The sequence below is a fragment of the Clavibacter zhangzhiyongii genome, from assembly GCF_014775655.1.
Taxonomy (GTDB): domain Bacteria; phylum Actinomycetota; class Actinomycetes; order Actinomycetales; family Microbacteriaceae; genus Clavibacter; species Clavibacter zhangzhiyongii.
Genome location: NZ_CP061274.1, coordinates 2,028,656 through 2,142,705 on the forward strand (window position 1 = coordinate 2,028,656; position 114,050 = coordinate 2,142,705).

Genomic DNA, 114,050 nt, shown 5'->3' on the forward strand with positions numbered 1-114,050 from the left:
CGGGCCGGTGCGGGCGACGGGATCCGCCGCCGCCACGGACGCCCCGGCCGAGGACGACGCCACCGCCGCCCGCGCCGCCGAGCGCGCGCAGACCGGCCGTGTCGGCACGTCGCTGCGCGCCCCCGCGAGCGAGCGCGTCGTCAGCGGCCTCGAGCCGTACACGCTCGACGTCGCCGTGCCCGGCCTCCTGCACGCGAGCCTGGTGCGCAGTCCGCACCCGCACGCCCGGATCGTCTCGATCGACGCCGCCGAGGCCCTCGCGCTGCCGGGCGTCCACGCGGTCCTCACCCACCGCGACTCCCCCGCGACGCTCTACTCGTCCGCCCGCCACGAGGACCGCTTCGACGACCCGGACGACAGCCGCGTCTTCGACGACGTCGTGCGGTTCCGCGGGCAGCGCGTCGCCGCCGTCATCGCGGACGACGTGGGCATCGCCGAGGCCGCCGTGCGCCTGGTGCGCGTCGACTACGAGGTCCTGCCTGCCGTGCACGACCCCGAGGAGGCCCGGCGCCCGGGCGCGCCCCTCGTGCACGGCGACAAGGACCCGGCCGTCTCCCGCCTCGCCGACCCGCAGCGCAACATCGTGGCCGAGATGCACGGCGAGCACGGCGACGTGGCGGCCGGCCTCGCGCGAGCCGACCAGGTCGTGACGGGCACGTGGTCCACGCAGCGCGTCGCGCACACCCACCTGGAGACGCACGCGACCGTCGGCTGGTTGGAGGAGGGCCGCCTCGTCCTCCGCACCAGCTCGCAGGTCCCGTTCCTCGTGCAGCGCGAGATCTGCCGGCTGTTCGAGCTGGAGCCGGAGCGCGTCCGCGTGTTCACGGCGCGGGTCGGCGGCGGGTTCGGCGGCAAGCAGGAGATCCTCACCGAGGACGTCGTGGCGCTCGCCGTGCTCGCCACCGGCCGACCGGTGCAGCTCGAGTTCACGCGCTCGGACGAGTTCACGCTCTCCCCGGCGCGTCACCCCATGCGGGTGGGGGTCACCGTGGGCGCGACCGCCGACGGGGTGCTCACGGCGCTCGCGGTCGACGTGCTCTCGGACACGGGCGCGTACGGCAACCACGGGCCGGGCGTCATGTTCCACGGCTGCAACGAGTCGATCGCCCTCTACCGCGTGCCGGCGAAGCGGGTCGACGCGCAGAGCGTCTACACGCACAACCTGCCGTCGGGGGCGTTCCGGGGATACGGCCTCGGGCAGGTGATCTTCGCGATCGAGTCGGCGCTCGACGAGCTGGCGCGGCGCCTCGGCATCTCGGGCTTCGAGATCCGGCGGCGGAACGCGGTCGTGCCGGGCGACCCGCTGATCATCACGCACGCGGAGGGCCCGGACCTCGGCTTCGGCGGCAGCTACGGCCTCGACCAGTGCCTCGACCTCGCCGAGGCGGCGCTCCGCGACGGCGGCGGGGACCCGGTGCCGGACGGCGACCGCTGGCTCGTGGGCGAGGGCATGGCCGCCGCGATGATCGCCACCATGCCGCCGCGCGGGCACTTCGCCGACGTGACCGTCGCGATGGCGGCGGACGGCGTCGTCACGGTCTCGGTCGGCACGGCCGAGTTCGGCAACGGCACCACCACCGTGCACGCGCAGCTCGCGGCGACCGCGCTGGGCACGACGCCCGACCGGATCCGCATCCGCCAGTCCGACACCGACGTCACCGGCTACGACACGGGCGCGTTCGGCTCCGCCGGCACGGTCGTCGCCGGCAAGGCCGTGCACCGGGCCGCGACCGCGCTCGCCGGGCTGCTGCGCGACGCGGCCGCCGCGCGCACGGGGCGCGCCGCCGACGCGTTCGCGCTCACGCCGGACGCGCTCGTCGCGGGCGACGTCTCCGTCCCCGTCGCCGAGCTGGTGGGCCCCGACGGGCTCGCGGCGGAGGCGCACGAGGACGGCGCGCTGCGGTCGCTCGCGTTCAACGTGCACGCGTTCCGGGTGGCGGTGGATCCCGCGACGGGCGAGATCCGCATCCTCCGCTCCGTGCAGGCCGTCGACGCGGGCACGGTGCTGAACCCCGCGCAGCTGCGCGGGCAGGTGGAGGGCGGCACGGCGCAGGCGCTCGGCACGGCCATGTACGAGGAGGTCGTGCACGACGGCGAGGGGCGGATCCTCACCGACGTGCTGCGGAACTACCACATCCCCCAGCTCGCGGACCTGCCGGTCACCGAGGTCCTGTTCGCCGACACGCACGACGACAACGGGCCGCACGGCGCGAAGTCGATGAGCGAGGCGCCCTACAACCCGGTCGCGCCGGCGCTGGCGAACGCGGTGCGGGACGCCATCGGGATCCGGCCGCACGACCTGCCGATGTCGCGCGACCGCGTGTGGCGGCTCCTGCACGGCGGCGGCCCGCAGCCGCGCTTCGACAGCCCGACGACCCTCGGCGAGCGCGGCACGCGGGAGTAGCGGCCGCGGCCCGGCGCAACGGCGCCCGGCCCGGTCAGCTCGCCGGGGCGGCCCGCCGCCGCGCCAGCACGACCGCGCGCCCGACCACGCCGACGAGCAGCACGCCGACCCCCACCGCGATCGACGGCACGGGCAGCGTCGCCACGAGCACCAGGCAGCCGACCACGCCGATCACCTGCAGCGCCTTCGGGTACCGCCGGTCGGCGCGCTCCTGGGTGAAGGCCGCGGCGTTGGCGACCACGTAGTACAGCAGCACGCCGAAGGACGAGAAGCCGACGACGCCGCGGAGGTCCACCGTGAGCACGAGCGCGACGACGACCACCGCGACGGCGATCTCCGCCCGCTGCGGCACCCGGTACCGCGGGTGCACGACGGCGAGCGGGCGCGGCAGGTCGCCCTCGCGCGCCATCGCGAGCGAGGTGCGCCCGATGCCGGCGAGGAGCGCGAGCAGCGCCCCGAGGCAGGCGGCGGCCGCGCCGATCCCGACGACCGGCACGGCCCACGTCCAGCCCGCCGCGCGCACGACGTCGGCGAGCGGCGCCGTGGATCCGCCGAGCCGCGCCTCCCCGAGCACCCCGAGCAGCGTGACGGCGACGAGCGCGTAGACGACGAGGGCGCCGCCGAGCGCGAGGAGGATCGCGCGCGGGATGGTGCGCGCCGGATCCCGCACCTCCTCCCCCATGGTCGCGATGCGCGCGTACCCCGCGAAGGCGAAGAACAGCAGGCCCGCCGACTGGAGGACGCCGTAGGGGGTCGTGTCGACGCCCATGACGGGTTCCGCGGCGCCGGTCGGCCCGCCCGCGACGACGCCCGCCGCGAGCACGAGCGCGATCACCGCGAGCACCACCGTGATGATCACGCGCGCGAGCCGGGCGGTGCGGGTCACGCCGAGGCAACCGACCACCGCGAGCGCCGCCACGGCGAGCGCCGCGACGGGTCGCTGCCAGGCGGCGGGCACCGCGTAGGCCGCGAAGGTCAGGGCCATCGCGGCGCAGCTCGCGGTCTTGCCGATGACGAACGACCAGCCCGCGAGGAATCCCGGCCACTCCCCCAGGCGCTCGCGGCCGTACAGGTACGAGCCGCCGGACGACGGGTAGCGGGCGGCGAGCTGCGCGGACGCGGTGGCGTTGCAGAACGCGACGACCGCCGCGATCGCCAGGCCGACGAGGAGGCCCCCGCCTGCGGCGCGGGCGGCGGCGGGCATGACGGCGAAGATCCCCGCGCCGATCATGGCGCCGAGGCCCAGCACGGTGGCGTCGAGGAGGCCGAGGCGCCGGGCGAGGCCGGGCTGGGCCGCGGGCGCGGGGACGGTGCTCATGGGGTCTCCCTGTGGATGGGGCCGGTGGTCGTGGTCAGCGGGGCGCCCGCGGTCCCGGCGCGCGCGGCGAGCACCTCGGCGAGGATCGACACGGCGGTCTCCTGGGGCGTGCTCGCGCCGATGTCGAGGCCGATGGGCGAGCGGAGGCGCGCGAGCTCCTCGGGCGTGACGCCCTCGTCCGCGAGCAGGGCCCGGCGGCGCACGTCGGTGGCGCGGGATCCCATCGCCCCCACGAACGCGACCGGCAGCCGCAGGGCCTCGACCAGCAGCGGCACGTCGAAGCGGTCGTCGTGCGTGAGCACGCAGATCACGGTGCGGGCGTCGACCTCGGTGCGGGCCAGGTACTCGTCCGGCCACGCGACGACGACCTCGTGCGCCGACGGGAAGCGCGCGCGGGTGGCGAAGGCGGGCCGGGCGTCGCACACGGTGACGCGGTAGCCGAGGAGCGCGCCCGCGTCGGCGAGGGCCGCGGAGAAGTCGACGGCGCCGAAGACGAGCAGGCGCGGCGGCGGGGCGGCGACGAGGTGCAGGACGCGCGCGGGTCCGTCGGCGCAGTCGACCTCGGCGGTGCCCGAGCGGCCGGCGGCGAGGCGGCCGGCGAGCTCGGCGCGGATCCGCCGCGCGGGGTCGGCGCCCACGGCCGCGTCGACCGCGGGGTCGGGGGCGGCGGTGATCCACGTGCCGACGGCGGGTCCGTCCAGCACGAGCGCGAGCGACGCAGCGCGGCCGGTGCGGGCGTCCTCGAGCGCGGCGCGCACGGCGGCGGGGATCGGCGACCGCGCGTCGCCGGCGGGCGCGAGCTCCACGACGACCACGCCGATCCGCCCGCCGCACATGAGCCCCACCTGGAACGCGTCGTCGTCGCTCACCCCGAAGGACGTGAGGACCGGCGCCCCGTCGGCCAGCACCCCGGCGGCGACCTCGACGACGGCGCCCTCGACGCAACCGCCCGAGATGGATCCGACGACGCGGCCGTCGGCGTCGACCGCCATCGCGGTGCCGGCCGTGCGGGGTGCGCTGCCGAGCACGTCGGTGACGCACGCGACGGCGAGCCGGCGGCCGTCGGCGAGGGCGTCGAGCACCTCGGCGGCGATCTCGAGCACGGCACCTCCGGGTGGGAGCGCCGGCGGACGGGCGCGGGACGGGCAGGACGGGACGGGCGACGGCATGGACGAGAGGGGCGAGCGGCGGCCGGGCGGGCCCGGCATGGTACCGGCCGCGTCAAGCCTCCCACGGCCCGTGCGTAGGGTGGGACGCGGATGTCGGGGGACGCTCCCCCCGGTGTCGCGCGCCGCGTCCGGCGCCGTCCGAGGGGGACCCATGACGTCGACCGCGCCCGACCGCACGCAGCCGCTGTTCCGGCGGATCCGCCGCGCGTGGGCGGATGCGCCCGTGGTCGTGCAGGCGGTGGCCGTCGCCGCGCTGCTGTTCACGTGGCTGACGGCGCTCGACCTCGGCGACCCGTCCGAAGGGACGGGGACGATCGTCCTCCAGGCTGTCGTGGCGGCGGTCATGGCCGGCGCGATGGTGGGCGGTCGGTGGATCCGCCGCCGCCGCTGGCCCGACGCCCCGCGCGAGGTCGAGGTGTCCGAGGCGACGGAGGACGGCGAGCTCCCGCCGGGAGCCGACGTGCGCCGCTGGCTGGACGCGCTCGAGCGACGGCGGCGGGAGATCCGCTCCGAGGCCTGGAGCGTCCCCCTCGGGCTCGCGGTGGTCGTCGCGGTGGTCGTCCTGCCGCCGGTCCGCCCGGACCGCGACCCCGCCTACATCGTGTTCCTCGCGGTCTTCGTCTCCTGGGCCGCCTGGCTGATCGTCTCCCGCACCCGCCGCCGGGACGCCGTCGACGCCCTGCTCATCCCGCTCCAGGAGTCCGCCCGCGACGACGCCGCCCGCCGCACCGGCTGGCCGCCACCCGCCCCCGACGACCGCATTCCCCCGGCTGCTGGATAATCGGCACCGCGCGCGACGACCCGGCGCCCCACCGACCCGAGGAGCGAGCATGGCCCCGACGACCCGTCCCCCGTCCGGCACCCGCGCATGAAGGCCCTGTCCGACCGGTTCCAGCGCGCTCCCCTCGGGATCGTGTTCCCCGTCCTCTTCGTCATCGTCGTCGTGGTCCGCCTCCTGCTCGAGGCCCTCATGCTCGAGGACGGCCTGACGCTCGGCCGCACGATCGCGAACGTCATCGGCTCCCTGCTCATCGCCGGCGTGCTGACGTTCGTCGTCGGCCGGCAGCGCCGTCGCAGCGGCGGCGCCGACACGATGGCCGACGTCACCACGTCCCTGAAGACCCGGACGCTGCCGCGCGACGCCGACCCGGCCACGTGGATCCCCGCCCTCGAGTGGCGGCGCCGCCAGTTCCGGCGCTCGCTGTGGCTGATGCCCGTGCTCGTCGTCGTGCTGATCGCGATGGGCGTCGCGGCGGTCGTGCTCGTCCCCGGCTCGCCCGCCGGCTGGATCATCGTGGGTGCCTTCCTCGTCCTCGGCGTCGTGTCCGTCGAGCAGGCGCGCCGCACGATCCCCCGCATCGACGACCTGCTCCGCCAGCTGCGCGAGCGCGACGACGCCCGCCGACCGGTCGACCCCGCGGGCAGCGCTCCGACGCGCCCCGCCGGCGCCTGATCCGCTCCCGACCGTGACCGACCCCGCGGCTCCGACGCACGGCCGGCTCCGGCGCGCCCGCCGCCGCCTCGCCGACGCCCCCGCGGTCGTGCCCGCGATGGGCGTCGCCGCGGCCTACGCCGGGGTCTCGACCTGCTTCCAGGTCGTGTCCGGCCGGGAGATGAGCGCCGGGCGGATCCTCGGGACCCTCACCGTCGGGGCCCTGGCCGGTCTCGTCCTCACCTTCGTCCTCTCCCGACGGCGCCGCGCGGCCCCATCGGGCATGCGGTGGGTCGACGTCTCCGAGGCGATCGACGACGGCCGCCTCCCCGCCGACGCCGACGCCGACGCGTGGCGGTGGCTGCTGCTCCGCCGCCGCGAGGTCCACGACCAGCTCGGCGGGCCGTGGGCGGTGCTCGTCGCGGCCGCGCTCCTCGGCGGCACCGTCGCGGTGGGCGCCCTCGCCGGCCCGCCCCTCGCGTGGACGCTGCCCGCGGCGCTCGCCGTCGCGGTCGCGGGCCTGGCGCTGATCCGACGCCGCCGGGTCGCGCGGATCGACGCGCTCCTCCAGCCGCTGCTCGTCGCGGACGCGCCGGACGCGCCGGCCGCGCCGACCTGCGCCGCCGGAGAAGGGTCACCGCTTCCTGAGCGCCGTCGAGCCCCGCGGCGTGTCGGAGCGGGGAGCCCGCCCGGGGGCCGAGCATCGACCGGGCGCCCGATCCGCGCGACGCGCAGCCTCGGGCCAGCGCGGACACGCGGACCCGCCCTCCGCGGGCGCCCCGTCGGGCTCCCGCGGCCCAGCACCGCCGCGCATCAGCCGAGCGAACGGATCCGCATGACCGAGAACCGGACCACCAGCACCCCCGCGCCGCCCTCGCCCAGCCGCCGGGCCGTCCACCGCGGCCACGTGCTGCACATCACGGGATCCCCGCTCGTCCAGGACGCCCGCCGCCACCTCGTCTCCGTCCCCGACGGCGCGCTCGCGGTCGACGACGCCGGCCTCATCGCCTGGGTGGGCCCGTACCGGCAGCTCCCGCCCGCCTTCGCCGACGCGCCCGTGCACGGTGACGCGTCCGACTTCCTGATCCCCGGCTTCGTCGACGCGCACGTGCACTTCCCGCAGACGTACACGACGAGCGCGCACGGCGGCGGCCAGCTCCTCGAGTGGCTCGACTCGTGCGTGTTCCCGTCGGAGGCCCGCCTCGAGGACGAGGGCTTCGCGCGCATGATCGCGCACGACTTCACGCGCCGCCGGATCATGGCGGGCACGACGAGCGCGCTGGTGTTCGGATCCGCGTTCCCGCACGCCCAGGACGCCCTGTTCGCGTCCTCCCGCGACGCGGGCCTCCGGCTCGTGAGCGGGCGCGGGATCCAGACGGTCGGCTCCGGCCCCGCGACGCCGCTGCTCACCTCGGAGGAGGACGCGATCGCGCTCTCCTGCGCGGAGATCGACCGCTGGCACGCCGTCGACACGGGCGACGCGACGACCGCCCTCCTCCAGGTCGCGATCGTGCCGCGCTTCAGCCTGTCGGTCACGCCGACGACGCTGCGAGGCCTCGGCGAGCTGTACGACGTGGCGCGCGGCGAGGGCGTCCACTTCCACTCGCACCTCAACGAGAACGACCGGCCGGGCACGGGCGAGATCGCCGCCGTCCGGCAGGTCTACGGCACCGACACCTACCTCGACACCTACGACGGCCGCTTCCTGCCCGGGTCCGCGCGGGGCGGATCGAGCCTCCTCGGGCGCCGCAGCGTGTTCGCCCACGCGGTGCACTGCCAGGACTCCGAGCTCGCGCGCCTCGCCGAGACGGGCAGCAGCATCGCGCACTGCCCGACGTCGCAGCAGTTCCTCGGCTCCGGCACCATGCCGTGGCGGCGCACGGTGGCCTCGGGCGTGAACGTGGCGATCGGATCCGACGTGGGCGCCGGCGACGAATGGCTCGTCTCGCGCGTGCTCAACGACGCGTTCAAGGTGCACCTGTCCGAGCCGGGCGACGCGGGCGTGGAGATCGACGCCGCCGAGCTGCTCTTCACCGGCACGCTCGCCGGTGCCCGCGCCCTCGACATGGAGGAGCGCTACGGCAACCTGGACGTGGGCAAGGACGCCGACTTCCTGACGATCACGCCCGACCTCTGGGAGCCGCTCGCGCTCACGCTGGCCCACGGGATCCGCTCGGACGACCCGGAACGCGCCACCGACCAGATCCTCTTCACCCTGCTGATGGGCCTCCGCGAGCCGGCCATCGCGGCCGTGCACGTGCAGGGGCGGCGGGTGTCGGCGGGCTGAGGGCCCGATCAGGCACCGGCGTCGTCGCGTCGGTCCTCCCGCGCCTCCTCCTCCCGCGACCGCAGCCGCAGCCGCACCCGGTGCGCCACCACGACCAGGGCCAGCCACGCGAGCGCGAGGAGCCAGCCGGCGATCACGTCGGTCAGCCAGTGGTGGCCGAGGTAGACGCGGCTGAGGCTCACCGTCGCGGCGAACGCGACGGCGACCACGTAGGTGAGCACGCGGATCGCCCGCCGCAGCTGCCGGAGCACGAGCAGGTAGGCGACGATCCCGGCCACCACGCTCGCGTTGAGGGTGTGGCCGGACGGGAACGACGGCGACGTCTCGTAGGGCGGCACGGCGTCGGCGCGCGGCGGCCGGTCGCGGCCGACGAGCACCTTGCCGACCTGGGTCATGGCGAGCGATCCGGCGCCCGCCGTGAGGCCGAGCACGACCGGCACCCACTGGCGCCGGCGGATCGCGAGGGTCGCGATCACCGCGACGCCCACGATCGGCACGGCGTAGACGCCCGCGACCTCGGTGAAGATCGTCACGGCCGTGTCGAGCCCGGGCGAGCGGACCTCCATCGCGAGGTGCAGCACGGGCTCGTCGAGGAGGGCGACGCTGTCGTCGTCGACCACGGCGACGTAGAGGCCCGCGAAGAGGCTGGACGCGGCGGTGATGACGAGCAGGCCGAGGACCAGCACGGCGGCGAAGGCGCCCGTCGGGCCGACGCGGGTCGCGACGCCGGCGGCTGCGCGGGAGACGCGGCCGGGCGGACGGGTGCGGGGGCGGCGCGCGGGCAGGCGGTCGCCCGTGGGGGCGAGCCGGGTCACCCGTGGACGAGCGCGGAGGACGGCACACGATCCCGGCCGCGGACGGCGGCGGCGATGAGGCCCGCCGTGCCCGCGATCAGGCCGATGACGAAGGTGGCGACGCCGCCGATGACGCCCATGAGCACGATCCCGAAGGCGCCGGCGCTCTCGTCGGGCTGCCCGACGGCGTCCCGCGTGGCCCATGCCGCGAGCACGGCGAGCCCCAGGGCGAGGACGAGCGCGACGATGGTCGTCCCCACGAGGTACCAGCCCCAGCCGGCCCCGCGGGCCTTCGCGACGGCGAGGACGACGGCCGCGATGATCACGAGCACCGGCACGCCGAGCGTCAGGGTGAGGGCGAGCGCGAAGGCGGTGTCGGGATCCATGGATCGAGCGTAGGCCGCGGCCCTGAGGACCGCGAGGGCGGGCGGCTCTTAGCATGGGCGGATGGCGGGATCACGGGGCGCGGACGACGACGCGCGGCCGGCCGCGCGCATCGCGGGCGTCGTCCTCGCCGCCGGCGCGGGCACGCGGTACGGCGGACCCAAGGCGCTCGCGACGCACCCCGACGGCACGCCCTGGCTCGCGACGGCGATCGGGGCGCTCGCCGAGGGCGGCTGCTCCCCGGTCCTCGTCGTGCTCGGCGCGCGGGCGGACGAGGCGGAGGCGCTGCTCGGCACCCTCCCGGAGGCCGGCCGCGCGGTCGTCGTGCGCGCGGACGACTGGGCCGACGGCATGGCCGCCTCCCTGCGCTCGGCGCTCCGGGCGGCCGCGGCCCTGGATCCGGCTCCCGTCGCCCTCGCCGTCGTGCCGGTCGACGTGCCCGACCTCGACGCCGCCACCGTCCGCCGCGTGCTCGACGTCGCCCCGGTGGACGCGACGGCGCTCCGCCAGGCCGTATTCCGCGGTCGCCCCGGTCATCCCGCCCTGATCGGCCGCGACCACTGGGCGCCGCTCGCCGCCGCCGTGCACGGCGACGCGGGCGCCCGCCCCTACCTCGCCTCCCACGACGCGCGGCTCGTCGAGGCGGCCGACCTCAGCACGGGCGCGGACGTCGACCGGCGCCACTGACCCCGCGTCCGCCTCAGCGCCCGAGCGCCTCAGCGCCCAGCGCCTCCTCCAGCGCGTGCCAGGCGAGCAGCGCGCACGTGCCGCGGAGCGGGTAGCGGCCGGAGTCCGCGAGGGCGAACGCGTCGCCGAGGCGCTCCTCGGCGCCGGGTCGGAGCTCGTGGGAGCGGATAAGCGCGCGCAGCTCGACGACGAGCGCCGACGCCTCCGCGGAGGTGCGCCCCTCGACCAGCTCGGCCAGCATCGACGCCGACGCCTGCGAGACCGTGCAGCCGCGGCCGTGCCAGCGGACGGCGATACGGTCGGCGGGATCCGCGGCCGCGCCCGCGTCGAGGGGCGGGTGCGCGGGATCCGCCGCGAGCACCCGGAGGTCGACCACGTCGCCGCACGTGGCGTTGCGCTGCTCGGACGCGCCGAGCACGACGCCGGCCGCGGGCGTGGCGGCGTCCGGCTCGGCGACGAACCGCCCGGGCGCCGACGCCGCCCGCAGCGCCGCGTCGCTGCCGACGCGCCGCCGGGCGTGGTCCGCGATGAGGGCCGACGCGATCTGCCGGTCGAGCGTCATCGGCCGACCGCGTAGCCCTGCGCCCCGCGCGGGTTCGCCGCGGCGCCGAGGAGGCCGGTGGCGGGATCGCGCGTGACCGCCGAGAGCCGCCCGAGGGTCCAGTCGCCGACGACCTCCACCTCGTGCCCGCGGGCCCGCAGGTCGGCGATGACGTCCTCGCCCACGCGCCCCTCGACCACGAGGCCGCCGGGCGTCCAGGTGCGGGGCCAGAAGGACCCGGGGACGCTCGTCGTGTGGAACGTCGGCGCGTCCACGGCCTGCTGCGGCGCGAAGCCCCCGACGATCGTGCGCAGCAGGTACGGCAGCTGCCACTGGTCCTGCTGGTCGCCGCCGGGCGAGCCGAGCGCCTCGACGGGCTCGCCGTCGCGCGTGATGAGCGTGGGAGTCAGCGTCGTGCGCGGGCGGCGTCCGGGCACGAGCGACGACGGGCCGCCGGGCTCCAGCCACGTCATCTGCAGGCGGGTGCCGAGGCAGAAGCCGAGCGCGGGGATGAACGGCGACGACTGGAGCCAGCCACCGGAGGGCGTGGCGGAGATCATGTTGCCCCACCGGTCGACGACGTCGAGGTGGCACGTGTCGCCGCGGGTCTCGCCGGTGCGCGAGACGGTGGGCTCGCCCGTGCCGCCGGCCGACGCGGGCGCGTCGCCCTCGACCACGAGCGGCGGACGGAAGGGCTCGACGCCGTCGATGCGTCCGGGCCGCAGCTCGTGCGACGCCTCGTCCGTGATGAGCGCGCGCCGCTCGGCCGCGTACTCGGGCGAGAGCAGCACGTCGAGGGGCGCGCCGCCCGGCACGGCGTCGCCGTAGTGGGCCTCGCGGTCGGCCAGCGCGAGCTTCTGCGCCTCGACGATGCGGTGGATGCCGTCCGCCGTCGCCGGGTCGACCTCGTCGTCCGCGTACCCGTCGAGGATCATGAGCGCCTGCAGCAGCGCCGGCCCCTGGCCCCAGGCGCCCGTCTTCCAGATCCGGAGGCCGCGGAAGTCGATCGCCACCGCGTCCTCCCACGACGCGCGCGAGCCGGCGAGGTCCTCGGCGGTCAGGAGCCCGGCGTGGTCGGCGCCCGTCGAGTGCCGGTGCGGCTCCTGCACGCTCGCGACCATCTCCTCCGCGACGAAGCCCTCCGCCCAGACCGTGCGGGCCGCCTCGATGCGGTCCTCCCGCGTCGCATCCGCGCCCGCCGCGGCGGACGACTCCGCGAGGATCCGCTCCATCGCCGCCGCCCACGCCGGGTTCCGCACGAGCGACCCGGCGGCGGGCGCCTCGCCGTCGGGCATCCAGAACCCGGCGGACGCCGACCAGTGCTCGCGGAACAGGTCGGCGACGCCCGCGATGGTGCGCCGCACGCTCTCGAGCACCGGGTGCCCGTCGCGGGCGTACCCGATGGCGAAGGCCCAGACGTCGGCGAGCTCCCACGTCCCGTGGTCGCGGAGCAGCAGCAGCCACGCGTCGACCGCGGCGGGCACGGCGGCCGCGAGGGCGCCGGCGCCGGGCACGCGGTCGAGCCCCTCCTCCCGGAAGCGCTCAGGGCTGGCGGCGGCGGGCGCGGATCCCTGGCCCATGAGCAGCTTCGGCGCGTCCTCCCCCGCGACGTGCACGACGGCGGTCATGTCGCCGCCCGGCCCGTTGAGGTGCGGCTCGACGACGTGCAGCACGAAGGCGCCGGCGACGGCGGCGTCGAAGGCGTTGCCGCCGCGCTCGAGCACGGCCTGGCCGGTGCCGGAGGCGAGCCAGTGCGTGGAGGCGCTCATGCCGAAGGTGCCGCGGAGCGTGGGGCGGGTGGTGAAGGCGTCGGGGGCGCGGAACGTCACGAGGGGGTCCTTCCGGTGGGATCCCACCAGTCGACCACATCCGTTCCTCCCGGTGCGGGAATGCGCCCGGCCCCGCGCCCGTTGACCGGACGACCCGGGAGGCCCATGACTGACACGACTGGCGTCGGATTCCGATCCGAGCGCGGACCCATCCTCATCGCCCTGATGATGACGACGGGCCTCGTGGCCATCGACTCGACCATCCTCGCCACGGCGGTGCCGTCCATCGTCGACGACCTCGGCGGCTTCGCCTCCTTCCCGTGGCTGTTCTCGATCTACCTGCTCGCGCAGGCCGTGTCGGTGCCGCTGTACGCGAAGCTCGCCGACACCGTGGGGCGGAAGCCGATCATCCTCATCGGCATCGGCCTGTTCCTCGTGGGATCCGTGCTGTGCGGGCTCGCGTGGAGCATGCCCGCGCTCATCGCGGCGCGCGCGATCCAGGGCCTCGGCGCGGGCGCCGTGCAGCCCATGGCGATCACGATCGCCGGTGACATCTACACGGTCGCCGAGCGCGCGAAGACGCAGGGGTACCTCGCGAGCGTGTGGGCGATCTCGTCCGTCGTCGGCCCGACCCTCGGCGGCGTGTTCTCCGAGTTCACGAGCTGGCGCTGGATCTTCTTCGTCAACGTGCCGCTCTGCCTCGTCGCCGGCTGGATGATCGTCCGCCGCTTCCACGAGTCCATCGAGCGCACGCGCCACCGCGTCGACTACGCCGGCGCCGCGCTCCTCACGGTCGGCCTCAGCCTCCTGATCCTCGCGGTGCTGGAGGGCGGCCAGGCCTGGGCGTGGGACTCCCTGCCCAGCGTCGGCGCGTTCGGCGTCGGCGCCGTGCTGATCGTGGCGTTCCTCCTCGTGGAGCGCCGCGCGGCCGAGCCCGTGCTGCCGCTCTGGGTGTTCTCCCGCCGCCTGCTGCTCACGACCACGCTCGTGTCGCTCGGCGTCGGCGCGATCCTCATCGGCCTCACCTCCTACGTGCCCACGTACCTGGAGGGGTCGATCGGCGTCACGCCGCTCGTCTCGGGCCTGGCGCTCGCCGCGCTCACCATCGGCTGGCCGATCTCCGCGTCGCTCTCCGGCCGCCTCTACCTCCGCATCGGGTTCCGGCGCACGGTGCTCATCGGCATGGCGCTCACGGTCGTGGGCACGGGATCCATCGCGCTGCTCGCCGCGACGCCCACGCTCGCGGGCGTCGCCGCCGGCTGCTTCGTGGTGGGCCTCGGGCTCGGCCTCGTCGCGACGCCCAGCCTCATCGGCGCGCAGTCGAGCGTGGGCTGGGGCGAGCGCGGCGTCGTCACGGGCGCCAACCTGTTCGCCCGCTCCATCGGCAGCGCCGTCGGCGTCGCCGTCTTCGGCGCGATCGCCAACGCGATCTTCGCCGCGTCGGACGGCGGGCAGCGGGATCCGGACGCCGTGATCGCCGCGTCCGGCGCGGTCTTCCTCGCGGTGGGCGTCTGCGCGCTCGCGACCGTCGTCGCGGGCCTGACGATGCCGGAGTCGCGCGTCGAGGACACCGAGATCGCGCGCGCGGAGCCCGTCGTCGACTGACCGCCGCGGCGCCCGCCCGATTCGCGGGAATGCCGACCCCGCCCCTACAGTTGACCCAGATGCATACGTTCGCATGGATAGGGAAGCAGGGCAGCATGGCGCAGGAGATCGAGCTCGGACTGGACACGTTCGGCGACGTCACGGTCGGACCGGACGGCCGTGAGCTGCCCTACGCCGAGGTGATCCGCAACGTGGTCGCCGAGGGCGTCCTCGCCGACCAGGTCGGCATCGACTTCATCGGCCTCGGCGAGCACCATCGCGACGACTACGCGATCTCCTCCCCCGAGGTCGCGCTCGCCGCCATCGCCGCGAAGACCGAGCGCATCCGCCTCGGCTCCGCCGTCACCGTGCTCAGCTCCGACGACCCGGTGCGCGTCTTCCAGCGCTTCGCCACGCTCGACGCCGTCTCGGACGGCCGCGCGGAGGTCATCCTCGGCCGCGGATCCTTCACCGAGTCGTTCCCGCTGTTCGGCTACGAGCTGAGCGACTACGAGCGCCTCTTCGAGGAGAAGCTCGGCCTGTTCGCCGAGCTCGTGAAGGAGACGCCCGTCACCTGGAGCGGCTCGACGCGCGCTAGCCTCACCGACCACGACGTGTTCCCGAAGACGGCGAACGGCATCAGGACGTGGGTCGGCGTCGGCGGCAGCCCCGAGTCGGTCGTGCGCGCCGCGCGCCACGGCTTCCCCCTCATGCTCGCGATCATCGGCGGCGAGCCGCACCGCTTCGCGCCCTACGCCGACCTGTTCGCCCGCGCCCTCGACCAGCTCGAGCAGCCGCGCCTGCCCGTGGGGATCCACTCGCCCGGCTACGTCGGCGAGACCGACGCCGAGGCGCGCGAGGCCTTCTTCCCCGACTACCAGGTCATGCACGCCCGCATCGGCAAGGACCGCGGCTGGCCGCCGCTCGCCCGCGCGTCCTACGAGCAGGAGATCGAGCACGGCTCGCTCTACGTCGGATCCCCCGAGACCGTCGCCCGCAAGATCGCCGCGACGCTGAAGGCCGTCGGCGCCACGCGCTTCGACCTCAAGTACAGCGCCGGCCCGTTCTCGCACGAGCGCATGATGGGCGGGATCGAGCGCTACGGCACGATCGTCGCGCCCATGGTGCGCGACATCCTGTCCTGACCCGGAGGGCCGATCCGCGCGGCCCGGGGACACCCGGTGGAGGCGGCACCCGACGGCGGGATATCCTGCGAACGTCCCCATGTCGGGGGCATCGCGACGGATGGGACGAGCTGCGATGACCGGCGATCCGCCCTCCTCCGTCGAACCGGGCGCCCCGCACCCGGGTGCGGACGGCACGGTCGCCGCTCCCCGCGAGGCCGTCGGACGCCGGGCCCTGTCCGCCGGACCGCTGGCGTCGCTGCGGTCCGCGACGCTCGGCCACCTGCAGTACCGGGTGCTCTACCGCGAGATGCGCCGCGCCACGTTCCCCCGCGACTCCCCCACCGGCTCGCTGCCCGGCCCCGACCCGTACGGCCTCGCGGTCGTCGGCGAGGGCACGGCGGTCGGCTACCAGACCGTCTCGCACGACCTCGGGGTGGCCGGGCAGGTGGCCCACAAGCTCGCCGTCCGCACCGGCCGCGGGGTGTTCTGGTCGGTGCAGTCGTTCCCCGACTTCACCGTGCGCTCCTGGCGCGCCGGGCTCGACGCGTTCCCCGCCTGGGCGAGCACCGACGTGGCCGTGCTCGCGCTCGGCATCGGGGACGCCATCCGCTACACGCCCACGCCGCTGTGGGAGCAGCTGCTGCGCGCGTGCATCCTCGAGATGCAGGCGCGCATGCCCGAGGGCGCCATCGTGCTGGTCACCGAGGTGCCGCCGCTGGAGATCTCGCCCGTCACGCCGCCGCCCATCGCCGGCCCGGTCGGCCGGCACGCGGACGCGCTGAACCGCAGCACCCGTCGCGTGGTGGCCGGCATCGACCGGGCGGAGAGCGTGCCGTTCCCGGCGTGGCGGATCCCGGAGTTCACGGCGCCGAACCCCGAGGACACGCTCTACGGCCGCGTCTACCGCGCGTGGGCGGAGCTGCTGGTCGAGCGGATCGCGCCGGCGTGAGCGCCGCGCCCGAGCACGCCGACGGCACTGCACCCTCCCTCGCCGACGGCACCGAGCCTTCCCTCACCGACGGCACCGCGCCCTCCCTCGCCGACGGCTATGGGGCCGACGACATCCGCGCGGCCGAGGCGCCGCTGCTCGCCGCCGGGGCGCAGCTGATGCGCGTCGCGGCGGCCGGCCTCGCCCGCGAGTGCCGCGCGCTCGCCCCGGCGGGAGCGGTGCTCGTGCTGGTCGGCGCCGGGAACAACGGCGGCGACGCCCTGCTCGCCGCGGCCGAGCTGGCGCGCGAGGGACGCGAGGTCCGGGCGATCCGCACGGCGTCCCGCGTGCACGGGGCCGGGGCCGCGCAGGCCGCCGCCGCGGGAATCGCGATCACCGCGGCGGAGGAGCTGGCCGACGACCGCATCGCGGCGCTCGGGCGGGCGTCCGCCCTCGTCGTCGACGGGATCCTCGGCATCGGCACGACCGCGAGCCCCGCCCTCCGCGGCGAGGCGCGCCGCGTGGTCGCCGCCCTCCTGCCCGTGGTCGCCGCCGACGACGGCCCCCGGGTCGTCGCGTGCGACCTGCCGAGCGGCATCGGCGCGGACGACGGCGCGGTGCCGGATCCGACCGTGCTGCCCGCCGACGTCACCGTCACCTTCGGCGCGGGCAAGGCGGGCCTCCTGCGTGGGCCCGGGCGCGCGCTCGCGGGGCGCGTCGCGCTGGTCGACGTGGGGCTCGACCTCTCCGGCACCGCGCCGCTCGTCCGCGCCGCACGCTGACGCCGCGCCGACGGCCGACGGCCGACGACGCGCCCGAGCGGCCCCGTGTCCCCCGCAACGCCGACTACACCGGACGCTCCCGTTCGGGGAGAGTCGGAGCAGGCCGACCGGCCCGTCGAAGGGGGACGACGAACATGCACGCTCACGCCATCGGATCCAGCGCCCGACGCGAGGGGGCGGCATGACCGCCCCGCTCGCCCTCGCCATCGCGAACGCCGCGATCATGTCCGCCGTCGCGGTCCCGACGGCGCGCATCCCGCTCTGGCTGCGGCGGTCGTCGTGGTCGCTGCTGCCCCTGTCGCTCGCGGTGCTCGGGCTGCACCTGGTGGGCGACGCATGGGGCGTGCCGGCGAACCTGCTGGCCATCGCGTTCCTGATCTCCACCTGCCTCAACGCGAGCGCCCTCGCGCCGGTCCTCATGCAGGGGCTGCTCGCGCGCAGGCCGCGCCCGCGTCGACGGGTCGCCCGGACGGAGTAGCGGGAGCCGCCGCGACGCGCCGCGCGACCGGCGCCGGACAGGCCGATGGCCGCACCGCCCGAGGGCGATGCGGCCATCCGCCGTCCGGAGCCCGGGGCGCGGATCGGGATCAGGCGGGCGTGACGTCGATCAGCACCTTGCCGGTCACGCCGTCCTCGACCGCCCGGTGCGCGTCGGCCGCGGCCTCGAGCGCGAAGCGGGTGATCGGCAGGCCCGCGTCCTCGCCGACGGGCAGCGCGCCGTCGATCAGCGCGAGGTGGATGTCCGCGCGGGCGGCGTCGAGCGCCTCCTGGCCCACCGTGTAGAGCAGCAGGAACTGGTAGCGGAGGTTCTTGACGAAGCTGGGGACGACGGCGAGCGTCACCTCGTCGCCGCCGTTGTTCGCGTACACGGCGATGGACGCGCGGTTCCTCGCCACCTGCTGGTTGAGGTCCGCGTTCTGCGCCGGGGCGACCTCGACGATCAGGTCGACGCCGTCGGGCGCGATGGCCTGGATCTCCGCGGCGGCGTCGCCCGCCTTGTAGTCGACGACGTGGTGGGCGCCCGCGGCGGTCGCGAGCGCGCCCTTCTCGGGCGAGCTGACCGTGGTGATCACGGTCGCGCCGGCCCAGCGCGCGAGCTGGATGGCCGCGTGGCCGACCGCGCCCGCGCCGCCGGCGACGAGCACGTGCTTCCCGGCGAGGGCGCCGGGCGCGAGGCGCGAGGGGCCGTCCTCCGCGACGGTGAGCGCGCGGTGCGCGGTGACGGCGGGCACGCCGAGGCTCGCGCCGAGCTCGAAGGACAGGCCGTCGGGCAGGGGCGCGACGCGGTCCACGGGGAGGACGGTGGACTCCTGCGCGGTGCCGGTGGGGCGGCCATGGGCGGCCAGCATGATCCAGACGCGGTCGCCGACGGCGAGGTCCGTGACGTCCGGGCCGACGGCGTCGATGACGCCCGCGCCGTCCTGGTTCGGCACGACCTCGGGGAACGGCAGCTCCTGGCCGGGCGATCCGCCGTCGCGCGACTTCCAGTCGGTGGGGTTCACGCCCGAGACGACGACGCGGACGCGCACCTCGCCGGGGCCGGGCGCGGCCTCGTCGCGGTCGACGAGCTGCAGGACGTCGGGGGAACCGGTGCGGGTGTAGGTGATCGCTCTCATGAGGGGCCCAACGCCCGCCGGCCGTGCGGTGTTCCTGCCGTCAGCCGCCGAGCGTGTCGTGCGTGAACCGGCCGCCGAGGAGGGTGGCGGCCACGCGCATCGCCCGGAGGCCGTCGGGCGTGGTGGCGTCGGCGAGCGGATCCGCGTCCACGACCGCGAGGTCGGCCCGCTCCCCGGACGCCACGCGCGTGCGCACGGAGGCGTCGAGGGCGGCGGCCCGGTCGATGGCCTGCTCCGGGTGCCACGGCGCGCGGCCGTCGCGCGCGCGGCCGACGCCGGCGGACATGGTGGCCCACGGATCCAGCGGCGCGACGGGCGCGTCGGAGCCGAGCGCGAGGCGGGTGCCCGCGGCGCGGAGGTCGGCGAGGGCGAAGGCGCGGCCGGTGCGGCCGGCCCAGTACACGTCGGCCACGTCGCGGTCGTCCATCGCGTGCTCCGGCTGGACGCTCGCGACCACGCCGAGCCCGGCGAACCGCGTGACGTCCTCGCGGGTGAGCAGCTGGGCGTGCTCGATGGATCCGGCGGTGCCGTCCGCGGCGCGGTGCGCGCCCCCGGTCTCCCGCTCGAGGTCGGCGAACGCGTCGAGGGCGAGCCGGTTGGCGTGGTCGCCGATGGCGTGGATCGCGGGCCGCAGCCCCTGCCGCACCGCACCGGACATGAGGCCGCGCAGCTCCTCGGGCGGCACCGAGAGCGTCCCGCACGCGCCACCGTGGGCGCCGCCGCCCTGGCCGTCCACGTCGGGGTACGGGTCGAAGCAGTACGCGGTGCGGGTGTTGAGGGATCCGTCGGTCACGACCTTCGCGGGCCCCACGCGCACGAGGCCGCCCGTGCCCGAGAGCACGTCGCCGGTGCGGAGGCCCTCGACGCGGGCGCGGTCGAGGTGCTGCGGCCAGACGCCGAACTCGACCCGGAGCGCGTCGTGGCCAAGGGCGGCGAGGCGGCGCCAGCGGTCCTGGTTCTCGTCGATCTCGAGGTCGACGACGCCGACGACCCCGCGGCGGGCCGCGTCGCGCGCCACCTGCACGGCCCGCGCGTCGAGGGACGACGCGTCGCCCTCCTCCACGCGGTACATGAAGTCGAAGCAGTCGTCCTCGCGGAGGAGGCCGGTCGGGTGGTCGCCGTAGCCGTGCGGCGCGAGGGCCGCGGAGCTCGCCCAGCAGCAGTGCAGGTCGCCGCTGACGAGGAGCACCGGCGTGTCGCCCGCGACGGCGTCGAGGAGGCCCTTCGTGGGGAGGTCGGGCCAGAGGCCGTCGCGGAAGCCGTAGCCGACGAGCGCCTCGGGGGCGCCCGCACCCGCGCCCGTCACGGCGCCGGACCGGTCGCGCGCCGCGAGCGCGTCGCGCACGAGCGCGACGGCCTCGGCGGCGGATCCGACGCGGGAGAGGTCGAGGCGGCGCGACACCTTGGTCCACTGCGTGAAGTGCACGTGGTTGTCCCAGAGGCCGGGGATGACGAAGCGGCCGTCGAGGGCGCGCGTCTCGGCGCCGGCGGCGTCGGCGGATCCCGCGGGCCCGACGGACGCGATCGCCCCGTCGCGCACCAGCACGTCGACGAGCGCGTCGGAGCCCGGCAGGCGCCCGCCCGCCAGGAGCAGGCCGCTCACTCGGGGCTCTCGGCGGACCCGGGGCGCGCGGAGGCGCCGGCGTCGACGGCGCCGCCCGCCCGTGTCGCCGCGCGCCGCATCTCCGCGGCGAGCGCCGGCTGCCGGTACTCGGCGCCGTGCTCCAGCTCGTGCAGCACGCGCTCGACCACGTGCGGCGGCTTGTTCTGGCTGAGCTTGGCCTTGGCGACGAACCGGGTCACGACGAGCCGGAGGCCCACCGTGCCCGCGCTGATCCGCGCGGCGTACGCGGCGTCGGCGGCCGTGCCCTGCATGCGGCGGGGCTCCGGCATCCGGTCCTCGAAGCGGTCCACCAGCTGCCCGAGCACGCGCAGGTTCTCCTCGGGCGAGAGGATCTCGACGCGGCAGGTGAGGTGCGCGCTGATGTGGTTCCAGGTGGGCACGGCCGGGTCGGCGTCGTACCAGCCGGGCGAGACGTAGCCGTGCGGGCCCTGCACGATGACGAGGACCTCGCCGTCGGCGCCGTCGCGCGCGCCGAGCTCGTGGATCCGCTCGTCGGGGCGCCCCACGTGGGTGAGGAGCGCGAGGTCGTCCCGGTCGGGATCCGGCAGCACCGGGTAGTGCGAGGCGACCAGCCCCGCACCCGTGCCGCTCACGATCGTGGCCCACGGGTTCTCGGCGACGAGCCGGCGGATCTCGCCCTCGTCCTCGAGCGCGAACGACGGGTTCTCTCTCACCGGGCGGCCCGCCGCGGCTCGAGGGCGGACGGGGACGCGAGGGGCATGACGGGATGCTACCGGCCGTCGGCCGCCGCTCCCGTCACGCCGCGGCGGCCCGTCGGCAGCGGTCGCGTCAGCGCGCCCGCAGCCCCGGGAACTGGTCGTCGCGCCACTCCCTCGCCAGCCGCTCGCCGGCGTCGGCCGCCTCGACCTCGCGCTGCCGCAGCTCGACCCGGCGGATCTTCCCCGAGGCCGTCTTCGGCAGCTCGCCGAACTCGACGCGGCGGACGCGCATGAACGCGGGGCACCGCTCGCGCGCGTGCCTCAGCACGGCGAGCGCGGTCTCCTCGTCGGGCTCCCATCCGGCGGCGAGGTGCACGTACGCCTTCGCGACGTTGAGCCGCACGTCGTCCGGCGCGCCCACCACGGCGGCCTCCGCGACGGCCGGGTGCTCGATGAGCACGCTCTCGACCTCGAACGGCGAGATCTTGTAGTCCGAGGACTTGAAGATGTCGTCGGTGCGGCCGATGAAGGTGATCGTGCCGTCGGCGTCGCGGCGGGCCACGTCGCCCGTGTGGAACAGGCCGCCGCGCATCGCCTCGGCGGTGCGCTCCTCGTCGCCGAGGTACCCGGCCATGAGGTTCACGGGCCACGTGGCGAGGTCGAGGCAGATCTCGCCCTCGTCCGCGCGCTCGCCCGTGACGGGATCCACCAGCGCGAGGTCGACGCCCGGCAGCGCGGTGCCCATGGAGCCCGGCACGACGGGGTCGCCCGGCGCGTTCGCGACGATCGCGGTGGTCTCCGTCTGGCCGTAGCCGTCGCGGATGACGAGCCCCCACCACTCCTCGATGCGCGCGATGACCTCGGGGTTGAGCGGCTCGCCGGCCGACATGATCTCCCGCAGCCTCCCCGGCCGCTCCCGGATCCCGGCCTGGATGAGCATCCGCCACACGGTCGGCGGCGCGCAGAACGTCGTGACCTCCGCGCGGTCGAGCTGCGCGACGAGCGCGTGCGCGTCGAAGCGCGCGTAGTCGTGCACGAAGACCGTGGCCTCGGCGATCCACGGCGCGAAGAAGCAGCTCCACGCGTGCTTGCCCCAGCCGGGCGAGCTGATGGCGAGGTGCACGTCGCCCGGCCGCAGCCCCAGCCAGTACATGGTCGTCAGGTGCCCGACCGGGTACGACGTGTGCGTGTGCACGACCATCTTCGGCTTGCTCGTGGTGCCGGAGGTGAAGTAGACGAGCGCCGGATCCGTGGACGCGACCTCGACGCCCACCCGGTCGGCGGGCGCGCGGTCGGCCTCGCGGTAGTCGGTCCAGCCGGCGGCCGCGTGCGCGTCGTCGGTCGCGCCGATCGCGACGCGGAGGAAGCCGCCCGGCACCTCGTCGAGCACGTCCGTGTGCGCCACGTCGGCGATCACGGCGCGCACGCCCGCGCGCTCGACGCGGTCGGCGAGGTCCGCGGCGCCCAGCACGGTGGAGGTGGGCAGGATCACGGCGCCCGCCTTCATGATCGCGAGCATCGCCTCCCACAGCTCCACGCGGTTGCCGAGCATGAGCATGACGTGGTCGCCCTTCCGCACGCCGAGCCGCACGAGCCAGGTGGCGACGCGGTCGGAGCGCGTGGCCATCGCGTCGAAGGTCACGCTCCGCTCGGATCCGTCGCCCGCGACGACGCGCAGGGCCACCCGGTCGTTCCCGCGCGCCATGCCGTCGAACCAGTCGACGGCCCAGTTGAAGGAGTCGCCGACGTCGGGCCAGCGGAAGCGGTCGACGGCGGATGTCCGCTCGGTGCGCATCTCCTGGAGGAGGTCCCGGGCGGCGCGGTAGGAGGAGTGAGCTGAGGGCATGGGTCCATCCTGCTGCCCGCACCCGCGTGTCGGGAGCAGACGATCCGGGGACCGCACCGATCGGCGCCGGCCTCCGAACCATTCCAGCAGTGCACGAACTCATCAGTGAGGGAAGGACGACCGCATGACCGAGATCACCGCCCACCACGGGCTCCTGAAGGACACGAACCTGCACGTCGACGACACCGGGGGCACGGGTCGACCCGTGGTCCTCATCCACGGCTGGCCGCTGTCGGGCGAGTCCTGGTCGAAGCAGGTCCCCGCGTTCCAGGCCGCGGGCTTCCGCGTCATCACGTACGACCGCCGCGGCTTCGGCCGGAGCGACAAGCCGCTCACCGGCTACGACTACGACACCTTCGCCTCCGACCTCGACGCGGTGCTCACGGAGCTCGACCTCCGCGACGTGACCCTCGTCGGCTTCTCGATGGGCGGCGGCGAGATCGCCCGCTACATCGGGACCCGCGGCGAGGAGCGCCTGCGCAGCGTCGTATTCGCGTCCGCCGTGCCGCCGTACCTGGAGAAGACGGACGACAACCCGGACGGCCCGCTCACGAAGGACGCCGCGGCCGAGATGACCGCCGGCCTCACGAAGGACGAGGACGCCTTCTACGACGAGTTCACCACCGGGTTCTTCTCGGTGGACGGCGTGCTGAAGGTGACCGAGGCCGAGCGCCAGGAGGCCATCGCGCTCGCGCACCAGTCGAAGAAGCACGCGGCGCTCGCGTCGATGGCCGCGTTCGCGACCACCGACTTCCGCGACGACCTCACGAAGGTGACCGTGCCGACGCTCGTCATCCACGGCGACGGCGACGCGACGGTGCCCTTCGCGGGATCCGGCGAGCGCACGCACCGCGCCATCGCGGGCTCCGAGCTGCACGTGGTGCAGGGCGCGCCGCACGGCGTCACGGTCAGCCACCCCGAGGAGTGGAACCGGGTCGTGCTGGGGTTCCTCGCGAAGTAGGACCCGTCACCACCGCGCAGGGGCGCTGATCCGTACGGGTCAGCGCCCCTGCGTGCGCTTGTAGGGCTTGGGCTGGCCCTTGACGACGGGCGCGCGACCCTGACCCTTCGACGCCTTGGCCTTGCCGCCGGCCGGGGGCTTCGGCGGCTCGGGCGGGGTCGAGGGCTTCGCGAGCTCCTCGAGCGCCTCCTCGTAGGCGAGCCGCCCGGTCTTCGTCAGCCGGGTCTCCGTGCTCTGCGGGTCGAACACGGCCTTGCCGTAGTGCTCCTCGACCGCGCGGATCGAGGAGGCGAGCTTCGCGCGCGAGATGCCGAGCTGATCCGCCGCCTTCGGCAGGTGCAGCACCTCGGCCGCGACCACGAAGTGACGCTGGTGGCTGATCTTCACGTCTCGGACGCCTCTCGTCGCGGCGGATGCCGGAGGACCCACGGTACAGGGCGGGTGTGGGCGCTCCGGGCACGGCCGGTAGCGTCGATCCGGGCGGACGCCCGAGGAGGAGGCGCGGCATGGTGGGACTCGAGGTCGTGGCGGCCGTGCTGGTCCGCGACGGGCGGGCCCTGGCCTGCCGCCGGGCGCCGCACAAGGAGGACGCCGGCGCGTGGGAGTTCCCGGGCGGCAAGGTCGAGCCCGGCGAGCGGCCCGAGGACGCGCTCGCGCGCGAGATCCGCGAGGAGCTCGGGATCGAGGTCGCGGTCGGCGCGCTGGTCGACCGCTCTGAGGTGCCCGTCGGCGACCGCCTCATCGACCTCGCCTGCTACCTCGCGGACCCCGTCGGCGAGCTGCCCGTCGCGAGCACCGACCACGACGAGCTGCGCTGGGTGCCGCTCGCGGAGCTCGGTGCGCTGACCTGGTCGGCGCCAGACCTGCCCGCGGTGCGCCGGCTGGTGCTCCGGGCCGAGCATCCGGATGCCGACTGGGTGGTCGACATCGGCGCGCCGCCGCCGGTGCCGACCGCGGAGCAGGACGCGCAGACGACGCGCCTCGCGGAGCTGTCGGCCGGCATGGCGACGGCCGCGTCCGCCCTGGCGGCGGGCGTGCGGGCGGCCCACGCCGCGGGCCTCGACGAGCACCGCATCGCGGTCGCCGCGCGGCTGTCGCTCGACGACGTCCGTGCGCTGCTCGGCTGATCACCCCGCTCCCGGCCCCTCCGTCCGCGGCGCGCATGAGCCGCGTGACGTTGACGGACGCCCGAAGCGCGACCTAATGTAAGTACACCGTGTACGTACTCAAAGTCGAGGGTGCGCGCGGCAACGTCGCCGACGATCAGAGGAGATCCGCCATGGCATCCGACCCCTTGCCCACCAGCCGCGTCCCGTTGTTCGACGGGATGAACCGCATCCCCGGTGGCCTCATGCTCATCCCGCTGATCCTCGGATCCGTCGTCGGCACGTTCGCGCCCGGCTTCCTCGACCTCGGGAACTTCACCACCGCGCTGTTCAAGGACAGCGCGCTCCCCCTCATCGGCATCCTGATCTTCGCGACCGGCATGCAGATCACGCTCCGCACCTCGGGCCCCGTGCTCGCGACCTCGGGCGTGCTGCTGCTGACGAAGTCGATCATCCCGGCGACCGCCGTCGTGGTGCTCGGCAACCTGGTCGGGCTCGACGGCCTGCTCGGGGTGTCGATCCTGGCGCTGCTCGTGAGCATGGACAACAGCAACGGCGGCATCTGGCTCGCCTTCACCGGCCGCTACGGCCGGGAGCGCGACCGCGGGGCGTACATCGCCAGCGCGGTGAACGACGGCCCCTTCTTCTCGCTGCTGTTCCTCGGCGCCGCCGGCCTCGCCGACATCCCGTACACGCTGCTGCTCGCCGCCGTGATCCCGCTGCTGCTCGGCGTGATCGTCGGCAACCTGGATGCCAAGTGGACCGAGATCATGCGGCCCATCCCCAACATGGTCATCCCGTTCTTCGCGTTCGCGCTCGGGACCGGCATCGACCTCGGCAACGTCGTCTCGGGCGGGCTGTCGGGCATCGTGGTCGGGGTGATCGCGACCGTCTTCACCGGCACCGTGGCCTACCTCGGCTACCGGTTCCTGCTGCGCCGCGGGAAGGAGTCCGGCCTCGGCATCGCGTCGGCCACCACCGCGGGCAACGCGATCGCCACGCCCGCGATCGTCGGCGCGGCCGACCCGGCCTTCGCGCCGTACGTCGAGGTCGCGACCGCGCAGGTCGCCTCGGCGGTGCTCGTCTCGGCCGTGCTGGCGCCGATCCTCGCTGCCTGGGTGCTCAAGCGCGAGGGCGGGATGAAGGCCATCTCCGACGACCGGGCCCGCGACGCGGCGCTGGCCGAGAGCGAGGCCGCGGCGATCGCCGCCGATGCGGACGCGGACGGCTCAGGTCCCGGATCCACCGGCCGCCGCGGCGCCGGACCCGGGGCGGGTGCCGCGTGACGCCGGCCTCCCCCGCCGTGACGGCCGCCGCCGCGGGCACGCGGACGTCGGTCGGATCCGTCGCGATCGTCGCGGACGACCTCACGGGCGCCGCGGACTCCGCCGTGCAGTTCGCCCGGGCCGGCTGGGCCGCGCGCCTGGCGCTCGGCGGGGCCGTGCAGCAGCACGGCCACGACGGCTCCGTCATCGCGATCGTCACCGACGCGCGGGCGCAGGATCCAGACGAGGCCCGCGCGTCGACCCGCGCGGCCGTGGCACGCGCCGTGGCCGACGGTGACGACCGGCTCTTCGTGAAGATCGACTCGACCATGCGCGGCACCGTCCAGGAGCAGGTCGAGGGGGCGCTCGACGCCTGGTCCTCTCGCGAGCCGAGCGCCGTGGCCGTCGTCTGCCCGGCCTACCCCGCCATGGGCCGCACGGTCGAGGGCGGTCACCTGCTCGTCGACGGCCGGGGCGTCGAGACGACGTCGGTCGGCCGCGACCCCGTGACCCCGGTCACGACGAGCGCCCTGGCCGCCCTCCTCCCCGGCAGCGCGCACGTCGAGGCGGCCTCCGACGCCGCGGACCTCGCGGTGCGCATCGCGACGGCCGCCGCGGAGGGCGCCCGCGTGGTCACCGTCGACGCCGTCACCACCGCCGACCTGCGCTTCGTCGCGGAGGCGCTCGCCCTGCTCGGGCCGCGCGCCGTCCCCGTGGGATCCGCGGGGCTCGCCGGCGAGATGGCGCGCGAGTGGGGCGCGGGGCTCGACGCACCGCGCGCGGACTCCCCGCGCGCCGCCGCGTCCGTCGCCGCCCCGCGCCACGTGGTGGTCGTCGTCAGCTCGCTGCACGACGTCTCCCGCGGGCAGCACGCGCACCTCGCGGCAGCGGCCGCCGACGGATCCCTCCCCGAGCGCGTCCGCACCATCGCCCCCGCGCTCGACGCGCTGATCGGCGACGACGACGGGGTTCCGACCGCCGACGAGACGGGGACCGACGCGGACGCCGCAGCCGTCACCGTCGTCCTCGCCCCCGAGCGCACCGCGCGCGACGACCGCTCCGCGCCGGACGGATCGCCGACCGTGGCCGAGCGCGTCGCGGCCGGGCTCGCCCGCATCGCCGACCGCGTCGTCACCCGCCGCGGCGCGAGCGCGCTCGTGCTCATGGGCGGGGAGGGCGCGCGCGCCGTGCTCACCCGCCAGGGCGCCGAGGCGATCCTCGTCCGCGACGCCATCCGCGAGGGCATGCCCCTCGGCACCATCGAGGGCGGACGGCTGCACGGCATGCCCGTGGTGACCAAGGCGGGCGGCTTCGGCTCCCCCTCGTCGCTCACGGACATCGTGCCCGAGCTCCTCGACCACCCCGCATCCACCCCCACGCAAGGAGAAGCAGCATGACCCTCCCCCGTCTCGCCCTCACCCTCGGTGACGTCGCCGGCATCGGCCCCGAGATCACCGCCAAGACCCTGCTCGGCCACGACGACCTGCGCGAGAAGGCGATCCCCGTCGTCATCGGCGACGAGGCCGCCATGCGCCGCGGCGTCGTCGCCGTCGGCGGCGACCCGGAGAAGGTGCGCGTCATCGCCTCCGTCGCCGAGGCGCGCAACGAGCCCGGCACGATCGAGCTGATCCAGACGGGTCCGTCGCTCGCCGACGTGCCGGTGGGCGAGCTCAGCGCCGCGGCCGGCGACGGCTCCTACCGCTTCGTCGTGGAGGCGTGCCGGCTGGCGCGCGAGGGCGAGGTGGACGGCATCGTCACCGCCCCGCTCAACAAGGCCGCCATGCACGCGGGCGGGCACAAGTGGCCCGGCCACACCGAGCTCCTCGCGCACGAGTTCGGCGTGGAGAACTTCTCGCTCGTGCTCTCGGCCGGCGAGCTGTTCTTCTTCCACCTCACGACCCACGTGTCGATGCGGCAGGCGATCGACGACATCACGCCCCAGCGCACGGGCGACGTGCTCGACCTCGCCGGCGCGTTCGCCGCGTCCATGGGCACGCCCGACGAGCTCATCGGCCTCGCGGGCCTCAACCCGCACGCGGGCGAGAACCGGCTCTTCGGCGACGAGGACGCCGACATCCTCGCGCCCGCCGTCGCGGCCGCGAAGGAGCGGGGCCTGAACGTCGTCGGCCCCGTCCCCGGCGACGCGCTGATCCCGGCCGCCGTCCGCGGCAAGTACAAGCTCGTGGTCGTCTGCTACCACGACCAGGGGCACGCGCCCTTCAAGGCCGTCTACGGCGACGACGGCGTGAACATCACCGTGGGCCTGCCCGTGGTGCGGGTGTCCGTCGACCACGGGACCGCGTTCGACATCGCCGGGCAGGGCATCGCCCGCGAGGCGAGCCTTGTACTGTCGGTGGAGCGCGCCGCCTCCCTGGCCCCCGGCTGGGACCACGTCTGGCGCACGGCGCAGAAGATCGACGCCCCCGCCGCCTGACCCGTGACCCCCGAGGAGACCGTGCCGAACCGGATCGACGACCTGGATCCCGGCGCGATCTCCTCGGCGCACGCGGGCCCGCTGCACGCGCAGCTGACCGCGCTGCTGCGGGCCCGCATCGTCGACGGCGCCTGGCCGCCCGGCTCCCAGCTCCCGACCGAGGCCGAGCTGCAGGAGCGCTTCGGCGTGTCCCGCTCGGTCGTCCGCCAATCGCTGCACGCGCTGACGGCCGAGGGGCTCGTCCAGCGGGGACGCGGGCGCGGCAGCATCGTCGCGCCGCGCGGCGAGCTGCACCGCCTCGTGCAGCGGGTGTCGGGGCTCTCCACCCAGGTGCCGTCCGTGACCACGCGCGTGCTGGAGCTGGCGGCCGGGCGCGACGCGGACGCCGAGCGCGTGCTCGGCGGATCCGATGTGCACCTCCTGCGCCGGCTCCGCTCGGCGGGCGGCGAGGCCGTCGCGCTCATCCACACCTGGCTGCCCCGCCGCATCGCCGAGCGGCTGACGGCGGACGACCTCACCGACGCCTCCCTGCACGCGCTCCTCCGCTCCCGGCTCGGGGTACAGGTCGCCGCCGGCCGCCGGCAGGTGCGGGCCGTGGGCGCGTCGGCGGAGGTCGCCGCCGCGCTGCGCGTCGCCGAGGGCGCGCCCGTCCTGGTGCTCGAGGGGACGAGCACGGACGCGTCCGGGGATCCGGTCGAGGTGTTCCGCACCTGGCACCGGGCCGACCGCTTCGTCTTCGACATCGACGTCCTGACGGGCGACGGGGAGCCGGCGCCTCCGACGCGCCCGGCCGCCGCCGACGACCCGGCCGGGTCGTCCGACCCGGTCGTCGAGGCGCCGTCGTCCTCCCCGGACGCAAGCTCCGACGACGCCGCCCTCGCCGCGCGCGCGCTCGCCCTCTCCCGCGAGCTGGCGGACCTGGCGCGCCGCCTGCGCTGACGCCGACCGCGCGTCGCGCGTCGACCGTCGGCGGGACGCGCGGCGCCGACCGCACCGGACGCCCGTCCGCGGCCCCGGGAGGGCAGCCGCGGCCACGCGCGCCGGCGCGCGCACGTGAGTCCACCGGTCCCGCCGCGTGCCGATCATCCCCAGGGCCCGCCGCTGGGGAGAGCGGCGGCGACCGGCGGGGCGCCGACCCGTAACGTCCTGCGGCATCCCCGTCGGCGCTCGCCGCCGGCATCCCCTCACCTCGAACAGAGAGATGACCCATGTCCGTCATGCCCTCCCCGCTCCGCCGCCCCGCGGCCGTCGCCGCCCTCGCGCTGGTCGCGACCCTCGCGATCCCCACCGCCGCCGAGGCCCACGCGCCCGTCCACCGCCCGGCCGCCCCGCACGCGAGCCCCGCCCACCACCACGCCCCGTTCGCCGTGCGCACCACGGTCGTCCCGAGGACGGCCGTCACGGCGTTCGGCGGCGGCGTGATCTACGAGCCCCAGGCCACCGGCAAGCCCGTCCTCGGCGCGGTCGTCATCACGCCCGGCTTCACGGACACGAACGCCGACGAGAAGGAGATGGCGGAGCTCGTCGCCTCGCAGGGCTTCGTCGCGTTCGCGATCGACACGCTCGACGTGGGCGACCTCCCCGACCAGCGCGCCACCGAGATCCTCGCGGCGGCCGACTACCTCACCGGGCAGAGCGCGGTGAAGTCCCAGGTCTCCGCGAAGGACCTCGCCTTCATCGGGTACTCGATGGGCGGCGGCGGCACCTTCCAGGCCGCGCAGGCGCGCCCGTCGGTCAAGGCCGCGATCGGGCTCATGCCCTTCGACATCCCCGACGCGAACGACCCGAACGCGACGACCCCGTCGTACCCGGAACTGACGACGCCGAGCCTCGTCATCACCGGCCAGAAGGACGACGTCGCCGACCCGGAGTACTTCGGCAAGCCCATCTACGACTCCATCCCCGTCGGCACGCCGAAGCAGTACCTGGAGCTCACGGGCCTCGGCCACGGCGCGGGCGAGCACGTGCCGGCCCCCACCATCCGGGTCGCGGTCACGGCGTTCCTCAAGCGCTACCTCGACGGCAACAGCGCGTACGCGAAGTACATCTGCCCGGCCCCGAAGGTCGGCGGCCCCATCAGCGCGTCGCTCAGCTCCTGCCCCCAGGGCTGATCCCCTCCGCTCGCCCCGCGCGGCGTCCGACCACCCGGTCGGGCGCCGCGCGGGCGTGTCCCCCGACGCGCGCCTAGTCTGGGAGCGATCCACCATCCGCCCCCGCTCGACGCGGGCCGGCCCCCGAACGGAGCGCTGATCGCGCTGAGCACCACCCCGCCGCCCGCGGATCCGCGTCGCCCCCGCCGGGACCCCGGCGCCGCGCGTCCGCCGCGCCAGCGCCGCCGCCGCGTCAACCCGCAGGAGATGCGCGACGTCCGCGCCCGCCTCCGCGGCACCATCTACGAGGGCACCGAGCCCGCCCACGGCCGCCTCGGCGACCTCTACTCCCCGCGCCAGATCGTCGACTTCTGCCTCGACCTAGGCGAGGTGATGCTCGCCTCCGGCGCCGACGTGCGCGCGGTCGAGATCGCGATCGTCGCCGTGAGCACGAAGTGGAACCTCGCCCCGCTGGAGCTCGACATCACGGGCACGGCCATCACCATCCAGTACGCGCCGCTCGAGGGACCGCCGCTCGTGAAGCTGCGCGTCGTCACCGCCGAGGGCAGCGACCTGCACCGGCTCTCGCTCGTGTACCAGATCGTCGACGAGCTGCTCCACGACGACCGCGACATGACGAGCGCCGTCGACGGGCTCGTCGAGGTGCTCAAGTCGCCGCCGCGCTGGCCGTCGTGGATCACCGACGCGGCCATGGGCCTCTTCGGCGTCTCCGTCTCGCTGCAGGCCGGCGGCACGCTCGCGGGCGCCGTCGGCGCGTTCCTGCTGATGATCGGCGCCATGGTGCTCGGGCGGCAGCTGTCCCGCCGCGGCATCCCGCCGTTCTTCGTCGTCGCCGTGCAGTCCGCGGGCGTCGCCGCCGTGGGCACGCTCGCCATCTGGTGGGGCCTGATGCCCGCGGGCAGCGCGGCCGCCATGGTCGCGGCCGTGGTGGTGCTGATCCTCCCCCACGTCACGATCGTCACGTGGGCGCAGGACGCCATCTCGGGCTTCCGGGCCATGGCGCTGTCGCGGGCGATGATCATCGTGCTCATCGTCGCGGGCATCGCCGTCGGCATCCCGGGCGGCCTCGCCCTCACCGCGGGCGTCGACATCGAGGTCGACCCCACGGACATCACGCTGCGGGCGCTCCCCCTCTGGATGCTGCTCATCACGACGTTCTTCGCGGCCGGCGCCACCGGGATCACGCAGGGCGCCAACGCGCGCGTGATGCCCGTCGCCATCGCCGTGGCGCTCGTCGGCACGATCTCCCTCTGGGTCCTCAAGGCCGCCGGCGTGCCCCTGCTCGCGGCCACGTTCCTCGTGGCGACGCTGCTCGGCGCGCTCGGGACGGTGGTCGCGGCGCGCCTCCGGGTGTCGGCCACGGCGATCGCGGTGCCCGCGTTCTGCGGATCGCTCCTGCCGTCGCTCGCCGTCGCCTCCGCGCTCCTCAACTCCATGGCCGGCACCTCGGGCGCGACGGGCGCGTTCGTCGGCGCCATGGCGACCACCCTCGCGATCGGCGCGGGCCTCGTGCTCGGCAGCCTCCTCGCGACCCCGCAGGCGCGTCGCCACCTCCGCCGCCGCTCCAAGCGCGTGGTGGTGCAGTCGGTGCGGATGGACACGACGCCCATCGGGATCATCCGCGACCCGTCGCTGCTCGATCCCGCGCCCGCGCCGTCGCCCGCCGGCACCGCCGACGGCGCCTGACCGCGCGCGGCGCCGGGGCCCGGGAGGGTCGGGCCTAGCCTGGGAGGACAGGTCCCCACGAGGGACGCCCGCCACCCCCGAGGAGGATCCCCATGGACGTGCACCCCGGCGTCACCCTGCTGGACGACGACGTGCGGGACGCGCACGAGCTGTTCCGCTCGCTGCACGCGCACCCCGAGCTCTCGATGCAGGAGCACGCGACCGCCGCCGCGATCGAGGCGTACCTCGAGGCGATCGGCGCCGAGACGAGCCGCTGCGGCGGCACCGGCGTGGTCGGGATCCTCCGCAACGGCGACGGCCCCGTGGTCGCCTTCCGCGCCGACACCGACGGCCTGCCCATCCTCGAGGAGACCGGCCTCGCGTGGGCGAGCCGCGACACGGGCGTGCAGCGCGACGGCACCGAGGTGCCCACGATGCACGGCTGCGGCCACGACTTCCACGTCGCCGCCGCCCTCACGACGGCGCAGGCGCTCGCGGCCAACCGCGACGCGTGGGCCGGCACGATCGTCTTCGTCTTCCAGCCCGGCGAGGAGACCGGCGAGGGCGCCCGCGCGATGCTCGCCGACGGCCTCTGGGACCGCGCGCCGCGCCCCGAGGTGATCCTCGGCCAGCACGTCTTCCCGCTCCCGGTCGGCATGGTCGCGACCCGCGAGGGCGCCTTCATGAGCATGTCCGACTCGTGGCGCGTCACCGTGAAGGGCCGCGGCGCCCACGGGTCGCAGCCGCACAACTCCATCGACCCGATCGTCGCCGCGAGCGCCATCGTGCTGCGCCTGCAGACGGTCGTCGCCCGCGAGATCGACCCGCAGGCCGCGGCGGTCGTGACCGTCGGCACGTTCCAGGCGGGCACGAAGGAGAACATCATCCCCGAGCACGCGGTGCTGGGCCTCAGCATCCGGACCTTCGACCCGGCCGTGCGCGAGCGCGTGCTCGGCGCCGTCCGGCGGATCATCCTGGCCGAGGCCGCCGCGAGCGGCGCGCCGGAGCCGGAGATCGAGGAGATCGTCTCGTTCCCGCTCAACCGCAACGACCCGGAGGCGACGCGCGGCGTCGTCGCGGCGCTCACCGCGCAGCTCGGGGCGGACCGCGTCGTCGAGTCGCCGCCCATCATGGGCAGCGAGGACTTCGGGATCTTCGGCGAGGCCATCGGGGTGCCGACCGTCTACTGGGCGTTCGGCGGCGTGGAGCCCGAGGCGCTCGGCGGCGAGACCCCGCCGCCCGGCAACCACACCCCGCAGTTCGCGCCGACCATCGAGGGCACCATCGAGACGGGCGTCAAGGCCGCGACGGCCGCGCTGCTCTCGCGCGTCGGCGTGGCCCGCGCGTAGGGTCGATCGCACACGCGCACGGAGGAGGCACCACCATGTCGGATGTCCTGATCGCCGGGATCGTCGTCGTCCCGCTCGTCCTGGCCTACGTCGCGCTCATCGCGACGGCGCTCGTGCAGGTCGTCCGCGACCGCACGCTCGCCGGGCTCTCCCGCGACCTGTGGATCGCCGCGCTCGTGCTCGTCCCGGTCCTCGGCGAGTTGGCCTGGTACGGCGCGGGGCACCGCACGGTCGACGCGCAGCGCGCCGTCGAGCGCCTGCGCCTCGGCCTGTAGCCGCCGCTCGCCCGGAGCGTCCGCGCCCGCCGCTCGACCCGGTCAGCGGCGGGCGCGCCGGTTCCGCCAGGCGGACCACGCGCCGGTCGACCACAGCGCCCAGACCACGAGCAGCGGCTGGAACACCAGGCGGATCGCGCGGGCGGCGTCGGTCTCCAGGCCGAACGCGGGCGTGCGGGTGACGAGCTGGGAGATGTTGCCGGGGAAGATCGCGACGAAGAACGCCGCCACGACGAGCCCGACCCAGATGCGCCAGCGCCCGAGCAGCACGAGCGACAGGCCCAGCAGGATCTCGACGACGCCCGACGCGAGCACCACGAAGTCGGGGTCCATCGGCAGCCAGGTGGGGACCTGCGCCTGGAACGACTCCCGCGCGACCGTGAGGTGCCCGGTGCCGGCCATGACCAGCACGAGCCCGAGCAGGATCCGCGCGAGCGTGCGCGGGATCGAGCGCCGGCCGCCGTCGGGGGCGATGCGCGGATCCGCCGCCCGCTCGTCGGCGTCGGTCGGGCGGGAGGCGGGGCGCGAGGTCATGGCCCCAGTCTGACCGGCCGCGGATGTGCGCCGGCGGCACGCGGCACCGCGCGCGCGCGCTTGTTCGCCGTCCGCTCGCCCCGGCGCCGCCGACGGCTACCGTCGGGGCCTCGGCCGCCGGTCCGGGGGCCGCTCCCCCACGGAAAGGCCGTCCATGACGCACGCGTCCCGTACCGCCGCACGGATCCTCGCCCGCACGCTCCTCCGCCGCCCGACCCTCGCCGTGGTCGCGGGGGCCGTGGGGGCCGCGGGCCTCCTCGCCCTCGTCGCCGTCTCCCCCGCGGCGTCCGCCACCGCGGACGACGCCGTCCCCGCTCCCACGACCGTCGCCCGCTCCGCCGCCGAGGCCGCGGACGCCGTGGCCTTCTGGACGCCGGAGCGGCTCGACGGAGCCGGATCCCCCGAGCTGACCCGCGCGACGGGCACCCCGGGCACGCCCGACGACACCCCGTCCGCGGACGAGCTCGCGACCTCCGCCGCCCGCGAGCAGCACCGCGCGCGCCCCGTCATCCCGGTGGCGCAGCGGGTCGACCCCGTCTCGCACGTCGGGGTCGTCGCGTACGTCGTCGACGGCAAGGAGATGAGCTGCACGGGCAACGCCGTCGAGTCCGCCGACGGCCTCACGGTCGCCACCGCGGGCCACTGCGCGTTCCCCGGGAAGGACCCGTCGAGGATGGTGTTCGTGCCCGGGTACGTGAAGGGCGAGCCGTACACGATCTGGCCGGTCACCTCGGTGACGCTGCCCGCCGGCTGGCGCGAGACGCTGGATCCGGCGCGCGACACCGCCTTCCTCACGGTCGCGAGCCCCGACGGGCGCACCCTCACCGAGGCCGTCGGCGCCTCCCCCGTCGAGTTCCACCAGGGGCTGACGCACTACACGACGATCGTCGGGTACCCCGCGTCGGGCCGGTTCACGGGCGACGCGCCGTACCTCTGCAGCGGCACCGCGCGGGCCACGCACCTCGACGGCCAGAGCGGCCAGGAGCTCGACTGCGACATGAAGGAGGGCGCGTCCGGCGCTCCGCTGTTCGACGGATCCGGCCCGGGCGCCCGCCAGTACAGTGTGCTGTCCGGCGGCCTGGAGGAGGCGCCGCTCGTGGTCGCCCCCGTGTGGGACCGCGTCATCGAGGCGGCCTACCGGACCGCGCAGGCGCACGTCGGCTGTTCCCGCCCGGGTCGCGCGCCCACCCCGCGCCGGCGCGCGACCCGGCCCGCCCGCGGGTCTTCCCCACCCGCCGGAACCGGCCCTAGGCTCCCGCCATGAGCCACGACACCCCCGAGGTCCCCGGCCTCGCGAGCGGCCCGGACGCCGACGTCCTCGGCCCCGACGACCGCCCCCGCCCGCCGCGCGCCGACGAGCGCGCCTGCCTCGCCGGCTTCCTCGCGCTCAACCGCGCCACCGTGATCCGCAAGGCCCGCGGCCTCTCGGACGCCGACGCCGCGCGCCGCGTCCTCCCCAGCCCCACCTCGGTCGCGGGCGTGCTCCGGCACCTCGCCGACGTCGAGCGCTCGTGGACCGTCGAGCTGATGGAGGCGGGCGACTACGACCGCCGCTTCGGCGGCGACGACGACCCCGACGGCGAGTGGCGGGTCGCGCCCACCGACTCCCTCGCGGAGATCGTCGCCGACTACGAGCGGGCGTGCGCGGAGAGCGACGCCGTGATCGCGCGCCACGACCTCGACGACGTCGCCGCCGGCGGGCCGCCCGACGAGATGCCGTCGCTGCGCTGGATCGTCGTGCACCTCATCGAGGAGACGGCGCGCCACGCGGGCCACGTCGACGTGGTGCGCGAGCTCCTCGACGGCGTCACGGGCGAGTGATCCGCGTCAGTCGAGCACCAGCACGGCGACGATCCCGACCACGGACAGGAGCAGCGGCACGCCCACCGCGATGACGCCGCCGAGCGTCGGGGTCATGCGCAGGCGCCGCGCGCCCCGCGGACGCGATGCCCGGCCACTGTCGGGGAGGCCCATCGCCTCGAGCGCCGCGTCGAGCGCGGACGGCTCGTCGGCGCGCTCGAGCGGATCGGCGCGCCAGCGCTCCCACCGCTCGACCTTCGCTACGAGCGCGGTCGTCGCCTCGATCACGTCGCGCCAGCGCTCCGGGTCGCACGTCACGACGTCGTCGAACGAGGTGAGGAGCAGCCGGTCGCCGACGACCTCCACGTCGAGGCCGCGCACCCGGTCGATGAGCAGCGCGAGGATGTCGGGCGTGAAGAGGTGGAGGGCGTCCCGCTCGCTGCCGGCCGGGCAGTGCAGCGCGTAGTGGCGGTCGAAGTCGCCCTCGAGCGACAGGCGCTGCTCGCGGTCCGGCCGCGACATCATCGTCAGCGCCCGCCGGACGACGCCCCGCCGCGCGATGACGCGGATGTGCGGCATCTCGTGCGCGAGCCGGATCATCGCGTACCCGCCGAAGCGCGGCGCCCCCTCGCGCCGCCCGGCCGTGACGATCTCGTGGTTCCCGAACTCGATCCCGGGCGCCAGGGTCGGCCGCATCACCCGCGTGAGGTCGAAGAAGCGTCGCGCGGATCCGAAGCGCCCGTCCGACATCGGCCCAGGAAGGTACTCCATGCCGTTGGCCGCCGCGAAGCGCACGAGCCGGAGGTGGGCCCGGTAGCCGCCGCGGCGCCCGCGCGAGCGGATGACCCAGCTGCCCGACACGACGAGCAGGATGGCGAAGATCGCGGCCATCAGCGCCTGGAAGAGGACCTGCTCGCCGGCGTCGGGCGCGCCCTCCTGCAGCGTCTCCGCGATGATCCCGGCGAACAGGGCGAGCGCGATGACGCTGTCCCACAGGAGGAAGCGCATGAGGAAGGTGCGCGCCTTCACGCCGATGCCCTCCGCCTCCGGGTGCGCGCGGCGGAACTCCCGGCGGAACGCGCGGAGGTCCGGGCGGCGGATCCGGTCGGTGAGCGGACCCGTGTCGAGCCTCGCCCGCGTGAGCGCCGTGACGCGGCTCACGGCAGCGTCGTGATCAGGAAGCCGAGGCCGAGGAAGACGGCCGCGAGCAGGAGGAGCAGGACGAGGCCGAGAGTGGGCCGCATCCGGAGCCGCCGGCCGGCCGCCGCGACGCCGCGCGCACGACGGGGCCGGCGGCGCGCCTTCCCGGGCTCGGGCACGGCGAGCGCGTCGTCGGACGCCGTGAGTGCCAACGCCCCCTCCCCCTCGAGCGACAGCAGCCGGTCGTCGCGCCAGCGCTCCCAGCGGTCGACCTTCGCCATCAGGGCCGCGGTCGCGTCGAGCACGTCGTGCCAGCGGTCGGGATCCAGCGTCACCATGTCGGCCGGCGAGCGCAGCAGCAGCCGGTCGCCGCGGATCTCCACGTCGAAGCCGCCCACCCGGTCGACGAGCACCGCCATCACGTCGGGGGTGAAGAGGTACAGGGCGTCGCGCTCGTACCCTTCCGGGCAGTACAGCGCCGCGTGCCGGTCGAAGTCGCCCTCGAGCTCGAGCCGCTGGTCGGGCGCCACGTCGACCGTGGGCGTCATCGCCCGGCGGAGGCGCGTCCGGTTGGAGATGACCTGGATGTGCGGGAGCTCGCGCCGCAGGCCGATCATCGCGTAGCCGCCGTACTGCGTGATCCCGGACGCCGTCGACGCCCGGCTCAGCTCGTGGTTCCCGAACTCGACCGGTCGGGCGGTGCGCGGCCGCATGACGCGGGTGACGTACATGCCGCGCGCGGCGACCTCGCCCATGTGCCCGTCGGAGAGCGGGCCTGGCGCGTAGCTCATGCCGTTGGCCCGGCCGAAGCGCGCGAGGCGGTAGTGGCTGCGGATCGTGCTCCGGCGACGGCGGGTGCGGATCAGGTACCACGCGAAGAAGATCCCCGCGCCGAGCAGCGGGATGCCGAAGACGGTCATGCCGAGGGCGTCGCCGCGGGTCTCGGGGTCGTCGGTGAGGACGGCGCCGAGGCCGGCCACGAGCACGAAGACGCCGCCGAGCGGGATCGTGAGCACCGCCAGCACGCCCATCGCGATCCGGCCGAGCAGGAACAGCGGCGACACCAGGACCGGGAACCGGGCGGTGAACCCGCGTCGGAAGCGGCGGAGGTCGTCGCGGTCGATGCGGCCGGTCAGCGGCGTCGTGTCCAGCTGCGGCCGGCTGGGCGCGTGCGTCGTCATGGATCCCCTCGTCCCGCGGCGTCGCGGCCGCCCGTCCACCGTACCGAGGCGGCGCGGTGCCTCCCGGCGCGCGGACGCCCCCAGGTCGGGCGGCACAGCACGGCACGTCGACGCACGGGCGCGGCGGTCAGCGCGGGAACGTCGTCGCGCCCACCTTCTCGTAGGCGGCCCACGCGTCGACCGGGCCGCGGCCTTCGACCGCGTACTCGCCGACGGTGCGCGCCTTGAAGATCGCCGGGTTGTGGCTCGCGACCACGCGGGCGTTCCGCCAGTGCCGGTCGAGGGCGCGCTCGCGGAACGTCGCGGACGCTCCCCCGACCTCGAACAGGAGCGTCGCCGCCGCCGGCACCTGCTCGACCGCCAGCACCTGCGCCTGGTAGACGGCGTTCTCGGCGGCGTCGAGCGCCGGTCGGTCGAGGGGCGATCCGGGCGGCGCGGTCGCGACGGCGTCGTCGAGCAGGGCGGCGGCCGCGAGCGCGGTGGCGCGCGCGGCGAACGCGGCCGACGAGATCCGGCCGACGACCTCGAGCACCTGCGGGTCGTCCTTCGGCAGCGCGGCGTTCGCGTGGATGTAGGTGCGCGTGCGGCTCCGCACGTACGCGGCCGCGTCGCGCTCGACCTCCTCGGCGATCCCGGCCAGCACCGCGACGAGGTGCAGCTGGTAGAAGGCCTGGATGTGGCTCAGCGGCGCCTCGCGGTACGCGGTGACGGTCGCGGGATCCACCTCCACCGCCTCGAAGGTCGTGGTGCCGCTCGCGGTGAGGGTCTGGCCGAAGGCGTCCCAGTCGTCGACGGCGGTGACGCCCGGCGCGTCCGTCGGGATGGCCAGGGTCACGCGCTCCACGCCGTCGGCGGCCTGACGCCCCGCGGCCAGGTAGATCCAGTCGGAGTAGAGCGTGCCCGTGGAGTAGTACTTGGTGCCGTCGAGGAGCCAGCGGCCGTCGCGCTCGGTGAGCGTCGTGGAGATGTCGGCGAGCGTGGTGCCGGTCTGCTCGCTCGTGGCGTTGCCGACGACGGCGCCGGACGCGATGCGGCGGATCCACTCGTCGCGCGCGGGGCCGGGCGGCCGGCGCAGCACCAGCTCGACGTAGCCGAAGTGGCCGCGGAGCAGGTGGCCGACGTTGGCGTCGGCGGCCGAGAGCTCGATGATCAGCTCGACGAGCTGGGCCAGGGACGCGCCGCGGCCCCCGTCGGCGACGGGCAGGCGGATCGCGCCGAACCGCGCCTCGCGGAGGAGCGCGACGGCGTCGTGCGCGAGCTCCCGGTCGCGCTCACGGGCGACGGCGCCCTCGCGGATCCGGTCGAACAGCGGCCGGAGCTCGGCGCGCAGCTCGGCGGTGGTCGCGGCAGTCGCGGCCGTCGCGGCGTCGGCCACTGTCACGAGAACGCGCCCCGGTAGGCGGCCGCCGGGTGCGACTCCGGCAGCCGGTCGCGCCCGGTGAGCTTGTGCCGGAGCGTGCCGGGCTCGTACTCGCGCTGCTGCAGGCCGCGCTCCTGGAGGACGGGCGTCACGTGGTCGACGAAGTCCTCGTAGCTGCCGGGGAGGGTCCAGTTGATGACGTTGATCCCGTCGACGCCCGCCTCCTGCCAGCCCGCGAGCACGTCGGCGATCTGCTCGGGCGTGCCGACGACGCGGCCGCGGAGCTTCGCGGAGAGCCGCGCGAGGTCGGCGATGGTCGGCTCGCGGTCGGGCGACGCCTCCCGCAGCCAGTTGAGGTGGCTCTGCCCGGCCTGCGTCTCGACCTGGCTGAGCGGCGTCGCCGGATCCAGCTGCTCGCCCGTCCTCGGGTCGAAGCCGAGGTTGGAGTGCAGGAGGAAGCCGTCGGCGCTCAGGTATTCGTCGATCTCGGCCTCGTTGCGCTTCGCCTCCTCCTCGGTGCTCCCCGTGATGAAGGAGAGCCCGAGCCAGAAGGAGAGGTCGTCCGCCCGGCGCCCGGCGTCCACGGCGAGCGCCCGCGTGTCCTCGATGAGGGCGCGGGTCTTCTCCGGCGTCGACGACAGGATGAACTGCGCCTCCGCGTTCCGGGCGGCGAAGCGGCGGCCGACGGGCGAGGATCCGGCCTGGAACAGCACGGGCGTCCGTTGCGGCGACGGCGACGACAGGTGCGGGCCGGCCACCTTGTAGCGCGGCCCCTCGTGGTCGATGCGGTGGATCCTCGACGCGTCCGAGAACACCCCGCGCTCCTTGTCGCGCTGGAGCGCGTCGTCGTCCCACGAGCCCTCCCACAGCTTGTAGACGACGTCGAGGTACTCGTCGGCCCAGGCGTAGCGGGCGTCGTGGTCCTCGAGGCCGTCGTGGCCGAAGTTGCGGGCGGCGCCGTCGAGCGCGCTGGTGACGACGTTCCAGGCGATGCGGCCCTTCGTGATGTGGTCGAGCGTCGAGACCTTGCGCGCGAAGTCGAACGGGTGCGCCTGCAGCACGGAGCTCGTGAACGCGAAGCCGAGGTGCTCCGTGCTCACGGCGAGCGCGGAGATCAGCACGGAGGGGTCGTTGCTCGGGAACTGGAGGCCCTCGCGCGCGTTCACGTCGTAGGCGCCGTCGCCCGGACCGTAGAGGCCCACGACGTCGGCGAAGAACATGGCGTCGAAGCGGCCGCGCTCGAGCGTCCTCGCGAGGTCCACCCACAGCTGCACGTCGTCGAACTCGTGCTGCCGGGCGGACGGGTGCCGCCACAGCCCGTGCTGGATGTGGCTGGCGGTGTTCATCACGAACGCGGCGAAGCGGAGCGGGGGCCGGGCGTCGGGCATGGGGATCCTCTCGTCGGGGTCCCACCCTCCCACCCGCTTCCCCACGCGCCGGAATCCGGGGCGGCGCGTGTGACGCGGCGTTACCGGCGCGCGTTACGCGGCGTGACCGCGGCTCTTCCCCGGCCGGGGGATCACGGGCCACGGTGGGCGGCACCCGAGCGGATCCCCGCCCGGACCGCTCCCCCTGCACCGCAGCCGCACCGCTGGAGACCCCATGACCACCGCACCGCCCGCCGCGACCGCCGCGTCGACCACCACGCCGCCCACCCCGCCCGCCGATGTCGAGGCGCCCGCCGACGTCTCGCGCCGCCGTCGCCGCGTCCTCACCGCGTCGTTCGTCGGCACCACCGTCGAGTACTACGACTTCTACCTCTACGCCACGGCGTCCGCGCTCGTGTTCGGCAGCCAGTTCTTCCCGAACCAGACGCCCGCCGTGGGCCTGCTCTCGTCGTTCGCCGCGTACGGCGTCGGCTTCCTCGCCCGGCCCATCGGCGGGATCGTCGCCGGCCACCTCGGTGACCGCATCGGCCGCAAGCGCATGCTCGTCTACTCGCTCGTGCTCATGGGGATCGCGTCGACGCTCATCGGCGTGCTGCCGACCTACGCGACCATCGGCCTCGCGAGCGTCGTCGGCCTCGTCCTCCTGCGCCTCGTGCAGGGCATCGCGGCAGGCGCCGAGTGGGGCGGATCCGCGCTCCTCTCCGTCGAGCACGCCCCCGCCCACCGCCGCGGCCTCTTCGGCGCGTTCACGCAGATGGGATCCGCGGGCGGGATGCTCCTCGCGACCGGCGTCTTCGCCGCGACCCGCTTCAGCCTCGGCGAGGAGCAGTTCCTCGCGTGGGGCTGGCGGCTGCCGTTCCTCCTCAGCGCCGTGCTCGTCGCCGTGGGCCTCGTGATCCGCCTCCGCGTGGAGGACGCCGCCGAGTTCCGCGACATCAAGGAGTCGGGGAAGGTCGAGCGCTTCCCGCTCGGCGTCGTGCTGCGGAAGCACCCGCGCGCCGTGCTCATCACCGCCGGCCTCCGCCTCGTGCAGCCCGCGCTCTACTCGATCCTCACCGTCTACACGCTCTCCTACCTCGCCCAGAAGCGCGGCGACTCGGGCGTCGCGCTCACCTCGGTGCTGATCGTCTCGGCGCTCAGCGTGCTCACCACGCCCCTCTGGGGCTGGATCTCCGACCGCGTCGGCCGCCGCCGCCTCACCATCGCGAGCGCCACCGGCATCGGGATCCTCATCTGGCCGTTCTTCGCCTTCCTCGACTCCGGCCCGCTGCTGCTCCTGCCACTCGTCTTCGCGCTCGGCATGAACGTCTTCCACGACTCGATCTACGGCCCGCAGGCCGCGTGGTTCGCCGAGCAGTTCCCGACGGGCGTCCGCTACAGCGGCGTCTCGCTCGGCTACCAGGTGGGGAGCATCTTCTCCGTCGGCCTCACGCCGCTGCTCGCGGTGCTGTTCCTGCAGTGGGGCGGCGGATCCCCGTGGATCCTCTGCGCCTACATCGGCCTGTACGCGGTGCTGACCATCGCGGCGGCGCTCGCGGCGAAGGACCCGGCGCGGGAGGCGATCGCGGCGCGGCGCCGCGACGACGGCGCCGGGCGCGTGACGACCGGCTGACCCAGCGGCCCGGGCGGCTCGGGCGAGCCGCGGCCGGGCGACCCGGCCCGGGCCGCCCGGCCGGCGCCGATCAGCGCAGCTTGACCACGCGGATCGCCGCGACCGTGAGGAGCACGAGCAGCGCGCCGAGGACCACGCTCGTCGCGAGGATCGGGAGGGCGTCCGCGGCGGTGAGACCGCCGGATCCCGCGATCGCCGTCGAGCCCAGGTTCAGCGCCCGCGTGTTGATCGCCTGCGGGAGCACCTCGGCCAGCGGACGCAGGGCCGTGGAGGTCACGGAGGCGACGCCCACGACGCACCCGACGAGGCACAGGGCGACCGGCGCCGCGAAGGACCGCAGCAGCAGCGACAGCAGGGACTGGACGGCGACGAGCGGCAGCGCGGCCACGATCGCGATCACCCCGACCGCGAGGAACTCCGGCGGGAACGGGCCGTCCAGCCGCAGCACGAACAGGCCCGAGATCGCGGTGCCGCCGACGAGCACCGCCTGCATCAGCGCCACCGGGACGAGGATCACCACGACCTTCGCCAGCACGAGGCGGAGCGGCCGCGCGGTCGCGGTCAGCAGCGCGTTCCAGTTGGTGCCGCGGTGCTCGACGCGCCAGATCGCCGCCGCCAGGAGGCTGATCCCCATGGAGTAGAACAGCAGGCCGTAGAACAGCACGACCTGGGAGGTGACCGACGCCCACCCGGAGTCGAGGGTCTGCGCGTTGTTCGCCAGGTTGATGGTGCCGGTGACGACGGCGAGGACGGGCAGCAGCACGGCGATGACCCAGATGCTGGAGCGCTTGAGCTTCACGGCTTCGGCTCGGAGCACGGTTCTACCTCTCCACTCGATCGAGGCGGACGGTCGCGAGCGCGAAGGCCGCCGCGACCACGACGAGGAAGGCGACGATCCAGCCGAGCGGCGAGGCGACGTAGTCGACCCCCGCGTCCGACTGGCCGGCCTGCGAGATGACGGCGTAGTAGCCCCACGGGATGGCGCGGCTCGCGGCGGAGGGCAGCAGCAGCGAGAACACCGCCAGGAAGGCGCCCAGCATGCCGACGCCCACGCTGATGAGCTGGTTCTCCACGCGCGCCGCGAGCCAGACGTGCAGCGCGCAGAACGCCACGTCGACCAGGTAGAGCAGGAGCGTGTAGAGCGCCCACGGCGCCACGTCGAGCGGTACGCGGATCCCCGCGAGGTACCCGGCGGCGACGACGAGCAGGGACTGCACCAGCACGGCGGGCACGAGGAGCGCCGCGAGGGCGACGAGCTTCGCCCGGCAGAGCTCGCCTGCCGTGCGGCCGGCGCTCGCCGCGAGGATCCACCCGCCCGCCTGGTGCTCGATGTCGGTCTGCCGGCTCGCGATCACCGCGGTGAGGATCGGCGAGGTCATCGCCGCCATGAGCGTGTAGCCGAGCAGGAGCACGGCCCAGGGATGCGCGCCCGGATCGTCGAAGCCCGCGCGCGTGCTGCTCGCGAACTGCGACGCCGAGCTCAGGGCCGCGACGGCGACCACCATGCCGATGAGCAGCGGGAGCGAGCGGAGCCGGTGCATCTTGCGGAACTCGATCGCGACGGCGCGCCTCACAGCTGCCCCCCGCGACCGGTGATGTCCATGAACACGTCCTCGAGGCTCTGCGGGAGGCGGCGCACCTCGTGCACGGGGACGTCTGCGGCCACGAGCCGCCGCACGATCTCGGCCGTCTCGTCCTTGGAGCGCGCGCTGAGCCGGATCCCCTCGGGGCTCCTGTCCGCCCCGGCGACGACCTCCATGGCCCGCTCCGGCTCCGACGTCTCGATGACGAGGTCGGGGATCGAGTGCTCGAACAGCTGGGCGCGCGTGCCCTGGAAGATCATGCGGCCCGAGGCGAGGATGCCGAGCACGCTGGCCATCTTCTCGATCTCGTCCAGGAGGTGGCTGGAGACCATCACGGTGATCCCCTGGCTCGCCAGGTCCATGAGGAGGGAGCGGATCTCCTCGATGCCGGCCGGATCGAGGCCGTTGGTGGGCTCGTCGAGGACGAGCAGGGAGGGGTCGCGGGCGAGCGCCATGGCGATGCCCAGCCGCTGCTTCATGCCGAGCGAGTACCGGCGCACGAGCTTGTCCCGGTGCTGCGTGAGCCGCACGGTGGCGAAGGCCCGCTCCACCTGGGCGTCGGCGAGCCCGAGCATGTCGCGCACGATGCGCATGTTCTCCCACCCGGTGAGGTGGCCGTAGCCGGCGGGCGCCTCGATCATCGACCCGATGGAGGGCAGCAGCCCGCCGCGCGTCGCCGGGGTCAGCCGCTGGCCGAACAGGTGGATCTCGCCCGCCGTCGGCTGCGAGAGCCCCAGCAGCATCTTCATGGTGGTGGACTTCCCGGATCCGTTCGGCCCGAGGAACCCGTACACGGACCCCTGCGGCACCTCGATGTCGAGCGCGTCGACGGCGACGCGGTCGCGGAACCGCTTGGTCAGGCCGCGGGTCGAGATGACGGCGCTCATCGGAGGCGTGCTGTCGTGGTCGGCATGCCCCCATCCTCGGCGGGCCGACGCGGGCGCGCATCGTGCCGTGGGCCGGTCCCGGCCGGCGCGCCCTCCTGCGATGGGAGGAGCAGGCGGCAGGGCGGCGGCACCTCGGCGCCACGCCGCGGGGATCAGGCGGCGAGGCCCCGGCGGTGCGCCCAGATCACCAGGTGCACGCGGTCGCGCACGCCGAGCTTCGTGAGGATGTGGCCGACGTGCGTCTTCACCGTGACCTCCGCGATGGAGAGGTCGCGCGCGATCTCCGGGTTGGACGCGCCCGTGACCAGGCGCGTGAACACGACCCGCTCGCGGTCGGTGAGGACCTCGAGGGCGGCGGTGTCGGGAGCGGGCGGCGCCGCCTGCTCGACGGCCAGCCGGTCCAGCAGCCGCTGCGTGGTGCTCAGCGAGGCCGCGAAGGTGCCGTTGTGCACGGAGCGGATCGCGTCGACGAGCTGCACGGCGGTGCTGTCCTTCAGCAGGAAGCCCACGGCGCCGGCGCGCAGCATGCGGAGGGCGTAGGCGTCCGTGTCGTGGGTGGTGAGGCCCAGGATCCGGGTGGGCGGCACGTGCCCGTCCGCCACGAGCCGCCGGGTCGCCTCGATCCCGTCGAGGACCGGCATGCGCACGTCCATGAGCACCACGTCGGGGCGGAGCTCGGCGACGCGCGCGACCGCCTGCTCGCCGTCGGCGCAGACGGCGACCGACACCATGTCCCGCTGCGCGTCCACGATGCGCGCGAAGCCGTCCCGCACCAGGGACTGGTCGTCGACCACGACGACGCGGATGGGCGCGGGCGCGTCGCTCACGGGGTGGTCCCGCCGGGCGGAGGGGTCGTCGGCCATCGGGCCCGCACGACGAACTCGTCGCCGCACGCGTACCCCGCCTGTCCGCCGTAGAGGGCGCCGCGACGCCGGATCCCCGTCAGGCCCCGGTGCTCCTCCACCGGCCGGTGCGCGCGATCCGGCGCCACGCGGTTGGCGACCGTGACGGTCAGCGCGTCCTGCGACCACTCGACGCGGAGGCGCGCCGCGTCCCCCTCGCCGTGCCGGACCGCGTTCGTGAGGGACTCCTGCACGACCCGGTAGACGGCCACGCCCATGCCCGGGAGGAGCGGCCGGGGCGCGCCCTGGTCCTCCCGGTCGACGCGGATCCCGGAGCGGCGGAACCCCTCGACGAGGGCGTCGAGGTCGTCCCATCCCGGCGCGGGACGCACGTCGGCGACGGCGGGGGCGAGGAGGCCCCTGACCTCCTGCAGGGCCGCGCGACCGCTCTCGGAGATCGTGCGGAACATCTCGGTCGACTCGGGGCTCGATGCGGTCGCCCGCCCGCTCTCCGCCTGCACGATGACGCTCGTCAGCGTGTGCGCGAGCACGTCGTGCATGTCGTCGCTCATGCGCTCCCGCTCCTCGTAGGCGGCCAGGCGGGTGCGCGCGTCGGCGTCGCGCTCGGACATGAGCGTCCGGAGCTCGGCGATGCGCACGGCCTCGCGCCGTCGTCGTTCGAGGAGCCCGACCGCCCACGCGATCGCGAAGCTCAGGGAGACGAGGGCGATCACGAGCCCGACGGATCCGGGGGATCCCAGCTCCTGGCCGGTGAGCGTGCGCGCGCCGAGGACGACGACGAAGCAGGCGCCGAGGGCGAGGCTCGCGTGCCGGAGCCGGTCGGCGGCGTGGGCGGCCACCGAGTAGGCGGAGACCAGGAGCACGACGTCGCCCGGGAACAGCAGCGATCCCGTCGTCAGCATGTGCGTGGACGAGATCGCCGTGGCCAGCAGCGCGGAGGTGAGGGGCCGCGCGTGGCGCCCGGCGAGGGTGAGCCCCATGAGGGAGGACCAGAGCCAGTCGGGCTGGCCCAGGAGGCCCATGACCGCGCAGGCGACCGCGACGGCGACGGCGACGCCCGCGTCGCCGTACGCGCGCAGACTCCCCCGTCGCATCACGCAGCCAGGCTAGCGCGGGGGTCGGGCCGACGACCCGACGACGCCGGGACGACGACGGCGTTCCGCCTCGCGCGGGATCCCGACGGCCGCCGCCTCCGACCATCGGCGGAGGGCGGGGGCGCGGGAAGTCACCGGATCGCACGATGTGCACCCGCCATGCCGCTGGGAGCCTCATCCCCAGGGACCGCAGACGGGCTGGGCGTCGACGGGCTACATCGGCCGAGGCGCACGGATCCGGGTCCCGAAGGGGCTTGTCGACCCAGTCATCGCCTTCGGGCCGTCGGGATGGGTGCGGCTCGCACCGCGGTCCGGGCCGCCGGCCGGGATCCATCCGCAACAACAGGAACACAGGTGGAACACGATGAACGACACCCTCGAGACGGCACCGCCCGTCATGGTCAGCCCGCGCTGGGACACGCTCCTCGACGCGGTCGACGAGACCAGCCCCTCCGTCCAGACCCAGATCGACGCCGAGTTCCGGCGCGTCGTGAGCCCGTACATGGCGAGCAGCGGCTGGCTCTGCACCCTCACCATCGAGTGCGGGACGTTCATCTGCGCGTGTCGCTGACGGACCCCCTCGGCGGACGGGCCGCGCGCCTCGCGCGGCCCGTCCGCTCCGTCGCGCGCACCGCCCGCACCGCCCGCGTCGCCGCCGAGCGGGTCACGACGTGACGATGACCGCGGCCGAGCTGTCGCTGATGCAGGCGGCCAGGCTGCGCGAGCGACGCGCCGTCCCCCGGGCCGAACCGCGCGTGGATCCCGGGCCGGCCCGCGCCTGGCGCGAGCACGTCCTCGAGGACGACGGCTCCCACGCCGCGTACCTCGCCGGGCAGCTCCTCGACGAGGCCGACCTCACGGGGCTCCTGACAGGCGAGGCGTGGACGCCCCGGCCCGGCAGCGCGGACTGGCTCGACCTGGTGGCGCCGTGGCTGCTCGATCCGCCGGTCGACGCAGGGGGCTACGCGCCGAGGACCGGGCACCTGGTGGTCGAGGACACGCGCGTGCCCGGGCTCCCGTTCGCCGCGCTGCTCCGCCCGATGGTCGTCGGGCAGCGTGCGCACCTCGCCCGGTGGCCGTGGCTCGCGGCCGCCGCCCGCTCCGACCTGCTCGACGGCCTCGCGGAGCAGCTCGCGACGCTCGCCCTGCGGAGCCTCCTCGCCGAGCTGGCCCGGGATCCGGCTCCCGGCCGGTACGCCCGCCTCGAGGCGCGCCTCGCCGATCCCGCGCAGCGCGCCGACTTCCTCTCCCGTCACCCCGTCCTCGCCCGCGACCTCGTCACGGCGATCCGCAGCTGGCGCGCGCACATGCAGCGCATCCTCGACCGCCTGCGCGCCGACCACGGGGCCCTCGTGCACGCGGGCTTGGCTCCCGCCAGCCTCGCCGACCTGGAAGCGGTGGACCTCGGGGCGGGCGATCCCCACGACGGCGGCCAGTCGGTCGCGACGCTGCGGTTCGCCGACGGCCGTCGGCTCGTCTACAAGCCGCGCGACTGCGCCGTCTTCGCGCTGTACCGCGACCTGGTCACCGTCCTCGCGCCCGCCCTCCCGCCGTCGATGCGGCTGCGCGCGGCCCAGGTGCTACCGCGCGAGGGGTACGGCTGGGTGGAGTTCGTGGAGCACGCGGAGGATCCCGACGCGGGCATCCCCCTCGAGCAGCACCTGGAGCGGCTCGGCTCCCTGCTCGCCGTCGCGCACGTGCTCGGCGCGTCCGACCTGCACCTCGAGAACGTCATCGCGTCGGCGGAGGGACCCGTGCCCATCGACCTGGAGACGCTGATCCAGAACCGCAGCGAGGTCGACGGCGACGACGGCACGGCCCTCACCCGGGCCTCCCGGATGCTCAACGCGTCGGTGCTCGGCAGCGGCATCCTCCCGGTGCAGCTCACGACCGGGGAGGGCACGAGCATCGACGTCAGCGTCAGCACCGGGGGCCTCCACGACGCGGGGACGACGGCGACGGTGCACCAGGTGGCTGACGCGTGCGCGGACGGCATGCGGATCGAGTCCCGCGAGATGCCCGTGGGCCGGTCCCGCAACCAGCCGCCGGGCGCGACCCTCGCGGGCATCCGCGCCGGCCGCTCCGCCATCGCGGACGGGTACCGGCGCACGTTCCGCGCCGTCCTCGAGCGCCGCACGGAGGTCCGCGGGCTCCTGTCGGAGGTGCCCGACCTCTCCTCGCGCCACATCCTGCGCGCGACCCGCTCCTACTCCCTGCTCCTCACCGAGATGCGCCGACCGCGGCCGCTGCGCAGCGGCATCGACCGGGACCACCTCCTCCGCCACCTGTGGACGCGCGTCGAGGACCACCCGGGGGACGCCGCGCTCGTCGCCGCCGAGGAGCGCGCCCTCTGGCGGCTCGACGTCCCGCTGTTCTCCACCCGGATGGACTCGCGGGCGCTGATCGCCGACGCGGACGAGGTCGCGCCGCGGCACTTCGCGCGGACCACGCGCGAGGACGTGCTCGACCGGCTCGCCGGGCTCTCCCTCGACGACCTCCCGGAGTCCCTCCGCCTCATCGACGAGTCCGTGCTGGCGGCGACCGCGACACCCGACGGCGACGGCGACGGCGAGGGCGACCTGCCCGACGCGCCCCCTCGCGCGGCCACGGGGGCCGCCTCGTCCCCCGGTCCCGTGATCCGCACGGACGACGACGCCCTCCGCGACGCGGCGCGCGGCCAGGCCCGGATCCTCCTCGACTCCGCCGTCCTCGGGCAGGACGACGTGACCTGGATCGGCCTGAGCAGCAGCCTCGACAGCAGCGGCCTCGAGTACCGCCCCGCGGGCCCCACCCTGTACGACGGGCTGGCCGGGATCGCGTTCGCCGCGACCCATGCGCACAGCGTGCTGCCCGACCTCGGGCTCGACGACCTCGCCCGCCGGGCGATGCACGCGGTCACGGCGATCCTCGACGACTGGGCGCGGGGGCTGGTCGAGCTGCCCGTGGGCGCCTACAGCGGCGCCGCCGGGCTCCTGCTCGCGCTCGCCCACCACGACGCGCAGGTCGGCGGCGATCCGCACCGCGAGCTGCGCGCCGCGGTCGTCCGTCGGCTCGGCGAGGTCGCGCACGAGGATCCGCACCTCGACGTCATGGCGGGCGTCGCGGGTGCGTGCGCCGTCGTCGCCGCGCTGCCCGAGAGCGGGACGGACGCCGGACGCGCCACCCTGCGCGCGCTCGCGGGACGCGCCCTGAGCACGGCGGTGGCGGTGGAGGGCGGGGCCCTCGCGTGGGAGACGGGATCCGACCGCGTGCGTCTCGGCGGCTTCTCGCACGGCGCGACCGGGATCGGCTGGGCGCTCGCCCGCACCGCGGAGGCCCTCGGCGACGACGCCGTCGCCGACGCGGCCGTCCGCGCGCTGCGCTTCGACGACGCGCTCTTCGACCCGTCGCGCCGCCGCTGGCTCGACGCCCGACCGGAGGCCAGGTCGGCGACGGGCGCCTACCCCGCGCACTGGTGCCACGGCGCCGCGGGCATCGCGATGGCGCGCGCCGACGCCGCCGCGTCGCTGGGGAGGCCCGACCTCCTCGAGCTCGCCCTCGTCGGCGCCCGGGAGACGGCGTCGGATGCCCTCCCGTCGGACGACTCCCTGTGCCACGGATCGCTCGGCAACCTCGGGGCCGTGCGCGGCGTCACCCGACGCGTCGGCGCCGAGACGGGGCTCCCGGGACTCCGCGACCGCGCGCTGAAGCGCGTCCTCCGAGCGGGCCCCCGCAGCGGCCTGCCCGAGGGCGTGACCAGCGTGCGGGGGCTGATGCTCGGCACCGCGGGCGCGCTGCACGCCCTGTGCCGGGAGCTGGATCCCGGCATCCCGGACGTGCTGCTGCTGGAGGGCCCGCGCTGAGGTCCCGCGCGCCGGCCCGTATCGTGGCGCCATGACCGCCGCGCCGACCGTCCGCCCCGCCGTGCCCGCCGACGCCGACGGGATCGCCGAGGTCCACATCCGCACCTGGCGCGAGACGTACGCGCATCTGCTCCCGGCGTCGTACCTCGACGGGCTCGACGTCGCGACCCGGGCGGAGGACTGGCGTCGGACCCTGGCCTCCTCGTCCGCCGCGCCGCCGTTCGTCGCCCTCGACGGCGACCGCATCGTCGGCTTCGCAGTCGCGGGACAGGCGCGCGACGACGATCCGCCGCGCCCGTTCCAGCTCTACGCGATCAACGTGGTCGCGTCCGCCCACGGCATCGGCGCGGGCCAGGCCCTCCTCGACGCGGCCATCGGCGGCGCCCCCGCCTACCTCTGGGCGGCCGACGACAACCCGCGCGCGGAGGAGTTCTACCGCCGCAACGGGTTCGCGCGGGATGGTGGCGTGGAGCGGCAGATGTACCAGGGGGCGGAGATGGTCACGGTGCGGATGGTGCGGATGGTGCGGTGAGGGCGGGCGGCCGTCAAAGGGACGCACGGGGGTCGATCACATCGTGTTCCAGTGGTACTTCCCGTTCGCGTCCGGACCCTTGCCGCCGCACCTGTAGCTGCGGCCGTTGTCGGCCTGCGCCACGGCGCCCACCTGCGAGCAGAAGCCGCCGGGGTTGATGCCGCCGGTCTGCTGCGCGGGAGCGGGCGCCGGAGCTGCCGGAGCCGGCGCAGGAGCGACCGGAGCGGGTGCCGGGGCGGCCGGCTTCGGAGCGGGTGCCGGGGCGGCCGGTGCGGGTGCCGGAGCCGGCGCCACCGTCGGCTGGACCGTGGGCGCCGGGGCGGGCGCCAGCAGCGTGAGCGTCACGGTGGATCCGGCGTCGACCCGCGATCCCGGGGTCGGGCTCTGCGACTTGACGGTCATACCGTCGGTCGGGCTGGTCTTCTCCCCCGACTCGAGCACGTACTGGACGAGGTAGCCGGCCTCGCGGAGCAGCGTGCGGGCATCGGTCGCGCTCTTGGCGCTGACGTCCTCGACGACGTGGACCACCGGGGTCGGCGTCGCGGACGGCGTCGGGGTGGGGCTGGGGGTCGCGGTGGCGACGGCGGCCACCGCCGGTGCCGGAGCCGACCCCGAGCCACCGGCGGGCAGGACCGCGCCGATGACGAGCAGCAGCACGGCCCCGACCGCCGTCGCGGTTCCGCGCGGACGGGACGTCAGGGCGGGGACGAAGCCGCGACGCCCGAGGACGACCGTGTACAGCGCGGCCGCGAGGGCGACGAGCCCGACGGACACGAACATGCCGCGGAAGCCGCCGATCGCCGTGCTGAGGAGGATGACGAGCGCGGCAACCGATGCGACGATCCACGTGGCGGTCGGGTGGATCCCGGGGCGGGGGTCGCTGAGGACCATCGCGGGCGCGATCGTCGCGACCGGCGCCCCGATGGCCTTCCCGGTGGGCCGCGCGGGCGTCGGCGCGGGCATCGCGACGGTCGCCGCCGCCCGCTCCGCCTTGGCCCGGGCCGCTGCCTCGCGCTCCGCGGCCTTGGCGTGCATCGCGGCTTCGCGCTGCGCGACCTTGGCCACCCGCTGCTGTTCGGCGACGGCGGCGCGCTCGGCCTGGACCCGCGCGGCATCCGCGGCGCGAGCGGCCTTCGCCTGCTCGGCCTGCTGCGCCGCGGCGACGGCGGCCAGCGCCGCGGCGCTCGGCGCCTGCACCTGCGGAGCGGCGGGCTGCACCATCGGCGCGACGTGCTGCGTCCACGCGGCGCCGTCCCAGTAGCGGAGCTGGCCGGATCCGTCGGGGAACCAGCCCGCGGGAGCGGCGGAGGGGACGTCGGGCATGGTGCTCCTCGGGTGTGTGCCGCGACGAAGGGGTAGGCGGCAGGTGGTGCCGTCGAGAGAGACGACGCCTGAGGATATGAGCGCGCTCTCCCAGCCGTAAGCCCTCGCATGGGGGTGAAAGGGGTGCGGGACTACTGGGATCCGGCCGCCTAACCGGCGCGACGCCCCCGGTCGCGGACCGCGGGCGTCGCCGATCTCAGCCCTCGCGCCTGCCGACGGCGCGCACGGCGTCCGAGATCGACCCGCCGTGCCGCTTCCGATGCTCCTTCACGTCCGCAGCGGTGACGCCCTCCGGAAGCCGGCCGATGCCGGCGGGGTCCCCGAGGATCCCGGGCCCCAGGAGGAACGCCGCGGCGAGCGCCGCGAGGAGGAGCAGCGTGCCGATGCCCGCCTCCCCCGCCAGCCAGAACGCGATGCCCCCGACGGCAGCGGCGGTGATCGCGACGGTGCGGAGCACGTTCGACGCGGTCATGAGAAGCACTCCTCCTTGACGAAGGTGATCCCGATGAGCTCGCCCGCGAGTGCGAAGGAGAGCCGCAGGGGCGGACGCCTGCGGCTCAGAATGGCGTTCGTGCGTATCTGCATGCCCTCTCCAACCGTCGGTCGTCAAATCAGAGGCCGGGCATCCCGGCCCGTTCCAGGATGCGAACATCAGCGCCGATCCTCAAGCGCGGTGGATCCCTTGCACGGCAGCCCTGATCTCGGCCGCCGCGTCCTCCGCGGGCACATGCTCCCAGAACCGGAGCACTGTCCATCCCAGGTCGCGGAGCAGCGCGGTCACCTCCGCGTCACGCTCGACGTTGCGCGCGAGCTTCGCCGTCCAGTAGTCCGCGTTCGCCTTCGGGAGGTGCAGGTGCTGCGGGCAGCTGTGCCAGAAGCACCCGTCGATGAACACGGCGATGCGCTGGCGGGTGAACGCGATGTCGGCTCGGGTCCTCGACTCCTGCACCACGCGGAGGTCGACGCGGTACCGCAGGCCTCGGGCGTGCAGGAGGCGCCGGACGACAAGCTCCGGCCGCGTGTCCCGCCGCTTGTTCGATCGCATGGTGCTGCGCGCGGCGTCGGAGGAGGCCCAGGACATGCGAGGAGGAGACCACGGACCTCCGACATGCGAGGCACGATTCCCTAATGTAGGAAAATGACCGAGACGTTACGACCGCTGTCCTTCACCCGTTACGACATGAGCTCGGCCGGATCAGCCGCCGCTTTGTTCGCCGATTCGAAGACGGTGTGCGGGATCTACGTCCTCGAGTTCGAGGACGGGATGAAGTACGTCGGGCAGACTCGTCAAATCGTCTCCCGGTACGCGTCGCACCGGCGGACGCATCGGGACATCGTCGCGTTCAGCTTCGCGCCGTGCACAGCCGCCGCCCTCGACGAGCATGAGCGACAGGAGATTCGACGACAAGAGGCGGCTGACGTAAGCCTCCGCAACCTGAATCTGACCGGCTGGCCCGCGGGCAGCGGCGACATGGACGTGACGATCGCGAACGGCGAGAGCATCCTCCTCCCGTGGGATAGGGCTCGGCGCCTCCGTCTCGACGACGAGGGCGCGGCGACGACGCAGAGGAGGTTCTGGGCTCTCGCTGCACGCGACGACTACGAGGAGATGGCGGATGCGGTCGCCAAGTACCTCGACGAGTGCGTCGCAGACCCCTTCGGCACGCAGCGCTACCTATGGAACATCGTCGCCTTTCCCAAGACGGGCCAGACGAAGTCGCGGCGTCGCCTGTTCACTCTGAATTGCGGTGGACTGGAGACCTTGTTCGCGCTCGAGCACCGCGACGGGGACGAGACGCAGATTCAGATCCACGTCAACTTCGACGAGGACCGGACACTGGAATGCATGGACGAGGCGGGAATGGGCACGCAGATGCCCGATGACTTCTACGACATCAGGGACACGCCGTACACGAGCGCCGCCGTCATCCAGAGCACCTTCTACTCCTGGTCGGACTTCGCTCGAGCCCTCGACTTCGCGCCGTTCGTCGAGGGCGCCTACAAGCTCAACACGATGCAGATGCGTCGCAAGTCCTCGCCCTTCCATCGGCACCACAATCAGGGGCTCGCGGATGACATGCTGCGGCGAGCGGCGACCCGGCTCACACTTTCGCGCGCATGACACCGCCCGTCGGATGGTGCGATTCCGAGAAAGCATCACAGTCATCGTCGCCAGGGCGACCGAACGGGTGACGGCAGGAACACCCCGAAACGACGAATGCCCCGGCCGGACCGCTAGGTCCTTCCGAGGCATGTCCGTCGGGCTGACAGGATTTGAACCTGCGACCCCTTGACCCCCAGTCAAGTGCGCTACCAAGCTGCGCCACAGCCCGTTGACCCATCGCTGGGCAACTCGTAGAGCCTACCGCATCAGCGGCACTGCTCCAGCACGCGCGGTGAGCCGGGCCGGCACCGGATCAGGCAGCCGCACCACCCGACGGCCGCGTCGACGACGACCCCGGTGCGGAGCCACCGGCCACCCGCCCCGGCTTCGGGAACGCGTCCCGCATGTGGTCGCTCCGCAGGATGTCGGCCACCCCGATGAGCAGCAGCGAGAAGACGATCTGCTCGATGACCATCCAGAGCGGGTAGAGGCCCGGGATCGCGGCGATCACCAGGGTCACGATGGGGAAGATCTGGCTGAAGAGGCGCAGGCGCGAGTACGCCCACCAGTAGCCGGCCGACGCGCGCCAGGCGAAGTAGTAGAGCGTGACGGTCATCGCGAGCACCACGAACGAGCGGAACCAGACCGCCGGAGCGATGGCGACGCCGTCGGACGCGAGCGTCAGGGCGATGGCCACGGCGGTCGCGCCGACGGCGGTCTCGGCGACGAGGATCCACCGGATCCAGCGGAAGGCGCGGGCCGTGAACGGGTGGTCGCGCATGTCCTCGGCGATGACGTGGCCCGCCTGGCGGCCGGCGGCGATGCGATCGAGGCGGCTGAGCAGCTGGTCCACCGGTGCGATCCTCCACGGTCTCGTGAGCGGGCGTCGGATGCGCCCGGATCAGGGTACGACGCGGCGCCGGGCGCCCGCCGGGAACGAGCCGGGCTGCGCGGGACGGACACGTCAGCATCCCCTCATCTCGCCGCCGAGGCGTCGGTGCGACACGACCCGGAGACACGCGCCGACGACGCACCGGCTCCCCCGCATGACTCCCCGTGACGCCCCGCGTCGTCACACCGAGCAACCCCGCGTCACACCCCTCGCCAGCCGCGGCGACGCGCCCCTACCGTGGCCCCACCGCGAGGCGCGGCACCGGTCGCGCCCCTTCACGAGAGGACAGGACATGACCCTGATCGACCGCGAGCCCCGACCCGCATCCGGCTCCCCCGACACCGCCCGGGACGCCGACCGCCGGCGCCCCGCACCCCTCGGCGACGCCCCCGTCGACCGCTGGAAGGGGACCCCGCGCCCCACGACGCCGGCCGCGTGGATCGCCCGCGCCCGTGAGGTCGCCGACATCCTCGCCGTCGACCAGGTCGAGCGCGACCGCGCCGGCGCGAGCCCCCACCAGGAGGTCGCGCTCCTCAAGCACGCGGGCCTGGTCACGCTGCTCGGCCCCGCGGAGCACGGCGGCGGCGGGCAGACGTGGGACACCGCGTACAAGGTGATCCGCGCGGTCGCCCGCGGCGACGGATCCATCGGCCAGCTCCTCGGCTACCACTACCTCTGGGCGTGGGCCGCGCGGCTCGTCGCGACCGACGCGCAGATCGAGGCGGTCGAGAAGCTCGCCACCACCGGGAACCTCCTCTTCGGCGGCGCCGTGAACCCGCGCGACTCCGACCTCGTCATCCGCGAGGACGGCGACGAGCTCGTCTACTCCGGCCGGAAGTCGTTCTCCACGGGCGGCGTCGTCTCCGACCTCACGGTGCTGGAGGGCGTCCTCGAGGGCACGGACACGCACGTGTTCGCGATCGTGCCGACGGACCAGCCGGGCATCGTCTTCGGCCACGACTGGGACAGCCACGGGCAGCGGCTCACGGAGTCGGGCTCGGTGGAGATCCGCGACGTGCGGGTGCCGTGGACGGACGCCGCCGGCTTCGTCGACAAGGTGTTCCAGCCGCTCGTCTACGGCACGCTCAACGTGCCCGCGATCCAGCTGGTGTTCGCGAACTTCTACCAGGGGATCGCGGAGGGCGCGCTCGAGACGGCTGCCGCCTACACGCGGAGCACCACGCGCGCGTGGCCGTACGGCGGCGACGACAAGGAGCGCGCCACCGACGAGTGGTACGTGCTCGAGGGCTACGGGCAGCTGCAGTCGAAGGTGTGGGCGTCGGAGGCGCTGCTGGATGCGGTGGGCGCCGAGATCAGCGCCGTGCTGCACGCGCCGCGCGAGAAGCTCACGGAGCGGAAGCGCGGCGAGATCGCCGTGCGGGTCGCGGCGGCCAAGGCGCGCATCGCCGAGGACGGGCTGGAGGTCGGCACGCGGATCCTCGAGCTCACGGGCGCCCGCGCCTCCTCCGCGAAGGCCGGGCTCGACATCTTCTGGCGGAACCTCCGCACGCACACGCTGCACGACCCGATCCCCTACAAGCGCCGCGAGGTGGGCCGGCACGTGCTGCTCGGCGAGGTCCCGGAGCCGACCTGGTACACGTGATCCGCGCCCGCAGACGCACGGACGGCGCCGACCCCGACAAGGGATCGACGCCGTCCGTCGTGCTGCCCGCGACAGCGGAGAGGGAGCGCTAGCGCTTCCGCTTCTCCCGCACGCGCATGTTGACGATGATCGGGCTGCCCTCGAAGCCGTAGATCTCGCGGAGGCGTCGCTGGATGTACCGGCGGTACTGCGGGTCGAGGTACCCGGTCGTGAAGAGCACGAATGTCGGCGGCCGGCTGGAGGCCTGCGTGCCGAACAGGATGCGCGGCTGCTTGCCGCCGCGCACGGGGTGCGGGTGCGCCGCGGTGAGCTCGGCGAGGAACGCGTTGAACTTGCCCGTCGCGATGCGGGTGTCCCACGACTCCAGCGCCGTCTCGAGCGCCGGCACGAGCTTCTCCATGTGGCGGCCGGTGCGCGCCGAGATGTTGACGCGCGGCGCCCACGACACGTGCGCGAGGTCGGTCTCGATCTCGCGCTCGAGGTAGCGGCGGCGTTCGTCGTCGAGGAGGTCCCACTTGTTGAACGCCAGCACGAGCGCGCGGCCCGACTCGAGCACCAGCTCGATGATGCGGATGTCCTGCTCGCTGATGACCTCGGAGACGTCGATCATGACGACCGCGACCTCGGCCTTCTCCAGCGCCGCGCTCGTGCGGAGCGACGCGTAGAAGTCGGCCCCCTGGGCGAGGTGCATGCGGCGGCGGATGCCGGCGGTGTCGACGAAGCGCCACACCTTGCCGGCGATCTCGACCTGCTCGTCGACCGGGTCGCGCGTGGTGCCGGCGAGCTCGTTGACGACCACGCGCTCCTCGCCCGCGGCCTTGTTGAGCAGGCTCGACTTGCCGACGTTCGGGCGGCCGAGGATGGCGACGCGACGGGGTCCGCCGACCTCCTCCTTGGCGACCTTGGAGACGAGCGGCAGGGTCTTCAGCACCAGGTCCAGCAGGTCGGCGACGCCGCGGCCGTGGAGCGCGGAGACGGGGTGCGGCTCGCCGAGGCCGAGCGACCACAGGCTGGCGGCGTTCGGCTCCTGGCGCGCGTCGTCGACCTTGTTGGCCGCGAGGATCACCGTCTTCTTGGTCTTGCGGAGCAGGCGGACGACGTGCTCGTCCGTGCTCGTGGCGCCCACGTTCGCGTCGACGACGAAGAGCACGGCGTCGGCGAGGTCCATCGCGATCTCGGCCTGCATGGCCACGGACGCGTTGATGCCCTTGGCGTCGGGCTCCCAGCCGCCGGTGTCCACCAGGGTGAACCAGCGGCCGGCGTACTCGGCCTTGTAGGAGACGCGGTCGCGCGTGACGCCGGGGGTGTCCTCGACGACGGCCTCGCGGCGGCCGAGGATCCGGTTGATGAGCGCGGACTTGCCGACGTTCGGGCGGCCGACGACCGCGAGCACGGGCAGCGCCGGCAGGTACGTGACCTGGTCGGGGTCGTCCGTCGCGGTCTCGAGGACCTCGAGGTCCTCGTCGTCGAGCTCGTAGTCATCGAGCCCGGCGCGGAGCGTCTGCGCGCGCTGCGCGGCCAGCTCCTCGTCGATGCTCGACAGGCGCTCGGAGAGCCCGCTGTCGAGCTCGGGGAAGTCGTCGTCGTGATCAGCCATGTTGTCCTCTGGCGTGTCGGCCCGTCACCGGGCCGCGCCTCAATCTGTTCGTGCGTGAACGAGATCGACCACCGCCTGGACGGTCTGGTCGAAGTCGATGTCCGTGGAATCGATGGTGGTCACACCATCTGCGGCGTTCATGAAGTCGACGACCTGCGAGTCGGCCCGATCCCGGGAGGCGAGTGATTCGCCGACCGCGGCGGCCGACTGGTCGGTCGTCTCCGCGGAACGCCTGCTCATCCTAGCTTCCGGGGAGGCCGTCAGCAGAATGCGCACCTGCGCGTCGGGTGCGACGACCGTCGTGATGTCGCGTCCCTCGACCACGATGCCGGGCTTGTCGCTCGACGCCATGAGCGAGCGGAACAGCTCCACCATGTAGTGCCGCACCTCGGGGACGCGCGCCACCTGGCTCACGACGGCGGAGACTCGGGGGGTGCGGATGGCGTCGGTGACGTCGGTGCCGCGGACGCTCACGCGCGTCTCCTCCGGGTCGATCGCGATGTCGTAGTCGAATCCCTCGATGAGGCTCGTGACGGTGGCGGGGTCCCGGGTGTCGACGCCGCTCTCCAGCGCGAACCAGCTGAGCGCGCGGTACGCGGCGCCGGTGTCCTGGTAGTCGAAGCCGAGGGCGCGCGCGGCCGCGCGGCTCACGCTCGACTTGCCGCTGCCGGCCGGGCCGTCGACGGCCACGACCGTGCGGTTGAGCGTGGCGTCCACCAGCAGCGTGTCCTCGAGCGGGTCCGGGGCGGGCGCCTCGCTCGCCTCCGTCCCGGGCACGGTGGTGTCGTCCGCGGGCATGTCTCGTCCGGTCATCCGGCGATCCTCCAGTTCCGGTCGTCGAGCCGCGCGACCAGGCGGTCGCGGGCCTCGGGCAGCACGGCGATCTCGACGAGACCGACCTGCGCGCCCTGGGAGTGCTCGAGGCGCAGGTCCTCAATGCTGACGTCGGCGGCGCCGACGTCGGAGATCAGCGCGGCCAGCTGGCCGGGCCGGTCGTCGATCATCACGGTGATGGCGGCGAAGCGGCGGTCCTGGCCGTGCTTGCCGGGGATGCGGGCGACGCCGGCGTTGCCCGCGTGGATCCGCTCGGCCACCCGGAGCCGGGCGCCCTGCGCGTCGACGTCGTCGAGCGCGTCGATGACCTCGTCGAGGTCGGTGCGCATGGCGCGCAGGATCGGGACGATGCGGGAGGCGTTCGCGCCGAGGATCTGCACCCACAGCGACGCGTCGCTCGACGCGATGCGCGTCGTGTCGCGGAGGCCCTGGCCGGAGAGGCCGAGCGCGGTGCCGGATCCGTCGGTCAGCCGCGACGCCAGCAGGCTCGCGACGATCTGCGGCACGTGCGAGACGAGCGCCACCGACGCGTCGTGCTCCTCCGCGGTCATCTCGATGGGGACCGCGCCGAGGTCGAGGATCAGCTGCTCGACGGGCGCGCCGGCCGTGTAGCTGATGCCGCCGTGCCCCGCGATGACCCAGGGCCGACCGAGGAAGAGGTCCCCCGTCGCGGAGACGGGACCGCCGCGCTCGCGCCCGGCGAGCGGGTGCGACCCGAGGTAGCGGGAGAGGTCGGCGCCCATGGCGCGCAGCTCCTCGAGCGGCGCGGCCTTGACGCTCGCGACGTCGGTGACGAGCGCCTCCGGGTGCGCGTCGAGCTCGGCCGCGACGACGCGCGCCGTCACGTCCGGCGGCACGCAGACCACGACGAGCGACGGGCGGTCGGGCGCAGCGCCGGCGTCGGCGATGCGGCCCGCCCCCATGTCGGCGGCGAGGCGCAGCGTGGTGGGCGACGCGTCCGCGAGCACCACGTCGACCCCGCGCGCGCGGAGCCCGAGCGCGATGCTCGTGCCGAGGAGCCCCGTGCCGACGATGCGGACGGTCCCCTGCACGCGCGTGTCGGTCGCCTCCGGGGAGGCGGCCTGATCGCTCACTCGCCGTCCTCGCGGTCGACGTCCCCCTGCGCCTCGGCGGCGGCGCCCGCGCCCTGCGGGGTCGCGGGGCCGGCCTGCGCGCGGGCCTCGCGGGAGATCGTGAGGAGCTGGCCGAGCTCGTCGGAGGTGAGGTCGCGCACGCGTCCGACCCCGAGCGATCCGAGGTGCAGCGGCCCGAACTGGCGGCGCACGAGCTCCTCGACGGGGTGGCCGACCTCGTCGAGCATGCGGCGGACGATGCGGTTGCGGCCCGAGTGCAGCGTGATCTCCACGAGCGTCTGGTCGCCGCCGCCCGAGAGGATGCGCGCGCGATCCGCCTGGATCGGCCCGTCCTCGAGGTCGACGCCCTGCGTGAGCCGCTGGATCGTCTGCGGGGTGACCCGACCCGTGACCTTCGCGATGTACGTCTTCAGCACCCCGAACGACGGGTGCGCGAGCACGTGCGCGAGGTCGCCGTCGTTCGTGAGGATCAGCAGTCCGCTCGTCTCCGCGTCGAGGCGGCCGACGTTGAACAGGCGCTCCTCGAACTCCTCGGTGAACTCGCGGAGGTCGGGGCGGCCGCGCTCGTCGCGCAGCGAGGAGTAGATGCCGACGGGCTTGTTGAGCATGAGGTAGCGCTTGGAGGTGTCGAGCTGCACGGCCTGGTCGTCGACCGCGACCTCGTCGACGTCGGGGTCGATGCGGCGGCCGGGCTCGGTGACGACCTCGCCGTTCACGGTGACGCGGCCCGCGGCGATCATGTCCTCGCAGACGCGGCGGCTGGCGACGCCCGCGGCGGCCATCACCTTCTGCAGGCGGATGCCCTGCACCGGCTCGTCGGGGTTCCAGGCGTGGTCAGTGGAGGGGGTCATGGAAGCCTTCCGCCCCGTCGGGGAGCAACGGGGAGATCGGGGGGAGCTCGTCGAGCGAGTTGATGCCGAGCTGCGTGAGCAGGTGGTCTGTCGTACCGTAATGGATCGCGCCGGTCTCGCCGTCGGTGAAGGCCTCCGTCACGAGGCCCCGCGCGAGCAGCGTCCGCACCACCGAGTCGACGTTCACGGCGCGGATCGCGGCCACCTGGCTGCGGCTGATCGGCTGCTTGTACGCGATCACCGCGAGCGTCTCGAGGGCCGCCTGCGAGAGGCGCGTGGGGTTCTGGGTGAGCACGTGGTCGCGTACGACCACGTCGTACTCGGGCCGCACGTACACGCGCCAGCCACCGCCGACCTCGCGCAGCTCGAAGCCGCGGCGCACTCCCCCGGCCTTCCCGTCGAAGTCGTCGACGAGCCGCTGGATCGCCCGCCGCACCTCGCGCACGGGCGTCGAGGTGGCGGTCGCGAGGGTCGTGGCGGTCTGCGGCTCGTCGGCGACCATGAGCAGCGCCTCGAGCGCGCGGTCGAGGTCGATCGGCGCGTCCGTCGTGGTCGCGTCGTGGGCGGCGGCGGCAGCGGCGCCCTGCGCGGGATCCACCGGCTCAGCCGTCATAGCCGGCCCCCAGGCTCGCGAGCGCGTCGTCGCTCCAGCTCTCGGCGGTCCACGTGAGCGTCAGCTCGCCGAGGGCCTCCGGCTGGTCGAACTCGATGGCGGCGACGCGGTAGAGCTCGAGCACGGCGAGGAAGCGGGCGATCACGACGCCGGTGAGGCCCGCGTCCGCCACGAGCTCGCGGAACGTCACGGGCGCGCCGCTGCGCAGCCGCGCGACGACCACGGCGGCCTGCTCGCGGATGCTCACGAGCGGCGCGTGCAGGTGGTCGAGCCCGACCGTCGGGATCTCGCGCGGCGCGAGCGCGAGCAGGGCGATGGCCGCGAGGTCCGCGGGCGAGGTGGTCCACACGAGCTCGGGCACCTGCGCGCGGAAGCGCTCCTCGAGCGGCACGTCGCGGAAGGCGCGGCCCGACTCGGCGGCGAGGCGCTCCTGGAACCAGCCGGCCGCCTGCTTGAACGCGCGGTACTGCAGCAGCCGGGCGAACAGCAGGTCGCGCGCCTCGAGCAGCGCGACGTCCTCGGCGTCCACGAGCTCGCCCTGCGGCAGGAGCCCGACGAGCTTCAGGTCGAGCAGCGTCGCCGCGACCACGAGGAAGGAGCTGGCCTCGTCGAGGTCGTCCGGCCCGTCGAGGCCGCGGATGTGCGCGATGAACTCGTTCGTCACGAGGCTGAGGCTGACCTCGGTGATGTCCATCTCATGGCTGCCGATGAGCGAGAGCAGCAGATCGAACGGGCCCTCGAAGTTGCCGATGCTGACGCGGAAGGCGCGCTCCGGATCCGCGGCGGCCGCGGCGTCGGCGAGCTCGGGATCCGCCAGGGGCGTGCCCCTACGCGACGGCGCCACGCGCGATGAGCTCCCGCGCCACCTTGCGGTACGCGAGCGCCGCCGGGTGCTCGGGCGCGAACTGGATGATGGGCTTGCCCGCCACCGACGCGTCCGGGAACTTGACCGTGCGGCCGATCACGGTCTCGAGCACGCTGTCGTCGAACGCCTCCACCACGCGCTGCAGCACCTCGCGGGAGTGCAGGGTGCGCGAGTCGTACATGGTCGCGAGGATTCCGTCGAGCGCGAGCCCCGGGTTCAGCCGGTCCTTGACCTTGTCGATGGTCTCCACGAGGAGCGCGACGCCGCGGAGCGCGAAGAACTCGCACTCGAGCGGGATCAGCACGCCGTGGCTCGCGGTGAGCGCGTTGACGGTGAGGAGGCCGAGCGACGGCTGGCAGTCGATGAGGATGACGTCGTAGTCGCCGCTCACCTTGCGCAGCACGCTCGCGAGGATCTGCTCGCGCGCGACCTCGTTGACGAGGTGCACCTCCGCGGCCGACAGGTCGATGTTCGCGGGGATGACGTCGAGGCCCTCGAAGCCCGTGGTCTGGATCGCCTCGCGCGGGTCCTTCACGGTGCCGAGCAGCAGGTCGTAGATGGTGACGGCGTCGTGCGTCTGCACGCCGAGGCCCGCGGAGAGCGCGCCCTGCGGGTCGAAGTCGACGGCGAGCACGCGGCGGCCGTAGCTCGCGAGCGACGCACCCAGGTTGATGGCGGTGGTCGTCTTGCCGACGCCGCCCTTCTGGTTGCAGAGGGAGATGATCTTGGCGGGCCCATGGCCCGCGAGCGGCTCCGGATCGGCGAACTCGCGCAGCTCCCGGCCGGTGGGTCCGAGCACGGGGACGTCCATTCCCGGGAGCTCGGTCACATCTGGCTTGCGCGTCACGTGGGTCTCTCTCTGCCGCTCCTCCGGCGCGGTCCCGCCGGATCCCCCGAGTCTACCGGGGAGGGTGCGTCACGCCCGGCGGGCACGCGGGTGGGCGGTCGTGTAGACGTCGCGCAGCGTGTCGACGGTCACGCGCGTGTAGATCTGCGTGGTCGCGACCGACGAGTGGCCGAGCAGCTCCTGCACGACGCGCACGTCGGCGCCGCCCGCGATGAGGTGCGTCGCGAACGAGTGCCGGAAGGTGTGCGGCGAGATCTCCTTCGCGACGCCCGCGCGCTCCGCGGCCGCCTTGATCACGAGCCAGGCGTTCTGCCGGGAGAGCGCGTGGCCGCGCAAGCCCAGGAACAGGGCGGGCGTCGCGGTGCCGCGCGCGGCGAGGATCGGGCGCACCCGCACGAGGTAGGCGTCCACGGCACGGCGGGCGAACGAGCCGACGGGCACGATCCGCTGCTTGCCGCCCTTGCCGAGCACGCGCACGATCTCGGCCGCGGCGCCGTCGGGCCCGAGCACGTCGTCGACCGTGAGCGCGGTGATCTCGCTGACGCGCGCCCCCGTCGCGTACAGCAGCTCGAGCAGGGCCTTGTCGCGCACCCGGAGCGGCTCGTCGCCGTCGGTGGCGTCGAGGATCCGCCCCATCGTCTCGACGGAGACGGCCTTCGGCAGACGGCTCGGCAGCTTGGGCGGCCGCGCGTCGGCGGACACGTCGACGTCGACGATCCCCTCCTCCAGCAGGAAGCGGTGGAACGAGCGCACGCTCGACAGCATCCGCGCGAGGGACGCCGCCGTGAGGCCGCCCTGCGCGGGGTCGCGGACGCGCTGCGCGAAGCCCGTGACGTGCGCGGGGGTCGCGCCGGCGGGATCCCGCACGCCCTCCTCCGCGAGGTGCGCCGCGTACCGCGCGAGGTCGCGCCGGTACGCCTCGAGGGTGTTGCGGGAGAGGCCGCGCTCCACCTCCACGTGCCGGAGCCAGCGGTCGACGGCCCGGCGGATGGCGACGGGGACCTCGGGGGCGGCGTCGGGCGCCGCTCCCCCGGGCCCGTCGGCCGCGTCGGTCACGAGGCGGACGCGCCCCCGCCGTCGCGGAGCTTCGGGTGCCGGAGCCACGGCGCGTCAGCGGGTCCCAGCGTCGCCCAGCCGCGCGAGCGGGCCACGTGCGCCTGCAGCACGGCGATCACGGTCGACGGGTTCTGGATCCGCCGCTCGAGCACCGCCGTGACGACCTCGTCGAGGTCGACCCAGCGCTTCTCGATGTCGGCCTCCTCGTCGGTGCGCGCGAACGCCTCCGCCGTGGGGGTGAGCCCGCGGGCGAGGTACACGCGGATCGCCTCGTCGCTGCCGCCGGGCGTCGTGAGGTACTCGGCGAGCACGCTCCACTCGGCGGCCTCGAGGTCGGCCTCCTCCGCGAGCTCGCGCTGCACGGCCGTGAGCGGCGGCTCCCCGGTGACGTCGAGGAGACCGGCCGGGATCTCCCACTCGCGCATCCGCACGGGGTGCCGGTACTGCTTGATGAGGAGCACGCGGTCCTCGTCGTCGATGGCGAGCACCGCGACGGCGCCCGTGTGGTCGACGTACTCCCGCGTGATCTCGGAGTCGCCGTACGCGAAGGTCTCGCGCCGGACGTCCCAGATCTTGCCCGCGAAGACCCTCTCGCTCGACGTGATCCCGTAGGAGACCTCGTCGTCGTGCAGCCCGTCCGCCGGGGTTCCCGCCACCGCGTCGGTCACGCGACCGCCTCGGCGTCGTCCTCGACGAACAGCGTGCTGGCCGCCTGGCGGTCGAGGGCCGCGCGGACGAGGCCGGCGAACAGCGGGTGCGCGCGGTTCGGGCGCGACCGGAGCTCCGGGTGCGCCTGCGTGCCGATGTAGAACGGGTGCACCTCGCGCGGCAGCTCCACGTACTCGACGAGCGTGCCGTCGGGCGAGGTGCCCGAGAACACGAGGCCGGCGTCCTGGATCCGCTGGCGGTACTGGTTGTTGACCTCGTAGCGGTGGCGGTGGCGCTCGTGCGAGACGGGCGCGCCGTACAGCTCGGCCGCGAGCGAGCCGGGCGCGAGCGCCGCCTCGTAGACGCCGAGGCGCATGGTGCCGCCCAGGTCGCCGCCCGCGATGATGTCGACCTGCTCGGCCATCGTCGCGATGACCGGGAACTCGCTGTCGGGGTCGAACTCGGTGGAGGAGGCGCCGGCGAGGCCCGCCTCGTCGCGCGCGTACTCGATGACCATGCACTGGAGGCCGAGGCACAGGCCGAGCACGGGGATCCCGTTGTCGCGCGCGAACTTGAGCGCGCCGAGCTTGCCCTCGATGCCGCGGATGCCGAAGCCGCCCGGCACGCACAGCGCGTCGAGGTCGCCGAGCATCTTCGCGGCGCCCTCGGGCGTCTCGCACTCGTCGGACGCGACCCAGCGCAGCTTCACGCGCGTCGAGTGGGCGAACCCGCCGGCGCGCAGCGCCTCGGTGACGGACAGGTACGCGTCGGGCAGGTCGATGTACTTGCCGACCAGTCCGATGGTGACCTCGTGCTTGGGGTCGTGCACGGCGTCGAGCAGGTCGCTCCAGCCCGACCAGTCGACGGCGTCCGCGGCGGGGAGCCCCAGGTGGTCGATGATGTAGCTGTCGAGGCCCTGGCGGTGCAGCATCTCGGGGATGTCGTAGATGCTCGGCACGTCGACCGCGTTCACGACGGCCTGCTCGTCCACGTCGCACATGAGCGCGATCTTCTTCTTGTTCGAGTCCGAGACGGGCCGGTCGCTGCGGAGCACGAGCGCGTCCGGCTGGATCCCGATGGAGCGCAGCGCCGCGACCGAGTGCTGCGTGGGCTTGGTCTTCTGCTCGCCGGACGCGCCCATGTACGGCACGAGCGAGACGTGCACGAAGAAGACGTTGTTCCGGCCGAGCTCGTGGCGCACCTGGCGCGCCGCCTCGATGAAGGGCTGGCTCTCGATGTCGCCGACCGTGCCGCCGATCTCGGTGATGATCACGTCGGGCTGCGGCTCGTCCGAGGCCTGCAGGCGCATGCGGCGCTTGATCTCGTCGGTGATGTGCGGGATGACCTGCACGGTGTCGCCCAGGTACTCGCCGCGGCGCTCCTTGGCGATGACCTCCGAGTAGATCTGGCCGGTGGTCACGTTGGCCGCCTGGTCCAGCTCGATGTCGAGGAAGCGCTCGTAGTGCCCGATGTCGAGGTCGGTCTCCGCGCCGTCGTCGGTCACGAAGACCTCGCCGTGCTGGAAGGGGTTCATGGTGCCCGGATCCACGTTGAGGTAGGGATCGAGCTTCTGCATGACGACGCGCACGCCGCGCGCCGTGAGGAGGTTGCCGAGGCTGGCCGCCGTGAGGCCCTTGCCGAGGGAGGAGACGACGCCGCCGGTCACGAAGATGTGCCGGGTGGTCCTGCCGCCTGTCGTGCTGGTCGTGCTGGTCGTGTTGCTCGAGTCCGTGTCCGCTGCTGAGTGAATGTCCGCCACGGGCTTCCATCCTACGTGGGAATCGGGGCCGCGCGACAGCCACGGCGCGGCGGCCGGCCGGCGCGGGACGACGACGACCCCGACCGCGGGCCCGCCGCACCGGCTCCCGGTCGTCGTCCCGCGGCGGATCAGCGGAGCGAGGCCGCGGTCTCCACGAGCTCGCGCGCGTGCGCCAGGCCGCTCTCGCTGTCCGGCAGGCCGGAGAGCAGGCGCGCCATCTCCTGGATCCGCGCGTCGCCCTCGAGCTGCGTGACGCTGGACGCGGTGACCTGCCCGTCGCCGCCCTTGACGACCCGCAGGTGGTTGGTCGAGAACGCGGCGACCTGCGCGAGGTGCGTGACGACGATGACCTGCGCGCGCTCGGCGAGCCGCGCGAGGCGCCGCCCGATCTCGATGGCGGCCGCGCCGCCGACGCCCGCGTCGACCTCGTCGAAGACGAACGTGGGCACGGGGTCGTCGCCCGCCACCACGACCTCGATGGCGAGCATCACGCGCGACAGCTCGCCGCCGGACGCCCCGCGCCCGAGCGGCCGGGCCTCGGCCCCGGCGTGCGGCCGGAGCAGGATCTCCACGCGGTCGGCGCCGGACAGCGCCGGCTCCTCGCGCGGGCTGACGCGCACCTCGAGCGATGCATCGGCCATGGCGAGGGCGCCGAGCTCGGCCGTGACGGCGTCGGCCAGCCGCGCGCCGGCCTCCGCACGGACGTCCGTGACGCGCGCGGCGAGCTCGCCGACGAGCTGCTCGTCCCGCTCCACCTCGACGCGCAGCAGGTCGATCCGGTCCGTGTCGCCGTCGAGCTCCAACAGGCGGGCGCTGCCCGTGTCGAGGAACGCGAGCGCGTCCTCCACCGTGGGCCCGTGCACGCGCGTGAGCGCGGCGAGCTCCGCACGGCGGTCCTGCAGGGACTCGAGCTCGCGGGCGCCGTCGGCGTCGAGCCCGGCCAGGTAGCCGGAGAGCTGCACGGCGATCTCGGCGACCAGGATCCGCGCGCTGTCGAGCGACTCGATGACGTCGGCCAGCGCCGGGTCGTGCGCGGCCACGCGGTCGAGCCGGCGGTGCGCGGTGTCGAGCACGGAGGCGGCGTCGGCCATCTCGCCCGAGGCGTCCTCGGCCGACATCAGCTCGTGCGCGGCGGACGCGGCGGCGCGCAGGTCCTCCAGGTTGGTGAGGCGGTCGATGCGCTCGCGCAGCTCCTCGTCCTCGCCGGGCTGGGGCGCGACGGCCTCGATCGCGTCGATGGCGGTGCGCAGCTCCTCCGCCTCGCGGGTGCGCGCCTCCTGCTCCGCGACCAGCCGGTCGAGCTCCGCGCGGGCGGCCTGCCAGCGGCGGAACACCTCCTGGTACTCGCCGAGCACGGGCGCGAGGGCGGATCCGGCGAAGCGGTCGAGCGCCTGGCGCTGCGCGGTGGAGGACCGCAGCCGCATCTGGTCGGACTGGCCGTGGACGACCACGAGCTGCTCGCCGATCTCCGTGAGCAGCGCCGCGGGTGCGCCCCGGCCGCCGACGGAGGCGCGGCTGCGCCCCTCGGACGAGAGCTGCCGCGTGACGATGAGCTCGCCGCGCGTGCCGTCGCCGAACGGGTCGACGTCGCCGCCGGCGTCGCGCACGCGCTCGGGCACGGGACCGTCGGCCGCGATGATCCAGCGCCCCTCGACGACCGCCCGCTCGCTCCCCTGCCGCACGGCGCCGGAGTCGGCGCGCGCGCCGAGCAGCAGGCCGAGGGCGGTGACGACCATGGTCTTGCCCGCGCCGGTCTCGCCGGTGACGGCAGTGAAGCCCGGGCCGAGCGGCAGCGTCGCCTGGCCGATCACCCCGAGGTCGCGGATGGTGATCTCCTCAATCACGGTCGACGGGGCCTCTCCAGCCGGTGACCGGCAGCTCGAACTTGTTCACCAGGCGGTCGGTGAACGGCGACTGCTTGAGGCGCGCGAGGCGCACGGGGATGGTGGAGCGCCGGGTCTCCACGCGGGCGCCGGGCGGCATGTCGCGCGTGCGGCGGCCGTCGCACCAGAGGACGCCGGATCCCGCGGTGCGGCTGAGCACCTCGACCGCGACGGTGGACTCCGGGCCGACGACGAGCGAACGGGCGAAGAGGGTGTGCGGGCTGAGCGGCACGACGAGCATCGCCTCGAGGCTCGGCCACACGATGGGGCCGCCGGCCGAGAACGCGTACGCGGTGGATCCCGTGGGCGTCGAGACGACCATGCCGTCGCAGCCGTAGGACGCGAGCGGGCGCCCGTCGATCTCGACCACCACCTCGAGCATGCGCTCGCGGCTGGCCTTCTCGACGGTCGCCTCGTTGAGGGCCCAGGTGCGGTAGACGATGTCGGGGCCGACCTTGAGCGTGACGTCCAGCGTCATGCGCTCCTCGACCGTGTAGTCGCGGTCGAGCACGCGGCGGACCGTGGCCGCGAGGTCCTCGCGCTCGCTCTCGGCGAGGAAGCCCACGTGCCCGAGGTTGACGCCGAGCAGCGGCACGGAGGTGCCGCGCACGAGCTCCGCCGAGCGGAGGATGGTGCCGTCGCCGCCGAGGACGATGACGATCTCGAGGTCGGCCGTCTGCACGTCCTCGCCGAGCACGGCCACGCCGGACATCTCCGGCGCGAAGGGCAGGATGTCGGCCTTCTCCTCGGCGGTGAGCACGATGCGGACGTCGGCCTCGGCCAGCTGCGCGCACACGCTGAGCGCCGCGTCGATGGAGTCGCGCCGCCCCGTGTGGGACACGACCAGGATGTGCCTCGCGGGTCCAGCCACTTCGCTCACGCTCCTGTGATCTCGTTCGACGTCGATCTCCATTGTGTCGGATTGCTCCCCGCACGACCGCTGAACCAGGCGAGGTACTCGTGGTTCCCGGCGCCGCCGACGATCGGGGAGGAGACGAGGCCGGCGGTGCCGAGCCCCAGGTCCCACGCCGACCAGAGCACGCGCATCACCGCGTCGTCGCGGAGCCCGGGGTCGTGCACGATGCCCTCGCGGATCCCCGTGCGCCCGACCTCGAACTGCGGCTTGATCAGGAGGACGATGTCGGCGCCGTCCGCGGCCGTCCGCGCGATCGCCGGCAGGACGAGCCCCAGCGAGATGAAGGAGAGGTCCCCGACGACGAGCGCGGGCGCCTCTCCCCCGAGGTCGTCGGGCGTCACCGCGGCGAGCGACTCCGGCGTGAGGTCGCGCACGTTGACGCCCTCGACCACGTCGACGCGCGGATCCTCGCGGATCAGCGGATCGAGCTGGCCGTGCCCCACGTCGAGCGCGATCACCCGCCGCGCGCCGCGCTCGAGCAGCACCTGCGTGAACCCGCCGGTGGACGCGCCCACGTCGAGCGCGAGCCGCCCGGCCACCTCGACCCCGGAGAACGCGTCGAGCGCGCCGATCAGCTTGTGGGCGCCGCGGCTCACGTACGCGTCGGTGCCCGCCACCTCGACGACGGATCCGGGCACCACGCGGAACGACGCCTTGACCACCCCGCGGCCGTCGACGGTGACGAGCCCGTCGGCGATGAGGCGCGCGGCATGCGTGCGCGAACGCGCGAGGCCGAGAGCCGGCAGGGCGGCGTCGAGCCGGAGCTCACCGCCGTCCGCGTCGGCCGTCGGCGACGTCGCGTCCCCCGATGCCGCGCCGGGGTCAGCCACGCGGCGACGCCCCGTCGCCGCCCTCGAGGCGGGCGCGCAGCTCGTCGTGCAGCGACGCGAACGCCGCGGCCCGCTCGCCGAGCGGCTGCTCCTCGATCACCTGCAGCCGGGAGACGAGCTCCGCGGCCACGTCGCGATCGTCGTCGGATGCGGCGCCGTCGGCACCTAGGGCGGAGCCGCCTGCCTCGTCGCTCACGCCGTCACGCTACGCCCGGCCCGCGCCGGCGGCCACGTACAGCGACTCCTGCACGTCCAGCCCGTAGATGGGACGCCCCGAGTTCCAGATCACGGCGCAGGCGGCGCGCAGCGTGTCGATCGTGGATCCGCCGTCCTTGACGACCTCGACGCGGTCGCCCGCGATCCGCACCGACGCCTTGCCGACGGTCGCCACCGTGCCCTCGCCCGAGAAGCGGGTCTCCGGGTACGGCTCGTGCAGCTGGCCCAGGTGCTCGAGGATGAAGGTCGGCCGCTGGCCCTCCTCCGCTGCGAGCAGCTGCTTCGCCCGGTCGATCCCGGTGAGGACGTGCACGGACGCCATGCCCGCGCGCGTGGCGCCGAGGATGTCCGTGTCGAGCCGGTCGCCGAGGAACACGGGCCGCTCAGCGCCGAAGCGCTCGCGCGCCACGTCGAAGATGGGCGTCTCGGGCTTGCCGGCCACCACGGGCAGGCGCCCGACGGCCGTGTGCACGGCGGAGACGAGCGTGCCGTTGCCGGGCGCGATGCCGCGCGCCACCGGGATGGTCCAGTCGGTGTTGGTCGCGACCCACACCACGTCCGGGTCGGCCAGCGCGAAGGCGGCCTCCGCGAGCTGGGTCCAGCCCACCTCGGGCGCGAACCCCTGAACGACGGCGGCGGGGCGGTCCTCCGTCGAGCGCGTGACGACGTAGCCGGCCTTCTCGAGCTCGTGCACGAGGCCCTCGCCGCCGACGACGAGGACGGTAGATCCCGCCGGTACCCGGTCGGCCAGCAGCCGGAGCGCCGCCTGCGGGGACGTCACGACGTCCTCGGGCGCGACCGTCAGCCCGAGCGAGCTGAGGTGCGCCGCGACGGACGCGTCCGTGCGGGAGGCGTTGTTGGTGATGTAGCCCAGTCGGATGCCGTCACCCGCGGCGCGGTTCAGCGCGTCGACGGCGTGCGGGATGCTGTCCGGTCCGGCGTAGACGACGCCGTCCAGGTCGGCGAGGATCACGTCGACGCCGTCGAGCGGCGCCTTGCCCTTCGCGGCCCTAGCGAACATCGCGGTCGCCGCCCGTCGTGTCGTCGGCGTCCGCTGCCGCGCCCTCGTCGGTGGCGACGCGCGCGCTGTCATCGCCGGACCCGTCCACGTCGGCCCCGTCCGCGTCCTCGGTCAGCTCGTCGTCGACGTCGATCGCGATGTCCTCGCTGTCGCCCGCCTCGCTCGGCGGCACGGGGGCGGCGTCGCTGCTCTGCTCGCCCACCTCGCTGGCATCGTCGACGGGCAGGGTGTCCTCCTGCTCCTCGGCGTCCTGACTCTCGGGCATGTCCTCGTCCTCCAGCTCCTCCTCGACGACCTCGACCATGTCGTCCCAGCCCTCGTCGGGATCGGCGAACGCCGCCTCCGCCCGGTCCGCGCGCTGCCGCCACGCGTCGGCCTCGTCGGAGCGTCCGAGCTCCTCGAGCACCTCCGCGTACGCGTGGAACAGGTCGGCGCTGTACGAGTACGCGACGTCGCGGTTCAACTGCGCGATCGACAGCTCGTCGAGGGCGGCCTCCGTCTGGCCGAGATCGAGGCGCGCGCCGGACATCGCGATCGCGAGGGCGACCTGCTCAGCGGCGGGCAGCGTCTCCTTCGGCACGGACCGGCCCAGCTCGAGCGCCTTGTCCGGTCGTCCCTGCCCGCGCTCGCTGTCGACCATCAGCGCCAGCTGGTCGTCCTTGCCCGAGATGCGGCGGTACGTCCGCAGCTCACGGAGCGCGAGGGCGTAGTCCCCCACCGCGTAGGCGGTGATGGCCAGCGACTCCCGCACCACGGCGATGCGTCCGGCACGTCGGGCCGCGGACGTCGCGTGCCGGTGCGCGAGCTCCGGGTCCTCCTCGATGAGCCGCGCCGCCATCACGAGGTGCTGCGCGACGCCCTCGGCGTTGTCCTTGCTCAGCGTCTTCAGCTCGTTGCGGGCGATGCGGTCGAGATCGCCCGGCGACACGTCCTCGGGGATCTCCGGATCCTCGTGCCGCGGACGCACCGAACGCAGCTCGCGCGCACGCAGCTGCTCCTCGGTCAGAGCCTCCTCGTAGCGCGGCGCGTCGCGGTCGTTGCGCGCGGGACGCCCGTCACGGGTCCACAGCTTGTCCCCGTCGCGAGGCGGGCGCGCTCCTCCGCGACCACCGTCACGCGCGCCGTCCTTCGACCACGGCTTGCGCTCACCGTCCCGCGGAGCACGCGCAGGCGCGCCGTCCTTCGACCACGGCTTGCGCTCACCATCGCGTGCCGGCCGCGCACCGGCTCCCGCCCCGTCCTTGGACCAGGGCTTGCGGTCACCGTCGCGCGGAGCGCGTGCGGGCGCGCCGTCCTTCGACCACGGCTTGCGGTCGCCGTCGCGCGGAGCGCGCACGGGCGCGCCGTCCTTCGACCACGGCTTGCGGTCACCATCCCGCTGCGGACGTCCCGCACCGCCGCCGTCCTTGGACCACGGCTTGCGGTCACCGTCCCGCGGAGCACGCGCAGGCGCACCGTCCTTCGACCACGGCTTGCGCTCACCATCCCGCTGCGGACGCCCTGCACCGCCGCCGTCCTTCGACCACGGCTTGCGCTCACCGTCCCCTCGAGGACGATCACCTCCGCCGTTGCGAGGACCGGCGGCACGACCCACGTCCCGCGGACCTCGCGGAGCTCCCGAGGACCCCCGGTCGTACGGCGGCTTGCCACCTTCTCGGCCTCGCGGAGAGTGGGACGATCCGCGGTCCTGGCCTTCGGGCCGGCTGTCTCGATCGGATGAGTCGCTCACGGTGCTCCTGTCGGCCCCTCGGGCCAGATGATGTCTGTGGTGTTGTGGGTCGTACGGAAGTCAGGTCCCAGGCTAACCGGTCCGGTAGGCACGCGCCCTCGGTGCGCCGGCACGGCCGCGCCTCCGGTCCCCGACGGTGCGGCGATCATGGCGATTCGCACCGGCGCGCACGACCAGCGGCCCAGGGGGCGCCCAGCGCCGAGCGGCGTTCTGGTGCCGGCTCGGCGCAGTCCACTCCGCATCCCAGGGCACGATCGCCCACGCGCGGTCTCCGGCGCGTTAACGCAGAAAGGCCCGTCGCACGATGTGCGACGGGCCTCCCCGATCATTCTCAAGTTAAGTCCGGCGGTGTCCTACTCTCCCACAGGGTCCCCCCTGCAGTACCATCGGCGCTGAGAGTCTTAGCTTCCGGGTTCGGAATGTGACCGGGCGTTTCCCTCTCGCTATGGCCGCCGAAACACCTCATACACACCCCACAAGAGGGCATGAAATCTGTGATGAATCGACCAGTCAAGCTGGTTGTTCAATTAGTACCCGACCGTATATCGGGAACCACATAGTGGACGCAAGCAGAGTGTTTTCAAGATATCGGCTTATTAGTACAGGTCAGCTCCACGAGTCTTTAGTCCTCGCTTCCACATCCTGCCTATCAACCCGGTAGTCTAGCCGGGAGCCTTCACCCTGAAAGGGATGGAAATCTCATCTCGAAGCCGGCTTCCCGCTTAGATGCTTTCAGCGGTTATCCGTTCCGAACGTAGCTAATCAGCGGTGCTCCTGGCGGAACAACTGACACACCAGAGGTTCGTCCATCCCGGTCCTCTCGTACTAGGGATAGATCTTCTCAAATTTCCTACGCGCGCAGCGGATAGGGACCGAACTGTCTCACGACGTTCTAAACCCAGCTCGCGTACCGCTTTAATGGGCGAACAGCCCAACCCTTGGGACCTACTCCAGCCCCAGGATGCGACGAGCCGACATCGAGGTGCCAAACCATGCCGTCGATATGGACTCTTGGGCAAGATCAGCCTGTTATCCCCGAGGTACCTTTTATCCGTTGAGCGACAGCGCTTCCACAAGCCACTGCCGGATCACTAGTCCCGACTTTCGTCCCTGCTCGACTTGTCAGTCTCACAGTCAAGCTCCCTTGTGCACTTACACTCGACACCTGATTACCAACCAGGTTGAGGGAACCTTTGGGCGCCTCCGTTACTTTTTAGGAGGCAACCGCCCCAGTTAAACTACCCACCAGGCACTGTCCCTGAACCGGATTACGGTTCGAAGTTAGATATCCAGAGTGACCAGAGTGGTATTTCAACAATGACTCCACCCGAACTAGCGTCCGAGCTTCAAAGTCTCCCACCTATCCTACACAAGCCACACCGAACACCAATACCAAGCTGTAGTAAAGGTCACGGGGTCTTTCCGTCCTGCTGCGCGTAACGAGCATCTTTACTCGTAGTGCAATTTCGCCGAGTTCGCGGTTGAGACAGCTGGGAAGTCGTTACGCCATTCGTGCAGGTCGGAACTTACCCGACAAGGAATTTCGCTACCTTAGGATGGTTATAGTTACCACCGCCGTTTACTGGGGCTTAAATTCTCAGCTTCGCACTTGCGTGCTAACCGTTCCTCTTAACCTTCCAGCACCGGGCAGGCGTCAGTCCGTATACATCGTCTTGCGACTTAGCACGGACCTGTGTTTTTAGTAAACAGTCGCTTCCCACTGGTCTCTGCGGCCTTCAAACGCTTCAGGAGTAAATCCCTACACGCCTCAGGCCCCCCTTCTCCCGAAGTTACGGGGGCATTTTGCCGAGTTCCTTAACCACGATTCTCTCGATCTCCTTAGTATTCTCTACCTGACCACCTGAGTCGGTTTGGGGTACGGGCGATTGGAACCTCGCGTCGATGCTTTTCTCGGCAGCATAGGATCACTGATTTCGTCCGTGAGGACTACCCATCGGGTCTCAGGCTTAATAGAAGACGGATTTGCCTATCTTCTGCCCTACATCCTTAGACCGGGACAACCATCGCCCGGCTCAGCTACCTTCCTGCGTCACACCTGTTAATACGCTAAACGCCCCAGCGTAGGGTCGTGTGCTAGGCCAAGACCGTCACCCCGAAGGGATCGAATCAAGGATTCAGACACTTAGCATTACTGGATTGTCTTGGGCGGTTCTTCATCGGTACGGGAATATCAACCCGTTGTCCATCGACTACGCCTGTCGGCCTCGCCTTAGGTCCCGACTTACCCAGGGCGGATTAGCCTGGCCCTGGAACCCTTGGTCTTTCGGAGGACGGGTTTCTCACCCGTCTTTCGCTACTCATGCCTGCATTCTCACTCGTGTGGCCTCCACGGCTGGTTCACACCGCCGCTTCGCTGGCCACACGACGCTCTCCTACCCATCCATACGGCTGGACCACGAAGGCCTGCCTGTAATATAAATGCCACAACTTCGGTGGCGTGCTTGAGCCCCGTTACATTGTCGGCGCGGAATCACTTGACCAGTGAGCTATTACGCACTCTTTCAAGGGTGGCTGCTTCTAAGCCAACCTCCTGGTTGTCTATGCAACTCCACATCCTTTCCCACTTAGCACGCGCTTAGGGACCTTAGATGGTGGTCTGGGTTGTTTCCCTCTCGACGATGAAGCTTATCCCCCACCGTCTCACTGCTGCGCTCTCACTTACCGGCATTCGGAGTTTGGCTGAAGTCAGTAACCTTTTGGGGCCCATCGTCCATCCAGTAGCTCTACCTCCGGCAAGAAACACGCAACGCTGCACCTAAATGCATTTCGGAGAGAACCAGCTATCACGAAGTTTGATTGGCCTTTCACCCCTATCCACAGCTCATCCCCTCCATTTTCAACTGAAGTGGGTTCGGTCCTCCACGACGTCTTACCGTCGCTTCAACCTGGCCATGGATAGATCACTTCGCTTCGGGTCTAGAACATGCGACTCATACGCCCTATTAAGACTCGCTTTCGCTACGGCTGCCCCTCACGGGTTAACCTCGCCACATATCACTAACTCGCAGGCTCATTCTTCAAAAGGCACGCTGTCACACCAACAAGGGTGCTCCAACGGTTTGTAAGCAAACGGTTTCAGGTACTATTTCACTCCCCTCCCGGGGTACTTTTCACCTTTCCCTCACGGTACTTGTCCGCTATCGGTCATCTGGGAGTATTTAGGCTTATCAGGTGGTCCTGACAGATTCACACGGGATTTCTCGGGCCCCGTGCTACTTGGGATACTCTCCGGACAGGCGACGACATTTCGACTACGGGGTTCGCACCCTCTATGACTGGCCTTTCAAGACCATTCGTCTATATCGCGCTCATTGCCCTCACAGCTCGGTAGAACTGTACGGAAAGTCCCGCAACCCCGACCATGCAACTCCTACCGGATATCACACATGATCGGTTTGGCCTCTTCCGGTTTCGCTCGCCACTACTAACGGAATCGCTTTTGCTTTCTCTTCCTGTGGGTACTGAGATGTTTCACTTCCCCACGTTCCCTCTACCCGCCCTATATATTCAGGCGGGAGTCACCAGGTCACCCAAAGGGCCTGGCGGGGTTTCCCCATTCGGAGATCCTCGGATCAAAGCTCTATTATCAGCTCCCCGAGGCTTATCGCAGATTTATACGTCCTTCTTCGGCTCCAGATGCCAAGGCATCCACCGTTTGCTCTTAGAATCTTGAAATCACATGAGATTGAATCGTTTCGCCTCCCCTAGAGGAGACAGAATTGACCAATGATCTATAAATAGATCTTTGTGATCCACCGGAAAACCGGTGAATCTAAGATGCTCGCGTCCACTGTGTAGTTCTCAATATACGGGCGGTACCCCACCACCATCCATGGAAGGACGACGGAAAGGGTCCGACAAGAAACCAGACACACCAGCAAAGGTGCGGCCCGGTCCCTCAGGACCCAACAGCGTGCAACATGCCCTCGACACCCCGCACCACGTTCCCACCCCACAAGGAGGCGTACTAGCAGCACGGCACATCAGCCGGCATCAATGTCAATGTTCCACCCATGAGCGCCACCGCCAGGACGAACGCCTGACGCGTGACTTGGCACCCTTGATCTCCCTGTATACAGAGGAGAGGTGCACATGCTCCTTAGAAAGGAGGTGATCCAGCCGCACCTTCCGGTACGGCTACCTTGTTACGACTTAGTCCTAATCACCGATCCCACCTTCGACAGCTCCTCCCTTGCGGTTAGGCCACTGGCTTCGGGTGTTACCGACTTTCATGACTTGACGGGCGGTGTGTACAAGGCCCGGGAACGTATTCACCGCAGCGTTGCTGATCTGCGATTACTAGCGACTCCGACTTCATGAGGTCGAGTTGCAGACCTCAATCCGAACTGAGACCGGCTTTTTGGGATTCGCTCCACCTTACGGTATCGCAGCCCTTTGTACCGGCCATTGTAGCATGCGTGAAGCCCAAGACATAAGGGGCATGATGATTTGACGTCATCCCCACCTTCCTCCGAGTTGACCCCGGCAGTCTCCTATGAGTTCCCACCATTACGTGCTGGCAACATAGAACGAGGGTTGCGCTCGTTGCGGGACTTAACCCAACATCTCACGACACGAGCTGACGACAACCATGCACCACCTGTATACCGACCTTGCGGGGCACACATCTCTGCATGTTTCCGGTATATGTCAAGCCTTGGTAAGGTTCTTCGCGTTGCATCGAATTAATCCGCATGCTCCGCCGCTTGTGCGGGCCCCCGTCAATTCCTTTGAGTTTTAGCCTTGCGGCCGTACTCCCCAGGCGGGGAACTTAATGCGTTAGCTGCGACACGGAGACCGTGGAATGGTCCCCACATCTAGTTCCCAACGTTTACGGCATGGACTACCAGGGTATCTAATCCTGTTCGCTCCCCATGCTTTCGCTCCTCAGCGTCAGTTACGGCCCAGAGATCTGCCTTCGCCATCGGTGTTCCTCCTGATATCTGCGCATTCCACCGCTACACCAGGAATTCCAATCTCCCCTACCGCACTCTAGTCTGCCCGTACCCACTGCAGACCCGAGGTTGAGCCTCGGGATTTCACAGCAGACGCGACAAACCGCCTACGAGCTCTTTACGCCCAATAATTCCGGACAACGCTTGCACCCTACGTATTACCGCGGCTGCTGGCACGTAGTTAGCCGGTGCTTTTTCTGCAGGTACCGTCACTTTCGCTTCTTCCCTACTAAAAGAGGTTTACAACCCGAAGGCCGTCATCCCTCACGCGGCGTTGCTGCATCAGGCTTTCGCCCATTGTGCAATATTCCCCACTGCTGCCTCCCGTAGGAGTCTGGGCCGTGTCTCAGTCCCAGTGTGGCCGGTCACCCTCTCAGGCCGGCTACCCGTCGTAGGCTTGGTGAGCCATTACCTCACCAACAACCTGATAGGCCGCGAGTCCATCCCCAACCGAAATTCTTTCCACGACCAGACCATGCGGCCAGTCGTCATATCCGGTATTAGCTACCATTTCTAGCAGTTATCCCAGAGTCGGGGGCAGGTTACTCACGTGTTACTCACCCGTTCGCCACTGATCCGCCGGAGCAAGCTCCGACTTCACCGTTCGACTTGCATGTGTTAAGCACGCCGCCAGCGTTCGTCCTGAGCCAGGATCAAACTCTCCATAAATGCTTAAACGCACGACCACCCGAAGGCGACCGGCACATCTAAAGCCGGACGTGAACGGGAATCGAACACGAACCAGCAAGTTTGAAACCGACAGAACAAATCATTACTGACTTGCTTGTTTGTTTAAATGTTTTCCAAAGGAATCCGGACACCATCCCAAAGGGACGATGCCACGGGTATTTGGCATTTGACATTGTGCACGCTGTTGAGTTCTCAAGGAACGGACGCTCCCGACACCGACCATCACAGCCAGCCATCGGAGCTCACACTCCACCGCTCCCCGTGGGAGTGATCCAGACCCAGAAGGCCCAGCACTCACGTCGGAAGCAGAATCAGACCCTAGCTCAGTTGGTGGTACACACGCAACCCGTAAGCCGCGGCAACTTCTGTTTCACCAGGATCATCACCCGCCAGAACAGCTCCGGAAGCTTTTCGCTTCCCGCCCGTTCCGGCGACAAGAGGAGACATTACGCGGACCACCCCACCCCCGCAAAACAACCCGCATCCCGGGCGTGTCGCGACGACCTCCGGAAGGGAGTGCCGGTCAGAGGCGCTTTCAGCCCACGGTGACGCCGGCGAGGGTCTTCTTGCCACGGCGCAGCACCGCGAAACGTCCGTGCAGGAGGTCGTCCAGGACGGCCCCCGCATCGGTGGTCGCGACGTTGTTCACGTACACCCCGCCCTGGGTGATCGCGCGCCGGGCCTCCCCCGCGCTCGAGACGAGGCCGGTGTCGAGGAGGGCCTGGATCACCGTGGTCCCGGTCGCGACCTGCGCGGTGGGCAGCTCGCCGAGCACCCCGAGCAGGGTGCGCTCGTCGAGCGCCGCCAGCTCCCCCTGGCCGAAGAGCGCCTGCGCCGCGGCGATCGCCGACTCGGTCGCGCCGACCCCGTGGACCAGGGAGGTCACCTCCCATGCGAGCGTGCGCTGCGCCTCGCGACGGAACGGCTCCGACTCCACGGCCCGTGACAGCTCCTCGATGCGCGCGCGGTCGAGGAACGTGAAGATCCGCAGCCGGTGGATGACGTCCGCGTCGTCCGTGTTGAGCCAGAACTGGTAGAACGCGTACGGGCTCGTGAGCTCCGGATCGAGCCAGACCGCATTGCCCTCGCTCTTGCCGAACTTGGTCCCGTCGGAGTTGGTGATCAGCGGCGTGCCGATGGCGTGCACGGTCGCCCGCTCGCTGCGCCGGATCAGGTCGGTGCCGCTGGTGAGGTTGCCCCACTGGTCGCTGCCCCCGGTCTGCAGCACGCACCCGTGCGTCCGGAAGAGCTCGCGGTAGTCGAGCCCCTGCAGGATCTGGTAGCTGAACTCGGTGTAGCTGATGCCCTCGTCGGAGTTGAGCCGCGCGCTCACGGCGTCCTTCTTGAGCATCGTCCCCACCCGGAAGTGCTTGCCCACCTCCCGCAGGAAGTCGATGGCGCTGAGGGGCGCCGTCCAGTCGAGGTTGTTCACGATGCGCAGGGCGTTGTCGCCCTCGGCGCTGAGGATCGACGACACCTGCGCCTGCAGACGGGTCACCCAGTCGGCCACGACCTCGGGGGTGTTCAGGGTGCGCTCGGCGGTGGGCCGCGGATCCCCGATGAGGCCCGTGGATCCGCCGACGAGCCCGAGCGGACGGTGCCCGGCCAGCTGGAGCCGGCGCATCAGGAGCAGCTGCACCAGGTTGCCGAGGTGCAGGCTCGGCGCCGTGGGGTCGAAGCCGCAGTAGTACGTGATCGGCGGACCGGCGAGCAGGGACCGCAGCGCCTCCTGGTCCGTCGAGACGTGCACGTACCCGCGCCAGACGATCTCCTCCCACACGTCCGCGAAGGACGGGTCGTTGCGCTGGACGGTGAGGGGTGCGGGATCGGCGTTCGTCACCCGGTCACGCTACCAGCGCGGGACCCGAGGACGCCGGGACGCGGCCGCTCCGGCGGCGTGCGCGCGGAGCGGACGACGGCGGTCGGCTGTCGGTGGCGGAGGGGATGCTCGGAAGCACATCAGGGGAACCGGATCAGCCCGTGGGCATTGATCTTGGGACATCAAGTGCGTAGCTTTGATGTGCATACATCAAGTGCAGGGCTTTGAGAGGAGATCCGCGTGTTCGTCATCACCGCCGACCAGAAGGCCAGTCGCGACGACGTCGACCGCGCCGGCACGGCACGCGACGACCTCGCCGCCCGCTACGAGGGGCGGCTCGTGCTGCCGGTCGACCGCACGTCGGGCGACGAGGTGCAGGCGCTCGTCGCCGACGCGGGCACCGCCCTCGACATGGCGCTCGTGCTCACGCGCGCCGGGCACTGGAGCGTGGGGCTCGGCATCGGCGCTGTGCGCACCCCGCTCCCCCAGGCCACGCGCGAGGCCACGGGCCCGGCGTTCATCGCCGCGCGCGAGGCGGTCACCACGGCCAAGCGGAGCGCCACGCGGTTCGCCCTCGCGGTGGATCCGCCGTCTCCCCCCGCCCCCGACGACCAGGGCGCGGGGCTCCCGGGCGTCGACGAGGTCGAGGCGCTCATCACCCTGCTGCTGCTCGCCCGGGATCGCCGCACCCCCCAGGGCTGGGACGTCGTCGACCGCATGGCCGACGGCGGCACGCAGCGGGAGGTCGCCGCGGTGCTCGACATCACGCCGCAGGCCGTGAGCACGCGCCTGCGCACCAGCGCGTGGCGGGCCGAGCGGGCCGCGATCCCCGGCCTCGTCGCGCTGCTCGCGCACCTCGACGGGCGCGCGTCGGCGGGCGCGGACCCGGCGGCGCGCGCTCCGCGGTCGACGCCGCGGTCGACCCGCGCGGGAGCGGGCTCGTGATCCCCGTCGGGACGCCCGCGGAGATCGCGGCGTGGGCCGCACTCTGCGTGCTGGTCACCGCATCGCTCGTGCTCGCGCTCCTGGCCGTGCGCTCTTCCGGGACGGGACGCGTGGCCGGCGCCACGGGCGCCCTGGCCGCCGCGCTCGTGCTGGGGCTGGCGCTCACGGGGTCCGCGTCCCCGCTCGTCGTCGGCTTCGTCGGGCTGGTCGCGGTCGTGCTCGCGGTGCTGGGCGGCGGATCCGCGTCCACCGTCGTGCTCGCCCTCGCGACGCGGGGCTCGGTGGAGCCGGGCGCCTTCGGCGGCATCCTCGTCCCGCCGCGCGGGCAGGAGGACGACCCCGCGGCGATCCGCCGGCCGACCCGGGAGGTCCTCCGCGGCGGTGCAACCATCGGCATGCTGGAGCGGTTGGCCGTCGTGGCCGTGATCCTCGCGGGCTACCCCGAGGCGCTGGCCGTCGTGATCGCCATCAAGGGCGTCGGCCGGTTCACGGAGCTCGGCGAGGCCGCGGAGGCGCGCGAGCGCTTCATCATCGGCACGCTCGTGAGCTGGCTGTGGGCCGCGACCTGCGCGGCCGTCGTGCTCGTCATCCGGTAGCGGCGGCAGCGGCCGCGGTCGCCGTCGGACGGCGGTTCAGCGGCGGACGCGCGGGACGTGCGCCCGGTACGGCGACACCGTCGGGTCGCCCGGCACCCAGAAGCGCCACGGGAAGAGCTCGCCGGAGCCGCCGGGTCCGGACACGCCGACGCGCGGCCCGGCGGCCGGGAGGGCGAGCGGCTCGTCCGGCAGGATCAGCCGGTACGGCGGCGCGTCCAGCGCGGCGCCGTCGTCCGAGAGCGGGATGCCGAGGGCGACCGCGAGGCGCGCCGGCCCCCGCGCGAGGTCGCGGTCGCGCACCGCCGCGCCGCGGCGGCTCCGGGCGAGGTCCGCCCCCTCGACGACCTCGCCCGCGCGCAGCAGCACGCCCGCGCTCGTGCCCTCGGGACCGCAGACGATGTTCGCGCACGTGTGCATGCCGTACGTGAAGTACGCGTAGAGGTGGGCGGGCGGGCCGAACATGGTCGCATTGCGGGCGCGCTTGCCGCGGAAGGAGTGCGATCCGGGATCCTCGCCGACGCCGCGGTAGGCCTCCACCTCGGTGAGGCGGACGGCGACCCGGCCCTCCTCGGAGTCGCGCGACAGGATGGCGCCGAGGAGGGCGGGCGCCACCTCGACCGCGTCGCGCGCGAAGAAGGCCGGGTCCGTCACGCGGGGATCAGATCAGCTCGCCGTTGAGGGTCGCGACGACCACCACGAACACGAGCACCGCGACGGCGACGCCGATGACGAGCGGGAGGAGCCAGCGATGGCGGGGCTCTGGGCGCTCGGGCCGACGGCCGTCCTTCGAGAGGGTCATGCCGACGCGTCCGCGGACGCCGACGCCCGGCGCTCGGCCGCGGCGTCGGCCCGTGAACGGAGGTCGGCGACGCGGCGCACCAGCTCGGCGCGCTGCTCGTCGACCCGGACCCGGGCGGTGCCGCCGACACCGTCGCGGCTCGCCACGGATCCGTCGATGACCAGCACCTCGCGGACCTCGGGGACCAGGTGCGGCGAGACGCCCCGCAGGTCGTCGTCGGAGAGGTCCTCGAGGCCCACGCCGCGGGACTCGGCGAGCTTCACGAGCTCGCCCGTGATCTCGTGCGCGTCGCGGAAGGCCACGCGGTGCTTGACGAGCCACTCCGCCACGTCGGTCGCGAGCGAGAAGCCCTGCGGCGCGAGCTCCGCCATGCGGTCGACGTCGAAGCGCAGCGTCGCGATCATGCCCGTGAACGCCGGGAGCAGGACCTCGAGGGTCTGCACCGAGTCGAACACCGGCTCCTTGTCCTCCTGCAGGTCGCGGTTGTACGCGAGCGGGAGGCCCTTGAGCGTCGCGAGGAGCCCGGCGAGGTTGCCGATGAGCCGACCCGACTTGCCGCGCGCGAGCTCGGCGATGTCGGGGTTCTTCTTCTGCGGCATGATCGACGACCCGGTCGAGTACGAGTCGCTCAGCGTGACGAACCCGAACTCCCGCGTGTTCCAGAGGATGATCTCCTCGCTCAGCCGCGACAGGTCGATGCCGACCTGGGCCAGCACGAACGCGAACTCCGCCACGACGTCGCGGGCTGCCGTGCCGTCGATCGAGTTCTCGGAGCTGCGGGCGAAGCCGAGGTCGCGGGCGACGGCACCGGCGTCGAGACCGAGGGTGCTCCCGGCCAGCGCACCGGACCCGTAGGGCGACACGTCGGCGCGCGCGTCCCAGTCGGCGAGCCGCTCGAGATCGCGGACGAGCGGCCAGCAGTGCGCGAGCAGGTGGTGCGCGAGGAGCACGGGCTGCGCGTGCTGCAGGTGCGTGCGGCCCGGCATGATCGCGCCGCCCGCCGCCTCCGCCTGCGCGGCCAGGGCGTCGACGAGCTGCACGAGCATCGCGTGGATGGCCGCCGCGTGGTCGCGCAGGTACATGCGCACGAGCGTGGCGATCTGGTCGTTGCGGCTGCGGCCCGCGCGGAGCTTGCCGCCGAGCTCGGGGCCGGCGATGTCCATGAGGCCGCGCTCGAGGGCGCCGTGCACGTCCTCGTCGGCGTCGGACGCGACGAGCGCGCCCGAGCGGACGCGCTCCTCGAGGGTGTCGAGCGCCTGCAGCATCGCCTGCCGCTCCGCGTCCGACAGGTAGCCCGCGGACGCGAGAGCACGGGCGTGCGCTCGGGACCCGGCGATGTCGTACGGCGCCAGCTGCCAGTCGAAGTGCGTCGAGCGGCTGAGCGCGACGAGCTCCGGCGACGGCCCGCCGGCGAAGCGGCCGCCCCACAGGGCGCCCGCCTCGCTCGCCCGGGAGGACGGATCCGTGCTCTCGGTCATGCGGCTACTCCGCGGCGGGCGCGGACGCGGCGTCGTCGGCGGCCAGCGCGGCCTGCTCCACCGCGAGGTCGCGGCGCGCCGAGATCTTGCTCGGCAGCGACCACAGCTCGATGAAGCCCTTGGACAGCGACTGGTCGAACGTGTCGCCGGTGTCGTAGGTGGCGAGGTCGAAGTCGTACAGGCTCGTGTCGCTGCGGCGGCCGGTGACGACCGCGCGACCGCCGCGCAGCGTCATGCGGATGTCGCCGGAGACGTGGCGCTGCGAGTCCTCGATGAACGCGTCGAGCGAGCGCTTGAGGCCGGAGAACCAGAGGCCGTCGTAGACGAGGTTCGCCCAGTCCTTCTCGACGCCGCGCTTGTAGCGGCCGAGGTCGCGCTCGATGGTGAGGCTCTCGAGCTCCTCGTGCGCCTCGATGAGCGTCATGGCGGCGGGCGCCTCGTAGACCTCGCGGCTCTTGATGCCGACCAGGCGGTCCTCGACGACGTCGATGCGGCCGATGCCGTGCGCGCCGGCCGCGGCGTTCAGCTCCTGCACGATGCGCAGCGGCGAGTAGCGGACGCCGTCGATGGCGACCGGGACGCCGGCCTCGAACGTGATGGTGACCTCGGTCGCCTCGCGCAGCACGTCGGGGTCCTGCGTGTACTCGTAGAGGTCCTCGATGGGGCCGTTCCACGGGTCCTCGAGGAAGCCGGTCTCGACCGCGCGGCCCCAGACGTTCTTGTCGATCGAGTAGGGGCTCTTCTTGCTCTGCTCGATGGGGAGGTCGTGCTCGTTCGCGTAGACGATGGCCTTGTCGCGGGTGAGGGCGAGGTCGCGGACCGGCGCGATGGAGGTCAGGTCGGGCGCGAGCGCGGCGACGGCGGCCTCGAAGCGCACCTGGTCGTTGCCCTTGCCGGTGCAGCCGTGCGCGACGCTGTTCGCGCCGAGCTCGTGCGCCACGCGGGCGAGGTGCTTCGCGATCAGCGGGCGGCTGAGGCCCGAGACCAGCGGGTAGCGCTTCTGGTAGAGCGCGTTGGCCTTGAGCGCGGGGACGATGTAGTCGTCCGCGAACTCGTCCTTCGCATCCACCACCACGGCCTCGACCGCGCCGCAGTCGAGCGCGCGCTGCCGGATGACCTCCATGTCCTCGCCGCCCTGGCCGACGTCGACGGCGAGGGCCACGACCTCCTTGCCGGTCGCGTCCTTGAGCCAGCCGATGCCGACCGAGGTGTCGAGTCCGCCGGAATATGCCAGTACCACGCGTTCGGCCATGCCGTTCTCCGTTTCCGTTGCTGAAGATGTCTGAGGTGGGGCGCTACGCCTGGCGCAGGAGCCAGACGAGCAGGGCCTTCTGGGCGTGGAGGCGGTTCTCCGCCTCGTCCCAGACCACCGATCGCGGCCCGTCGATGACCTCGGAGGCCACCTCGTACTCGCGGTCGGCGGGGAGGCAGTGCAGGAAGATCGCGTCGTCGACCGCGTGCGCCATGAGCTCGGCCGTGACCTGGTACGCGCCGAGCTCGGCGAGCCGCACGGCCTTCTCCTCCTCGCGGCCCATCGACACCCACGTGTCGGTGACGACCACGTTGGCGCCCGTGACGGCCTCGACGGGATCCGTGAGGACGCGCACCGAGCCGCCGGTGGACGCGGCGATGCGCTCGGCGTCCGCGACGACGGACTCCGACGGCACGTAGCCGGCGGGGGCGGCGATGCGGACGTGCATGCCCGCGGTCGCGCCGGCCAGCAGGTACGACTGCGCCATGTTGCAGGCGCCGTCGCCGAGGAAGGTGAGGGTCTGGCCGGCCGGGTCGCCGCGGTGCTCGCGGATGGTGAGGAGGTCGGCCAGCAGCTGGCACGGGTGGAAGTCGTCGGACAGGGCGTTGACGACCGGCACCGTCGTGCCTGCGGCCATCTCCTCGAGGCCCGCCTGGCCGTAGGTGCGCCACACGATGGCCGCGACCTGGCGCTCGAGGACGCGCGCGGTGTCGCTCGCGGTCTCCTTGCCGCCGAGCTGGCTGTTGGCGGTGCTGATGATGAGCGGGACGCCGCCGAGGTCCGCGATGCCCACCGCGAAGGAGACCCGGGTGCGGGTGGACGACTTGTCGAAGATGACGGCGACCGTCTGCGGGCCGGCGAGCGGACGCTCGGACCAGCGCTCGCGCTTCAGCTGCACCGCCAGATCGAGCACCTCGGCCTGCTCGGCCGGGCTCAGGTCGTCGTCGCGCAGGAAGTGGCGGGTCATCGCATCGCTCGCTCTCGGGGGACTCGGGATCGCTCAAGCCTAGGGGACGTGCGGGGGCGGATCCGTCGGCCGGCGGCCCCGCGCGGGGGCGGCGGCCGACCGGCGCCTGGGGAGGGAGGGGGCGCCCGCGCTCCCCCGGATCAGCGCAGGTGGGCCAGCGCGCGGCCGAACCGCTCGCGGAAGTCGCGCACCTCGTCGTCCCCCACGATGAGCGGCGGCGCGATGCGGAGGCTGCGGGCGTTCGGGGCGTTGATGATGAGGCCCTCGCCGAGCGCGGCAGCCGCGATGCGCGCGCCGTCCTCGTGGTGGAGGCCGACGCCGATGAGGAGGCCGCGACCGCGGACCTCGGCGATGAGCGGCGACCCGAGGCCGGTGATGGCGGCGCGGATCTCCTCGCCGCGACGGGCGGCGTTCTCGACCAGCCCCGCGTCCTCGATCTCGGCGAGGACCGCGTTCCCGGCTGCGGTGGCGAGCGGGTTGCCGCCGAAGGTGGAGCCGTGCTGGCCCTTCTGCAGCAGATCGGCCGCGTCGTCGAAGGCCACGAGCGCGCCTATCGGGACGCCGCCGGCGATGCCCTTGGCGATGGTCACCGCGTCCGGCCGGACGCCCTCGTGCTCGTACGCGAACCAGCGGCCCGTGCGGCCGACGCCCGTCTGGATCTCGTCGAGGATGAGGAGCGCCCCGTGCTCGCGCGTGAGCTCCCGGGCGCGGCGGAGGAAGCCGGCGGGCAGGTCGACGACGCCGGCCTCGCCCTGGATGGGCTCGAGGATGAGCGCCTGCACACGGTCGTCGATGGCGGCCTCGAGCGCCTCCATCGTGGGCGCTATGTGCTCGACGCCGCCCGGCAGCGGGAGGAAGGGCGCCTGGAGCGCGGGCTGCCCGGTGAGCGCGAGCGCGCCCATGGTGCGGCCGTGGAACGAGCCCTGCAGCGTGATGACGCGCGTGCGCCGGTCGCTGCCGTTGCGGCGGGCGAGCTTGAAGGCGGCCTCGTTCGCCTCGGCGCCGGAGTTGCCGAAGTAGACGCGGCCCGTGTCGCCCGCGCCGGTGATGCGGCGGAGGCGCTCGGCGAGCGCGATCTGCGGCGGCGTCGCGAAGTAGTTGGAGACGTGCGCGAGCGTGGAGACCTGCTCCGTGACGGCGCGGATGAGCGCCGGGTGCGCGTGCCCGAGCGAGTTCACGGCGATGCCGGCGAGGAAGTCGAGGTACTCGCGGCCGGTCGAGTCCCACACGCGGCAGCCCTCGCCGCGGACGAGCATGGCGAGCGGCGGGGGCGAGGAGCGCATCATCGCGGCCTGGAAGCGGTCGGACCACTCGCTCTCGGTCTGCGTGGTGCGCCGCTCTGGCTGGGTCGTGGTCATGCGGGCACGACCTCCGTTCCGATTCCGTTCGTGGTGAAGATCTCGAGGAGCATCGAGTGCGGGATGCGCCCGTCGATGATGGCGGCCTTGGGCACTCCCCCGTCGACGGCCTCGAGGCAGGCGGCCATCTTGGGGATCATGCCCGACTCGAGCGACGGGAGCAGCGCGCGGAGCTCGTCGGCGCGGATGTCGGAGACGAGGGATCCGCGGTCGGGCCAGTCGCGGTACAGGCCGGCGACGTCGGTGAGGATCACCAGCTTCTCGGCCCCGAGCGCCACGGCGAGCGCGGCGGCCGCGGCGTCGGCGTTGACGTTGAGCGAGACCGAGGCGTCGGACTCGTCGGGCGCGATGGAGGAGACGACCGGGATGCGGCCGGCGTCGAGCTGCGCGAGCACGGCCGTGGGATCCACCGCGACGACGTCGCCGACCAGCCCGAGGTCGACCTCCACGCCGTCGACGACCGCGCCGCGCCGGCGCCCGGTGAACAGGCCCGCGTCCTCGCCGGAGACGGCGGCCGCCAGCGGCCCGTGCGCGTTGATGCCGCGCACGACGTCGCGGCTGACCTGGCCGGTGAGCACCATGCGCACGACCTCGAGGACCTCGGGGGTCGTCACGCGGTATCCGCCGCGGAACTCGCTCTCGATGCCGAGGCGCGTGAGCATCGCGCTGATCTGCGGACCGCCGCCGTGCACGACGACGGGACGGAGCCCGGCGTAGCGGAGGTAGACGACGTCCTCCGCGAAGGTGCGCGTGAGCTCCTCGTCGACCATGGCGTTGCCGCCGAACTTGACGACCACGATGCGGTCGTGGAAGCGCTGCAGCCACGACAGCGACTCGATGAGCGTCGCCGCCTTCGACTCGGCCTGCGCCTGGTCGCGGTCGGCGGCCTCCTGCGTGATGGCGCCCACGTCCGTCCTGTCTGCGTCGCCCATCAGCTGGCGTACGCGCTGTTCTCGTGCACGTAGTCGTGCGTGAGGTCGTTGGTGAGGATGGTCGCCGTCGCGTCGCCCGCGTGCAGGTCGATGAGGACGTGCACGGCCCGCGGGTGCAGGTCGACCAGGTCGCGGCTCTCGTGCGGCTCGCCCGCCCGGCACACCTGGACCCCGTTGATGGCGACGTCGATGCCGTACGGGTCGAACGCTGCGCCGGTGGTGCCGACGGCGGCGAGCACGCGGCCCCAGTTGGGGTCGTTGCCGAAGACGGCCGCCTTGAAGAGGTTGCTGCGCGCGACGGCACGGCCGACCTCGACCGCGTCGTCGTCGTGCGCCGCGTGCACGACCTCGATGGCGATGTCGTGCGCCGCGCCCTCGGCGTCGGCCTGGAGCTGCTCGGCGAGGTCGGCGCAGACCGCGGTGAGCGCGGCCTGGAACGCGTCCGCGTCGGGCACGATGCCGGACGCGCCGCTCGCGAGGAGCGTGACCTGGTCGTTGGTCGACATGCAGCCGTCGGAGTCGAGGCGGTCGAAGGTGACGCGCGTGGCCGCGCGGAGGGACCGGTCGAGCGCGGAAGCGTCGAGATCGGCGTCCGTGGTGATGACCACGAGCATCGTGGCGAGGCCCGGCGCGAGCATGCCCGCGCCCTTGGCCATGCCGCCGACGGTCCAGCCGGCGTCCGACGCGCGGACGGACTGCTTGGGCCTGGTGTCGGTGGTCATGATGGCCCGGGCCGCGTCGTCCCCGCCGCCCTCCGCGAGCGCGACCGCGACGCGCGCGACCCCGTCCTCGAGCTTGTCGAGCGGGAGCTGCTCCCCGATGAGGCCCGTGCTGCAGACGAGCACGTCGCCGCTGGAGACGTCGAGTGCGCGGCCGACCGCCTCGGCGGTGGCGTGCGTGACCTGGAAGCCGCGGGATCCCGTGTAGCAGTTGGCGCCGCCGGAGTTGAGGACGACGGCGCTCACCCGACCGTCGCCGATGACCTGACGCGACCAGAGGATGGGGTTCGCCTGGCAGCGGTTGCTGGTGAACACCGCGGCCGCCGCCTGCGACGGCCCGGTGTTGCGGACGAGGGCGACGTCGAGCGCGCCCGTGGACTTGAGGCCGGCGGCGACCCCACCGGCGACGAAGCCGCGTGCGGCGGTGACGCTCACGGGGCCACCCCGTTCACCGGGAGGCCCATGGCCTCGGGCAGCCCGAGCGCGATGTTGGCCGACTGGATGGCCGCCCCCGCCGTGCCCTTGACCAGGTTGTCGATGGCCGTGACCGTGACGACGCGGCCCGCGGCCTCGTCGACCGCGAGGCCCACGAGCGCCGTGTTGGACCCCGTGACGTCCGAGACGTTCGGGAAGGACCCCTCGGGCAGCAGGTGCACGAACGGCTCGTCGGCGTACGCCAGCTCCCAGGCCGCGCGCACGTCGTGGGCGGAGAAGCCGGGGGCCAGGCGCGCGGTGGCCGTGGCGAGGATCCCCCGCGCCATGGGCACGAGCACGGGCGTGAACGACACGCTCACGTGCCCGCCGCCCGCGGTCTCGAGGTTCTGCCGGATCTCCGGCGTGTGCCGGTGCGTGCCGCCGACCGCGTACGCGCTCGCGGACCCGAGGATCTCGCTCGCCAGCAGGTTCGTGCGGAGCGCGCGCCCGGCGCCGGACGGCCCCACGGCCAAGACGGCGACGATGTCCTCCGGCTCGATGACGCCCGCGCGGATGCCGGGCTGGAGCCCGAGCGTGATGGCGGTGACGTTGCAGCCGGGCACCGCGATGCGCTTCACGCCGGACAGGCGCGTGCGCTGCGTCCCGCCCTCCTCCGCGTGCAGCAGCTCGGGCAGCCCGTAGGGCCAGGCGCCCGCGAACTCGCCGCCGTAGAAGGCGTCCCACGCGGCCTCGTCGACGAGGCGGTGGTCGGCCCCGCAGTCGACGACCAGCGTCGCGTCGTCGAGCTCGGCCGTGATGGCGCCCGACTTGCCGTGCGGCAGGGCGAGGAACACGACGTCGTGCCCCGCGAGCTCGGCGGCGGTCGTCTCGACGAACGTGCGGTCGGCGTACGAGGTGAGGTGCGGGTGCACCTGGCGCAGACGCTCGCCCGCGTTATGGAAGGCGGTGAGCGTCTGGACCTCGAGGCGCGGGTGGTCGGCGAGCAGGCGGAGGAGCTCCCCGCCCGCGTAGCCGCTGGCGCCCGCGACGGCGACTGTGAATGACATGCATCAAATCTAGTGCCGGTGCGGGGAGCGCTCCGGCGGGCGGCGGGCCGCCGCGGACGCGGGCGGGCGGGCCCTCCTGGGGAGGAGCCCGCCCGCTCGGACCGCCCGGCGCGGTCGTCGTGGCCGCCCGAGCCGGCCTACTCCCGCAGCGTCGCGCCGAAGCGCTCGGCCGCGAGCCGCACGGATCCGTCGCGCGCCTCGCTGGCCTCGGCCGCGGTGAGCGTGCGGTCCGGGGCGCGGAAGCGCAGCGCGAAGGTGAGCGAGCGGGTGCCCGACTCGACGCCGGGGCCGCGGTAGTCGTCGACGAGGCGCGCGGTCTCCAGCAGCTCGCCCGCGCCCTCGACCACCGTGCGGAGGATCTCCCCCGCCGGGATCTCGAGCGGCACGACCAGGCTGAGGTCCTGCGTCGCGACGGGCATCGACGTGAGCGTGCGCACCTCGACGGTGCCGCCGGCGAGCGCGATCAACCGGTCGACGTCCACCTCCGCGAGCGCGACGCGCTCGGGCAGGTCGAGCTCGGCGGCGAGGGCGGGGAGCAGCTCGCCCGCGAACCCGACGATGACGGGCCCGTCGGGCGTGACGGCCTCGACCGCGGCCGTGCGGCCCGGGTGCATGGCGCCGTGGACGCCCTGCTCGAAGCGGATCTCGACCCCCACCGCGTGCGCGAGCTGCCGGACCGCGTCGAGCGCGTCGACGAGGCCGGCCCGCTGCGCCGGGGTGCCCGGCTGCTTCGGCACGGCGTCGCCGAGGACCAGCACGCCGACGTGGCGCGGCTGCGGCGGGATGCCCGCGTCGAGCGCCCGCAGCGTGTCCGGGTCGGGGCGCGCGGCGCCGGGCGGCATCTCCGGCGACCCGTAGGCGACGCCCGCCGACGGCAGGAACACCGTGCCGGTCTCGAAGACCGCGAGGTCGGTGGATCCGCGCGACAGGTTGCGCCGCGCGATGTCGATGAGCCCCGGGAGCAGCGAGCGGCGCAGGTAGGGGAACGCGACGTCGAGCGGGTTCGCGAGCCGGACGGCCGGGGCGTCGTCGCGGTCGGCCGCGCCGAAGCGCGCGTTCTGCGCCTCGGAGGCGAACGGCGAGCCCATGACCTCGGTCAGCCCGGACGCGGCGAGCGCGATCGAGGCCTGGCGGCGGAGGCGCTGCGCGGCGGTGAGCCCGCGGCCGGGGGGCGCGACGGGCAGGACGGCGGGGATCCGGTCGTAGCCGACGATGCGGGCGACCTCCTCCACGAGGTCGGCGCGGTCGCGGAGGTCCGGGCGCCAGGTCGGCGGCGTGACGAGGAGGACGCCGTCGCGCTCCTCGAGCGCGCAGCCGACGTCGACGAGCGCGTGGCGCACCTCGTCCTCCGTGTAGTCGACGCCGACGAGCGACGCCGGGTAGCCGATCGGCAGCTCGACGGCGGCCGGCGGCGTGGTCGTGTCGAGGACCGAGCCGAGGCCCTCGGCGTGCCCGCCCGCGAGCTCCTCGAGGAGCTGCACGACGCGGGCCGCGGCGGCCGTCGCGATCGCCGGGTCGACGCCGCGCTCGAAGCGCTTGGACGCCTCACTGGGCAGCTTGTGGCGTCGGGCCGTGCGCGCGATGGAGATCGGGTCGAAGCCGGCCGCCTCGATCAGCACGCGCGTGGTGCCCGCGCCGATCTCCGTGGCCGCGCCGCCCATGACGCCCGCGAGCCCGACGGCCCCCGAGTCGTCCGCGATGACGAGGTCCTCCGCGTGGAGCGCGCGCTCGCGCCCGTCCAGCGTCACGAGCGTCTCGCCCTCCGCGGCGCGGCGGACGACGATGCCGCCCTGCAGCTCGTCGAGGTCGTACGCGTGGATCGGCTGGCCGAGCTCGAGCATGACGTAGTTGGTGATGTCCACCGCGAGCGAGATCGAGCGGACGCCCGCGAGCGTGAGCCGCGACACCATCCACGGCGGGGTGGGGCGGGACACGTCGAGGCCGGAGACCACGCGCGTGGCGAGGACGTCGGCGCCGGCGCGGCCGCGGATCGGGGCCGCATCGTCGACGCGCACGTCGACGCCCGCGACGGGCGCGTCGGCCGCGAGCAGCGCCAGCGCGTCCGCGGGGTCGGTGAACCGGGCGCCCGTGGCGTGCGCGTACTCCCGGGCGATGCCCCGGATCGAGAACGCGTACCCGCGGTCGGGCGTGACGTTGACCTCCACCGCGCGGTCGTCGAGGTGCAGGAGCGCCAGGGCGTCCGTGCCGACCTCGGGGTCGAGGCCGAGCGAGGAGAGGACGAGGATCCCGTCGTGCTCCTCCCCCAGGCCCAGCTCGCGCGACGACGCGATCATGCCGTCGGACACGTGGCCGTAGGTCTTCCGCGCGCTGATGGGGAACGGACCGGGGAGCACCGCGCCGGGCAGGCTCACCACGACCTTGTCGCCCACGACGAAGTTGTGAGCGCCGCACACGATGCCGCGCACGTCCTCGCCGCCGTCGGCCGCGCGAGCGCCCTCGGGCGCGACGCGGACGGAGCACCAGTTGATGGTCTTGCCGTTGGTCTGCGGCTCGGGGGTCGCCTCGAGCACCTGCCCCACGACGACGGGGCCGGAGATGGAGAACGCGTGCACGTCCTCCTCCTCGAGGCCCACCCTCACGAGGGAGGCGTGCACGTCCTCCGGGGTCACGCCCGCGGGGAGCTCGACGTGCTCGCCGAGCCAGCTGATCGGGATCCTCACGACTACACCACCATCCCGAACTGCGCGCCGAATCGGATGTCGCCCTCGACGATGTCGCGCATGTCGGAGAGGTCGTTGCGGAACATGAGGGTGCGCTCGGTGCCCATGCCGAACGCGAAGCCCTGGTACTCGTCGGGGTCGATGCCCGCGGAGCGCAGCACGTTCGGGTTCACCATGCCGCAGCCGCCCCACTCGATCCAGCGGGGTCCGCCCGCGGCGGCCGGGTGCCAGACGTCCATCTCGGCGCTCGGCTCGGTGAACGGGAAGTAGTTGGGGCGCAGGCGGATGCGGGCGTCCTCGCCGAACATCGATCGGGCGAAGTGCTCGAGCGTGCCGCGCAGGTGCGCCATGGTGAGGCCGCGGTCGATCGCGATGCCCTCCACCTGGCGGAACGCGGGCGTGTGGGTGGCGTCGAGCTCGTCGCTGCGGAACGTGCGGCCCTGCGCGATCGTGTAGACGGGCAGCGCGTCGGCGAGCAGCGTGCGGATCTGCACCGGCGACGTGTGCGTGCGGAGCACCAGGTGCGCGTCGGTGGGATCCACGTAGAAGGAGTCCTGCATGGCGCGCGCCGGGTGGTCGGGCGGGAAGTTCAGCGCGTCGAAGTTGAACCACTCGCTCTCGAGCTCGGGGCCCTCGTTCACCTGCCAGCCCATGCCGACGAAGATGCCGGCGATGCGCTCCTCGAGCATGGTGAGCGGGTGGCGGGCGCCCGCGCGCCAGCGGCTCGGCAGCGCGGTGACGTCGACGGCCTCGGCGACGAGGCGCGCGGCCGCCTCCTGCTCCTGGATCTCCGCCTCGCGCGCCTGGAACGCCTGCGTGACGCGGGCGCGCGACTGCCCGACGAGCTTGCCGGCGTCCTTGCGGTCGGCGGGCGGCAGGGAGCGCAGCGATCCGTTGAGCCGGGCGAGCGGCGACGCCTCGCCGATGTGGGCGGAGCGCGCCTGCGCGAGCGACGCGGAGTCGGTGGTCGCGGCGAGCGCGGCCATCGCCTGCTCCACCGCGGCGGCGACGCTCTCCTCGGAGATCTGGGGTTCGGACATGAGGCCCGAGTCTACCGATCGGGCGTGGCGCTCCCGGCCCGCGGGGACGGCTACGCGCCCTGCGACGTCCCCGCCGCGACGGTCTTCGCCACGCGCGGTCCGCGCTTGCGGGCGAGCCGCCGCGCGATGGTCGACACGGTGAGGTTCAGCACGAGGTACATGCCCACCATCACCACGAAGATCGGCAGCGAGTTGGCGCGGCTCGTGGCCTCGAGGATCAGCTCGCCCTGCTTGGTGAGGCCCACGAGGCTGACGATCGTGCCGAGCGCGGTGTCCTTGATGAGCACCACCAGCTGGGCGACGATGATCGGCAGCATCGTGCGGAACGCCTGCGGGAACTCCACCAGCAGCCGGTTCTGCAGCGGACGCAGGCCGATCGCGAGGCCCGCCTCCCGCTGCCCGCGCGGCAGGCCGAGGATCCCGGAGCGCAGCGCCTCGCCGATGATGGCGCCGTTGTAGAGCGTGAGCGCCGTGACGACCGACCAGTACGGGCCGATGGGGAAGATCAGGTAGATGAACAGCATCATCAGCAGCACGGGCATGCCGCGGAAGAACTCGAGCACGACCGTGACGGCGTAGCGCACGACCCGGTGCTCGCTCATCCGGAGGAGCGCGAGCACCATGCCGAGCAGGATCGCGAGCACGGCGGCCACCGCGGCCGACTGCAGCACGACCCACAGGCCCTGCAGGAGCAGGCCCCACACGAGCGGGTCGTTGAGCACGAGCCAGCGCTCGGCGCTGAACTGCCCCGCCTGCTGCAGCTTGACGGCAGCGAACGCGAGGACGGCCACGAGGACGACGCCCGTGACGACGGAGAGGATGCGCGACCGCCGGCGGGCGCGGGGCCCCGGGACGTCGTAGAGGACCTGGCTCATCGGGAGACCGCCACTCGCTTCTCGAGGTGGTCCGCCAGCTGGCCGAGCGGGACCGTGATGATGAGGTAGAAGAACGCGACGCCCACGAACACCCAGACGACGGCGTTCCCGTTGGCGTTCGCGACGTCGCGACCCACGTTGAACAGCTCGTAGATGAAGTACGCGCCCGCGATGGACGTGTTCTTGGTGAGCGCGATGACCACGTTGATCAGCGGCGGCACGACCGTGCGCAGCGCCTGCGGGAGGATCACGTGCCCGAGCGTCTGCGAGAACGTCAGCCCGATGCTGCGGGCGGCCTCGGCCTGCCCGACCGGCACGCTGTTGATGCCCGAGCGGATCGCCTCGGCGAAGAACGGCGCCGTGTAGAGCGTGAGCGCGAGCACCGCGGCCGTCATGAACGGCAGCGCGCCCGAGATCGACGTGATCACGACGCTGAAGAAGGTGAAGACGAGCAGCAGCGGGGTGTTCCGCAGCAGCTCGACGTAGACGGTGGAGGTGGCGCGGAGGCTCGCGACCGGCGAGATCCTCATGGCGGCGATCACGATCCCGAGCGGGAGGGCGAACAGCACCGTGGTGAGGAGGAGGCGCAGCGTGCCGCCGAACCCCCGCAGGAACACGTCGAGATTGTCGAGGATCACGTCCACGGCGCACCTCCTTGGGTGATGCCCCCGGCGGGCCGGGTGGCTGCTTGGTCCGGGTCGGGTGCCCGGACGAGGGAGGGTCCCGCGCGCGCCGTCGGCGTGCGCGGGACCCGGTGCTGCTAGTAGCGGTCGATCGCCGGGGGCTCCGGCGTGTCGATGACGGTGCCGGCCGTCGCCTCGAACAGGCGCGCCCAGGTGCCGTCGTCGTACGCCTTCTGCAGCGTGTCGTTGATGAAGGTGCGGAACGCCGCGTCGTCCTTGGCGATGCCGATGCCGTAGGGCTCCTCGGTGAAGGTCTCGCCGTCGCCGACGAGCTTGAACTCGCCCTCGTTCTGGTCGATGAAGCCCGACAGGATCACGTTGTCGGTGGTGACGGCGGACACCTGGCCGTTGCGCAGCGGGTCGAGGCACTTGCTGTACACGTCGGTGGGCACGACGACCGCGCCGAACGTGGCCTCGATGTTCGCGGCCGGGGTGGATCCGGCGACGGAGCAGACCTGCTTGCCGCGGACGTCCTCGGGGGTGTTGATCGTGGTGTCGCCCTCGAGCACCATGAGCGCCTGGCCGGCGACGTAGTACGGGCCCGCGAAGTCCACGACCTCCTTGCGCTTGTCGTTGATCGTGTAGGTCGCGACGACCGCGTCGACCGAGCCGTTCTGGATGAAGGGCTCCCGGTTCGCGGACACCGTCTCCGTGAACTGGATGTCGTCGAAGGCGATGCCGAGCTTGCTGGCGATGAGCGCGGAGATCGCGACGTCGAAGCCTGCGGGCTTGCCGTCGAGGCCCGCGAGGCCGAACAGCGGCTGGTCGTACTTGGTGCCGACCTTCATCGAGCCGGCCTCGGCGAGGCGCGCCATCGTGGTGCCCTCGTCGAACGTCGGGTCCTCGGTGAGCTCGAGCTTGTAGGGGCCGTCGCCGTTGGAGGGGGCGTCGGTGCCCGCGTCGACGGCGCCGCCGGACGAGCTGCCGGGCGCGCCGCAGCCGGTGAGGCCGACGACGACCGCGGCGGCGGCCGCGACGAGGGTGAGTTTCCTGTGCTTCATGGTTCCCGTTTCTCTGCTGGTGAGGTGGATGACGGATGCGACGGATGCGACGGATCGCGCGTGGTGCGGTGGTGCGGGTCGTGCCGGGCTCCCGGTCGCGCCTGCCTCGGCGGCGTCCGGATGCGGCGGGCGGGCTGCTCGGGCGGCCCTCCCGCGCGTCAGTGGGCGAGGATCTTGGAGAGGAAGTCCTTCGCGCGCGGGCTCCGCGGGTGGTCGAAGAACTCCGCCGGGGTGGTGTCCTCCTCGATGGCACCGTCGGCCATGAAGATCACGCGGTCGGCGGCCTTCCGGGCGAAGCCCATCTCGTGGGTGACGACCATCATCGTCATGCCGTCCTTCGCGAGGCCGACCATGACGTCGAGGACCTCGGTGATCATCTCGGGGTCGAGCGCCGAGGTGGGCTCGTCGAGGAGGATCAGCTTCGGGTCCATCGCGAGCGCCCGGGCGATGGCGACGCGCTGCTGCTGGCCGCCGGAGAGCTGGGCCGGCATCTTCTGCGCCTGGTTGGCGACGCCCACGCGGTCGAGGAGCTCCATCGCCCGCTTCTCCGCCTCGGCCTTGCCCTCCTTGCGGACCTTGATGGGCCCGAGGGTCACGTTCTCGAGCACGGTCTTGTGCGCGAAGAGGTTGAACGACTGGAACACCATGCCGACGTCGGCGCGGAGGCGCGCGAGCTCGGCGCCCTCGGACGGCAGCTCCTGCCCGTCGATCGTGATGGTGCCGTCGTCGATGGTCTCGAGCCGGTTGATCGCGCGGCAGAGCGTGGACTTGCCCGACCCGCTGGGGCCGATGACGACGACGACCTCGCCGCGGTTCACGGTGGTCGAGATGTCCTTGAGGACGTGGAGGTCCCCGAAGTGCTTGTTGACGTGGGATACGACGACCAGGGGCTCGCCGACCGCTGCTGCGGCGGGCGAGGCGGGGTCCGCCGTCGGGCTCTGCTCCATGCGAACACCATATCCATGACGGTGTTTCGTCCGCGTTTCCCCGCGGCATCGTCACCCCATCGTGACGCGCGGGCCGTCTTTCCGCCGGTCAGGGCGGTGTCCGGGCGGCGCCGAGGGCCGAGCACCCGTCAGGTGTCGGCGGATCCGCGGGTCAGGCGCGCTGCGCGAACGCCGACTCGTAGAGGCACACCGACGCGGCGGTCGCGAGGTTCATCGACTCGGCTTGCCCGTAGATCGGCACGACGACGGCGCGGTCGGCGAGGGCGAGGTGCTCGTCCTGGAGGCCGCGCGCCTCGTTGCCGAACAGCCACGCGGTGGGACCGGCCAGGCCGCCCGCGGTGCGCTCCGCGAGGAGGTCGTCGCCCTTCACGTCGGCGGCCAGCACCTGCAGGCCCGCGGCCTTCACCCGCTCGAGCACCGCGTCGAGCTCGGGCATGATCGCCACCGGCAGGTGGAAGAGCGAGCCCGTCGTGGCGCGCACGACCTTGGGGTTGTAGAGGTCGACGGAGCGCCCGGTGAGGATGACGGCGTCGGCGCCCGCGGCGTCGGCCGCCCGGATGATGGTGCCCGCGTTGCCCGGGTCGCGCACCTCCTCGAGGATCGCGATGAGCCGCGGCTCGTCCCCGAGGATCTGCTTCAGCGAGGTCGGGAACTGGCGGCACACGCCGACGACGCCCTGCGGCGTGACGGTGTCGGCCATCGACGCGATGACGTCCTCGGTGACGAACTCGACCTCGACGCCGGACTCGCGGACGGCGCGGGCGAGGTCGGGGTAGCGGTCGAGGGCGGTGGGCGTCGCGAACAGCTCCAGCACGAGGTCGGGCCGGAAGGCGAGCGCCTCGGAGACGGCCTGCGGGCCCTCGAGCAGGAAGAGCCCGGTGTCGGCGCGGGCATCCCGCTTCGCGAGCTTGGCGACGCCTCGGACGCGCGGGGATCGGGGGTTGTCGAGCATGGCCCCAACACTAACGGCGCGCCCCCTGTCGGGGACGCGCCGTCGGCGGTGGTGCGGGGGTGCTACGCGTTCGCCGCGACCTTGGGGGCCGAGGTGTTCGCGGGCAGGGCGGCCTTGGCCGTCTGCACGAGCGACGCGAAGGTCGCGGGCTCGTGCACGGCGAGCTCGGCGAGGATGCGACGGTCGACCTGGACGCCGGCGAGCGAGAGGCCCTGGATGAGGCGGTTGTACGTGAGGCCGTTCGCACGCGCGGCGGCGTTGATGCGCTGGATCCAGAGGCGGCGGAACTCGCCCTTCTTGGCACGGCGGTCGCGGTACGCGTAGACGAGGGAGTGGGTGACCTGCTCCTTGGCCTTGCGGTACAGGCGCGAGCGCTGCCCGCGGTAGCCGGCGGCGCGCTCGAGGATGACCCGACGCTTCTTGTGGGCGTTGACGGCCCTCTTGACTCTTGCCATTTCAGTTATTCCTATTCGAGTTCAGGTGTCGCGGACGACGAGGGGCCTAGCGGCCGAGGAGCTTCTTGGCGACCTTCATGTCGGCCTTGGCCAGGGGCTGGTCCTGGTTGAGTCGCGCCTTGCGCTTGGAGGACTTGACCTCGAGGTTGTGGCGCATGCCGGCCTGCTGCTTCATGATCTTGCCGCTGCCGGTGACCTTGAAACGCTTCTTGGCACCCGAGTGGGTCTTCTGCTTAGGCATTGTTCTCTTCTCTCGCTTCTCGTGCGCTCGCCTTGGTGGCGTCGCGCTTCGCGTTGGCCTCGGCCTTGGCCTCGGACTTGTTCTTGTGCGGTCCGATGACCATGACCATGTTGCGGCCGTCGATCGTGGGGGTGGACTCGACGCTGCCGAACTCGGCGACGTCCTCCGCGAACATCTTGAGCAGGCGCACGCCCTGGTCGGGACGCGACTGCTCGCGCCCGCGGAACAGGATCATGGCCTTGACCTTGTCGCCGTCCTGCAGGAAGCCCTCGGCGCGCTTGCGCTTGGTCTCGTAGTCGTGCTTGTCGATCTTCAGGCGGAAGCGCACCTCCTTGAGGATGGTGTTCGCCTGGTTGCGACGCGCTTCCTTGGCCTTCTGCGCGGCCTCGTACTTGAACTTGCCGTAGTCCATGATCTTCGCCACGGGGGGCTTGGAATTGGGCGCGACCTCGACGAGGTCGAGGTCGGCTTCCTGCGCGAGCCGGAGTGCGACGTCGATGGATACGACGCCGACCTGCTCGCCTGCTGGGCCAACGAGGCGAACCTCGGGAACTCGGATTCGATCGTTGGTACGGGGATCGCTGATGGACTGCTCCTATTCGTGTCTTCGGGTGGCCCGGCGGCTCGTGGAGCCGCTCGGATTCGAGACGAGGAGGGTTCTTCACCAGGGTGCGACGCGTTCGTCGTACTCGGCAACACGCCCGTGCCCGCGGATGCGGGGCTCCCGTCCTGCGCGATTCCCGCGGGGGAGCCGTACGGACGGGGGAGCGAAATCGACCCGGTAACCTATGGAGGCGGTCAAGCGCGGGTGGGAGATCAATCCTCTTTCGAACCGGGACTGTGACAGCCCCGGAGCCGTCGATCAGCATAGCAGACGCCGGCACCGCCCCGGAAGGGCGGGCGTCGCCCGGGTCCCGCCGCTCCGCCGCCGCCCGCACCGACCGCCAGCTTGAGGACCCCCATGACCGACTCGCCCCGCCCCGACTCCGCGCTCCCCGATCCCGCCGACGCGCACGTGCACCGCTTCGAGGAGCCCACCGGGACGGCCGATGCCGCCGCTCCCTCGTCCGCGGGCGTCGCCGACGACGACACCGCGGACTTCGTCGCCGACCAGTACGCGCGGGACATCGCCGAGGTCTCGGCCGTCGAGGTCATCACGACCACGGCCGTCCACCTCATGAGCGCCGCCGCCGTGAAGTGCGGGCTCGCCGACGACCCCGCCACGCAGACGGACCTCGCCGAGGCGCGGAAGCTGATCATCTCCCTCGCGGGTCTCGTCACCGCGGCCTCCCCGGAGCTCGGCGACCAGCACGCCCGGAGCCTGCGCGACGGCCTGCGCAGCCTGCAGCTCGCGTTCCGCGAGGCGTCCCCGTACCCCGACGCCGTGGGCAAGGGCCCGGGCGAGAAGTACACCGGGCCCGTCTCCTAGGACGCCGCCGACGCCCGGCGCCCCACTGCCCGGCGCCCCATCGCCCGGCGCTCCGCGGCTCAGCCGGCGGAGGTGATCCGGAGGCCCATGCTGTCGACGCGGTCGGCCAGCACCGCGCTCCGCGACCAGTCCGCCTGCAGCCGGGCGAGCAGCGCGTCGAGCGCCGCGCGGTCGAGGCCGTCGACGAGCGCCAGCGTGATCATCAGCTCGGGGCCCTCGAGGCGCGCGCGGGGATCGCCCGGCGCGGTGCGGAGCCCCACCACGGCGGGCTCCTCGACGACGCTCGCCTCGAGCGCCGCGGCCACCTCGGGGTCCTCCGGGCTCGGGATCCACGGCAGCGACCGCGCGACCGCCCAGACCGCGGGACGGCGGAGGACGAACTCCGTCTCGGACATCGGATCCAGCACCACGAGGTCGGTCTCCTCGCTCGCCGCCGCCAGGGCGACGCGCACGGCGTCTGCCGGCACGGGACGCGCGGCGGGGTTCCACCGGCCCATCGCCTGCACCGACGTGAACACCGGCATGACGGTGCGCCCGTCCGGACCGGCCACGGTGATGATCGACAGCTCGGCGCTCTTGTCGACCTTCAGGCCGTGCTCGCCCTCGCCCTCCTCGCCGAGGCGCGCGACGAGCGGGATGAGCAGCCGGGCGTCGCGCAGCGCGTCGACGACGGCCGCCGGGCCGACCTCCCCGCGTCCGTGGCGGGCGAGCGCGTCGGACAGGGCCGGCGGCGCGGATCCGTCGTCACCGGGGAACGCGGTCGGCTCGAACGACCGGCCGGCCCAGGGCGTGCCGGCGGAGTCGGCGTGCGGCGTGGAGCCCGTCATCACTCCCCGGCGACGTCGAGCGCCTGGCCGAGCGTGAACGCGCCCGCGTAGAGGGCCTTGCCGACGATGGCGCCCTCGAGGCCGAGCGGCACGAGCTCGCGGAGCGCGGCGATGTCGTCGAGGCTCGAGATGCCGCCGGACGCGACGACCGGGCGCTCGGTGCGCTCGAGCACGTCGCGGAGCAGGTCGAGGTTCGGACCCTGGAGCGTGCCGTCCTTGGTGACGTCGGTCACGACGTAGCGCGCGCAGCCGGCCTCCTCGAGGCGCTCGAGCACCTCCCAGATGTCGCCGCCGTCCTTCGTCCATCCGCGCGCGGACAGTGTGCGCCCACGGACGTCGAGCCCGACCGCCACGGCCTCGCCGTGCTGCGCGATGACGCTGGCGGCCCACTCGGGGTTCTCGAGCGCCGCCGTGCCGAGGTTGATGCGCGTCGCACCGCTCTCGAGCGCCACGTCGAGCGAGCGGTCGTCGCGGATGCCGCCGGACAGCTCGATCTGCACGCCGTCGATGGCCCGGATCACGCGGGAGATGACCTGCAGGTTGTCACCGCGGCCGAACGCGGCGTCGAGGTCGACGAGGTGCAGCCACTCGGCGCCCTGCTCGGCCCAGTCGCGGGCCGCGTCCACGGGATCGCCGTAGCCGGTCTCGGTGCCGGCCGCGCCCTGGGTGAGGCGCACGGCCTGGCCGCCCGCCACGTCGACGGCGGGCAGGAGGGTCAGGCGGGGGGTGCTGGTGAACTCGCTCATGGGGCCTTCCATCGATCGGGCATGCGGACGTGCGGACCGTCGACGACGGCGCGTGCGGGTGGTGCGGGTCAGGCGGCGCGCAGGGTGCCGAGCCAGTTGGCGAGCAGCCGGATCCCTGCCGTCCCCGACTTCTCGGGGTGGAACTGCGTCGCGGAGAGCGGGCCGTTCTCGACGGCCGCGACGAACCGCTCGCCGTGGGTGGCCCACGTGACACGGGGCGCGGGCAGCGGCGGCAGCGGGTCGATGCCCCATGCGCGCGCGGCGTACGAGTGGACGAAGTAGAAGCGCTCGTCCTCGAGGCCCGCGAACAGCGCCGACCCCTCGGGGGCGTCCACGCGGTTCCAGCCCATGTGCGGGAGCACGTCGGACTCGAGGCGGTCGACGGTGCCGGGCCACTCCCCCAGGCCCGCGACGTCGACGTCGCGCTCGACGCCCCGGTCGAACATGACCTGCATGCCGACGCAGATGCCGAGCACCGGGCGGCCGCCGGCGAGTCGCCGGTCGACCACGCGGTCGCCGCCCGCGGCGCGCAGGGCCGTCATGACCGCGGAGAACGCGCCGACGCCGGGGACCAGCAGTCCGTCGGCCTCGTGGGCGCGCTTCGGATCGCCGGTGAGCTCGACGTCGGCGCCGGCCAGCTCGAGCGCCTTCACGGCGGAGTGGACGTTGCCGCTCCCGTAGTCGAGGACGACGACGGACGGCCGCGTCACAGCGCGCCCTTGGTGGAGGGGATGCCGGACACCCGCGGGTCGAGCTCCTTGGCCTGGCGGAACGCGCGCGCGAACGACTTGAACTCCGCCTCCGCGATGTGGTGCGGGTCGCGCCCTCCGAGCACCGTGACGTGCACGGTGAGGCCCGCGTGGAAGGTGATGGCCTCGAACACGTGGCGGACCATGGATCCCGTGAAGTGGCCGCCGATGAGGTGCATCTCGAAGCCGGCAGGCTCGCCCGAGTGGACCAGGAATGGCCGACCGGAGATGTCGACGACCGACTGGACGAGGGCCTCGTCGAGCGGCACCAGCGCGTCGCCGAACCGCGCGATGCCGGACTTGTCGCCGAGCGCCTGGCGGATGGCCTGACCGAGGACGATGCCGACGTCCTCGACCGTGTGGTGCACGTCGATGTGCGTGTCACCCGTGGCGGTGACCTTCAGGTCGGTGAGCGAGTGCTTCGCGAACGCGGTGAGCATGTGGTCGTAGAACGGCACGGACGTGCTGATCTCGGAGGCGCCGGTGCCGTCGAGGTCGAGCTGGAGGTCGATGCTGGACTCGCTGGTCTGCCGCGTGACGTGCGCGGTGCGCGCGAGGGTGCTCATGGGTTCCATGCTACCGACCGACCGGCGACGCCCGGCCTCGCTCCCGGCCGCCACCGGGGGCGAGGCGCACGCCGCCCACCGTCACGCAGCATGCCGCGCGCGGACGACCTCGGGACGGGATCAGCGCGTGTACTGCGCCGGGACCGCGAGCTGCTGGCCCGCGGCGACGTCCGACGTGGGCAGGCGGTTCAGGTCGACGACGGACGCGATGACGTCGCGCGGATCTGCGGACGGCGCGATCTCCTCTGCCAGGTCCCACAGGGACTGACCGCTCGACACGGTGACGTACTCGAAGGCCGTGCCCGAGGCGTCCTTCGACGCGACGGCCGCGCCGCCGTTGAGGGCGACGAGCCCGGCGCCCAGCGCGAGCGGCGCGGCGACGAGCGCCGTGAGGACGAGGCGGCCGCGGCGCGTGATGCGCAGGCGCGTGCGGGGCGCGACGGCGACCTCCCTGACGGGGGCGGCGGACGCTGCGACGTCGGTGACGGACGCGGTGTGTGCTGCTGCGGTGTTCATGGTGACCTCTCGTGCGAGACGGTGGGGCGTCGATGCGACGCGCCCGGCGGTGCAGTGCGGTACGGCATGCGATGCGGGTCGGGCAGCTCGCACCCGGCTCTCGGCCGGGAGAGCCGGGTGCGAAGCTGTGTTCCGAACATACATTCGAAACCAGCCCTCCGCAAGCCCTGATCGCCCCGATCCGGCCTCCGGACCCGCGACACGCTCGAACAGGTGTTTGTACGAGGTGCGCGGGCTGGATACAGTTTCGAGTGCCTGGTGTCCATTCCACCGGGCACCACCGACATCGCCCCGCGAGGGCGTCGGCCCGCCGGGTCGACGAGCCGCCCGAGGCGTCGGCGACGAGAGGCGGGCCGTGGCATGACGGACGAGCGAGCAGCGGGAGGCGGCGCGACGAGGCGCCGCAAGAGCCTCAGCGACAAGCAGATCTCGATCCTGGAGTTCATCCAGCGCACGATCGCCGGCCAGGGCTACCCGCCGAGCATGCGCGAGATCGGCGATGCCGTCGGCCTCGCCTCGCTGTCCAGCGTCACGCACCAGCTCAACCAGCTCGAGCTGTCCGGCTACCTCCGCCGCGACCCGAACCGGCCGCGCGCGCTCGAGGTCCTCATCGACCTGCCCGGCAGCGGCGCCACGGAGAGCGGCGAGCCGTCGACGCCCGTGGGCGACGCCGCCATGGTGCCGATGGTCGGCCGCATCGCGGCGGGCATCCCCATCACCGCGGAGCAGATGGTCGAGGAGGTCTTCCCCCTCCCCCGCCAGCTCGTGGGCAAGGGCGACCTCTTCATGCTGCGCGTCGTCGGCGACTCGATGATCGACGCGGCCATCTGCGACGGCGACTGGGTCGTCGTCCGCCAGCAGAAGACGGCCGAGAACGGTGACATCGTCGCGGCCATGCTCGACGACGAGGCCACCGTCAAGGTCTTCCGCCAGCGCGACGGCCACACCTGGCTGCTCCCGCGCAACAGCGCCTTCGAGCCGATCCTCGGCGACTTCGCCGAGGTCGTCGGCAAGGTCGTGGCGGTCATGCGCTCGGTCTGATCCCCGCACGACGCACGAGAGCGGCCGGTCCCCCAGGGGGCCGGCCGCTCTCGTGCGCGGGGCGCGGGGCGGATCAGACCGCGGGCGCCACCGCGTAGGCCTGGACCTGCGCCTCCTGCTCGGCGGTGACGAGCGCCCGGACGCGCGTGCCCTCCTCGACGTACGAGGTCTCGAGCACCTTCGCGCCGTCGTGCAGCATCGCGACGACCTCGCCGTGCTCGAACGGCACGAGCAGGTCGACCTCGATGGTCGGCTGCGGGAGCAGCTCGGCGATGCGGCGGCGCAGCTCGTCGACGCCCTCGCCCGTGCGGGCGGAGACGAAGACGCCCTGCGGCGCCAGTCCGCGGAGCACCACGCGATCGTCGTCGGACGCGAGGTCGCTCTTGTTGAAGACGACGATCTCGGGGATGTCCGAGCCGTCCACCTCCGCGATGACCTCGTGCACGGTCGCGAGCTGGGCCGCGGGGTCCGGGTGCGAGGCGTCCACCACGTGCACGAGCACGTCGGAGTCGGCGAGCTCCTCGAGCGTCGACCGGAACGCCTCGACCAGCTGGTGCGGGAGGTTGCGGACGAAGCCGACGGTGTCGGCCAGCGTGTAGAGCTGCCCCTGGTCGGTCTCCGTCTTGCGGACCGTGGCGTCGAGGGTCGCGAACAGGGCGTTCTCGACGAGCACGCCCGCCTTGGTCACCCGATTGAGGAGCGACGACTTGCCGGCGTTGGTGTAGCCGACGATCGCGACGGACGGGACCGCGTTCCGCTCGCGGTTGGCGCGCTTCGTGTCGCGAGCCGGCTTCATCCCGGCGATCTGCTTCCGGAGCTTGGCCATGCGCGTGTTGATGCGGCGGCGGTCGAGCTCGATCTTCGTCTCACCGGGTCCGCGGGATCCCATGCCGGCACCCGCGCCGCCGACCTGGCCACCGGCCTGGCGCGACATCGAGTCGCCCCATCCGCGCAGACGCGGCAGCAGGTACTGCAGCTGCGCGAGCTCGACCTGCGCCTTGCCCTCGCGGCTCTTGGCGTGCTGGCTGAAGATGTCGAGGATCACGGCCGTGCGGTCGATGACCTTGACCTTCACCACGTCCTCGAGCGCGCGCCGCTGGCTGGGCGCGAGCTCGGTGTCGGCGATGACGGTGTCCGCGCCGACCGCGGCCACGAGGGCACGCAGCTCCTCCGCCTTGCCGCTGCCGAAGTAGGTGCTGGGGTCCGGGGTGGGACGGCGCTGGAGGAGGCCGTCGAGCACCACGGCGCCCGCCGTCTCGGCCAGGGCCGCGAGCTCGCGCATGCTGTTCTCGGCGTCGTCGACCGAGCCCTGCGAGTACACGCCGATGAGGACGACGTTCTCGAGGCGCAGCTGCCGGTACTCGACCTCGGTGACGTCCTCGAGCTCGGTCGAGAGCCCGGCGACGCGACGCAGCGCCTGGCGGTCGGCGCGCTCGCTCTGGTCGCCGTCGGACCCCTGCTCGGTGTCGGGGGACGCGGACAGCGCCTGCGCGCCGGATCCGCGGAAGAGGGCGTAGCCGGCGGACCGGTTCTCGGCCCGGGCGAGGACGCGCGCGACGACGTCATCCCCGATGGTGCTCTCGGTGGACGTCGTCGTCGTGTCCGTGGACTCGTGGTCGTGCTCGTCGTGCGTGATCATGTGCTCCCATCGTAGCCTCGGCGTCCGGTATCGTCCCGGTCATGGCCGACGCGCATTACTTCTCCTCGGCGCCGGCCGGACCCCTGCGCACCCGCACGATCACGGTCGAGCTGGGCGGACGGACGGTCGACGTCGAGACCGCGGGCGGCGTGTTCAGCCCCGAGCACGTCGACCAGGGGACCCTGGTCCTGCTGCGCAGCGTCCCGACGCCTCCCCGTGAGGGTCACCTGCTGGACGTGGGCTGCGGCTGGGGTCCGGTGGCGCTCGATCTGGCGATGCGGTCGCCGTCGGCCACCGTGTGGGCGGTCGACGTGAACGAGCGTGCTCTCGAGCTGACGCGGGCGAATGCCCGGTCCCTCGGTCTCGAGAACCTCAACGCCGTGCTGCCCGGGGATGTTCCCGCCGGGCTCTCGTTCGCCACCGTGTGGTCGAACCCGCCCATCCGCGTCGGCAAGGACGCGCTGCACGGCATCCTGCTCGACTGGCTGCCCCGCCTCGCCGTCGACGCCGACGCGTGGCTCGTGGTGCAGCGGAACCTCGGATCCGACTCGCTGCAGCGCTGGCTCGTCGACACCCTGCCCGAGGAGCTCGCGACGACGCGCGCCGCGTCGGACAAGGGCTTCCGGGTGCTGCGCGTGCATCGCGCGGCGGACGGCGCCGGCTCCTAGACCGCCTCCGCACCTCGCCGACCGGGTGACGGGCGCCGGGCCGGCGCTGCGCCGACCGCCCGCGCCCGACGCCCCGGTCAGGCCAGCGCGACCACGCCGTCGAAGACCAGCTCCGCCGGACCGGAGAGGCCGACGTGCTCGCCGTCCTCGGTGGGGAACATCCGCACGCCGAGCACGCCGCCCGGGAGCTGCACGCGCCACTGGTGCGGCGCGGCGGCTCCCGCCCAGTGCCGCGTCGCGAGGGCGGCCGCCGCGGCGCCGGTGCCGCAGCTCAGCGTCTCGCCGCTGCCGCGCTCGTGCACGCGCATCGAGATGTGGCCGACGCCGTCGACCACCAGCGGATCGGCGGGGACGACGAGCTCGACGTTCGCGCCCTCGGCGGGCTCGGGGTCCAGATGCGGGACGAACGCGAGGTCCGCCTCGGCGAGCTCGTCCTCGCTGGAGAGCGCCACGACCACGTGCGGGTTGCCGACGTCGATGCCGAGCCCCGGCCGCGCGACCTGGAGGTCCTTAGCGCGCACGAGCGGCTCGCCGCCCGCGAGGGCCCAGCGGCCGAGGTCGACCTGGAACCCGGATCCGCTGCGCTGCACGTCGCGGACGCCGGCGCGCGTGCCGATCGGGACGGTGCGTCCCGGCGGCAGCTCGATGAGGCCGTTCTCGATGAGGAACAGCGTGAACACGCGGATGCCGTTGCCGCACATCTCGGCGGGGCTGCCGTCGACGTTGCGGTAGTCCATGAACCACTCCGCGTCCGGGTCCTCGTCGAGGGCCGCGCGGCCCTCCGGGATGCGGCTGGAGAGCACGGCGCGGATGGTGCCGTCGGCGCCGATGCCGAAGTGGCGGTCGCAGAGCGCCTGCACCTGGGTGTCGGTCAGGTCGATCTCGCCCGCGGGATCCGCGAACAGCACGAAGTCGTTGCCCGTGCCCTGGCCCTTGGTGAACTGCAGGTCTGCCATGCGGTCAGCCTACGGGCGCGCCGCGGGGAGGGCGTCGAGGGCGTGCTCCAGGAGGCGGTCGTCGCGCGCGTCGAGCCGCACGGCGTCGGCGTAGCGGCCGAACCACGACACCTGCCGGCGCGCGTACCTCCGCGTGAGGGCGCGCGTCTCCTCCACGGCCTCGGCCTCGGTCAGCTCCCCCGCGATCTGGCGGGCGGCCTGCGCGTAGCCGATCGCCCGCGAAGCCGTGACGCCGTCCGCCAGTCCCCGGGGCAGCAGACCGGCGACCTCGGAGACGAGCCCGTCGGCCCACATGCCGCCCACGCGGTCGTCGAGCCGCGGCACGAGCTCCTCGCGCGGCAGCGTGAGCGCCAGGATCCGCGCCGGATGCCACGCGCGCGGCTCGGCCGTCTCACGCTCCGGCTGCGGTCCCGTCAGCTCGACGACCTCGAGCGCGCGGACGAGGCGTCGGCCGTTGTGCGCGCCGATGCGCTGCGCCGCGGCCGGGTCGAGCTCCCGGAGGCGACGGTGCAGCATGCCCGGCCCGGTCTCCTGCAGCTCCCGCTCGAGGCGCTCGCGCACCTCCGGATCCGTGCCGGGGAACTCGTAGTCGAAGAGCACGGACGAGACGTAGAGCCCGGATCCGCCGACGAGGAGGGGGACGGCTCCGCGATCGAGGATGTCGGCGATGACCCGCCGCGCCTCCTGCTGATACGCGGCGACGGTGGACTCCTCCGTGACGTCGAGCACGTCGAGCAGGTGGTGCGCCACGCCGCGCCGCGCTGCCTCAGCGAGCTTGGCCGTGCCGATGTCCATGCCGCGGTACAGCTGCATGGCGTCGGCGTTGACGATCTCGACCGCCCGGCCGTCGGCGCGCAGGCGGTCCGCGAGGTCGAGGGACAGCGACGACTTGCCGGTGCCGGTGGCGCCGACGACCGCGATGATCGGGGTCACGCCCGGTGGCGGGGGTGCGACGAGGGGGCTTCCCCCGCGAGGTCGGAGCGCGTGGGCGCCTGCACGCGGAGCGAGGGCAGGCCCAGCGAGACGCGGGGTGCGCCTCCGGACGCGGCGGCGCCCGCCGGTGCCGGGACGCCGCAGGAGTCGGCCTGGGCGCGGTCGAAGGCGTCGCCCGCGCGGGTGCGGCGGATCCTCAGCGGCGCCTGGTCCGTGGAGTCGGCGATGAGGTGGAAGGGCGCCGCGCGCGTGATCTCGACCTCGACCGCGTCTCCCGGTCGCGGCACCGCGCTCCCGGCGGGCACCTCCAGGTGGACGAGCCGGCCGTCGCGCGCCCTCCCGGTGACGCGATGGGTGTCGCCGTCCTTGCGTCCCTCGTGCGCGCTCACGAGCACCTCGACCGTGCGGCCGACCGTGCGCTGGTTCTCCTCGTGGCTGATGCGCTCCTGCAGCGCGGCGAGCCGCGCGTAGCGGTCCTTGACCACGGCGGCCGGCACCTGCTCGTCCATCGTCGCGGCCGGCGTGCCCGGGCGGATGGAGTACTGGAACGTGAACGCCGACGCGAAGCGGGACGCCTCGACCACGCGGAGGGTCTCCTGGAAGTCCTCCTCGGTCTCGCCCGGGAAGCCGACGATGATGTCGGTCGTGATGGCGGCGTCGGGGATGCGCGTGCGCACCCGGTCGAGGATGCCGAGGAAGCGCTCCGACCGGTAGGACCGCCGCATGGCCTTGAGGATCCGGTCGGAGCCGGACTGCAGCGGCATGTGCAGCTGCGGCATGACGGCGGGCGTCTCCGCCATGGCGTCGATGACGTCGTCCGTGAAGGCGGCCGGGTGCGGGCTGGTGAAGCGGATGCGCTCGAGGCCCTCGATGGCGCCCGCGGCGCGCAGCAGCTTGCCGAACGCCTGCCGGTCGCCGAACTCGACGCCGTAGGAGTTGACGTTCTGGCCGAGCAGCGTGACCTCGACCGCGCCGTCGTCGACGAGGGCTTGGATCTCGGCGAGGATGTCGCCCGGTCGGCGGTCCTTCTCCTTGCCGCGGAGCGCCGGCACGATGCAGAACGTGCAGGTGTTGTTGCACCCGACCGAGATGGAGACCCAGCCGCTCGCGATCTCGTCGCGCTTCGTGGGCAGGGTCGACGGGAAGGTCTCGAGGCTCTCGAGGATCTCCATCTGCGCCTCACCGTTGTGGCGCGCGCGATCGAGGAGAGCCGGCAGCGCACCCATGTTGTGCGTGCCGAAGACGACGTCCACCCACGGCGCCTTCTCGAGGACGGTGGCGCGGTCCTTCTGCGCGAGGCAGCCGCCGACGGCGATCTGCATGCCCTCGTGCCGGCGCTTCACGCCCGCGAGGTGGCCGAGGTTGCCGTAGAGCTTGTTGTCCGCGTTCTCGCGGACGGCGCACGTGTTGATGACGACGATGTCGGCCTCGGCGCCCTCTGCGGAGACGTAGCCCGCCGCCTCCAACGAGCCCGTGAGCCGCTCGGAGTCGTGCACATTCATCTGGCAGCCGTAGGTGCGCACCTCGTAGGTGCGCGGGCGTTCGGCGGACGGCGGGACGGCGACTCGGACGGACTCGGCGACGGTGCTCATGATGCGCCAATCCTACGTGCGGCCGACTCTCGCCCTCCCCGTCCGGCGGCTCAGCGGAACCGCACCCGCGAGGATCCGCGACGCGTCGCCAGCGCGGCCTTCGCCGCGTCCCGGACGACCTGGCCGCCGTAGCCGCGCCGCATGAGGAACGACGTGAGCCTCCGCTCGGCCGTCTCGTCGTCGTAGGAGGACAGCTGCCCCACGCGCTTCATGGCGACCTCGGTGGCGCGCGCGAGCTCGTCGTCCGGCTGCTCGGCCATGGCTTCCTCGATGACGAGGGGGTCGAGCTTGCGCCGGCGCATCTCCATCTCGACGGAGCGACGGCCGAGGCCCTTGCGGTCGAGGTGCGTGTGCAGGATCTGCTCCGCGAGCGCGGCCTCGTCGATGTACTGCAGCGAGACGTAGCGGGCGAGCGTCTCCTCGGCGATGTCGGGATCGATCTCCGCCCCCGCGAGCACCTCGCGAGCCTCCGCGAGGGACAGCCCTCGTCCACGGAGTCGGTTGGCGAGCACGTTGTCGGCACGGCGCCGTTGACGCTCGGGCGTCCGCTCGGCTGCGCGCTCCTCCTCGGCCTCCGCCTCGCGCCGCTCGTCCTCGACGCGGTCCTCCTCGAGCCGCAGCATGTCCTGGCGGTAGGCCTCGTCCTGCTCGGCCTTGGCGCGGGCGCGCTCGGCACGCTCGCGCTCCTCGCGCCATGCGGCGGGCGTCTCGTCCGCCGCAGGCTCGGGCTCGGCGACGGCGGCCTCCGTCCACGAGCCGGTCGCGGCATCGGCGGCTCCCCGCGCGGCCTGCGCCTCCGCCACGGCCAGGACGCGCCGGGCCTCGGCGATGCGCTCCTGGGCGGCCAGCGCCCGGCCCGCCTCGGACGCGTCCACGGCGGCGCCGAT

The 114,050-nt window shown here is 73.3% G+C and carries 104 protein-coding genes, 1 tRNA gene and 3 rRNA genes (2 of these 108 running past the window's edge); 33 read left to right on the plus strand and 75 right to left on the minus strand.

Annotated features, from left to right (window positions below):
* Nucleotides 1-2,404: the 3' portion of a molybdopterin-dependent oxidoreductase gene (locus tag H9X71_RS09625; RefSeq protein ID WP_191146895.1), read on the plus strand. The gene continues 482 nt to the left of window position 1, outside the view; the window shows 2,404 of its 2,886 coding nt (coding positions 483-2,886); the start codon falls outside the window, past its left edge; the stop codon is at nt 2,402-2,404.
* 34 nt (nt 2,405-2,438) lie between these two features.
* On the opposite strand, the gene H9X71_RS09630 is transcribed toward H9X71_RS09625, so the two are convergent.
* Together H9X71_RS09630 and H9X71_RS09635 are read right to left on the minus strand one after the other, a co-directional pair.
* Nucleotides 2,439-3,722, minus strand: coding sequence for an APC family permease (locus H9X71_RS09630; RefSeq protein ID WP_191146896.1), 1,284 nt, complete (start codon nt 3,720-3,722; stop codon nt 2,439-2,441).
* Nucleotides 3,719-4,825: an XdhC family protein gene (locus H9X71_RS09635; protein WP_191146897.1), complete on the minus strand. Its 1,107-nt coding sequence runs from the start codon at nt 4,823-4,825 to the stop codon at nt 3,719-3,721. The genes H9X71_RS09630 and H9X71_RS09635 overlap by 4 nt, the downstream gene beginning before the upstream one ends.
* A gap of 217 nt (nt 4,826-5,042) precedes the next feature.
* Between H9X71_RS09635 and H9X71_RS09640 the strand changes: the two genes are divergently transcribed.
* The 3 genes from H9X71_RS09640 (at nt 5,043) to H9X71_RS14930 (ending at nt 8,610) form a co-directional block, all read left to right on the plus strand.
* On the plus strand, nt 5,043-5,672 hold the full coding sequence (locus H9X71_RS09640; RefSeq protein ID WP_191146898.1) for a hypothetical protein: 630 nt from the start codon (nt 5,043-5,045) through the stop codon (nt 5,670-5,672).
* An 87-nt stretch (nt 5,673-5,759) separates the two neighbouring features.
* The gene (locus H9X71_RS09645) at nt 5,760-6,344 is read left to right on the plus strand and encodes a hypothetical protein (protein ID WP_191146899.1); all 585 of its coding nucleotides are present in this window, start codon (nt 5,760-5,762) and stop codon (nt 6,342-6,344) included.
* A 13-nt stretch (nt 6,345-6,357) separates the two neighbouring features.
* On the plus strand, nt 6,358-8,610 hold the full coding sequence (locus H9X71_RS14930) for an amidohydrolase family protein (RefSeq protein ID WP_244961550.1): 2,253 nt from the start codon (nt 6,358-6,360) through the stop codon (nt 8,608-8,610).
* An 8-nt stretch (nt 8,611-8,618) separates the two neighbouring features.
* Here the strand turns inward: H9X71_RS14930 and H9X71_RS09660 are convergent, their stop codons facing one another.
* Entirely contained in the window at nt 8,619-9,425 is an 807-nt protein-coding gene (locus H9X71_RS09660; RefSeq protein WP_191146900.1) for a phosphatase PAP2 family protein, read from the minus strand.
* Nucleotides 9,422-9,790 (minus strand): hypothetical protein, encoded by a 369-nt coding sequence (locus tag H9X71_RS09665; RefSeq protein WP_191146901.1) that lies wholly within the window; start codon nt 9,788-9,790, stop codon nt 9,422-9,424. Before H9X71_RS09665 ends, H9X71_RS09660 begins: the two co-directional genes overlap by 4 nt.
* 61 nt (nt 9,791-9,851) lie before the next feature.
* Between H9X71_RS09665 and H9X71_RS09670 the strand changes: the two genes are divergently transcribed.
* A complete protein-coding gene (locus H9X71_RS09670; RefSeq protein ID WP_191146902.1) occupies nt 9,852-10,475 on the plus strand; it encodes a nucleotidyltransferase family protein in 624 nt (207 codons plus the stop codon).
* 13 nt (nt 10,476-10,488) lie between these two features.
* Here H9X71_RS09670 and H9X71_RS09675 read toward each other — a convergent pair whose 3' ends face one another.
* Both H9X71_RS09675 and H9X71_RS09680 read right to left on the minus strand, forming a co-directional pair.
* Nucleotides 10,489-11,037, minus strand: a complete 549-nt coding sequence (locus H9X71_RS09675) for an iron-sulfur cluster assembly scaffold protein (protein ID WP_191146903.1) — start codon at nt 11,035-11,037, stop codon at nt 10,489-10,491.
* On the minus strand, nt 11,034-12,845 hold the full coding sequence (locus H9X71_RS09680) for a gamma-glutamyltransferase family protein (protein WP_191146904.1): 1,812 nt from the start codon (nt 12,843-12,845) through the stop codon (nt 11,034-11,036). The genes H9X71_RS09675 and H9X71_RS09680 overlap by 4 nt, the downstream gene beginning before the upstream one ends.
* A 105-nt stretch (nt 12,846-12,950) precedes the next feature.
* Between H9X71_RS09680 and H9X71_RS09685 the strand changes: the two genes are divergently transcribed.
* From H9X71_RS09685 to H9X71_RS09705, 5 genes are all read left to right on the plus strand, one after another.
* Nucleotides 12,951-14,390 carry an MDR family MFS transporter gene (locus H9X71_RS09685; RefSeq protein ID WP_191146905.1) on the plus strand — a complete coding sequence of 480 codons (1,440 nt, stop codon included), beginning with the start codon at nt 12,951-12,953 and terminating at the stop codon, nt 14,388-14,390.
* Nucleotides 14,391-14,485: 95 nt separating this feature from the next.
* Nucleotides 14,486-15,514, plus strand: coding sequence for an LLM class flavin-dependent oxidoreductase (locus tag H9X71_RS09690; RefSeq protein WP_191149146.1), 1,029 nt, complete (start codon nt 14,486-14,488; stop codon nt 15,512-15,514).
* A gap of 115 nt (nt 15,515-15,629) precedes the next feature.
* Complete coding sequence (locus H9X71_RS09695) at nt 15,630-16,445, plus strand: GDSL-type esterase/lipase family protein (protein WP_244961551.1); 816 nt, start codon at nt 15,630-15,632, stop codon at nt 16,443-16,445.
* Nucleotides 16,442-17,206, plus strand: coding sequence for an NAD(P)H-hydrate epimerase (locus tag H9X71_RS09700; RefSeq protein ID WP_191146906.1), 765 nt, complete (start codon nt 16,442-16,444; stop codon nt 17,204-17,206). The genes H9X71_RS09695 and H9X71_RS09700 overlap by 4 nt, the downstream gene beginning before the upstream one ends.
* Before the next feature lie 181 nt (nt 17,207-17,387).
* Complete coding sequence (locus tag H9X71_RS09705) at nt 17,388-17,684, plus strand: hypothetical protein (RefSeq protein ID WP_191146907.1); 297 nt, start codon at nt 17,388-17,390, stop codon at nt 17,682-17,684.
* A gap of 109 nt (nt 17,685-17,793) precedes the next feature.
* On the opposite strand, the gene H9X71_RS09710 is transcribed toward H9X71_RS09705, so the two are convergent.
* The 4 genes from H9X71_RS09710 to H9X71_RS09725 form a co-directional block, all read right to left on the minus strand.
* Complete coding sequence (locus H9X71_RS09710; protein ID WP_191146908.1) at nt 17,794-18,822, minus strand: NADPH:quinone reductase; 1,029 nt, start codon at nt 18,820-18,822, stop codon at nt 17,794-17,796.
* Nucleotides 18,823-18,862: 40 nt separating this feature from the next.
* Nucleotides 18,863-20,425, minus strand: coding sequence for an amidohydrolase (locus tag H9X71_RS09715; RefSeq protein WP_191146909.1), 1,563 nt, complete (start codon nt 20,423-20,425; stop codon nt 18,863-18,865).
* Nucleotides 20,422-21,120 carry an FMN-binding negative transcriptional regulator gene (locus H9X71_RS09720; protein ID WP_244961553.1) on the minus strand — a complete coding sequence of 233 codons (699 nt, stop codon included), beginning with the start codon at nt 21,118-21,120 and terminating at the stop codon, nt 20,422-20,424. The genes H9X71_RS09715 and H9X71_RS09720 overlap by 4 nt, the downstream gene beginning before the upstream one ends.
* A gap of 115 nt (nt 21,121-21,235) precedes the next feature.
* A complete protein-coding gene (locus H9X71_RS09725) occupies nt 21,236-22,951 on the minus strand; it encodes an AMP-binding protein (RefSeq protein WP_191146910.1) in 1,716 nt (571 codons plus the stop codon).
* 124 nt (nt 22,952-23,075) lie between these two features.
* On the opposite strand from H9X71_RS09725, the gene H9X71_RS09730 reads away from it, so the two are divergent.
* The gene (locus tag H9X71_RS09730) at nt 23,076-23,912 is read left to right on the plus strand and encodes an alpha/beta fold hydrolase (protein WP_191146911.1); all 837 of its coding nucleotides are present in this window, start codon (nt 23,076-23,078) and stop codon (nt 23,910-23,912) included.
* Between the two features lie 39 nt (nt 23,913-23,951).
* Here H9X71_RS09730 and H9X71_RS09735 read toward each other — a convergent pair whose 3' ends face one another.
* Nucleotides 23,952-24,299 (minus strand): LysR family transcriptional regulator, encoded by a 348-nt coding sequence (locus H9X71_RS09735; RefSeq protein ID WP_191146912.1) that lies wholly within the window; start codon nt 24,297-24,299, stop codon nt 23,952-23,954.
* Nucleotides 24,300-24,418: 119 nt separating this feature from the next.
* Here H9X71_RS09735 and H9X71_RS09740 point away from each other — a divergent pair, with 119 nt between their 5' ends.
* The 9 genes from H9X71_RS09740 to H9X71_RS09780 all read left to right on the plus strand — a co-directional run bounded on the left by H9X71_RS09740 (nt 24,419) and on the right by H9X71_RS09780 (nt 34,117).
* Nucleotides 24,419-25,039: a (deoxy)nucleoside triphosphate pyrophosphohydrolase gene (locus H9X71_RS09740; protein ID WP_191146913.1), complete on the plus strand. Its 621-nt coding sequence runs from the start codon at nt 24,419-24,421 to the stop codon at nt 25,037-25,039.
* Between the two features lie 152 nt (nt 25,040-25,191).
* On the plus strand, nt 25,192-26,304 hold the full coding sequence (locus H9X71_RS09745) for a 2-keto-3-deoxygluconate permease (protein WP_191146914.1): 1,113 nt from the start codon (nt 25,192-25,194) through the stop codon (nt 26,302-26,304).
* Nucleotides 26,301-27,680, plus strand: coding sequence for a four-carbon acid sugar kinase family protein (locus H9X71_RS09750; RefSeq protein WP_191146915.1), 1,380 nt, complete (start codon nt 26,301-26,303; stop codon nt 27,678-27,680). The genes H9X71_RS09745 and H9X71_RS09750 overlap by 4 nt, the downstream gene beginning before the upstream one ends.
* Entirely contained in the window at nt 27,677-28,717 is a 1,041-nt protein-coding gene (gene pdxA / locus H9X71_RS09755) for a 4-hydroxythreonine-4-phosphate dehydrogenase PdxA (RefSeq protein WP_191146916.1), read from the plus strand. The genes H9X71_RS09750 and pdxA overlap by 4 nt, the downstream gene beginning before the upstream one ends.
* A gap of 21 nt (nt 28,718-28,738) precedes the next feature.
* Nucleotides 28,739-29,656 (plus strand): GntR family transcriptional regulator, encoded by a 918-nt coding sequence (locus H9X71_RS09760; RefSeq protein ID WP_191146917.1) that lies wholly within the window; start codon nt 28,739-28,741, stop codon nt 29,654-29,656.
* Nucleotides 29,657-29,925: 269 nt separating this feature from the next.
* Nucleotides 29,926-30,828, plus strand: a complete 903-nt coding sequence (locus tag H9X71_RS09765) for a dienelactone hydrolase family protein (RefSeq protein ID WP_191146918.1) — start codon at nt 29,926-29,928, stop codon at nt 30,826-30,828.
* Nucleotides 30,829-31,074: 246 nt separating this feature from the next.
* Entirely contained in the window at nt 31,075-32,514 is a 1,440-nt protein-coding gene (locus H9X71_RS09770; protein WP_244961555.1) for a threonine/serine exporter family protein, read from the plus strand.
* Between the two features lie 92 nt (nt 32,515-32,606).
* The gene (locus H9X71_RS09775; protein ID WP_191146919.1) at nt 32,607-33,842 is read left to right on the plus strand and encodes an amidohydrolase; all 1,236 of its coding nucleotides are present in this window, start codon (nt 32,607-32,609) and stop codon (nt 33,840-33,842) included.
* Nucleotides 33,843-33,877: 35 nt separating this feature from the next.
* Complete coding sequence (locus H9X71_RS09780) at nt 33,878-34,117, plus strand: hypothetical protein (protein ID WP_191146920.1); 240 nt, start codon at nt 33,878-33,880, stop codon at nt 34,115-34,117.
* 42 nt (nt 34,118-34,159) lie between these two features.
* Here the strand turns inward: H9X71_RS09780 and H9X71_RS09785 are convergent, their stop codons facing one another.
* Nucleotides 34,160-34,651, minus strand: a complete 492-nt coding sequence (locus H9X71_RS09785; RefSeq protein WP_191146921.1) for a DoxX family protein — start codon at nt 34,649-34,651, stop codon at nt 34,160-34,162.
* Nucleotides 34,652-34,805: 154 nt separating this feature from the next.
* Here H9X71_RS09785 and H9X71_RS09790 point away from each other — a divergent pair, with 154 nt between their 5' ends.
* A complete protein-coding gene (locus H9X71_RS09790) occupies nt 34,806-35,915 on the plus strand; it encodes a trypsin-like serine peptidase (RefSeq protein ID WP_244961557.1) in 1,110 nt (369 codons plus the stop codon).
* Nucleotides 35,912-36,472 carry a DinB family protein gene (locus tag H9X71_RS09795; RefSeq protein WP_191146922.1) on the plus strand — a complete coding sequence of 187 codons (561 nt, stop codon included), beginning with the start codon at nt 35,912-35,914 and terminating at the stop codon, nt 36,470-36,472. Before H9X71_RS09790 ends, H9X71_RS09795 begins: the two co-directional genes overlap by 4 nt.
* Before the next feature lie 6 nt (nt 36,473-36,478).
* Here the strand turns inward: H9X71_RS09795 and H9X71_RS09800 are convergent, their stop codons facing one another.
* From H9X71_RS09800 to H9X71_RS09815, 4 genes are all read right to left on the minus strand, one after another.
* Nucleotides 36,479-37,612, minus strand: coding sequence for a hypothetical protein (locus H9X71_RS09800; protein WP_191146923.1), 1,134 nt, complete (start codon nt 37,610-37,612; stop codon nt 36,479-36,481).
* On the minus strand, nt 37,609-38,772 hold the full coding sequence (locus tag H9X71_RS09805) for a hypothetical protein (RefSeq protein WP_191146924.1): 1,164 nt from the start codon (nt 38,770-38,772) through the stop codon (nt 37,609-37,611). Before H9X71_RS09805 ends, H9X71_RS09800 begins: the two co-directional genes overlap by 4 nt.
* Before the next feature lie 127 nt (nt 38,773-38,899).
* On the minus strand, nt 38,900-40,147 hold the full coding sequence (locus tag H9X71_RS09810; RefSeq protein ID WP_191146925.1) for an acyl-CoA dehydrogenase family protein: 1,248 nt from the start codon (nt 40,145-40,147) through the stop codon (nt 38,900-38,902).
* A 2-nt stretch (nt 40,148-40,149) separates the two neighbouring features.
* Complete coding sequence (locus tag H9X71_RS09815; RefSeq protein WP_191146926.1) at nt 40,150-41,520, minus strand: LLM class flavin-dependent oxidoreductase; 1,371 nt, start codon at nt 41,518-41,520, stop codon at nt 40,150-40,152.
* A 214-nt stretch (nt 41,521-41,734) separates the two neighbouring features.
* Between H9X71_RS09815 and H9X71_RS09820 the strand changes: the two genes are divergently transcribed.
* Nucleotides 41,735-43,132: an MFS transporter gene (locus H9X71_RS09820; protein WP_191146927.1), complete on the plus strand. Its 1,398-nt coding sequence runs from the start codon at nt 41,735-41,737 to the stop codon at nt 43,130-43,132.
* A 70-nt stretch (nt 43,133-43,202) separates the two neighbouring features.
* Here the strand turns inward: H9X71_RS09820 and H9X71_RS09825 are convergent, their stop codons facing one another.
* From H9X71_RS09825 to H9X71_RS09845, 5 genes are all read right to left on the minus strand, one after another.
* On the minus strand, nt 43,203-43,949 hold the full coding sequence (locus H9X71_RS09825) for an ABC transporter permease (RefSeq protein WP_191146928.1): 747 nt from the start codon (nt 43,947-43,949) through the stop codon (nt 43,203-43,205).
* A gap of 4 nt (nt 43,950-43,953) precedes the next feature.
* A complete protein-coding gene (locus tag H9X71_RS09830; RefSeq protein ID WP_191146929.1) occupies nt 43,954-44,706 on the minus strand; it encodes an ABC transporter permease in 753 nt (250 codons plus the stop codon).
* The gene (locus H9X71_RS09835) at nt 44,703-45,602 is read right to left on the minus strand and encodes an ABC transporter ATP-binding protein (RefSeq protein ID WP_191146930.1); all 900 of its coding nucleotides are present in this window, start codon (nt 45,600-45,602) and stop codon (nt 44,703-44,705) included. The genes H9X71_RS09830 and H9X71_RS09835 overlap by 4 nt, the downstream gene beginning before the upstream one ends.
* 152 nt (nt 45,603-45,754) lie before the next feature.
* On the minus strand, nt 45,755-46,429 hold the full coding sequence (locus tag H9X71_RS09840; protein WP_213003944.1) for a response regulator transcription factor: 675 nt from the start codon (nt 46,427-46,429) through the stop codon (nt 45,755-45,757).
* Nucleotides 46,426-47,559, minus strand: a complete 1,134-nt coding sequence (locus H9X71_RS09845) for a sensor histidine kinase (RefSeq protein WP_191146932.1) — start codon at nt 47,557-47,559, stop codon at nt 46,426-46,428. The genes H9X71_RS09840 and H9X71_RS09845 overlap by 4 nt, the downstream gene beginning before the upstream one ends.
* A 364-nt stretch (nt 47,560-47,923) precedes the next feature.
* On the opposite strand from H9X71_RS09845, the gene H9X71_RS09850 reads away from it, so the two are divergent.
* From H9X71_RS09850 to H9X71_RS09860, 3 genes are all read left to right on the plus strand, one after another.
* Nucleotides 47,924-48,130 carry a hypothetical protein gene (locus H9X71_RS09850; protein WP_086527377.1) on the plus strand — a complete coding sequence of 69 codons (207 nt, stop codon included), beginning with the start codon at nt 47,924-47,926 and terminating at the stop codon, nt 48,128-48,130.
* Nucleotides 48,131-48,236: 106 nt separating this feature from the next.
* The gene (locus tag H9X71_RS09855; protein WP_244961900.1) at nt 48,237-51,401 is read left to right on the plus strand and encodes a type 2 lanthipeptide synthetase LanM family protein; all 3,165 of its coding nucleotides are present in this window, start codon (nt 48,237-48,239) and stop codon (nt 51,399-51,401) included.
* 31 nt (nt 51,402-51,432) lie between these two features.
* Nucleotides 51,433-51,933: a GNAT family N-acetyltransferase gene (locus H9X71_RS09860; protein WP_191146934.1), complete on the plus strand. Its 501-nt coding sequence runs from the start codon at nt 51,433-51,435 to the stop codon at nt 51,931-51,933.
* A 36-nt stretch (nt 51,934-51,969) separates the two neighbouring features.
* Here the strand turns inward: H9X71_RS09860 and H9X71_RS09865 are convergent, their stop codons facing one another.
* From H9X71_RS09865 to H9X71_RS09875, 3 genes are all read right to left on the minus strand, one after another.
* Nucleotides 51,970-53,256, minus strand: a complete 1,287-nt coding sequence (locus tag H9X71_RS09865) for a PASTA domain-containing protein (protein WP_191146935.1) — start codon at nt 53,254-53,256, stop codon at nt 51,970-51,972.
* Nucleotides 53,257-53,452: 196 nt separating this feature from the next.
* Nucleotides 53,453-53,728: a hypothetical protein gene (locus tag H9X71_RS09870; protein ID WP_191146936.1), complete on the minus strand. Its 276-nt coding sequence runs from the start codon at nt 53,726-53,728 to the stop codon at nt 53,453-53,455.
* A 192-nt stretch (nt 53,729-53,920) separates the two neighbouring features.
* On the minus strand, nt 53,921-54,337 hold the full coding sequence (locus H9X71_RS09875; RefSeq protein ID WP_191146937.1) for a very short patch repair endonuclease: 417 nt from the start codon (nt 54,335-54,337) through the stop codon (nt 53,921-53,923).
* A 57-nt stretch (nt 54,338-54,394) separates the two neighbouring features.
* Here H9X71_RS09875 and H9X71_RS09880 point away from each other — a divergent pair, with 57 nt between their 5' ends.
* Nucleotides 54,395-55,378 carry a GIY-YIG nuclease family protein gene (locus H9X71_RS09880; RefSeq protein WP_191146938.1) on the plus strand — a complete coding sequence of 328 codons (984 nt, stop codon included), beginning with the start codon at nt 54,395-54,397 and terminating at the stop codon, nt 55,376-55,378.
* A gap of 137 nt (nt 55,379-55,515) precedes the next feature.
* Here H9X71_RS09880 and H9X71_RS09885 read toward each other — a convergent pair.
* Together H9X71_RS09885 and H9X71_RS09890 are read right to left on the minus strand one after the other, a co-directional pair.
* Nucleotides 55,516-55,589, minus strand: a tRNA-Pro gene (locus H9X71_RS09885).
* An 84-nt stretch (nt 55,590-55,673) separates the two neighbouring features.
* A complete protein-coding gene (locus tag H9X71_RS09890) occupies nt 55,674-56,213 on the minus strand; it encodes a hypothetical protein (protein ID WP_191146939.1) in 540 nt (179 codons plus the stop codon).
* A gap of 331 nt (nt 56,214-56,544) precedes the next feature.
* Between H9X71_RS09890 and H9X71_RS09895 the strand changes: the two genes are divergently transcribed.
* Nucleotides 56,545-57,855 carry an acyl-CoA dehydrogenase family protein gene (locus tag H9X71_RS09895; RefSeq protein WP_213003945.1) on the plus strand — a complete coding sequence of 437 codons (1,311 nt, stop codon included), beginning with the start codon at nt 56,545-56,547 and terminating at the stop codon, nt 57,853-57,855.
* 88 nt (nt 57,856-57,943) lie between these two features.
* Here H9X71_RS09895 and der read toward each other — a convergent pair whose 3' ends face one another.
* From der to tyrS, 20 genes are all read right to left on the minus strand, one after another.
* On the minus strand, nt 57,944-59,452 hold the full coding sequence (gene der, locus H9X71_RS09900; protein WP_191146940.1) for a ribosome biogenesis GTPase Der: 1,509 nt from the start codon (nt 59,450-59,452) through the stop codon (nt 57,944-57,946).
* A 39-nt stretch (nt 59,453-59,491) separates the two neighbouring features.
* A complete protein-coding gene (gene cmk, locus H9X71_RS09905; protein WP_414750620.1) occupies nt 59,492-60,265 on the minus strand; it encodes a (d)CMP kinase in 774 nt (257 codons plus the stop codon).
* Complete coding sequence (locus H9X71_RS09910) at nt 60,262-61,380, minus strand: prephenate dehydrogenase (RefSeq protein WP_191146941.1); 1,119 nt, start codon at nt 61,378-61,380, stop codon at nt 60,262-60,264. The genes cmk and H9X71_RS09910 overlap by 4 nt, the downstream gene beginning before the upstream one ends.
* Entirely contained in the window at nt 61,377-62,231 is an 855-nt protein-coding gene (locus H9X71_RS09915) for a pseudouridine synthase (RefSeq protein WP_191146942.1), read from the minus strand. The genes H9X71_RS09910 and H9X71_RS09915 overlap by 4 nt, the downstream gene beginning before the upstream one ends.
* Nucleotides 62,215-62,844 carry an SMC-Scp complex subunit ScpB gene (scpB, locus tag H9X71_RS09920; RefSeq protein ID WP_191146943.1) on the minus strand — a complete coding sequence of 210 codons (630 nt, stop codon included), beginning with the start codon at nt 62,842-62,844 and terminating at the stop codon, nt 62,215-62,217. Before scpB ends, H9X71_RS09915 begins: the two co-directional genes overlap by 17 nt.
* Nucleotides 62,834-63,688 carry a segregation and condensation protein A gene (locus H9X71_RS09925; protein WP_191146944.1) on the minus strand — a complete coding sequence of 285 codons (855 nt, stop codon included), beginning with the start codon at nt 63,686-63,688 and terminating at the stop codon, nt 62,834-62,836. The genes scpB and H9X71_RS09925 overlap by 11 nt, the downstream gene beginning before the upstream one ends.
* Nucleotides 63,672-64,520, minus strand: a complete 849-nt coding sequence (locus H9X71_RS09930) for a ParA family protein (RefSeq protein ID WP_213017297.1) — start codon at nt 64,518-64,520, stop codon at nt 63,672-63,674. The genes H9X71_RS09925 and H9X71_RS09930 overlap by 17 nt, the downstream gene beginning before the upstream one ends.
* Nucleotides 64,521-64,625: 105 nt before the next feature.
* Nucleotides 64,626-65,612, minus strand: coding sequence for a site-specific tyrosine recombinase XerD (xerD, locus tag H9X71_RS09935; RefSeq protein ID WP_191146946.1), 987 nt, complete (start codon nt 65,610-65,612; stop codon nt 64,626-64,628).
* Nucleotides 65,609-66,280, minus strand: coding sequence for an NUDIX domain-containing protein (locus tag H9X71_RS09940; RefSeq protein ID WP_191146947.1), 672 nt, complete (start codon nt 66,278-66,280; stop codon nt 65,609-65,611). The genes xerD and H9X71_RS09940 overlap by 4 nt, the downstream gene beginning before the upstream one ends.
* Entirely contained in the window at nt 66,277-68,019 is a 1,743-nt protein-coding gene (locus tag H9X71_RS09945) for a CTP synthase (RefSeq protein ID WP_280527969.1), read from the minus strand. Before H9X71_RS09945 ends, H9X71_RS09940 begins: the two co-directional genes overlap by 4 nt.
* A 128-nt stretch (nt 68,020-68,147) precedes the next feature.
* The gene (gene recN / locus H9X71_RS09950) at nt 68,148-69,863 is read right to left on the minus strand and encodes a DNA repair protein RecN (protein WP_191146948.1); all 1,716 of its coding nucleotides are present in this window, start codon (nt 69,861-69,863) and stop codon (nt 68,148-68,150) included.
* Nucleotides 69,856-70,773 carry an NAD kinase gene (locus H9X71_RS09955; protein ID WP_413228227.1) on the minus strand — a complete coding sequence of 306 codons (918 nt, stop codon included), beginning with the start codon at nt 70,771-70,773 and terminating at the stop codon, nt 69,856-69,858. Before H9X71_RS09955 ends, recN begins: the two co-directional genes overlap by 8 nt.
* 5 nt (nt 70,774-70,778) lie before the next feature.
* On the minus strand, nt 70,779-71,648 hold the full coding sequence (locus H9X71_RS09960; RefSeq protein WP_191146950.1) for a TlyA family RNA methyltransferase: 870 nt from the start codon (nt 71,646-71,648) through the stop codon (nt 70,779-70,781).
* Entirely contained in the window at nt 71,641-71,844 is a 204-nt protein-coding gene (locus H9X71_RS09965; protein ID WP_191149218.1) for a hypothetical protein, read from the minus strand. The genes H9X71_RS09960 and H9X71_RS09965 overlap by 8 nt, the downstream gene beginning before the upstream one ends.
* A gap of 9 nt (nt 71,845-71,853) precedes the next feature.
* Complete coding sequence (locus H9X71_RS09970; RefSeq protein WP_191146951.1) at nt 71,854-72,885, minus strand: HAD-IIA family hydrolase; 1,032 nt, start codon at nt 72,883-72,885, stop codon at nt 71,854-71,856.
* A complete protein-coding gene (locus tag H9X71_RS09975; protein WP_191146952.1) occupies nt 72,875-73,852 on the minus strand; it encodes a tetratricopeptide repeat protein in 978 nt (325 codons plus the stop codon). Before H9X71_RS09975 ends, H9X71_RS09970 begins: the two co-directional genes overlap by 11 nt.
* Nucleotides 73,853-74,954: 1,102 nt before the next feature.
* Nucleotides 74,955-75,071, minus strand: a 5S ribosomal RNA gene (rrf, locus tag H9X71_RS09980).
* A gap of 119 nt (nt 75,072-75,190) precedes the next feature.
* Nucleotides 75,191-78,310, minus strand: a 23S ribosomal RNA gene (locus H9X71_RS09985).
* Between the two features lie 428 nt (nt 78,311-78,738).
* A 16S ribosomal RNA gene (locus H9X71_RS09990) occupies nt 78,739-80,259 on the minus strand.
* The 16S, 23S and 5S rRNA genes sit together here, the layout of an rRNA operon.
* Before the next feature lie 556 nt (nt 80,260-80,815).
* Complete coding sequence (gene tyrS / locus H9X71_RS09995) at nt 80,816-82,120, minus strand: tyrosine--tRNA ligase (RefSeq protein WP_191146953.1); 1,305 nt, start codon at nt 82,118-82,120, stop codon at nt 80,816-80,818.
* A 219-nt stretch (nt 82,121-82,339) separates the two neighbouring features.
* Between tyrS and H9X71_RS10000 the strand changes: the two genes are divergently transcribed.
* The gene (locus H9X71_RS10000) at nt 82,340-83,044 is read left to right on the plus strand and encodes a DNA-binding protein (RefSeq protein ID WP_191146954.1); all 705 of its coding nucleotides are present in this window, start codon (nt 82,340-82,342) and stop codon (nt 83,042-83,044) included.
* Nucleotides 83,041-83,640, plus strand: a complete 600-nt coding sequence (locus H9X71_RS10005; protein WP_191146955.1) for a hypothetical protein — start codon at nt 83,041-83,043, stop codon at nt 83,638-83,640. Before H9X71_RS10000 ends, H9X71_RS10005 begins: the two co-directional genes overlap by 4 nt.
* Before the next feature lie 36 nt (nt 83,641-83,676).
* Here the strand turns inward: H9X71_RS10005 and H9X71_RS10010 are convergent, their stop codons facing one another.
* From H9X71_RS10010 to infC, 19 genes are all read right to left on the minus strand, one after another.
* Entirely contained in the window at nt 83,677-84,291 is a 615-nt protein-coding gene (locus H9X71_RS10010; protein ID WP_191146956.1) for a DNA-3-methyladenine glycosylase, read from the minus strand.
* 7 nt (nt 84,292-84,298) lie between these two features.
* Nucleotides 84,299-84,439 (minus strand): hypothetical protein, encoded by a 141-nt coding sequence (locus H9X71_RS10015; protein WP_191146957.1) that lies wholly within the window; start codon nt 84,437-84,439, stop codon nt 84,299-84,301.
* Nucleotides 84,436-85,917: an argininosuccinate lyase gene (gene argH, locus H9X71_RS10020; protein WP_191146958.1), complete on the minus strand. Its 1,482-nt coding sequence runs from the start codon at nt 85,915-85,917 to the stop codon at nt 84,436-84,438. Before argH ends, H9X71_RS10015 begins: the two co-directional genes overlap by 4 nt.
* 4 nt (nt 85,918-85,921) lie before the next feature.
* A complete protein-coding gene (locus tag H9X71_RS10025; protein WP_191146959.1) occupies nt 85,922-87,169 on the minus strand; it encodes an argininosuccinate synthase in 1,248 nt (415 codons plus the stop codon).
* A 43-nt stretch (nt 87,170-87,212) separates the two neighbouring features.
* On the minus strand, nt 87,213-88,136 hold the full coding sequence (argF, locus tag H9X71_RS10030) for an ornithine carbamoyltransferase (RefSeq protein WP_191146960.1): 924 nt from the start codon (nt 88,134-88,136) through the stop codon (nt 87,213-87,215).
* 140 nt (nt 88,137-88,276) lie between these two features.
* Complete coding sequence (locus H9X71_RS10035) at nt 88,277-89,494, minus strand: acetylornithine transaminase (RefSeq protein WP_191146961.1); 1,218 nt, start codon at nt 89,492-89,494, stop codon at nt 88,277-88,279.
* Nucleotides 89,491-90,402, minus strand: coding sequence for an acetylglutamate kinase (gene argB, locus H9X71_RS10040; protein WP_191149151.1), 912 nt, complete (start codon nt 90,400-90,402; stop codon nt 89,491-89,493). Before argB ends, H9X71_RS10035 begins: the two co-directional genes overlap by 4 nt.
* Before the next feature lie 23 nt (nt 90,403-90,425).
* A complete protein-coding gene (gene argJ, locus H9X71_RS10045) occupies nt 90,426-91,580 on the minus strand; it encodes a bifunctional glutamate N-acetyltransferase/amino-acid acetyltransferase ArgJ (RefSeq protein ID WP_191146962.1) in 1,155 nt (384 codons plus the stop codon).
* Entirely contained in the window at nt 91,577-92,626 is a 1,050-nt protein-coding gene (gene argC / locus H9X71_RS10050; RefSeq protein WP_191146963.1) for an N-acetyl-gamma-glutamyl-phosphate reductase, read from the minus strand. Before argC ends, argJ begins: the two co-directional genes overlap by 4 nt.
* A gap of 137 nt (nt 92,627-92,763) precedes the next feature.
* A complete protein-coding gene (pheT, locus tag H9X71_RS10055; RefSeq protein WP_191146964.1) occupies nt 92,764-95,307 on the minus strand; it encodes a phenylalanine--tRNA ligase subunit beta in 2,544 nt (847 codons plus the stop codon).
* 2 nt (nt 95,308-95,309) lie between these two features.
* Nucleotides 95,310-96,347 (minus strand): phenylalanine--tRNA ligase subunit alpha, encoded by a 1,038-nt coding sequence (gene pheS / locus H9X71_RS10060; RefSeq protein ID WP_191146965.1) that lies wholly within the window; start codon nt 96,345-96,347, stop codon nt 95,310-95,312.
* Nucleotides 96,348-96,397: 50 nt separating this feature from the next.
* Nucleotides 96,398-97,222 (minus strand): amino acid ABC transporter permease, encoded by an 825-nt coding sequence (locus tag H9X71_RS10065; RefSeq protein WP_191146966.1) that lies wholly within the window; start codon nt 97,220-97,222, stop codon nt 96,398-96,400.
* A complete protein-coding gene (locus H9X71_RS10070; RefSeq protein ID WP_160479220.1) occupies nt 97,219-97,866 on the minus strand; it encodes an amino acid ABC transporter permease in 648 nt (215 codons plus the stop codon). Before H9X71_RS10070 ends, H9X71_RS10065 begins: the two co-directional genes overlap by 4 nt.
* Nucleotides 97,867-97,982: 116 nt before the next feature.
* Nucleotides 97,983-98,906, minus strand: a complete 924-nt coding sequence (locus H9X71_RS10075) for a glutamate ABC transporter substrate-binding protein (protein WP_191146967.1) — start codon at nt 98,904-98,906, stop codon at nt 97,983-97,985.
* Nucleotides 98,907-99,064: 158 nt separating this feature from the next.
* A complete protein-coding gene (locus H9X71_RS10080; RefSeq protein ID WP_425321397.1) occupies nt 99,065-99,853 on the minus strand; it encodes an amino acid ABC transporter ATP-binding protein in 789 nt (262 codons plus the stop codon).
* Nucleotides 99,854-100,004: 151 nt separating this feature from the next.
* Entirely contained in the window at nt 100,005-100,805 is an 801-nt protein-coding gene (locus H9X71_RS10085; protein WP_191146968.1) for a TrmH family RNA methyltransferase, read from the minus strand.
* Nucleotides 100,806-100,867: 62 nt separating this feature from the next.
* On the minus strand, nt 100,868-101,260 hold the full coding sequence (gene rplT, locus H9X71_RS10090) for a 50S ribosomal protein L20 (protein WP_012038696.1): 393 nt from the start codon (nt 101,258-101,260) through the stop codon (nt 100,868-100,870).
* A gap of 46 nt (nt 101,261-101,306) precedes the next feature.
* On the minus strand, nt 101,307-101,501 hold the full coding sequence (rpmI, locus tag H9X71_RS10095; protein ID WP_012298616.1) for a 50S ribosomal protein L35: 195 nt from the start codon (nt 101,499-101,501) through the stop codon (nt 101,307-101,309).
* Entirely contained in the window at nt 101,494-102,087 is a 594-nt protein-coding gene (gene infC, locus H9X71_RS10100; RefSeq protein WP_015490649.1) for a translation initiation factor IF-3, read from the minus strand. Before infC ends, rpmI begins: the two co-directional genes overlap by 8 nt.
* Nucleotides 102,088-102,462: 375 nt before the next feature.
* Between infC and H9X71_RS10105 the strand changes: the two genes are divergently transcribed.
* Nucleotides 102,463-102,930 carry a DUF1844 domain-containing protein gene (locus H9X71_RS10105; RefSeq protein ID WP_191146969.1) on the plus strand — a complete coding sequence of 156 codons (468 nt, stop codon included), beginning with the start codon at nt 102,463-102,465 and terminating at the stop codon, nt 102,928-102,930.
* Between the two features lie 59 nt (nt 102,931-102,989).
* On the opposite strand, the gene H9X71_RS10110 is transcribed toward H9X71_RS10105, so the two are convergent.
* The 5 genes from H9X71_RS10110 to H9X71_RS10130 all read right to left on the minus strand — a co-directional run bounded on the left by H9X71_RS10110 (nt 102,990) and on the right by H9X71_RS10130 (nt 106,334).
* Complete coding sequence (locus H9X71_RS10110) at nt 102,990-103,757, minus strand: SseB family protein (protein ID WP_191146970.1); 768 nt, start codon at nt 103,755-103,757, stop codon at nt 102,990-102,992.
* Nucleotides 103,757-104,503 (minus strand): bifunctional 1-(5-phosphoribosyl)-5-((5-phosphoribosylamino)methylideneamino)imidazole-4-carboxamide isomerase/phosphoribosylanthranilate isomerase PriA, encoded by a 747-nt coding sequence (priA, locus tag H9X71_RS10115; protein WP_191146971.1) that lies wholly within the window; start codon nt 104,501-104,503, stop codon nt 103,757-103,759. Before priA ends, H9X71_RS10110 begins: the two co-directional genes overlap by 1 nt.
* Before the next feature lie 68 nt (nt 104,504-104,571).
* Nucleotides 104,572-105,213 (minus strand): imidazole glycerol phosphate synthase subunit HisH, encoded by a 642-nt coding sequence (gene hisH, locus H9X71_RS10120; protein ID WP_191146972.1) that lies wholly within the window; start codon nt 105,211-105,213, stop codon nt 104,572-104,574.
* A complete protein-coding gene (gene hisB / locus H9X71_RS10125) occupies nt 105,210-105,818 on the minus strand; it encodes an imidazoleglycerol-phosphate dehydratase HisB (RefSeq protein ID WP_191146973.1) in 609 nt (202 codons plus the stop codon). Before hisB ends, hisH begins: the two co-directional genes overlap by 4 nt.
* Nucleotides 105,819-105,938: 120 nt before the next feature.
* The gene (locus H9X71_RS10130; protein WP_191146974.1) at nt 105,939-106,334 is read right to left on the minus strand and encodes a hypothetical protein; all 396 of its coding nucleotides are present in this window, start codon (nt 106,332-106,334) and stop codon (nt 105,939-105,941) included.
* 360 nt (nt 106,335-106,694) lie between these two features.
* On the opposite strand from H9X71_RS10130, the gene lexA reads away from it, so the two are divergent.
* Nucleotides 106,695-107,375: a transcriptional repressor LexA gene (lexA, locus tag H9X71_RS10135; RefSeq protein ID WP_191146975.1), complete on the plus strand. Its 681-nt coding sequence runs from the start codon at nt 106,695-106,697 to the stop codon at nt 107,373-107,375.
* Between the two features lie 73 nt (nt 107,376-107,448).
* On the opposite strand, the gene hflX is transcribed toward lexA, so the two are convergent.
* A complete protein-coding gene (gene hflX, locus H9X71_RS10140; RefSeq protein WP_191146976.1) occupies nt 107,449-109,014 on the minus strand; it encodes a GTPase HflX in 1,566 nt (521 codons plus the stop codon).
* Nucleotides 109,015-109,055: 41 nt separating this feature from the next.
* Between hflX and H9X71_RS10145 the strand changes: the two genes are divergently transcribed.
* Complete coding sequence (locus H9X71_RS10145; RefSeq protein ID WP_191146977.1) at nt 109,056-109,682, plus strand: class I SAM-dependent methyltransferase; 627 nt, start codon at nt 109,056-109,058, stop codon at nt 109,680-109,682.
* Nucleotides 109,683-109,759: 77 nt separating this feature from the next.
* Here H9X71_RS10145 and dapF read toward each other — a convergent pair whose 3' ends face one another.
* The 4 genes in view from dapF to H9X71_RS14935 are tightly spaced (at most 50 nt apart) and all read right to left on the minus strand, a layout consistent with a single transcriptional unit that may run on beyond the window.
* Entirely contained in the window at nt 109,760-110,638 is an 879-nt protein-coding gene (gene dapF / locus H9X71_RS10150; RefSeq protein ID WP_191146978.1) for a diaminopimelate epimerase, read from the minus strand.
* Between the two features lie 9 nt (nt 110,639-110,647).
* Nucleotides 110,648-111,571 (minus strand): tRNA (adenosine(37)-N6)-dimethylallyltransferase MiaA, encoded by a 924-nt coding sequence (gene miaA, locus H9X71_RS10155; protein WP_191146979.1) that lies wholly within the window; start codon nt 111,569-111,571, stop codon nt 110,648-110,650.
* On the minus strand, nt 111,568-113,163 hold the full coding sequence (gene miaB / locus H9X71_RS10160; protein WP_191146980.1) for a tRNA (N6-isopentenyl adenosine(37)-C2)-methylthiotransferase MiaB: 1,596 nt from the start codon (nt 113,161-113,163) through the stop codon (nt 111,568-111,570). Before miaB ends, miaA begins: the two co-directional genes overlap by 4 nt.
* A gap of 50 nt (nt 113,164-113,213) precedes the next feature.
* A protein-coding gene (locus H9X71_RS14935; RefSeq protein WP_244961559.1) for a regulatory protein RecX crosses the window boundary here: on the minus strand, nt 113,214-114,050 show its 3' portion. The gene runs 216 nt beyond the window's last position; 837 of the gene's 1,053 nt are visible here — the last part of the coding sequence; its start codon lies beyond the right edge, outside the window; it ends in the stop codon at nt 113,214-113,216.

Coding starts and splice junctions, on each gene's coding strand:
- H9X71_RS09870 (WP_191146936.1), bottom strand. CDS start 53,728: ATGACCGCGTCGAACGTGCTCCGCACCGTCGCGATCACCGCCGCTGCC.
- H9X71_RS09710 (WP_191146908.1), bottom strand. CDS start 18,822: ATGAGAGCGATCACCTACACCCGCACCGGTTCCCCCGACGTCCTGCAG.
- H9X71_RS09860 (WP_191146934.1), top strand. CDS start 51,433: ATGACCGCCGCGCCGACCGTCCGCCCCGCCGTGCCCGCCGACGCCGAC.
- dapF (WP_191146978.1), bottom strand. CDS start 110,638: ATGGCAGACCTGCAGTTCACCAAGGGCCAGGGCACGGGCAACGACTTC.
- priA (WP_191146971.1), bottom strand. CDS start 104,503: ATGAGCGAGTTCACCAGCACCCCCCGCCTGACCCTCCTGCCCGCCGTC.
- H9X71_RS10015 (WP_191146957.1), bottom strand. CDS start 84,439: ATGACCCTCTCGAAGGACGGCCGTCGGCCCGAGCGCCCAGAGCCCCGC.
- H9X71_RS09695 (WP_244961551.1), top strand. CDS start 15,630: ATGACCGGCGATCCGCCCTCCTCCGTCGAACCGGGCGCCCCGCACCCG.
- argC (WP_191146963.1), bottom strand. CDS start 92,626: ATGTCATTCACAGTCGCCGTCGCGGGCGCCAGCGGCTACGCGGGCGGG.
- H9X71_RS10110 (WP_191146970.1), bottom strand. CDS start 103,757: ATGACGGGCTCCACGCCGCACGCCGACTCCGCCGGCACGCCCTGGGCC.
- H9X71_RS09815 (WP_191146926.1), bottom strand. CDS start 41,520: ATGCCCGACGCCCGGCCCCCGCTCCGCTTCGCCGCGTTCGTGATGAAC.
- H9X71_RS09640 (WP_191146898.1), top strand. CDS start 5,043: ATGACGTCGACCGCGCCCGACCGCACGCAGCCGCTGTTCCGGCGGATC.
- H9X71_RS10085 (WP_191146968.1), bottom strand. CDS start 100,805: ATGCTCGACAACCCCCGATCCCCGCGCGTCCGAGGCGTCGCCAAGCTC.
- miaB (WP_191146980.1), bottom strand. CDS start 113,163: ATGAGCACCGTCGCCGAGTCCGTCCGAGTCGCCGTCCCGCCGTCCGCC.
- H9X71_RS09930 (WP_213017297.1), bottom strand. CDS start 64,520: ATGGACGTCCCCGTGCTCGGACCCACCGGCCGGGAGCTGCGCGAGTTC.
- rplT (WP_012038696.1), bottom strand. CDS start 101,260: ATGGCAAGAGTCAAGAGGGCCGTCAACGCCCACAAGAAGCGTCGGGTC.
- H9X71_RS09875 (WP_191146937.1), bottom strand. CDS start 54,337: ATGTCCTGGGCCTCCTCCGACGCCGCGCGCAGCACCATGCGATCGAAC.
- H9X71_RS09835 (WP_191146930.1), bottom strand. CDS start 45,602: ATGAGCGCCGTCATCTCGACCCGCGGCCTGACCAAGCGGTTCCGCGAC.
- scpB (WP_191146943.1), bottom strand. CDS start 62,844: ATGACGGCTGAGCCGGTGGATCCCGCGCAGGGCGCCGCTGCCGCCGCC.
- H9X71_RS09630 (WP_191146896.1), bottom strand. CDS start 3,722: ATGAGCACCGTCCCCGCGCCCGCGGCCCAGCCCGGCCTCGCCCGGCGC.
- H9X71_RS09725 (WP_191146910.1), bottom strand. CDS start 22,951: ATGCCCTCAGCTCACTCCTCCTACCGCGCCGCCCGGGACCTCCTCCAG.
- H9X71_RS09745 (WP_191146914.1), top strand. CDS start 25,192: ATGGCATCCGACCCCTTGCCCACCAGCCGCGTCCCGTTGTTCGACGGG.
- hisB (WP_191146973.1), bottom strand. CDS start 105,818: ATGAGCACCCTCGCGCGCACCGCGCACGTCACGCGGCAGACCAGCGAG.
- hflX (WP_191146976.1), bottom strand. CDS start 109,014: ATGATCACGCACGACGAGCACGACCACGAGTCCACGGACACGACGACG.
- H9X71_RS09845 (WP_191146932.1), bottom strand. CDS start 47,559: ATGCGACGGGGGAGTCTGCGCGCGTACGGCGACGCGGGCGTCGCCGTC.
- H9X71_RS09790 (WP_244961557.1), top strand. CDS start 34,806: ATGACGCACGCGTCCCGTACCGCCGCACGGATCCTCGCCCGCACGCTC.
- H9X71_RS10105 (WP_191146969.1), top strand. CDS start 102,463: ATGACCGACTCGCCCCGCCCCGACTCCGCGCTCCCCGATCCCGCCGAC.
- H9X71_RS09765 (WP_191146918.1), top strand. CDS start 29,926: ATGTCCGTCATGCCCTCCCCGCTCCGCCGCCCCGCGGCCGTCGCCGCC.
- H9X71_RS09785 (WP_191146921.1), bottom strand. CDS start 34,651: ATGACCTCGCGCCCCGCCTCCCGCCCGACCGACGCCGACGAGCGGGCG.
- H9X71_RS10025 (WP_191146959.1), bottom strand. CDS start 87,169: ATGGCCGAACGCGTGGTACTGGCATATTCCGGCGGACTCGACACCTCG.
- H9X71_RS09795 (WP_191146922.1), top strand. CDS start 35,912: ATGAGCCACGACACCCCCGAGGTCCCCGGCCTCGCGAGCGGCCCGGAC.
- H9X71_RS09915 (WP_191146942.1), bottom strand. CDS start 62,231: ATGACCCCCTCCACTGACCACGCCTGGAACCCCGACGAGCCGGTGCAG.
- cmk (WP_414750620.1), bottom strand. CDS start 60,265: ATGACCGGACGAGACATGCCCGCGGACGACACCACCGTGCCCGGGACG.
- H9X71_RS09705 (WP_191146907.1), top strand. CDS start 17,388: ATGACCGCCCCGCTCGCCCTCGCCATCGCGAACGCCGCGATCATGTCC.
- H9X71_RS09740 (WP_191146913.1), top strand. CDS start 24,419: ATGGTGGGACTCGAGGTCGTGGCGGCCGTGCTGGTCCGCGACGGGCGG.
- H9X71_RS09775 (WP_191146919.1), top strand. CDS start 32,607: ATGGACGTGCACCCCGGCGTCACCCTGCTGGACGACGACGTGCGGGAC.
- H9X71_RS10065 (WP_191146966.1), bottom strand. CDS start 97,222: ATGAGCCAGGTCCTCTACGACGTCCCGGGGCCCCGCGCCCGCCGGCGG.
- H9X71_RS10075 (WP_191146967.1), bottom strand. CDS start 98,906: ATGAAGCACAGGAAACTCACCCTCGTCGCGGCCGCCGCCGCGGTCGTC.
- H9X71_RS09690 (WP_191149146.1), top strand. CDS start 14,486: ATGGCGCAGGAGATCGAGCTCGGACTGGACACGTTCGGCGACGTCACG.
- argF (WP_191146960.1), bottom strand. CDS start 88,136: ATGACCCGCCACTTCCTGCGCGACGACGACCTGAGCCCGGCCGAGCAG.
- rpmI (WP_012298616.1), bottom strand. CDS start 101,501: ATGCCTAAGCAGAAGACCCACTCGGGTGCCAAGAAGCGTTTCAAGGTC.
- H9X71_RS09730 (WP_191146911.1), top strand. CDS start 23,076: ATGACCGAGATCACCGCCCACCACGGGCTCCTGAAGGACACGAACCTG.
- H9X71_RS09665 (WP_191146901.1), bottom strand. CDS start 9,790: ATGGATCCCGACACCGCCTTCGCGCTCGCCCTCACCCTGACGCTCGGC.
- H9X71_RS09780 (WP_191146920.1), top strand. CDS start 33,878: ATGTCGGATGTCCTGATCGCCGGGATCGTCGTCGTCCCGCTCGTCCTG.
- H9X71_RS09820 (WP_191146927.1), top strand. CDS start 41,735: ATGACCACCGCACCGCCCGCCGCGACCGCCGCGTCGACCACCACGCCG.
- H9X71_RS10035 (WP_191146961.1), bottom strand. CDS start 89,494: ATGACCACGACCCAGCCAGAGCGGCGCACCACGCAGACCGAGAGCGAG.
- der (WP_191146940.1), bottom strand. CDS start 59,452: ATGGCTGATCACGACGACGACTTCCCCGAGCTCGACAGCGGGCTCTCC.
- H9X71_RS10080 (WP_425321397.1), bottom strand. CDS start 99,853: ATGGAGCAGAGCCCGACGGCGGACCCCGCCTCGCCCGCCGCAGCAGCG.
- H9X71_RS09770 (WP_244961555.1), top strand. CDS start 31,075: ATGCGCGACGTCCGCGCCCGCCTCCGCGGCACCATCTACGAGGGCACC.
- H9X71_RS09850 (WP_086527377.1), top strand. CDS start 47,924: ATGAACGACACCCTCGAGACGGCACCGCCCGTCATGGTCAGCCCGCGC.
- H9X71_RS10130 (WP_191146974.1), bottom strand. CDS start 106,334: ATGAACACCGCAGCAGCACACACCGCGTCCGTCACCGACGTCGCAGCG.
- H9X71_RS09880 (WP_191146938.1), top strand. CDS start 54,395: ATGACCGAGACGTTACGACCGCTGTCCTTCACCCGTTACGACATGAGC.
- H9X71_RS09685 (WP_191146905.1), top strand. CDS start 12,951: ATGACTGACACGACTGGCGTCGGATTCCGATCCGAGCGCGGACCCATC.
- H9X71_RS09675 (WP_191146903.1), bottom strand. CDS start 11,037: ATGACGCTCGACCGGCAGATCGCGTCGGCCCTCATCGCGGACCACGCC.
- H9X71_RS09970 (WP_191146951.1), bottom strand. CDS start 72,885: ATGTTCGCTAGGGCCGCGAAGGGCAAGGCGCCGCTCGACGGCGTCGAC.
- H9X71_RS09670 (WP_191146902.1), top strand. CDS start 9,852: ATGGCGGGATCACGGGGCGCGGACGACGACGCGCGGCCGGCCGCGCGC.
- H9X71_RS09645 (WP_191146899.1), top strand. CDS start 5,760: ATGAAGGCCCTGTCCGACCGGTTCCAGCGCGCTCCCCTCGGGATCGTG.
- argH (WP_191146958.1), bottom strand. CDS start 85,917: ATGACCGAGAGCACGGATCCGTCCTCCCGGGCGAGCGAGGCGGGCGCC.
- pdxA (WP_191146916.1), top strand. CDS start 27,677: ATGACCCTCCCCCGTCTCGCCCTCACCCTCGGTGACGTCGCCGGCATC.
- H9X71_RS09865 (WP_191146935.1), bottom strand. CDS start 53,256: ATGCCCGACGTCCCCTCCGCCGCTCCCGCGGGCTGGTTCCCCGACGGA.
- H9X71_RS09805 (WP_191146924.1), bottom strand. CDS start 38,772: ATGACGACGCACGCGCCCAGCCGGCCGCAGCTGGACACGACGCCGCTG.
- H9X71_RS09855 (WP_244961900.1), top strand. CDS start 48,237: ATGACCGCGGCCGAGCTGTCGCTGATGCAGGCGGCCAGGCTGCGCGAG.
- H9X71_RS10145 (WP_191146977.1), top strand. CDS start 109,056: ATGGCCGACGCGCATTACTTCTCCTCGGCGCCGGCCGGACCCCTGCGC.
- pheS (WP_191146965.1), bottom strand. CDS start 96,347: ATGTCCGAACCCCAGATCTCCGAGGAGAGCGTCGCCGCCGCGGTGGAG.
- lexA (WP_191146975.1), top strand. CDS start 106,695: ATGACGGACGAGCGAGCAGCGGGAGGCGGCGCGACGAGGCGCCGCAAG.
- H9X71_RS09895 (WP_213003945.1), top strand. CDS start 56,545: ATGACCCTGATCGACCGCGAGCCCCGACCCGCATCCGGCTCCCCCGAC.